This is a genomic window from Rhodococcus sp. IEGM 1406 (genome assembly GCF_030056745.1).
GTDB lineage: Bacteria > Actinomycetota > Actinomycetes > Mycobacteriales > Mycobacteriaceae > Rhodococcus_F > Rhodococcus_F erythropolis.
In genome coordinates this window covers 230199-318996 of record NZ_JASHKO010000006.1, presented here as the reverse complement: position 1 = coordinate 318996, position 88798 = coordinate 230199, and the positions used below count along the sequence as shown (strand labels likewise).

Genomic DNA, 88798 nt, shown 5'->3' with positions numbered 1-88798 from the left:
TCGGCAACCATTCAGACGGAAGAATGAACAATCACCGACGAAAAATACTCACACCCCGAACATCAGAACCGAAACCCGAAGGCCCGGAACATCATCCGAAATGCGAAGTACCAAAAAAATATTTGGCACTGACATTCATCGACACACTGTTGAGTTCTCAAAGAACACGCACACACCATCACCACGACCCTATGGCCGCCGCTCCGGGGCAACTTTTCCAGCCTATCCCAACCAGGTCACCGGCGCAAACCGGAACCCCGTGAAGAAAAACTGGATTGTGTTCGCCAGGCACTTCGTACAACCTCGTGTCACTCACCCTCGCAGGTGGGAGTCGGTGTCCGTGTCGCTCTGACCTGGACAAAGTTACGCGAAGATCAACACAACACCAAATCGCCAGGTCAGAGCACTGCGGTCGGTTAACTTCACGGAACCCAGTACCTCTCGGCCAGTTCTTCGACGATCGGATCGCCTTCCTCGGCCTGTTCCAACGCTTCGAGATCGTCGTTGATCGACACCAGCCGGGGATCGTCACCCTCAGCGTCCTGAATCGGGTGCCGACCGTCCTCGGCGAGTTGCCTCAGTAGCTTTTCCTTGACGCGCGCTTTCAACGAATCAGCCATACCGCCAGCATGTGCCGCTCCGGCCCAGTTGTCGAGGCCTACTCGTCGTCCTTCTTGCCGAAGACACGTCGTGCCGTCGGAATCAGGATGATCAGCGCGCCGAGCAGAACGATGAGCGAAAAAACCTGCAGTGCCATGTCGACCTCTTACCGTCACGCCGGCGCGAGCCAGCTCCCCCACGGGGTGTTTCGAACAACCGTAAATGCAACGAGAACTCCGAGCACCACGATCGTCACAGTCGGCCGAAGCACGATCATGCGATCCCGCGTGCCTTTCCAACGGCGCACTGTCCAACCGATCCACGCGATCACCAACACCGCGACAAACGGCACGATCAAGACATTGCTGGACACTGCGGCGCCAACATCCAGATTAGTCAGGTCATTGACCGCACGAAGGCCACCACACGCCGGGCACCACAATCCCGTCAACGCGTACATCGGACAAACGCCGTAACTACCCGCACTGTGGGGATCACGGAAGTGGAGTACCGCGGCGGCCGTCACCGCCACTGCAGCAACACCGACGGGTGCGGCCAGCGCGCGTCGTCGACTTGCGACCACTTCCAACTCCATGACACCCACTGTAAGAGACCTCGGCAGCGACTAGCGCGCGCGAACGACTACCGACCGGACCACCATGTCGTGCCAGCACTGGTGCTTCGAGTCCCAGAGCGGCCAGAGATAGTTGAGGAAGCAGGCGCCACCCAGGATAGCCATCATGATCCAACGAAGCAGCGCCATCACCGGGCCGAGAGGCACACCGTCGGACTCCCGAATCACCGAAATTCCCAGCCACTTCTTGCCGAGCGTCTGTCCGGTGTTCCCTTGCCTGAAGACGAGATTCCACACCTCGATCAAGAAGATCGCCAGTATGCCGACGACCATGACGATCACCCCGACCGGATTACCGCCTTCAGCGCTCACGCTGCCGTCGTCGTATGTGGTCACTTCGGATCCGGAGAACGCGATCACTGCTCCGATGCCCGCGAGGATGACGCCGGGGAGCGGAACGACAAAGCCGTCGAGGATTGACGCAAACACCCGAGAGATCCAGCTTGCGAACGGATAGGCGGGCGTCGGCGGCTGATAACCCTGTGGCGGCATCGGCGGCATCTGCCCGTACGGCGGATTCTGCGATGGTTGGCCTGGTCCCCAGTTCTGATCCGACATCGAGGTCTCCCCTGTTCAGGCACGTGTTCGCCGAACTCAGGATAAACCGCACATACGCAAGAATTGGGAACTAACGACCAGAGCCCCACATCCGGATTTCCGGGTGTGGGGCTCTTGGCTGAGCTGCCTGAGAGAATCGAACTCTCGACCTTTTCATTACGAGTGAAATGCTCTACCGACTGAGCTAAGGCAGCGTGCCTTTCGGCGGTGGCGAGTCTATCTGGTCAACCCCCGGATCGCGAAAACGGGGGTCGGAAAGCGGCTCCGATGGAGGCAACCATCGCATCGAGCGCCCACTGCAACTTGACGTTGAAGTCGACGGCCTCGCGGCATTCGAGCACCGCTTCGATGCACTTGAGCAACCCCTCCGGGGACGTTCGTGCAGCCAACTCGGCGGCCTGCCGAGCCATGTCGGGATGGGTCGCCGTCGACGTCGACCCCAGCGAATAGGAAAGCGCGTCCCGGTACATGCCGGCCAGGTCGATCAGCGTCCGGTCGAGAAGATCGCGGCGGGCCCGGGTGTCGCGCGATTTCTGGCGTGCTTCGAGGTCCTTGATCAGACCAGCCGATCCGCGCAGAGTCCCGGCTGTTCCCTTGCCGGTTCCACCGCCACCCAAGGAGACCTTGAGCTCCTCGAGTTCCTGTTCCTTGAGTTCGGCGTAGAACGCCTTGGTGTCAGCCTCGATCGACTTCACCAAGTTCTCTGCGGCCTTGTACGCCGTCGAAGCACCGATCGCGTCTGCGGCCAGCCGAAGCGAACGCTGACGCTCGTCCCGCGCGCTCTCGTCGGTGGCGAGGCGCCGCGCCCGACCGACATGTCCGCCGCTGATCGATGCGGCGATTCTCGCTCGCTCCGGATCCAGCCCGTCGCGGTCGATCAGTACCTGAGCGATCGATTCGACGGACGGCGTCACCAACGGCATGTGCCTACACCGCGAACGGAGGGTGACAGACATGTCTTCCGGATCGGTCGTCGGCGCGCAGAGCAGGATGACCGTGCGGTCCGGTGGCTCCTCGACAACCTTCAACAGGGCGTTGGCTGCGCCTTCGGTCAAACGATCGGCATCCTCGACCACGATGACCTGCCACCGCCCCGTCGTCGGCCGACGCGAAGCGATGTTGACTATCTCGCGCATGCCTTTGACGCTGATGCTCAGGCCGTCGGGGATGATCCGTCGTACGTCACCGTGGGTTCCACCCATCGTCGTCGTACACGCATGACACTCACCGCACCCTGGTGCACCGTCGGAGGTGCATTGCAGGGCTGCGGCGAAGCAGAGAGCAGCAACCGAACGACCAGAGCCGGGTGGCCCGGTGAAGAGCCACGCGTGGGTCATCTCCGAGCCGCTGGAATCGCCACGAGCAGACAGCGCAGCATCACGCAGGCTCTGCTCGACGTCGTGCTGACCCACCAGCCGACCGAACACACCTCGTTCGGCCACTTCAGTACTCATGCAAAAACCCTAACCGTCGGCACCGACGAAGCCTTACGAGTCCTTCTTCGCGGGAGCCTTCTTGGCGGCAGCCTTCTTGGCCGGGGCCTTTTTTGCGGCTGTTTTCTTGGCAGCGGCCTTCTTTGCCGGAGCCTTCTTGGCAGCAGCCTTCTTCTTGACCGGGCCGCGCGCACGACGATCAGCCAGCAACTCCGACGCACGAGCATCAGAAATGGATTCGACGTCGTCGTCCTTGCGGAGGCTGGCGTTGGTCTCGCCGTCGGTGACGTACGGACCGAAACGGCCGTCCTTGATCACCATCGGCTTCTCGCTGACCGGATCGACGCCCAACTCACGCAACGGAGGCGTTGCCGACGCCTGACGCCCACGACGCTTCGGCTCGGCGTAGATCTTCAGGGCCTCGTCGAGCGTGACGGTGAACATCTGCTCTTCGTTGGCGAGCGAGCGTGAATCCGTGCCCTTCTTCAGGTACGGACCGTAACGGCCGTTCTGCGCGGTGATCTCTTCCTTGGATTCGGGATCGACACCCACGACGCGCGGAAGCGACAGCAGACGAAGCGCATCTTCCAAGGTGATCGTCGCCAAATCCATGGACTTGAGCAGCGATCCCGTCCGCGGCTTGGGGCCCGCGACCTTCTTGGCAGCCTTCTTCGCGGGCGCCTTCTTGGCTGCGGCCTTCTTCACCGCAGTCTTGGTACTGCCCGAACTGATTTCTTCCGGCTCGGGAGCGGAGACGGGAACGATGTCCGGTTCCGGCTCGGCCGGCGGTTCGGGCAGGATCTCGGTCACGTAGGGACCGAAGCGGCCTTCCTTCGCGACGATCTCGTGGCCCGTCAGTGGGTCGACGCCCAGCTTGCGGCCCTCTTGAGGCGTCGAGAACAGCTTCTCGGCGTACTCGGGAGTGAGCTCGTCCGGCGGCAGGTCGTCGGGAAGATTTGCCCGCTGCGAGATCAGATCGCCTTCGGGATCGTCCGGGTTCTGAACCATGCGCTCGAGATACGGGCCGAACCGGCCGACGCGCACGTGAACCTCGCGGCCCTCGGCGTCGTCGAAGAGACGGATGGAGTTGACCTCGCGAGCGTCGATCTCCTCGAGGTTGACACCGACCATCTTCTTCAGCCCGCCCTCGCGGGCGACCGATCCCTCTGCGCCTGTCTCGCCGCCGAAGTAGAAGCTGCTCAGCCAGTTGCCACGCTGCTCACGACCGCCGGCGATCGCGTCGAGATCGTCTTCCATTCCTGCCGTGAAGTCGAAGTCGACCAGCCGGCCGAAGTGCACCTCGAGCAGTCCGATGACGGCAAACGCCACCCAGGACGGAACCAGCGCGCTGCCACGTTTGTAGACGTATCCGCGATCGAGGATGGTCTTGATGATCGACGAGTAGGTCGAAGGACGGCCGATGCCGAGTTCTTCGAGCGTCTTGATCAGGCTGGCTTCTGTGTAGCGAGCGGGCGGGTTGGTGCTGTGCCCGTCCGGATCGAGCTTGGTGGCCGTGACTTCCTGGCCCTTGACCAGTACCGGAAGCCTGGATTCGGCGTCGTCGGACTGACCGCCGGCTTCTTCGTCGACACTTTCGACGTAAGCCTTGAGGAAGCCGGCGAACACGATGGTGCGACCCGAAGCGGAGAACGTGCAGTCCTCGCCGGTGCCTGCCGTGCCGGAGATGCGGAGCGTCAGCGTCGTACCGCGGGCGTCGGCCATCTGCGAAGCGACGGTCCGCTGCCAGATCAGTTCGTACAGCTTGAACTCGTCGGAATCGAGCTTGGAGTGCAGCTGACCCGGGGTCTGGAACACGTCGCCGGCGGGGCGGATCGCCTCGTGCGCTTCCTGCGCGTTCTTGACCTTGCGGGTGTACTGACGCGGCGTCGGATGCACGTATTCCGGACCGTACAACTCGGTGGCCTGCGCACGAGCGGCTGCGATCGCCGACTCCGAGAGCGTCGTCGAGTCGGTACGCATGTAGGTGATGTAGCCGTTTTCGTACAGACGCTGCGCGATACGCATGGCGCGCTCGGACGTGAAACGAAGTTTGCGTCCGGCTTCCTGCTGGAGAGTCGACGTCATGAACGGCGGGTAAGGCTTGCGCGTGTATGGCTTGTCCTCGGCGGAGGAAACCGTGAGGTCGACGCCCTGCAACGCTTCCGCGAGACGACGCGCGTACGCCTCGTCGAGCACGGTGACTGCGCTGCCCTTGAGCTTTCCGTCAGCTCCGAAATCACGGCCGGAGGCGACACGCGAACCGTCGACGGAGACCAGGCGAGCACCGAAACTACGCGGGCTGGCCTCTGCACCGGCGTCAAGCGTCGCGGAAATGTCCCAGTACGACGCCGACTTGAACGCCATGCGCTCGCGTTCACGCTGGACGATGACGCGAGTGGCCACCGACTGGACGCGGCCGGCCGAGAGCTTCGGCATGACCTTCTTCCAGAGAACCGGGCTGACCTCGTAACCGTAGAGACGGTCGAGGATGCGGCGGGTTTCCTGAGCATCGACGAGGTCGGTGTCGAGTTCGCGGGTGTCTTCGGCGGCAGCACGGATTGCCGGCTCGGTGATCTCGTGGAAGACCATTCGACGAACCGGAATCTTGGGCTTGAGAGTCTCGAGGAGATGCCAGGCGATTGCCTCGCCCTCGCGGTCGGGGTCAGTTGCGAGGAAGAGCTCGTCGGCGTCCTTCAACAGAGACTTGAGTTCGGCGACCTTGCCCTTCTTTTCCGGGCTCACGACATAGAGCGGCTCGAAGTCGTGATCGACGTTGACGCCGAGACGGGCCCATGACTCGCCCTTGTACTTGGCCGGAACGTCTGCTGCGCCTCGTGGCAGGTCGCGAATGTGACCGACCGATGCCTCTACGACGTAGTCCTTACCGAGGTAGGGAGCGATTTTGCGCGCCTTGGTCGGTGACTCGACGATCACGAGGCGACGAGGGTTACCGGACGCTCCCTGACCGCTGCCGTTGTCCGCTTTAGCCACCTGCTGCCCGAGCCTTCCTTTGGACGTTCACTGCCGTCGGCAGATCTTCAGAACTAGACGTGTGGAGCAAGTTATACCCCGTGTCTCTCTTTACAGAGTGACATACCCGCAAGACATTCGTGCAGATCAGTACAGTATGGGCTCCGTCGGACACGCGGCATGAGCACCGTCGGACACGCGGCATGAGCACCGTCGGACGCGAGGCAAGAGCACTGTCAGACGTGCGGCCAGGCGACCGAAGTGTCGACGTGTTTCGGCGCCTCACCGAGGTATTCGACGAGCTTTGTCAGTCTCTTCTTTCCCGACACACGGAGCCCCGGGCCCGGTGTCCGGTTACCCAGTTGAGTCGGCGCGATACCAACCCGCATCAAGGCCTGAGCCAGCGGTGCGTGCGTCTCCTTGGCATGGGGGTCGAGGCCGAAAACGAATCGCTCGCCGCCTTCTTCGAGCCTGCCGGCCGCGACGGCCCACACCCGGAGTTGGCGGGAGTTCGGTACCCAACCGACCGGCACCGCCTTCACAGCTCCCTTGGTCCACTGCACGGACAGCGGAAGGAGTGCGGGCGTCGACTGCGTGCGGACCAATGGGCTGCCTTCTTCACTACGCGTCACCTCGGCCCCGAGTCCGCACTGCGCGATCAACTCGGCAACGGCCTGCGCTCTCCAGTCCCGATCCACGACGATCGAGATCCGGGCACGGTCCTCCGAGGTCACGACCTGACCCGGTCCGGCCAGCATTCCGGCGAGGTCCGTCACGGCAGGTGGAATCGACTCGGCAGAGAAAAAGGACAGTTGGCTCACAGAGTGAAACGTAAGCCACGAAGGTACTGACGGCATAGACGACCGGCCGTGGTCGAACAGCTGCGTGCATTACCTCGGACAGAGAAAGACTGGCTCAGCCCGAAAAGATTTGTCCCCCACCGCACGGATGCGATGGGGGACAAATACTGTCCGAACTAATCGCTCAGCGAGTGAGCGGAAAAATCAGACCGCGCGAACGCCGGTAGCCTGGGGACCCTTGGTGCCCTGGCCGACCTCGAACTCCACACGCTGGTTCTCCTCGAGGGTACGGAAGCCGTTGCCCTGAATTTCGGAGTAGTGAACGAAGACGTCTGCGGAACCGTCTTCGGGAGCGATGAAGCCGAAGCCCTTTTCAGCGTTGAACCACTTCACAGTGCCCTGTGCCATGCTTTTCCTTCTCTTTCTAACACCGGATTCGGTGAACAGCCCTTACAGTCCACCGGGCCGGTTCCGACCGCTGTACGTCTTTATTTCCCCCTCAGGAAAGGCAGAGCACCGCGCCCGCAACAACGATCCTGCGAGCGTGCACTTTCTCAAGCCTACGAACACAGAAGCTGCGACCGATTGTCAGTCAACCATGTTCTCCGCGTGCACAACAGTCGAAAAGGGAACTAAAAACGTTAAAAGTTCGCTACGAGAAAAACGGCCCACGATCGTGGCTTCCCGCTTGCGCGCCGACCACCCGGTTCCACCAAGACCGCCGGCCGTTGCGTATCATCAAAACTGCAGGTAGCGACAGTTTCCGATTGCCGCCACACCCCAACGCCGAGCCCGGAGAGTCACGTGAACGCACCTTCCCCGATCCCCGCCCCGGGAGGGAAGCCTGGCGACACCTACGGGCAGATGCTGCTCGATCGCGTCGTCGCCGGGGTCAGTGGAAGCGAAAAACCACTGATGTTCACCGCGCAGTTGCCTGCTCGCGTAGCCGAGTTCACCGAATGGCCGGAGTGGGTGCACCCCAGCGTCGTACGCGCGCTCGCCGAGCACAGCGTGCGGTCCCCGTGGATCCACCAGAGTGAGGCCGCCGACCTTGCTCACGAGGGAAAACACGTGGTCGTGGCCACCGGTACGGCGTCGGGTAAGTCACTGGCATACCAACTCCCGGTGCTGACGGCCATGGCGACCGATCCGCTCGCAACTGCCCTGTACCTCTCCCCCACCAAAGCGCTGGGCTCGGATCAACTGCGAGCAGTGCTGTCCCTCACCGACTTCGACGTCGAACTTCGCAGCACGAACGCCAGTGCGTACGACGGCGACACCTCGCAGGAACTCCGCACCTGGGCACGCGAGAACTCACGCTGGCTCTTCACCAACCCCGACATGATCCACATTTCGCTGCTCCGCACCCATCAGCGATGGGCGCACTTCTTCCGCAACCTGAAATACGTGATCATCGACGAATGCCACTCCTACAGGGGAGTCTTCGGATCCAACGTCGCGCTCGTGATCCGGCGACTTCGCAGGATTGCAGCGCGCTACGGCGCCGAACCTACCTTCATCCTGGCCAGCGCGACCACGGCAGATCCCGGCGCAGCGGCCTCGCGGCTCATCGGCGCACACTGCACCGAGGTCACGGAAGACGGATCGCCGCACGGCCCACGCACCGTCGCACTGTGGGAGCCGCCGCTACTCGAGGCATTGACCGGCGAAAACGGTAGCCCGGTACGACGTCCCGCGGGCGCGGAAGCAGCCCGGATCATGGCCGACCTCATGATCGAAGGCGCCCGCACTCTCACCTTCGTCCGCTCCCGCCGCGGCGCCGAACTGACCGCGATGGCCACCAAACGTCTACTCGCCGAGGTGGACCCGGACCTCGCCGAGCGAGTCGCGTCGTATCGCGCCGGATATCTGGCCGAGGACCGACGCGAACTGGAAGCTGCACTCGCCGACGGCACGCTGCTGGGCGCAGCCACCACCAACGCGCTGGAGCTCGGCGTCGACATCGCAGGCCTCGACGCCGTTGTCGTGGCAGGCTTCCCGGGGACCGTTGCCTCGTTCTGGCAGCAGGCCGGTCGCTCCGGGCGACGCGGCGAGGGTTCACTCGTCGTGTTGATCGCCCGCGACGATCCACTCGACACCTACCTCGTTCACCATCCGTCGGCGGTACTCGACAAACCCGTCGAGGCGACGGTGACAGATCCCGGAAATCCGTACGTCCTGGGACCACAACTTCTCTGCGCTGCAATGGAACTCCCACTTTCCGATGTCGAGGTCGACGCTTTCGGGGCTCTCGAGGTTCTGACCAGGCTGTCGGAGGAAGGCAAGATCCGGCGCCGAAAGCACGGATGGTTCGTCACCGCCGATTCGAACCCCCACGGCTCTTTGGACATTCGCGGCGGTATCGGAACTCAGGTGGCCATTGTCGACGGTGAATCCGGCCGGATGCTGGGTACTGTTGACGCGGGCCGCGCTCCCGCCACAGTTCATCCCGGTGCCGTGCACATCCATCAAGGCGAGACCTACGTCGTCGACGAACTGGACCTCGACGTCGGACTCGCATTGGTACACACCGAGAATCCGGACTGGACCACCTCGGCCCGCGAGACCACCGAAATCACGATCACCGAACAACTCGAGCACAAGAACTACGGCGACATCGCCGTCGCTCTCGTCCAGGTCGAGGTGACACATCAAGTCGTCGGGTACCTACGACGGTTGACTTCGGGTGAAGTCCTCGACTCGATCGAACTCGACATGCCCGCTCACACTTTGCCCACCAGGGCAGTGATGTACACGGTCACGCCGGAACTTCTCGAATCCATCGGGGTGCCGCCCGAACGGTTCCCCGGATCACTGCATGCCGCCGAACATGCCGCGATCGGCCTGCTGCCACTGGTGGCGATCTGCGACCGCGGAGACATCGGCGGAGTATCGACGGCCATGCACGCCGACACCGGACTCCCGACGGTCTTCGTCTACGACGGTCACGCCGGCGGCGCCGGGTTCGCCGACCGGGGGCACAGCGAACTGTCACGATGGCTCACCGCGACGCGCGACGCCATACTCTCCTGCGAGTGCGCTCACGGATGCCCGTCCTGCGTCTATTCACCCAAGTGCGGCAACGGAAACGACCCACTCGACAAAGACGGCGCGGTCAAGGTTCTGACCGCCGTCATCGATACGATCAGCTGAGACACGATCAGCCGATCGGACCCGCACGAGCGTAGGCCTGCGCATCGCCGATCCCGAAGCCCGACAACAACACCGGTGCACGTATCCCGACAACTACATCCCACCCCTGCACCTCACATTCCGCGAGCACCGTACGCATACGCTCCGCGATCGCCGCGGACTTCGCACACGCAGACGCCTCACCTCCGTCCAAGGCGCCCGCACCGCCGAGAGCCGAAAGATCAGCGGCCGACTGAGCAGTGTGCCGGGCCACCACCGCGGACCCGACATGCAGCATCCCACCAGTCACCATCACGATCGCTGCCAGAACGCAGCACGCCAGAACAGTGGCAACACCTTCGTCGTCACGTAGGTTCACCCCTCTTCCACCCCTGACTCCACAGCTGCCACAGCCTCGGAAGAAATGTCGACCAGCGGCAGCAACGTACTCTCGGCGCTGACAACGGCAACGGCAAAGCCGTCAACGATCTCCACCGAGATCGACGCATCTTGGGGTGCGATCCGGCGGGCCGTGGCGACCGCAGACTCACGATCACCACGTGCCACCAACCGCGCGGCCTCACGAGCTGCGTCGACACACCGAACCTGCATCGACACCGCGAGGACGCCACCGATACACAGCACGACCACCGTGACGATCGAAGCCAGAGCAATCGCAGCCTCCACCGTCACGGCGCCGTCGTCGGCTTGCCGAATACCTCTCGTGGACAACATCACACAGCTGTCTTGAGCGCCTTGTCGATGATGCCTGTCAGCGCCGAGACAATGGAGTCGCCGGTGACAACCGTGTACAGGACGGCACCGAATGCGGCAGCCGCAATCGTGCCGATCGCATACTCGGCGGTAGACATACCGTCGTCCTCCGTTACCAACAACGCAAATCTGGCCGACACCGTCCTGAGCGTCTTCGAAATCATCTCTCCCCCTTCATCGAAACCTGTGGCAGCACTTCTGCCGCAGGAGCTTTCACACGGATCCGGCTCACAACAGGCCGTTACCGAGCACAGTCGTGGCAAGCCCGATCACCACCGGGACGATGCCCAGGGCGATGAACGCCGGCAGGAAACACAGTCCGAGTGGACCGCTGATCAGCACTCCCGCACGTTCGGCCGCGGCAGCAGCCAGATCCTCGGCGTCACCTCGACTGCGCTCGGCGAGTTCTGCCATGGACGAGGACAGCGACGAACCCGAACGGGCGGAACGCCGAGCCATTCTGGCCAGCGCCTCGGTATCGGGATCGAGCGCGGCTTCGCTCCACGCAGCGTCAGGGTCGGCACCGAGCGTGAGAAGGTCGGCGACGCGACTGAGCGTGTCGGCCATCGGTTTCGGTGCCGTCGACGCCATCGCTGTGATCGCGGCGGAGACGGGAAGCCCCGCTCGCAGGCAGGCCCCGAGAAGGTCGAGACTTGCGGCAACCGCGAGTGGATCCGGCTTGTCCGGGGCTGAAACCGAATTTTCTGTTGTTGTGTCCGCGAACAGAATTTCTGCCGCCCTGGCCGAAGCGCCGCGGCGAGCGGGAATGATCGCGAGCGCCAACGCGATCATCGCCAAGGACGCCCAACTCACGACGTGACCTTCGCAGTTATCCGGTCGGTCCAGAGCAAACCAGCTGAGACACAGGCAGTTCCGATCACGAGCAGCACGCCGCCGAGCCCACCGCCGAACAGCACGCGCAGAGGCGACGCCCCCATCAACTGGCCGAGGCCGATCCCCAGCAGCGGTAGAAAAGCCAGCACCGCAGCCGTCGCCCGAGCGCCCGCCAACCCGGCCTCGGTGCGCTGACGAAAGCGTCTACGCCCCAACATGTCCGTCCGGACCGCGCCGAGTAGTTCAGCCAGCGCCAGACCGTGTTGGTCTGCGACCCGCCAGACGGATCCGATGCGGGAGAACTCACGCTCGATGCACGAATCCGGTACCGCGAAGGCCGCCGCGGCAGAACCACCGAGACGCGCCCTGGCCCCAGCGGACCGGAACACCACACTTACTTCGCCGGTACATTCCTCGCCTGCAACAGAACTGGCACTTGCAGGATGCGCGCCGACGCTCAGCTCGGCGATCAGCACCTCCAGACCGGAGAGCAGCATCTTCTGTGAGAGGTCCCGGTTTTCGGCCGCCTTCGCGCGGCGCCCACGAAAGATCAAGGTTCCGGCGAGGACAACCGCCGCGCATCCTGACGACAAGCCTCCGAGAACCCATGCAGCCGACACCGCGAAAAATGCGGCGACCAACTGCCACGGAATCTGCCGGGAGGGCTTGCGGATGCTCGGGGCGTACGTAGCGAGCCGAGCACGTGAATCCCGCACCGGCGCAATCGAGACCGCCAACGCGAGGACCAGGAAGGAAACTGTCACGTCCCGACCTCTCGATTGCGAAGCCGGAACATCCGCTCGAGCCGCTCACGACCCGAACCGCCGTCCGGCCATGCCTGCATGATTTGTACGTATCCGTCCGCACCGCGGTCGATGACGCCGATCTGTTCGAGACGCCTCGATCCGTCGGCCAACCGGTGCACGTGCAGGATCACTTGAACTGCCGCGGCAAGTTGACTGTGCAACGCGTGGCGATCCATACCGCCGAGCGCAGCCAACGCCTCGAGTCTGGCCGGCACCTCTTCAGACGAATTGGCGTGAACGGTGCCGGCGCCGCCGTCGTGGCCGGTGTTCATCGCCGTGAGCAGATCCGTCACCTCTGCACCGCGGACCTCACCGACGACGATGCGATCGGGACGCATCCGCAGTGCCTGCCGAACCAGATCGCGCACCGTCACCTCTCCGACGCCCTCGACGTTGGGAGCCCTGGCGACGAGGCGGACGACGTGCGGATGCGGCGGTGCTAGTTCGGCCGCGTCCTCGACGCAGACGATTCGCTCGCGCGGGTCGACGGCGCCGAGCATGGCGGACAACAACGTGGTCTTTCCCGCGCCGGTCCCGCCGATCACCAGGAAGGCCAAGCGGCACGAGATGATGCGATCGAGGAGTTCGCGCGCGTCCGGTTCCACGGCGCCGTGAGCACACAGCGCGTCGAGACCCTGTGTTGCGGGCCGCAGCACTCGCAGTGACACGCAGGTTCCGCCCTGGGCCACCGGTGCGAGTACGGCATGAAGTCGTACCCCGAAGTGCCCGTCGCCGACGCCCCGCAGACGGCCGTCGACCCACGGTTGGGCGTCGTCGAGGCGTCGACCTGCCGACAGTGCCAACCGCTGCGCCAGTCGACGCACGGCTGCCTCGTCGGTGAACCGGACCCCGGACCTTTCGAGGCCGACCCCGCGGTCCACCCAGACCTGATCCGGCGCGGTCACCAGTACATCGGCGACACCGGGTTCGTGCAGCAGTGGTTCGAGCGGCCCTGCGCCTGTCAGTTCCGTCTGGAGCACCCTGACGACCTCCAACAGATCCGTGTCCGCCAGAACGCCAGAGGACTCGGCTCGCACGGCGTCGGCAACGGTGGCCGCCGTCGGCTCGGCGACCGACGACGCCGTCAGCCGCTCGCGAACTCGGTCGAGCAGTTCTGTCGTGACCAACGCGCTCATGCCGCAGCCCTGCGCGGGCGTGCGCCGGATTCGACGGCGTCGAGTACCGCCGTTGCCACCGCACTCAGCGGACAACCTCGGGTCAATTCGAGGCCACCGCGCTCGAGCATCGGCGCCAGCGAGCGGTGGCCGCGCATCACGGCCGTCAGCGGCAGGCCGAGCATGTCTGCCACATCGGCGCCGCGTAGGCCTCCCGGCGCCGGCCCACGCACGACGAGCCCGACATTGGAGTTGTGTCGCACCACCCAGGCTCCGACTTTCTCGGCAGCGACGCACGCAGCCACGGTGGCCGGAACCACCACGAGAACCAAATCCGACATCTCCAACGCGGCCTGACCTACCTCGCTGGGATGACGTGGCACGTCGCAGACCACGAGTCCGCCGGAACTGCGACCTGCGTCCAGCACGGCGCGAACGGCGGTCACTGTCGGACCGTCGATCTCGCGGCGACTGCTCGCCAGAACCCTCAGGAACTTTCCCTTTGCCGGCAGGGCATCGCGCAGCGCATCCGGGGCCAGCCGCCCGCCCTCGACGGTCAGTGCACCCCAACGCAATCCGGGGGTCGTCTCGATGCCCAACAGCACATCAGCGCCGGAGCCGAGTGCGTCGACGTCCACCAGTAACGTCGGGACGTGACGTGCCGCCGACGTCAACGCGACAGCCGCCGCAGTTGCCGAGGCTCCGCCGCCACCACAACCACCCACCACGCTCACGACGGTGCCGTCACCACTCACGTCTACGTGGTCGGCCAGAACTGCGACCAGTGCGTTCTCCTCTTCCGGCAAGGACAGAACGCTGTCGGCTCCGATCGCGGTGGCGCTCTTCCAGTCGTCGACGGTCGGTGTGCCGTCGCACACGAGGAACACTCGCGTTCGTTTAGGGGAACGAGTCAGAGCATCCCGCGCAGCCGACGCGTCCAACACGACCGCCGAGGCCCGGTTCCACTGTTGCCGAGAAACGGGATGCTCGGCCTCGTCCAGACGGCGGTCCACCGCGGCAGCGACGCGTCGCACGCTCGCGAGGACCTTCGCGTCGTCGACGAGAACCAGAATGGGAGCCCCGGTTTCCCGAGAGTTGATCGTCGTGTTCATGACTGCAGAGCCTGAACGAGCACCGGCACCGAAAACAGTGGGTCGAGAGAGCCTGTGGACAACTGGGAAGTTGTGGAGAAACAGGCCTGAGACAGAGGACGACCCCCGCCAATGGGGGGAGGAGGCGGGGGCCGTCTGAGTTCAGCCCCGGGGGGTCGGGCTGAACTAGTTCGAACGAATCGAACAGCAACGATCTTACACCCGCCATTGGCGAGAAATGCAAGCCTGAGCTGCACTGAACTGCTGTTTTTCGCCGAAAGAGGACGCTTGCCGAGGAGCACACGAACCGCCTGTCGGACTATCCTCATTCCTGTGACCGACAAGCCTGCGAACGGACTGAATACCGGGCGGACAGCCGCTTTCTTCGATTTGGACAAAACGATCATCGCGAAGTCGAGCACCCTGGCGTTCAGCAAGCCATTCTTCGCCCAGGGTCTGATCAATCGGCGCTCGGTTCTCAAGAGCAGCTATGCGCAATTCCTGTTTCTTCTGTCCGGCGCCGATCACGATCAGATGGAGCGCATGCGCGAGCACCTGACTGCGATGTGCGCGGGCTGGGACGTGGAACAGGTGAAGGCCATCGTCGCGGAGACTCTGCACGACATCGTCGACCCACTCGTCTTTGCCGAGGCGGCCGATCTGATCGCAGATCACAAGCTGCGTGGACACGACGTCATCGTGGTGTCGGCGTCGGGCGAGGAAATCGTCGCTCCGATCGCCCGCGCCCTCGGCGCCACCCATTCCGTGGCGACGTCGATGAGGGAAGAAGACGGCCACTACACCGGCGAGGTCGACTTCTACTGCTACGGTCCGGGCAAGGTCGAGGCGATGGAAAAACTCGCCGCGGAATACGGCTACGACCTCGCCGCCAGTTACGCCTACTCCGACTCGGTGACCGATTTGCCCATGCTCGAGGCGGTCGGACATCCCACCGCAGTCAACCCCGATCGTGCATTACGCAAGGAAGCGGCCGTAAACGGTTGGCCCATACTGACTTTCTCGAACCCGGTCTCGCTTCGCGCGCGATTGTCAGCCCAGTCCACGACGACGGTCGCCACAACTGCAGCGGTGGGAATCGCAGCTCTGGTGGCCGGCGCCATGACCTTCGGGCTACTGCGTCGGAAACGCTGAAATCCAATGCCCACAAACAAAAATTGGTACTTGCTGTGAGCCCGGACACAGGGTACAAAGGAGTTACGGAAGAACGGAAGGCCAGGAACGGCTCGGAAGAGAAGGACCGTTTCCCCAACCGAAATTCCTAGCACGGGCACTAGGGCACCCACGCGGAGCACAAGCCACTATAAGGGCAGAAGCGTTGTGGGCCTGCGAGATTCGTTCAATTTGAGCGAGGACCCCGCACCGGTTGCGGGGACGACCTCAGAAAGTGCGATCCCTCGCCGAGGCCACCCACACAACCCACCGAGCACGCTTGGTAACGAGTAGTCCGTGCTGACGGGCGGCGAAGTCGATTTATCGGCAGCGCCGCCCGTTCGTTATGTGCCGGCCCCGCCCTGTTGCAGACTATCCAGTCGCCGCGTCGGCGATCGAAGTCGCTTCTCGCGCACCGGCTTCGAGAGCTCCACAGCACAAGATCACCCAACTGCCGACACCCGCCGGATTTCCCGAAGCGAATCCAGCCGCGCCGTCCGTGTACGCCTGCGGCCGCCGAAGCCAACTTACCTCGGGGACTCCCAGATTGTGCGGATCCAACCCGGACGAGACCGCAACCAGACGCGAAGCCGCACGTGCAACAATGCCGTCAGCGGTGCCGAACGGGCTCAGCGCCAAGAGTTCTCCGTGCACGACGGCCGCCAGAACCGGCGCCGGTGCACTGGTTCCGCCGGTAACGAGTTGCGCGAGAGCGTCCAACCGCTCCCCCACTCCGCGATCCGACCGTGGCCGCCCCAGTTGATCCGCGTCCTCGACGAGGTCTGCCGCGGCCAGCAGGTGCAGCCGGGCCAAAGCCTGCAGCGGGGCGCGCTTCCACGTCGACTCCATGAGGGGAAGACTGTCGCCGTCCAGAGCCTGAGCCACGCGCAGAGCACCCGCGAGAATCGGATCACCGGCCATGCCCTCGGCCGGCAATTCGGTGGTGCCACCGGCCAGCGATGCGGAAGCTCGCGCAGCGCGAACCGCGGCTTCGGCGGCAGTGGTGGGCCAACCGCGACGGTTGGTCTTGTGCCGATGAACCTCACCCAGAGCGTCGCGCGCATGATCGGCGGCGGCGCGTACGCCTGGAAGATCGACGAGGGGCTGCAAGGGGTCCGTCACGATCAACGACGGTACCCTTGCAGCCCCTCTGCGGACTTGCCTACCTACCTGTTGCGTCAGCTTCCCAGCGTGATGGACCCGCCGGGAATCGCGTCGAGCAACTTGCGGGTGTAGTCCTGTTGCGGATTGCCGAACACGTCGTCGATCGGTGCCGATTCGACGATCGAGCCACGCGACATCACCAACACGTTGTCCGCGATCTGGCGAACCACGGCCAGGTCGTGCGTGATGAAGAGGTACGTCAACCCGAACTCTGCTTGCAGGTCGTTGAGCAGGGTCAAGATCTGATCCTGCACGAGCACGTCGAGAGCGGAGACCGCCTCGTCGCAGATCACGACCTCCGGTTGCAGTGCCAACGCTCGCGCAATTGCGACGCGCTGACGCTGTCCGCCGGAGAGCTCGTTCGGGAACCGTCGCATGACCGACTGAGGCAGACCGACCTTGTCGAGAAGTTCGCGGACGCGAGCCTCCCGTTCTGCTTTGGTCCCGACCTTGTGGGTACGCAGCGGCTCTTCGATCGTGCGGTAGATCGAGTACATCGGGTCGAGCGTGCCGTAAGGGTTCTGGAAGATCGGCTGCACTCGGCGACGGAACGCAAAGGTTTCCTTGGCGCCGAGTTTCGCCACGTCCTGACCGTCGAAGACCACGTTGCCTGCGGTGGGCTCGAGCAAGCCGAGGACCATCTGCGCGACCGTCGACTTACCGGAACCCGATTCACCGACGATCGCCGTCGTGGTTCCGCGGCGGACCTTGAAGGACACGTCGTTCACGGCTGTGAAGTCGGTGGTCTTGCGGAAACCCTTGCGCAGCTTGAACACCTTGGTCAGATGATCGACGACAAGAACGTCGTCGGTCGCCTTGCCGAAGGACTCTGCCGCACTTTCCTCGGCCTTGACCGCTTCGGCGACCTCTTCCGCCTGTTCGCGAATCTCGGCGCGCGCCACCGACGAGCTGAGCCGCTTCGACGCCAACGACGGCGCAGCAGCGACCAGCTTCTGCGTGTACGGATGCTGCGGGCGCTTCAGAATCTCCAGTGCCGGACCGGATTCGACGATACGACCCTTGCTCATCACGATCAGATGCTCGGCGCGCTCGGCGGCCAAGCCCAGATCGTGAGTGATGAGCAGAACGGCGGTGCCGAGTTCCGTTGTCAGACCGTCGAGGTGGTCGAGGATCTGACGCTGGACCGTGACGTCGAGCGCTGACGTCGGCTCGTCCGCGATCAGGAGCTTCGGACGAGCGGACAACCCGATCGCGATGAGTGCGCGCTGACGCATACCGCCCGAGAACTCGTGCGGGTACTGCCCCAACCGGCTCTCGGCTTCGGCGAGTCCTGCCTCCTCGAGCAGTTCGGCGGCCCGAACCTTGGCTGCCTTGCCCTTGGCGATCCCGTTGGCGGCCAGTGCTTCCTCGATCTGGAAGCCCACTTTCCACACGGGATTCAGATTCGACATCGGGTCCTGCGGAACCAAACCGATCTGGCTTCCCCGGATGTGGACGAAGTCCTTCTCCGAGACCTTCGAGATGTCCTTGCCGTCGAAGATGATCTCGCCTGCCGTCACCTTGCCGGTGCCGGGAAGCAGATTGATGATCGAGTGGGCGGTGGTGGACTTACCCGAACCCGATTCGCCGACGATCGCGACCGTCTGACCCGGGTAGACGGTCAGGCTGACGCCTCGAACTGCCGGAACCGGACCGGAATTGGACTGGAAAGACACCTCGAGATCACGAATCTCGAGCAACGGAGTTTCCTCCGAGGTGAGAGTTTCCTTGGTGGTCATCGTGCTCACCGCTTCCGCGACTTGGGATCGAGGGCGTCGCGCAGAGCGTCACCCATCATGATGAATCCGAGAACGGTGATCGCCAAAGCCGTTGCCGGGTAGAACAGAATGGTCGAACCCTGACGCAGCGTCACCTGAGCGTTGCTGATATCGCCGCCCCACGAAACCTCGGTGGACGGAAGACCGATACCGAGGAAGGACAGCGTCGCCTCGGCAACGATGTACGTACCGAGCGATATGGTGGCGACCACGATGATGGGCGCCAACGAGTTCGGGATGACGTGGCGGATCAGTGTCTTGAGCTTCGAGACACCCAATGCTTCCGAAGCCATGACGTAATCGTTGTTCTTCGCCGAGATCACCGCGCCGCGAGCGATTCTTGCCATCTGCGGCCAGCCGAAGAGCGCCAGCACGCCGACGACGGTCCAGATGGTGCGATCGGTGAACAGCTGCATCAGGACGATGGCAGCCAGGATCAGCGGGATGCCGAAGAAGATGTCGGCGACACGGGAGAGGATCGAATCGGTCCATCCGCCGTAGAAACCGGACAGCGCACCGAAGATCACGCCGATCACCAGCACCGACGCCGTGACACCGACGCCCACGAGTACGGATGCGCGAGCACCGTAGATGGTGCGCGAGTACACGTCACAGCCCTGGCGGTCGAAACCGAACCAGTGCCCTGAGGTCGGCCCCTGCATGCTGTAGGTCAGGTCGCAGAACCGCGGATCGGTGCTCGTGAACAAGCTCGGAAACGCTGCGATGACGATGACCGCGAGGATGATGATCGTCGAGATGATGAACAGGGGGCGCTTGCGTAGGTCGCGCCACGCATCGGTCCACATGCTGGTCGGCGCCTGATCGAGTTTGACGGCGTCCGTCTCCCCCGGTGCCGCAACTTCGGGCGGTGCCACGAAATGACTTTGCCGGACTGCGCGTCCGGTCTTCACGGTCTCAGACATAGCGGATCCTCGGATCGAGCGCGGCGTACAAGAGGTCGACGAGCAGATTCGCGATCAGGTAGATCACGATCAGGATGGTGACGAACGAAACCACCGTCGGCGCTTCACCTCTGGTCACGGCCTGGTAGATCGTGCCACCGACGCCGTTGATGTTGAAGATGCCCTCGGTGACGATGGCGCCGCCCATCAACGTTGCGAGGTCGGCACCCAGGAACGTGACCACGGGGATCAGCGAGTTGCGCAACACGTGCACGCGAACCACTCGTCCACGGGAAAGTCCCTTGGCGGTAGCGGTGCGGACGTAATCGGCAGTCAGATTCTCCGCCACGGACGTTCGGGTCAGTCGCAGTACGTACGCGAACGAGACCGAACCGAGAACCAGGGCAGGGAGCAGGAGATTGGTGAAGCTGGTGTTGCCACCGACCGTCGGCGGGACGATGCCCCATTTGACGCCGATGAAGAACTGAGCCAGGAAGCCGATCACGAAGATCGGGATGGCGATGAGAACGAGGCTGAACAGCAGGACGGTGCTGTCGAAGAATCCGCCCTTACGCAGGCCCGCGATGAGGCCGAAGCCGACACCGAAGACCGTCTCGACGATCAGTGCCATGAAGGCAAGTTTCATCGTGATCGGAAATGCTTGTGCCAGAACTTCACTGACAGGTCGTCCGGAGAACGACGTGCCGAAGTCCAGCGTGAAGATGCCCTTCAGGTACAGCAGGTACTGCTGATAGAAGGGGAGATCGAGGTGGTAGCGCTCCCGAAGCTGTGCTGCCACAGCCGGACTGAGCGCCTTGTCGCCCGCCAACGCGGCAATCGGATCACCGGGAAGCAGGAAGACCATGGCGTAGATCAGAAGAGTGGCCCCGAGAAAAACCGGGATCATTTGAAGCACTCGGCGACCGATGTACCAGAGCATCGGATCACCTCCTTGTCGATGATCGTGTACGTCAGCGGACAGTCCGGTGTGAACACGAGTTCGGGACGGCAGGCAGGGCGCCTGCCGCCCCGAACTCACGTTTCAGATGCGGATCGTTCTACGCGTCAGTTCTTTTCGATGTCTTCGTAGACCGGAACACCGTTCCAGCTGATGGTCACGTTGGAAACGTTCTCCGACCATCCACTGGCAGCGTTGCGGTACCACGTCGGAACTGCGGGCAGGTCCTTGAGCAGGACTTCCTGGGCCTGATCGAGCAGTTCCTGAGCCTTCGCCTGATCGGTCTGGCCGGCCGATTCGCGCAGGAGGCGGTCGAACTCGGGGTTGGAGTAGTCACCGTCGTTGGAGCTGCCGCCGGTCTGGTAGTTCTGCGCCAGGAAGCCGTACTGCTGCGGGTAGTCGCCCTGCCAACCGGAGCGGAAAGAGCTCTGGATGGTGCGGTCGGTGGCTTCGGTGCGGATCTGAGCGAAGGTGGCGTACTGCTTGCCCTTCGCGTCGATACCGAGGGTGTTGCGGATGCTGTTCGCCGTGGCATCGACCCATTCCTGGTGTCCGCCGTCGGAGTTGTAGGCGATCTCGAAGCTGCCGGACCACGGTGCGATGGCGTCGGCCTTGGCCCAAGCAGCCTTGGCGGCCTCGGGATCGAACTTCACGTTGCTGTTACCGGTCAGCGAGTCGTTCCAGCCCTTGATTGCGGGGCTGGTGAAGTCGAGTGCAGGCGTCCTGGTCTTGTTGAAGATCTGCTGGGTGATCTGATCGCGGTTGATCGCCATCGAGATCGCCTGACGGCGGAGCATGCCCTCTTCGCCGCTGAAGTGCGGCAGGCGACCCGGGATCGTGAACGTCTCGATGGTTGCCGACGGCTGGTTGACGGTGCGTCCGGGCAGGTCCGACTCGAAGGTCGTGACGGCGCTCGGCGGAACCTGGTCGAGAACGTCGACGTTGTTGGCCAGGAGATCGGTGTACGCCGTGTCGAGGCTGTTGTACATGATGAAGTCGACGCCGGCGTTCTTCGGCTTACGGTTGCCGTTGTAGTCCGGGTTCACGACGGTGTCGATGCGGACGTTGTGCTGCCACGCGCCGGTTCCGTCGAGCTTGTACGGGCCGTTGCCGATCGGGTTCTCACCGAAGGCGGTCATGTCCTTGAACGCGACCTCGGGCAGCGGGTAGTACGCCGTGAAGCCGAGGCGATCGGGGAACGCCGACTCGGGCTGCTTGAGTTCGATGGTGAAGGTGGAGTCGTCCACAACCTTCAGACCCGACATGGTCTGTGCCGTCGGAACCTCGGCGGCAACTTCGTCGTAGCCCTTGATCGGATCGAAGAACGATGCCTGAAGCTGAGCGTTGGTGGAGAGGGCTCCGTAGTTCCACGCGTCGACGAACGACTTCGCGGTGACGGGGGTGCCGTCCGTGAAGGTCCAGCCGTCCTTGAGCTTGACGGTGAAGTTCTGACCGTCGGTGCTCTCGATGGACTCGGCAACCTCGTTCTCCGTACCGCCGTCTGCGGTGTACGAAACGAGACCGGAGAACAGTGAGTCGAGGACGCGGCCGCCCATGTTCTCACTCGTGTTCGTGGGGATCAACGGGTTCTGAGGCTCGCCCGCCCAGGCGTTGACGACGCCACTGGACGATCCGCCCGACGAATCGCCGGACGAACATGCCGTGATCAGCACTGCCGTCATTCCGAGCGCGACCGCGCCGGTCGCTATGCGTGAGATACGCAAAGGAATTCCTTCCACATCTAAGTGACCCCGAGCATGCTCGCGGCCTGCCGACAGCCGTAACTGCCGGCGTCGTGTCGCCTACAACTGAAAGTGAACGTGACTTCGAGTTGCGGTCGAATAATGGTTTGACAATAGACACATCGAACCCGAAGCGCGCACCGCACCCATTGTTGGAAAATTGGGGGTAATTGAATTCGGGCACATTCATTCGTCGGCGGAAGTGACCACCCGTCGCATCGATTCGACCGATCGTCGCAGGACAACGGGTTGCAACGTGATGCAACGGTGCGTTTGAGCGAGCTTGTGACTACCCTCACACGGAGTCAGAAAAGTGTCGATCAATGTGGAAAGAAGGCCGTCAGCCATGACAAGCGCAGCCGAAACAGACGTCCCCCAGGCATATCCGCCGAGCGCAGAGTTCGCTGCGGCCGCCAACGCGGGACCGGAGTTGCAGGCTGCCGCAGATACCGACCGCCTCGCTTTCTGGGCGAATCAGGCTGAGCGCCTTCACTGGCACGAGAAATGGACCGACGTCCTCGACTGGACCGACGCCCCCGTCGCCAAATGGTTCGTCGGCGGAAAACTCAACGTCGCCTACAACTGCGTCGACCGCCACGTCCTCGCCGGCAACGGCGACCGCGTCGCCATTCACTTCGAGGGCGAACCAGGCGATTCCCGGGATCTGACCTACAACGACCTCCTCGCCGAAGTCAGCCGCGCCGCAAACACTTTCACCGACCTCGGCCTCGTCGCCGGTGACCGCGTAGCGATCTACATGCCGATGATCCCCGAAGCGATCGTCACCATGCTCGCCTGCGCCCGCCTCGGCCTGACCCACTCGGTCGTCTTCGCCGGATTCTCCGCCACTGCCCTACGCTCGCGCATCGACGACGCCCAAGCCAAGCTCGTCGTCACCGTCGACGGCCAGTGGCGACGCGGCGCCGCAGCACCCATCAAAACAGCGGTCGACGAATCCGTCGCCGGCGCCGACTCCGTCCAGAACGTGTTGGTGGTCAACCGGACCGGCATCGACGTCGAGTGGACCGACGGCCGCGACCTGTGGTGGCACGAGACCGTCGCGCAGGCCTCACCTGAGCACGAAGCGCAGGCCTTCGACGCCGAACATCCCCTGTTCATCCTCTACACCTCCGGCACCACCGGTAAGCCCAAGGGCATCATCCACACCTCCGGCGGCTACCTCACCCAGGCGTCGTACACCCACCACAACGTCTTCGATCACAAAGCGGGACAAGACGTCTACTGGTGCACCGCCGACATCGGCTGGGTCACCGGACACTCCTACATCGTCTACGGCCCCCTCTCCAACGGCGTCACCCAGGTCGTCTACGAAGGCACCCCCAACTCCCCGAACGAGCACCGCCACTTCGACATCATCGAGAAGTACGGCGTCTCCATCTACTACACCGCACCCACCCTCGTGCGCACGTTCATGAAGTGGGGCCGGGAAATTCCCGACGCCCACGACTTGTCCTCGATCCGTTTGCTCGGATCTGTGGGCGAGCCCATCAACCCCGAAGCGTGGCGCTGGTTCCGCGACGTCATCGGCGGCAACAAGGCCCCCATCGTCGACACCTGGTGGCAGACCGAGACCGGCGCGATCATGATCTCTCCGCTGCCCGGTATCACCGCCACCAAGCCCGGATCCGCGATGGCACCGCTGCCCGGTATCTCCGCGAAGATCGTCGACGACGACGCCAAGCCCCTCGGCCCCGGCGGCAACGGTTACCTCGTCCTCGACGAGCCGTGGCCGGCGATGCTCCGCGGCATCTGGGGCGACATGGACCGCTACCGCGACACCTACTGGTCCCGTTACGCCGAAGAAGGCTGGTACTTCGCCGGTGACGGCGCCAAGTACGACGACGACGGCGCCCTCTGGGTCCTCGGCCGCGTCGACGACGTCATGAACGTCTCCGGTCACCGCATCTCCACCTCCGAAGTGGAATCGGCACTGGTCAACCATCACGGAGTCGCCGAAGCCGCCGTCGTCGGTGCCGCGGACGAGACCACCGGACAGGGCATCGTCGCGTTCGTCATCCTGCGCGAAGGCGTCGAGAACACCGGTGAGGTTCTGATCGCCGAGCTCAAGGCGCAGGTCTCCACCGACATCAGCCCCATCGCCAAGCCGCGTCAGATCACGATCGTGCCGGAACTGCCGAAAACCCGATCCGGCAAGATCATGCGCCGCCTCCTGCGCGACGTCGCCGAAGGCCGCGACCTCGGAGACACCTCAACCCTGGTCGATCCCAAGGTATTCGACGCAATCCGCGGTAAGTAGGGCCTTCGGCCCCTGTGCGCCTTTCTGGTAGTCCCCACTACCGGAAAGGCGCACAGGGGCGGAGCCCCTCTCGCAACTTCACTTCCTCTTTCGACGTCAGCCAAGACTCCTCGGCCACGCGAATGTCTGCGGCAACCCGCTTGTGCAGAGACTTTCCACGCGAGGAGAGAAACACGCGCACCTTCCGGCGATCGTCCTCACCGACTTCGCGATAGATCAGCGCAAGCGAGACCAACTTGTCCGCAACTCGCGTCAGCGTCGGAGCCGGTGTTCCCGTTCGATCGCGCAGCTCAGCCATCGTCAGCCCCTCGGTCGACGCCAAGGCTTCGAGCGTCATCCAGTGATCGAGAGTGAGATTCTCAGCCGCCAGCGTCTTCTCCGCCGCTGCCGCGGCCATTCGAGCCGCTCGGACCAGCGCGGTCGTCAGCGAAGCATCAAGAATTCCGGAGTCACTTTTTCCCACTGATCGCTCCCCCGCTGTTGCGTACTTCACACTTCTCGGGCAATACTTTCAAATGAAATGATAGTAACCCAGGCCAGGCCGCTGACTTCCGATTCCGGCGGCGACGCATGAGCGCTACCGGCGCGCTCGAACGCGCGCGCAGCGCCGTATGGCGCCTGGGCATGGTGGTTCCCCTCCAAGGACCGGCCGGACTGTTCGGTCCGTCGTGTGAAGCGATCAGCGAATTGGCCGCCCGCGACCTCAACAACTCCGGCGGCGTGCTGGGACGCGAAGTCCAGATCGAAGTGATCGACGGCGGCGCTTCGCCGGGCGTCGTCGCAGCCCGCGTGCAACAGCTACTCGACGCAGGTGACATCGACGCCGTCAGCGGTTGGCACATCTCCTCGGTCCGCCACGCACTCGCACCGGTGGTCGCAGGCCGCATTCCGTACTCGTACACCTCGCTCTACGAGGGCGGCGAGGTCCGACCAGGAATCTACTGTTCGGGCGAAACCCCACGACAGCAGATCGCACCGGCACTGAAGTGGCTGCGCGACAACGTCGGAGCGCGCAAGTGGTTCGTCGTCGGCGACGACTACATCTGGCCTCACAGCTCACTCGGGGCCGTGAGGCAATTCGCCACCGAACTCGATCTCACCCTGGTCGGCGGTTCGTTTGTCGATCTGGGGCGCGGCAACATGAAGCAGTTGGTCGAGACCGTCTCGAACTCCGGTTGCGACGGCGTGATCATGCTCCTCGTCGGACAGGACGCCGTCGACTTCAACCGAGCCTTCGCCCGCCGAGGCCTCGACGAGTCGATGATCCGGTTCAGCCCGTTGATGGAAGAAAACATGCTGCTCGCAAGCGGCCCCCGCGCAACCCGGAACCTGTTTGCGTCGGCAGCGTACTTCCGCTCGATGGTCGACGGTAACTCCATGGACCTGCTCGGGCGCTACATCGCACTGCACGGCGCGCACGCTCCGGCACTGAACAACGCTGCCGAGTCGTGTTACGAAGGGATACATACCCTTTCGGCCCTGGTTCGACGCGCCGACAGCACCCACCCGCACGCCCTGGACGCCGTCGTCGAAGGCGCCGCGTACGACGGCCCTCGCGGAACCGTCGAGTTTCGCGATCGCGTTGCACGACAGAAGATTCAGCTGGCCGTCGCCGACGGACTCGACTTCTCGATCATCGCCACCCTCTGAAACCTTCCCCTGAGATCCACCTCTTGACTTCTGTGGCGCGCATCACTTAGTTTCATTTGGAATCATTTCATTTGAAAGTAACCCGTCCCGAAAGTAACCGGAGGTGCCCGATGGGCAGTGTTGGTTTGCTTTACGTGGGAGCCGTCCTCTTCGTCAACGGACTGATGCTGCTCGGCACAGTTCCCGTTCGATCCGCCTCGGTCCTCAACCTCTTCGTCGGCGCACTTCAATGCGTCGTCCCCACCGTTTTGTTGATTCAGGCACAGGGAGATTCGAGCGCCGTCCTGGCGGCCTCAGGCCTCTACCTGTTCGGATTCACCTACCTCTACGTGGGAATCAGCAATCTCGCCGGCTTCGAACCGGAAGGAATCGGGTGGTTCTCACTGTTCGTCGCGTGCGCCGCGCTCGTGTACTCCTTCCTCTCGCTCACGGTGAGCAACGACCCCGTCTTCGGGGTCATCTGGCTCGCATGGGCAGCACTGTGGACGCTGTTCTTCCTGGTGCTCGGCCTCGGCCGCGAGAACCTCAGCCGCTTCACCGGCTGGGCAGCAGTCCTGCTGAGCCAGCCCACCTGCACTGTTCCTGCCTTTCTGATCCTGACCGACAACTTCCACACCACACCCGCGGTAGCCGCCGGCTGGGCCGGAGCGCTTCTAGTTCTCCTCGGTCTGGCCAAGATCCTCGCCGCACCCAAAGCCGCAGTACCCCAGACTCATCCAGTCTTCAACTGATCCACACAACCAAGGAGTGAAAGACAATGCGACACGGTGACATCTCCTCGAGCAACGACACGGTCGGCGTAGCAGTAGTCAACTACAAGATGCCCCGCCTGCACGATCGCGCCGGAGTTCTCGAGAACGCGCGCAAGATCGCCGACATGATGATCGGCATGAAGACCGGACTCCCCGGAATGGATCTGGTGGTATTCCCCGAATACTCCACGCAGGGAATCATGTACAACGAAGAGGAGATGTATGCGACAGCGGCAACCATCCCCGGTGACGAGACCGCAATCTTTTCCGCCGCTTGCCGCGAGGCCGATACCTGGGGAATCTTCTCCATCACCGGTGAACAGCACGAAGACCACCCGAACAAGCCGCCGTACAACACGTTGATTCTCATCGACAACAAGGGCGAAATCGTTCAGAAGTACCGAAAGATCCTGCCCTGGTGCCCCATCGAAGGTTGGTACCCCGGCGACACCACGTACGTATCCGAGGGCCCCAAGGGCCTGAAGATCTCACTCATCATCTGCGACGACGGCAACTACCCGGAGATCTGGCGTGACTGCGCGATGAAGGGTGCAGAGCTCATCGTCCGCTGCCAGGGCTACATGTACCCCGCCAAGGACCAGCAGGTGATGATGTCCAAGGCAATGGCCTGGGCCAACAATTGTTATGTGGCAGTTGCCAATGCGGCCGGATTCGACGGCGTCTACTCCTACTTCGGACACTCCGCGATCATCGGATTCGACGGTCGGACGTTGGGTGAAACCGGTGAGGAGGAATACGGAATCCAGTACGCACAGCTGTCCGTTTCCGCCATTCGCGATGCACGCGAGAACGATCAGTCCCAGAACCACATCTTCAAGCTCCTTCACCGCGGATACTCCGGCGTGCACGCTGCAGGAGACGGGGACAAGGGTGTCGCGGACTGCCCGTTCGAGTTCTACAAGCTGTGGGTCACCGATGCCCAGAAGGCTCAGGAACGCGTCGAGGCCATCACCCGAGACACAGTGGGCGTGGCGGACTGCCGCGTCGGAAACCTGCCGGTCGAGAAGACAATCGAAGTTTAAGGATCTCGCTGTGCCGTATATCACCGACATGCTCCATGACCGGAACAGTGCAGCACCGCCACCAGCAGAGGAACGATCCGAACCCGTACCGGTCGGGGCCTTCGACGCTCGCAAGCTCTCGAAAGCCCTGAGTTCCAAGATCGTCGGACAACAGGCCGCCGTCGACGCAGTGGTTCGGGCGATTTCGATCGCGCATGTCGGTGCCACGGATCCGACGCGTCCGCTCGCCAACATCCTTCTGGTCGGCCCCACCGGCGTCGGCAAGACGGAGTTGGTGCGGCGCGTGGCCGCGGAACTACGGTCCGGGCCCGACGATCTGTGCCGCATCGACATGAATGCTCTTGCTCAAGAGCATTATGCGGCGTCGTTCTCCGGGGCACCGCCTGGGTACGCCGGCAGCAAGGAGTCCTTCACACTGTTCGACAAGAACACCGTCGAGGGCGATCCGTACACCCCCGGAATCGTCCTGTTCGACGAAGTGGAGAAGGCCGACCCCACCGTTCTACGTGCGCTCCTGCAGGTCCTCGACAACGGCGAACTCCGGTTGGCGAACGGTCAGCAGAAGATCTCGTTCCGCAACAGCTACGTGTTCCTGACCTCGAATCTCGGTTCGGCTGCGGTGGCGGAACGTCGACGGTCCCGGGTGCGGCAGCTCACCGATCGCGTCCGGATCGATCGACCACACCATGGTCACCACTTGGTGCAGCGTGCTCTCGAGAAGTTCTTCGATCCCGAGTTCTTCAACCGCATCGACGAAACCGTGATCCTCGACGAGTTCGACGAACAGACCGCAGAACAAGTGACCCGGCTCGAGATCGAACTGATCACGACTCGGTTGGCCAGGAGAGGCGTCGACGTCGTCGTGGACGACAGCGCCGTCGCTCTGTTGCAACGGCGCGGATTCGATCCGGTGTACGGAGCACGTGGCCTGCGCCGGACCATCCGAAACGTCTTGGCCGACCCGGTGGCCGCCGCCGTTCTCGACCTACGACCAGTCGGGACGCAGCCACTCGCCTTGCAGGCGCGGGCAGTTGGTGATCAGATACAGGTAAAGAAAGTCCCATGAGTGCTCGCTCACGTTGCGGATCGAATCCGCAACGTGGGCGACACATTTCAAACATGTCCGCGTAACGCCACCTCCCTAGGTTGGGTGCCTGCACCACAAAGTGCACATGCACAGGCACCCAGGGGAAGTGACGTCATGACAGCAGTGAACGAGCAGGTGTCCGCCGGCGCACCGGACAGGGCAGATCTCGGTGAGAACGCCGCACTGAAGGAGACTCTGGAGGACTACACCCTCCGATTTGCGCCACGCAGCTACCGCAAATGGGGAACCGGCGTCGTCGCGACCTCCGCGCTCGGCGGAATCGCGTATCTCGCAGACTTCTCGATCGGCGCCAACATCGGCATCTCGTACGGCACCGGTAACGCATTGCTGGGCATCGCCGTGTTTGCCGTCGTCATCATGGCCACCGGCTTCCCACTCGCCTACTACGCCGCACGATACAACATCGACCTCGATTTGATCACGCGCGGAAGCGGTTTCGGCTACTACGGCTCCGTGGTCACCAACGTCATCTTCGCGACGTTCACCTTCATCTTCTTCGCGCTCGAAGGTTCCATCATGGCCCAGGGTTTGAAACTGGGGCTCGGGATCCCACTCTCGATCGGATACGCAGTCTCGACCCTGATGGTCATTCCACTGGTCATCTACGGAATGAAGGCTCTGGCAAAGCTCCAAGTGTGGACGACGCCTCTGTGGCTCGTCATGATGGTGCTGCCGTTCCTGTATCTGCTGTTCAAGCACCCAGATTCGGTGAGCGCGTTCTTCGCCTTCGGCGGTGAGGACGGCGCAAACGGCAAGGGCGTCAACTTCGGATCGGTGATGCTGGCCGCGGGTGTCTGCCTGTCGCTGATCGCACAGATCGCCGAGCAGATCGACTACCTACGCTTCATGCCGCCCAAGACGCCGGAGAACACCCGTCGTTGGTGGGCTGCAGTAATTCTCGCGGGGCCCGGCTGGGTCATCTTCGGCGCGTTCAAGCAGATCGTCGGACTGTTCCTCGCCGTGTACATCATCGCGAACGTCGTCGACGGATCTTCGATCGCCAACCAGCCCGTGCACCAGTTCCTCGAGATCTACCAGGACATGATGCCGCACTGGCTGGCCATGACCCTTGCCGTGATCCTCGTGGTCATCAGCCAGATCAAGATCAACGTCACCAACGCGTACTCCGGCTCACTGGCCTGGACCAACTCGTACACTCGCGTCACCAAGACCTACCCGGGACGCATGATCTTCGTTCTGGTCAACCTGGCGATCGCACTGATCTTGATGGAAGCCAACATGTTCGACTTCCTCAACACGATCCTGGGCTTCTACGCCAACTGCGGTATCGCCTGGGTCGTGGTCGTCGCCTCCGACATCGCGATCAACAAGTACTGGTTGAAGCTCTCCCCGAAGGTCCCCGAGTTCCGACGCGGGATGCTCTACGACGTCAATCCCGTCGGCTTCGTGTCGATGCTGCTGGCCGCGGGCATTTCGATCCTGGTGTTCTTCGGTGCTTTCGGTTCGGCGATCAAGCCGTTCTCCCCGATCGTCGCGATCGTCATCGCACTGGTGATGCCGCCGGTCCTCGCCGTCGCCACCAAGGGCAAGTACTACCTACGACGCACCGACGACGGCATCGATCTGCCGATGTTCGACGAGTACGGGAACCCCTCGGGTGAAACGCTTCTGTGCTGCGTCAGCGGCATCGAGTTCGAGCGACCCGACATGCTCGCGTCGAACGTTCCCGGCCCGAACGGCGAGAAGCAGTACATCAGTTCCTTGGCCTTGAGCACCGACAAGACCGGTGAGCACGTCCTGCCTGCTCAGCCCTGACCACTGCTGTGCGCCTTTATTAACCGCCGGGGGTTAATAAAGGCGCACAGCAGGGTTATGCCCCTACATCGTCTAGCGACTCACCCTTTGTCTCGCGCATGACCAGCAGCGCAACAAAAGTCAGCGTCGCCGCTAAGAGGAGGTAGATGCCGACCCAGCCGACGCCGTAGTTCTTCGCGAGGTAGACGGCGATGAACGGCGCCACCGCAGCGCCCAGAATGCTGGCGGTGTTGTACGCGATCCCCGATCCCGTGTAGCGGACGTTGGTCGGGAAGAGTTCCGGGAGAACGGCACTCATCGGCCCGAAGGTCAGGCCCATGAGCAGCATGCCCACGATGAGGAACGCCAACATTCGACCGTCGTTCATTCCGTCCGGTTCGAGGAACACGCCGAAGGTCAAGCCGAACACCATGATCAGGCCGGTGATGATCAGCAGTGTGATACGACGCCCGTAGCGGTCCGCAAGCCAACCCGAGACCGGCACGGCGGCAGCGAAGAACACGACTGCGATGAGCTGCAGGACAAGGAAATCGGTGTACTTGAAGCCTGCGCCGGTTCCGCCGTCGGCCGCCGTCTTGCCGGTTCCGTGGCTGAGCACCCAGGTGGTCATGATGTAGAAGAGCGTGTACGTCGCGAGCATCACGAACGTACCGATGATCAGCTGACGCCAGCTGGTCTTGAATACCTCGGCGACCGGGGTCTTGACCTTCTCGCCGCGCTCGACTGCGCGCGCGAACACCGGGGTCTCTTCGAGCTTGAGCCTGACATACAGGCCGATCATCACCATGATTGCGCTGAGCAGGAACGGAATTCGCCATCCCCAGCTCAGGAAGGCGCCTTCGAGGTCCGGGCTGGAATTGTCGTGGTTCATGAACAACGTGATGATCAGGAACAGTCCGTTGGCCATGAAGAAGCCGATGGGTGCACCGAGCTGCGGCCACATCGCCGCCCAGGCCCGCTTGCCTTCCTTGGCCGTCTCGGTCGCGAGCAGAGCCGCGCCAGACCATTCGCCGCCGAGTCCGAGGCCCTGGCAGAAACGCATGAGCGCCAACAGCGCCGGGGCCAGTAGACCGATCTGGTGATAAGTGGGCAGCAGTCCGATGAGGAAGGTCGCGATGCCCATCGTCAGCAGCGAGCCGACCAGAGTTGCCTTGCGTCCGACGCGGTCACCGAAGTGTCCGAAGAGAATCGAGCCGAGGGGACGGGCGACAAACGCGAGTCCGAACGTCGCCAACGACGCGAGAAGCGCGGTGGTGTCGTTGCCCTTCGGGAAGAACAGGTGCGGGAACACCGATACTGCCGCTGTTGCATAGATGTAGAAGTCGTAGAACTCGATGGACGTACCCACCATGCTGGCAACCACGATTCGGCTGCGCGGCACTCCGGCGACGGTATCTGCGTCGCTGCCCTCCGGCTTGGGTGGGTTCTCACTGACTGACGTGCTCAAAACATGCTCCTGCGCCGTTATACGAAAATTGTCCAATTGGTGGGATGGTGTCCCAATCAGTAGGAATTGAACACCCGCGGGGTTTTCCGGCGCAAATTCGGTTCGCTAATTCGGCTCAGCGAGCAATCCGCGATAAAATCCCGTAAAGGTGAGCCGGGAAGTCTGGTCGGCACGTGCATTCGATGCTTTACAACGTCGATCACGTTCATGTCTGTTGCATCCGAACTCGGGTGCACGAACAAAGGTCGTCCCCACGCGTGATCTCCACTTTGCGTTCCGAACTGTCCCGCTATCTCCGCACCGAAACGGTGGGCGGATCGATACTGCTCATCGCCGCTGCCGTCGCTCTGATCTGGGTGAACTCACCTTTCGGTCAGAGCTACATCGCACTGCGCGACTTCCAGATCGGCCCGTCTGCACTCCATCTGGACCTCAGCCTTGGCACCTGGGCGCAAGACGGACTGCTTGCCGTCTTCTTCTTCGTCGCCGGCCTCGAACTCAAACGCGAACTGGTGGTCGGCGAGCTCGCGGACCGCAAAGCCGCGATGCTCCCGATCATCGCGGCGTGCGGCGGCGTCCTGGTCCCCGCGATCATCGCGGCGTCCATCGGCTTCGGCACTCCAGGTATGGACAAGGGCTGGGCCATTCCCGTCGCGACGGACATCGCTTTTGCCCTCGGCGTGCTCGCTCTCACCGGATCGAAGATCCCCGCAAGCGCCCGAGTCTTCCTGCTCAGCCTGGCCGTCGTCGACGATCTGCTCGCCATCATCCTCATCGCCGTACTGTTCACCGGCTCCCTCGCGATGTTGTGGCTGCTGACCGCGGCCGCAGCCCTCGCTGTCTACGCCTACGCCCAGCACAAGCGCATCACGACGCCGTTCCTCTACGTCCCGCTGGCTCTACTGACCTGGTACGCGATGCACGAAGCGGGGATACACGCCACACTCGCGGGCGTCGCGCTCGGCCTACTCACCCGTGTCAGGCGCGATCCGGACGAGGAGTACGCGCCGGGCAGCCGCCTCGAGCACCGCATTCAGCCGTACTCCGCAGGCTTCTGCGTCCCCGTCTTCGCACTGTTCGCCTCCGGTGTTCCAATCAACGCCGCGGTACTCGGCGACATTTTCACCGACCCCGTCGGGCAATCGGTTGTCGTCGGCCTTCTGGTCGGAAAGACCGTCGGAATCTTCGGAATTTCCCTGCTCGCGATCAAATTGGGCATAGCCACCAAGCCCAAGACACTGGAATTGAGAGACATGTTTGCCCTCTCAGTTCTCGGTGGCATCGGGTTCACCGTTAGCCTGCTTGTAGCAGACCTCGCATTGGACGGGGTCGGCGATGGCAGCGAGGCCGAGATAGCGAAGGCCGCAGTTCTCGTGACATCGTTGGTGGCATCGCTGATCGGATCAGCGCTGCTGTGGCGACGTGGACGAGTTCATGCGGCTCGAGACGACGCTTCCACCGCCATTGCCACGGACGCGAGAGAACTACCTGGAGAGGTCGACAAGTGAGCTTGACCAACGGAGAGAGCCAGCGCTTCACCGGAGATGGAGTACCGAACACGGTCTCGTCCATCCCTCTCACCGATGTGGACGCCCGCACGCCGGGTGAGGCCACCATCGGGGCCCTCGTCAAGGACGCGACCGCACAGGTCTCCACCCTCGTGCGCGCCGAGGTTGAACTTGCCAAGGCCGAGGTCACGGGCGAGGTCAAGAAGGGTCTGCAGGGCAGTGTCTTCTTCATCCTGGCCTTCACGGTTCTGCTGTTCAGCTCGTTCTTCTTCTTTTTCTTCCTGGCCGAGATGCTCGATACCTGGGTGCCGCGCTGGCTGGCGTTCCTCATCGTCTTCCTGATCATGGTGGTGACCACCGCGATTCTGGCGCTGCTCGGTTATCTGCGTGTGCGCAAGCTGAGGGCTCCGGAGAAGACGATCGAATCGCTCAAGCAGGCCAAGAACGTCCTTCCCGGCAGCCATGACGACGCAAAGCCGTCTGTCGATTTCAACGCGCGCCGGTAGCGAGTCTGATCGAAAGTGGCAGCCCCAGATCCATCCACCGTCAGGTTCGACGGCCCCTGGATTCACCGGGACATTCACGCCAACGGCATCCGGTTTCACGTCGTCGAGGTAGGCGACGCGGAGCCGGATGCTCCGTTGGTGGTCCTGTTGCACGGATTCGCCGATTTCTGGTGGTCCTGGCGCCATCAGTTGACGGCACTGTCGGAGCAGGGATTCCGCGTCGTCGCCATGGATCTTCGTGGGTACGGCGATTCCGACAAGCCCCCTCGCGGCTACGACGGTTGGACGCTCGCCGGTGACGTAGCCGGTCTCATTCGTGCGATGGGTTACGGCAAGGCCACGCTGATCGGTCATGCCGACGGCGGGTTGGTGTGCTGGGCGACCGCGCTCCTGCATCCACGCCTGGTGCGGTCGATCGCGTTGATCTCGTCGCCACACCCGATGGCACTCAAGAAAGCAGTCGTGCGCGACCCATATCAGCGCCGCGCGCTTTTGCCCTCTTTCCTGGCCTATCAGGTACCGCTACGCCCGGAACGTCGGTTGACGGCCGACAACGGCGCCGAGGTGGAGCGTCTGGTTCGCTCGCGGTCCGGCCCCACCTGGCCGCAGCAACCCGAGTTCGCGGACGTGATGACCAAGATGCGGGCCGCGATCCGGATCCCGGGCGTCGCGCATTCCACGCTGGAGTACCAGCGCTGGGCCTTCCGCAGCCAGCTTCGGCCCGAGGGTCGTCGTTTCATGCGTTTGATGGATCAGGTTCTTCGCATTCCGATCGTCCAGATTCACGGCGAACTCGACCCGTACGTGCTCACCCGTACCGTGCGGCGCGACAAGCATTGGGCTCCCGGCGAGAAACTGCGCACCATTGCGGGAGTTGGTCACTACGCGCATCAGGAAGCCCCCGAGCGCGTCAACCGCGAACTCGAGGACTTCCTCCTTACAGAGCAGTGACCGCTACAGAATGCAGGCGCCTGTCGGCACCGGCGTCGACGCCGAGGCAGCCGCGTTCAACTGGCGCGATACTTCCTGGGCGGTGAGGACGAATCCGGTGTCGCTGTCGTCGACGGCGGCACCGAACACGACGCCGAGGACGCGCCCCTGATCGTCGACCATCGGCCCACCAGAGTTGCCCTGCCTGATGGATCCGCGGACGGTGTAGACCTCACGTTGAGTGGTTCCGGCCTTGTAGATGTCCGGTCCGTTCAGGTTCAGGACCTCACGAACGCGGGCTGCGCTGGCCGTGTACGGACCGCCGCCTGGGTAACCGAGCACCAACGCGTTGTCGCCGGTCTGAGCCTGCTCCGGAGCAAACGGCAGCACCGGTGCGTCCAGTCCGGGAACCGCCAGAATCGCGATGTCGACGGCGGAGTCGAAGAGAACCACCTGCGCGGGCAGCGCGCCCTCCATGGTGTCCACCGTGATGCTCTCGGTTCCGGCAACCACGTGTGCGTTGGTCATGACGCGTTCGGGAGCGACGATGAATCCGGATCCCTCGAGCGCGCGCTGGCAACTCGGTGCGACGCCGTTGATGCGTAGAACACTCGGACGCAACTGCGCCGCCAACGGACTGGCCAGAACGCTCGCGTCGGGTGCTTCGACCTCGGTGATGGGCGTACGCCCGAACGGGCCGATGACGTCTGGCAGGCCGGAGGTGTCGAGCAACGCCGAAAACTCCGTCGGGATGCGGCGCAGCCACTGCGGGGCCAGTTCGTCCACGCTGGCGAGAACATCCGAACCACGAACAGCGGCGGCAATATTCGGCTGCGACGAAGAAGTGAGCGGAATCGCGAGCAACCACGCCGCGACCACGACGGCCACCGCCTGTAGACCCGCACCGATGACGCTGTCGACGGATCGCGCCGTCGGACTGTGCATTCCGCTGCGCGCCGCGCGTCCGAGCACCATGCCGGCGACTTCGCCGATGATGACCAACACCACGATCAGCGAGATGCCCGCGAGGATGCGCAGCTTGCCTTCGGTGACGTGCACGAGCAGGTGGGGCGCCAACAGAATTCCGGCGACGGCACCGAGGATCACGCCGACAAACGCCAACGCCGACGCCACCGCACCCTGACGCCATCCGGACGTGGCCGCGATGAGGGCGACCAGAACGATGGCGATGTCCACCCAACGAGAACCTGTCATCGCGGCACCGCCGAATCCTCGACACCTTCACCGAACTCGGACAGCGCTGTGTCCAGGTCTCTCACGTCCTCGTAGTTCCACGGAATCTCCCAGCCCGACACCGTGAACAGCGCCGCGAGGATTCCTGCTGTGAACCCCCAGACCAGCATGCCGTCGGCGCGGAACGCCGGGCCCTGGTATCCGAGGGGATGGCGAACCTGAAACCGGTTGTCGGGGTCGAGCAACGTGCGCAGCGGCACCCTGGCCACCCGTCCGACCTCGCCCTCGTCCTGAATCCCCACCGTCGTCGGCTGCTCCCAGTAGCCGAGCACCGGCGTCACGTCGAAACCCGACGGCGGGATGAAGATCTCCGGCAGCACGGTGAGCGGCTGAACTCCGCTCGGATCAAGCCCGGTTTCCTCCTGCGCTTCACGCAACGCGGTGCCGATGGGGCCGTCGTCGCCCGGATCGGCGGCGCCGCCCGGGAATGCGACCTGTCCGCTGTGCTGACGCATCGTCGACGCCCGTTGGGTCAGCAACACGTCTGCGCCCTCCGGCAAGCCGCCGACGGCGAGAGGGTCTGCCTCACGCGGTCCGCCGAAGAGCACGAGCACCGCGGCCGGACGCGTCACGGTCCCGCGCGGCGCGCGACGCTCGAGGACGGGGTTGATCCGGTGTGGATCGGTGGGCTCGGTGCTGGCAACAGCGCGCAACCACTCGGGAACCGGTGTGCTCATACGACGACTCCCAGATATTGCGCCGCAGCGGCGGCGATTTCGTCCGCACTGCGGAAAGGTTGAGGCAAGACCTTGGCGACTGTTCCATCCGCGCGCACGAGCACCGACACCGGCAGCACCGGCGGTGCGCCCACTGCGATCCGTACCTTGCCGTCACCGTCCTGGACGCCGGGTAAACGCACCGAGTAGTCGATGAGTCGCGTCAAAGCGTTCTCCTGATTCGGATCCGAATGCACCGTCAAAACGTTGATGCTGCCCTCGGCGCGCTCCGCGAATTCCTGAAGGTACGGAAGCTCTTCGGCGCATGGCGCGCACCAGTACGCCCACAAGTTGAGCAGAGTCGGTTTTCCGCCGACCGCTGCGGCAAGGTCGACGGGCCGACCGTCGGACACGCAGTCGAGGGTGATTCCGGCCAGAGCCGAGCCGGCCGGAGCTTCGCCCGTCGGAGTCGGACAGGGAGCCAGTGAGGCCTGGCTACGGAGTTGATCGAGCGATTCCGACGACGGAGTGAACGTCGGCGGCTGATACGCGGACGACGACGGACCCGTGGACGTGGGCGTCGTGTCGTCTCCCCCGCGCGGCCAGATCGCCACGACGAGAGCCGCGACGACCACGAGCGCAGCGAGAGACCATCTTCCAGCACTTGTCATCGGCGATCACAACCCTGCCAGGGCGAGCAGATGGTCGGTCTCGGGGCCTTTCACCAGGGCCGCGGCCTCGGTTTTGTCGGTCGGGCCGAGTCCGTACGACGGGCAGTCCTTGGCCAGAACGCACACCCCGCACGCGGGCTTGCGCGCGTGGCAGACCCGGCGGCCGTGAAAGATCACGCGGTGCGAGAGCAGTGTCCATTCCTTACGTTCGATCAGTGCCCCGACGGCGTGTTCCACCTTGACGGCATCTTCTTCCTCGGTCCACTTCCACCGGCGCACGAGCCGACCGAAGTGGGTGTCGACGGTGATTCCCGGGATGTCGAAGGCATTGCCCAGCACGACGTTCGCGGTCTTGCGTCCGATGCCTGGGAGTTTCACCAGATCTTCGAGCTTGTTCGGGACCTGACCGTCGTGGCGTTCGAGTAGCGCCTGACCGAGGCCGATCAACGACGTCGTCTTGTTCCGGTAGAAGCCGGTGGAGCGGATGTACTCCTCTAGTTCGGTCCGATCGGCTTCCGCGTATGCCTTCGCGTCGGGATAGCGGGCGAAGAGCGCCGGCGTGACCATGTTGACGCGGACGTCAGTGCATTGCGCCGACAGGATTGTCGCCACTGCCAGTTCCAACGGAGTCGTGAAGTCGAGTTCGCAATACACGTGCGGGAAAGCCACAGCGAGCTCGCGATTCATCCGACGCGCCCGGCGTACCAATCCGAGGTGTGATTCTTCCTTCCGCGCACCCCCCGAACGCGGTTTCTTCCGCTGCTCTGAACTGCCTGTCGGGGTGGTCTGCACTCAGACAACTGTACGGATACGACATGAGTGGAGACTCCGTCGTGTCGATTCTGAGACCTTCGACGTGTTTACTTCCCCCTATGCAAGGACTCGCAGTAATTCTCTTTCCGCTACTGCTGATGCTCTTTGCCCTGGCGATGGAACGAGTCGAAGGGCGATTGCGTCGGCTCTCGGTTCAAGAGCACGAAGTAGAAGACTTCCTCGATCAGGCAAGTCACGACGACGTCGCCCGCCTGGCAAGCGATGGGTTTCCCCATGCGTTCGCTCGCTTCCACCGGAAGCGGAAGGGCCGCCAGTCGGAGGCTCCCGAGAGCGCCAGCCTGGGCGAAATCCGGACACAACGGGCAAGTTGACGGCCATACAAAGTAGTCACCGCAGCGGATTCCGGAAGAATTTTCGGCTCTTACGTGGCATCAATCACTCGTCGCGAGCTATCGGGACGTAGACTTCGATGCCGTACCTGTTGCATTGAACACAGATTGCATTGGACACAGTGTCTCACTCATGAGGGCTGAGCCTGTGTACGACGGTTTGTGCGCAGCGCGGGTACAAAGATAGTTAGCGCAAAAATGACACCACAAACGAACAAATCCCAACAAGGAGCGCACGTGGACGACGTCCTGGCAAGAGCCGGCATCTTCCAAGGAGTCGAGCCCTCAGCGGTAGCGGCGCTGACAAAGCAGCTGCAGCCCGTCGACTTCCCCCGTGGACATGTCATCTTCAACGAAGGTGAACCCGGTGACCGCCTGTACATCATCGTGTCCGGCAAGGTGAAGATCGGTCGACGCTCACCCGACGGTCGCGAGAACCTACTGACGATCATGGGCCCGTCCGACATGTTCGGCGAACTGTCCATCTTCGACCCCGGCCCCCGCACCTCGACGGCTACGACCGTCACCGAGGTTCGCGCCGTGAGCATGGACCGCGACGCTCTCAAGGCATGGATCCAGCAGCGCCCCGAGATCGCCGAGCAGCTGCTGCGCGTTCTCGCCCGCCGACTGCGTCGTACCAACAACACCCTGGCCGACCTGATCTTCACGGACGTTCCCGGCCGTGTGGCCAAGGCGCTCCTGCAGCTCGCGCAGCGCTTCGGCACTCAGGAAGGTGGCGCCCTGCGCGTCACTCACGACCTCACGCAGGAAGAGATCGCCCAGCTCGTCGGCGCTTCCCGCGAGACCGTCAACAAGGCGCTCGCCGATTTCGCACACCGCGGATGGCTGCGCCTCGAAGGCAAGAGCGTTCTGATCTCGGATTCCGAGCGTCTGGCTCGTCGCGCCCGCTAGTTTCTTCCTTCTCGACTCTTTCGGCCGCTCCCACTTCGGTGGGGGCGGCCGAAGTCATTCCCTGGACTCTTGTTGTACCTGTCGGTAAAGTGTGTACCGATAGGTACACATCCGATCGAGAGGCCACGCAATGACCGTCCGAGCACCGATTCCGCCCTTCACCCACGAAACCGCCGTCCAGAAGGTCCGCCTCGCCGAGGACGGATGGAACTCACGCGATCCGCACAAGGTGTCGCTGGCCTACACGCCGGACAGTTGGTGGCGCAATCGGTCGACGTTCGTCACCGGCCGATCCGAAATCGTCGAACTTCTGACCGAGAAGTGGACCCGCGAGCTGGACTACCGGTTGATCAAAGAGTTGTGGGCACACGGCGACGACCGCATCGCCGTGCGATTCGCGTACGAGTGGCACGATCACGACGGGCAGTGGTTCCGCTCCTACGGCAACGAGAACTGGGAATTCGACGCGGACGGCCTCATGCACCACCGTCATGCCAGCATCAACGACGTCCCCATCGCGGAGTCCGAGCGAAAGTTCTTCTGGGATTCGACCGGACCACGCCCGCACGATCATCCGGGCCTGAGTGAGTTGGGTCTGTGATGAAAGGATGAATCCATGGCCAGACAGGTAGCTGAACGCTCGGACACGATCCCCGCCCTCGCGAACGTGTTTCGAACCTACGGGTTCGACGGAGCAAGCCTGGCCGTCATCACCGAACACACCGGTTTGGGCAAAGGCAGTCTCTACAACTTCTTTCCGCGAGGGAAGGAAGAGATGGCCGAGGCCGTACTCGACGAGGTCGACGGATGGTTTCGCACCGAAGTCTTCGAACCGCTTCGAGCAGAGTCGGTTCCACCGCGGCAGCGCATCGAGAGCATGTTCGCTACCGTGGCCGACTACTTTCGGTCAGGGCAACGCATTTGCCTGTTCGGCGCATTTGCACTCGGTGAAGAGCAAAACCGCTTCGGGGCCAAGGTGCGAACCTACTTCGACGAATGGACCGCGGCGCTCGAGGCGGCACTCGTGGGAGCCGAAGATTCCACCGGACTCGCCGAAGAAGCCGTGGCCGGAATCCAAGGCGCAATAGTGATGTCCCGAGCCCTGGACGACGGTGCCGTATACAGCCGAGTGACGACGCGACTCGAAGATCGACTGGTACAGGCACTCACGCCGTAACGCATACCGCACGACCACAAAGGCATTTGTGCCGCGGCATGCACCTGGCATGCTCGAAAAGGTATGCACAAGAGGAAAGGAACCCATGCCCTCGTCCGAGACGGTGATCGCATCCACAGCTTCGGGGAAGATCCGCGGCCTAAAGCGTGACGGTTCCTACTACTTCGGTGCGATCCCCTACGCCCGCGCACCGCGCTTCGAGAAGCCGCGGCCGGCGGGACCGTTCTCCGACGTCTTCGACGCCACAGCGCTTGGAACGGTCTTCCCCCAACCACCTTCACGGCTCGAGCGCATCATGGGGCCACCGCTCCCCGAACCGGAGCAGAGCGAGGACAGCTTCACCGTCACCGTCACAACCCCGTCGCTGACCGGTCATCGCCCGGTGATGGTCTGGCTTCACGGTGGCGGCTACTCCAGTGGCGGCGGCTCCCTCCCCTGGTACGACGGCCACGCTTTGTCAGCCGAGGGCGACGTCGTGGTGGTGTCGGTCAACTACCGCGTCGGCGTGCTCGGATATCTCCTCCTCGACGGCGTGAGCGAAGGCAATCTCGGGGTCCACGATCAGATCGCAGCGCTCGAGTGGGTGCGCGAGAACATCGAGGCATTCGGCGGCGACCCAGACTCGGTCACCGTGTTCGGGCAGTCGGCCGGCGCTCATTCGATTGTGAATCTGTTGAGCAGTAACAACTCTCGAACTCTTTTCCATCGAGCAATTCTGCAGAGCACCCCACGGCCGGACCTCAATTTCACGCAGGCTGCCGCGATCGAGAACGGTGAAGCATTTGCCCGACTGCTCGACGGAGATCCTCGGACCGCGCCGCTCTCCCGCATTCTCGACGCATTCCGCAGCACCGCAATCGAGTTCAGCCGGCGGTCCCCCAATGTCGTGCAACCGCCCTTCGCACCGATTTCCGAACTGGATCCGGTGATCCGAACTTTCGAAACAGCGCCGGACGTCATCGTGGGATACACCCGCGACGAGGGATCCGCTTTCGTGCGCGACGTAGCGGGAGTACCCGATCCCGAACGCGTCGCCGAAAAGGCACTGACACAGAACATGTTTGCCGAACCGGCGATGGAGCTGGCCGACGCCTTCACAGCGGCCGGCGCGTCGGTGTACACGTATCGCTTCGACTGGGCACCGACGGACGACGTCTTCGGAGCCACTCACTGCATCGAGCTACCCTTCATGTTGGGAACCGAGCAGTCCTGGAAGAGCTCACCGATGCTGGGCAGCAGCGACTGGCAGAGCATCGACGCACTGGGCCGTCGGATACGCCGGCACTGGACGTCGTTTGCGCACACGGGAAGTCCGGACAGCAGCGAAACCTGGGAGAAGTACACCTCGGCCCAACCGATCGGAATCACCTTCTTCTGAGCAACTTCGGGCGCCTACCCACTCGCGGTAATCCCGTCTAGGATTGCTCCATGGACATGCCCAAGCTCCTCGACGGGCGACTAAAACTCCGCCATCTCCTGCTCGTCGACGCATTGAGCCGTCAGGGCAGCGTGGTCGGCGCCGCTGCCGCACTTCACATCACACAACCCGTCGCGACCCGCAGTCTGCACGACATCGAGTCCATTCTCGGTGTCTCGCTCTTCGACCGCGGCCCACGCGGAATCACCCCGACCATTTTCGGCGAGGCCTTCACAACCCATGCGCGGGCCGTGATCGCGCAGCTGACCGAAGCCGGGCGGCACGTCGTCGAACTTGCCGACGCCAATCGCGGAACCGTCATCGTGGGAACACATCTCGCCGGATCCAACGTGCTGCTTCCCGGCGCTATCGCGCGCCTGAAGGTTCACCACCCGCTGCTCACCGTCATCGTGCGCGAAGGCACGCCCGAACAGTTGCTCACCGATCTGGAAGCGGGCCGAATCGATCTGATCGTCGGCCGGCTCACCTCACCTACCGATGACACCGCGACAAGACGGAACCTCTACGCGGAGTCCGTCGACCTCGTCACCCGCGTGGATCACCCGCTCGCTCACCGCGAGGACGTCCAACTCGAAGAACTACGCGGCTTCCCCTGGATCCTTCCCGGGGTCGAGACAGTGCTCCGCCGCGAGCTCGAGGAGTTCTTCGCCCGCAACAGCCTGCCGTTGCCCGAAAACCGCGTCGAGGCAACCTCTTTCCTCACCGTGCGCCAGCTGCTGGTCGAGACCGACATGATCGCGGTCCTACCGAGCCTCATCCCCCGCGACGACGCGCGCTTGACCACCCTGTCCATCACACTCGATCCGATCGGGCACAGCGTCGGCATCACTTCCTCGGCGACTCGCACGTCGAGCCCGTCCGCACAGGCCCTGATCGCGACGCTGGAGTCCTTTGCAACTGAGCTCATGCGACCGTGAAACGCCGATCGGCCCGTTCCCCGCGAGGGGGAACGGGCCGATGTCGGATCAATCCAGTACTCAGGCGTTTTCGGAGACGCGAATCTCCTCGTGCTCCAAGCCCCGCGACGAATCGGGGACAATCTTGAACAGTGCGATGGCGCCGACCAGGCTGATTGTGCATATCGAGGCGAGGTACCAGGTGACGCCTACCGAAGACCCGGTGGCGTCCAGCAGTGCGGTGGCGATCATCGGCGCCAGTCCACCGCCGAGAATCGCACCACTCTGAAGGATCAGAGACGAACCGGAGTAGCGGACCTTGGCCGGGAAGGTATCGGCGATGATGCTGCCCTGAACGCAGTGGGTGACCGGCACGATCAGACCCATACCCAGGAACGCGATGACAGCGATCACTTTGTTCTCGGTGTTCAGTAGCGGGAAGAACACGATGCACCACAACAGGATTGCGGCTGATCCGCCGATGAACATGTGTCGACGACCGTACTTGTCAGCGATCTTGGTCCAGAACGGGATGGAAAGGAACCACAGGACTGCTGCCGCGGTCACGCTGAGCACCAGGAATTGCTTGTCGTAGCCCAGATGTTGAGTTCCGTACGACAGGGTGAACACCATGAAGGCGTACGCCACGGCGGAGTTCGCCAAGCACGCGGCAAGCGTGAGAGACAACCGGGGGAAGCCGACCTTGAGCGACTCGCGCAGCGGGAAGCGGACTATTTCGCCCTTCTCCATGATCCCGGCGAATGACGGCGACTCGGTGACGCGCAGGCGAATCACCAGACCGATCGCCACCAGAACGAAGCTGAGCAGGAACGGGATTCGCCAACCCCACGAAGCGAATGCCGAGTCCGACATCACGGCGTTGGTCGTCAGGAAGATGCCGTTGGCGAGAACCAGTCCGGCGGGTGTGCCCATCTGCGGGAAACCTGCATAACGATTCTTCTGCCCTGCCGGCGCGTGCTCCATCGACATGAGTGTCGCGCCGGCGCCTTCACCGCCCAGACCGATGCCCTGAACAACGCGCATGGCCACCAGGAGGACAGGCGCCCAGAATCCGATGGAGTCGTAGTTCGGGATGAGGCCGATGAGTGTGGACCCGACGCCCATCATCACCAGGGAGACCACGAGTGTGGCCTTGCGCCCGATCCGGTCACCGAAGTGCCCGAACACGAGCCCACCTACCGGCCGCGCGATGAATCCGACGGCGAAGGTGCTGAAGGCAGCCAGCGTGCCGGCCGTGGGGCTAAGGCTCGGAAAGAATTGTTTGTTGAAGATCAGCGCGGCGGCTGTGCCGTAGAGGAAGAAGTCGTACCATTCGAGAGTTGTGCCGGCCAGAGTTGCCATGGCAACTCGGCTACGGGCAGCTTTCTCCGGCAACGGCTTTCCGTCACTCGTTGTGCTGTTGGATATCTTGTCTGACATCGCGGAACCTATCGATTGGATGGGGCAGGCGGACGATGAAATCTGTAGTCACCGACCCCGTCTTCGGGATTGTCGGCATCACGAGCGTCGTCGATCGTTGTGTTTGGAATTGTGCTCGCTCGAGACATGACTCACAAATGCCGAATTCACCGTCCGCCATACCGGAAAGGGTATAGCCGGGGTCTCAGACGAGACCCAGGAAGCGTTCGGCATTCCCCCGCGAAATCAGTTGGCGCGCAGTATCGTCCAAGAACTCACTCTTGCGAACCACCTCACCGACCGGACGCTCCCCCAAGGGGTACGGGTAATCACTACCCACCATCACACGGTCCACCCCCACCGTGTCCACCAGCAGTCGCAGTGCGCGCTCGTCGAAGACGACGGAATCCACGTAGAACCTACCCAGGTAATGCGAAGGCGGGAACTCCGACGTACCGATGATGTCGTTGCGGCCGTGCCAGGCGTTTTCCATCCGGCCCAACCAGAACGCGAAAGATCCACCACCGTGCGCAAATCCGATCTTGAGACGATCGTCGATCTTGTCGAACACCCCACCGAGAATCAGCGCGAGTATCGACAGATGCGTTTCGGCCGGCATCGCGGTGAGCCACTGCGCCATCCAGCGATCGAGGCGCGGAGAGTTGGCCATGTCCCACGGGTGCACGAATACCGGCACGTCAAGCGACGCGCAGTGCTGGAGAAACGTCACCACGCCCTCACTGTCGAGGTCCAGATCGCCCACATGATTGCCGATCTCGACACCGCGGTGCCCGTTCGCGATGCACCGCTCGAGCTCACGGCACGCTGCGTCGGTGTCTTGCAGAGGCACCTGGCAGAACGGAATCAACCGATCCTTCGCCGGCTCCACGATCTCGAGCGCGAGGTCGTTGAAGATCCGTGCGATGCGACTTGCCTGCTCGCCGCTTCGGCCGTAATTGAAGAATGCCGGCGTCGGCGAGACGACCTGCGTGTGCACGCCGTCGGCATCCATGTCCCGAAGCCGCACCTCGGCGTCCCAGGCATCGGACTGGATGCGGCGGAACTCCTTGGTGCCCATCATGATCATGGCTTCGGTCTCCGACTCGACCTTCAGCCACGGCGCTTGCGGCCCCGCGTCTTCGGTCAGATCCGGCCACCCGTTGGGCACGTAGTGGGTGTGGATGTCGATCAGGTTGCTCATCACTCAGCCCTTGCCGGGATGGAGCGTGCCGCACTTGTCACACGTGCGGGCTTCTTCGCTCTCGTAGAACTTGACGAACACCGGCGGAAGGTCGGCCACGATGTCGCGCACCTGAAGTTCGACCTCGTGAATCTTGTGATCGCATTCGAGGCAGTACCACTGGAACTTCTCGAGCGTGCCTTCCTTGCGGACGCGTTCGATGACCAGGCCGATGGAGCCCGCCGTGGGACGCTGCGGCGAATGCGGAATGTCTCCCGGCAGCAACCAGGTTTCGCCCTCACGAATGTCGACACGCTGAGGACCGTCCTCGGTCATGACGTTGACGTGGATGTCGCCTTCGAGCTGGTAGAACCACTCCTCGTACGGATCGAGGTGGTAGTCGGTCCGCTGGTTCGGTCCGCCGACGACCTGCACGATGAAGTCGTCTCCGAGCGCCATCGTCTGATTGTTGACAGGCGGCTGCAGCAGGTGGCGGTTGTCGTCGATCCACTTCTTGAAGTCGATGACGGGAGGAATCGTGGTCATGATGCATTCTCCGTATCTTCGGACGCTGAGCGCTTGGAGGCGGGCACGTACGCCACGCCGGAAATTTCGATGAGCAGATGCGGGTGGGGCAGTTGGTGAACAGCCACAGTCGTTCTCGTCGGACCGTTTTCGTCGAACAGTTCGGCGTACACCTCGTTGTATCCACCGAAGTCGTTCATCGACACCAGGTAGGAGGTGACCTGAACCAGATCACTGAGTTCTCCACCCACTTCGGCGAGGATTGCCGCGATGTTTTCGATGACGGCACGCGTCTGCGCCCGAATGTCGAGCGCCGTCGTCCCCATCTCGTCGACCTCGACGCCGACAAACGTGTTGTCGGGTCGACGCGAACTGGTCCCGGAGACATAGACGAAATCGCCGACCACCTTGACGTGGGGGAACTTTCCGCGCGGCTTTGCCAGCTTCTCGATGACCTGCGCCCCACTCATCGCTTCACACCTTTCACCGTGACGGTTCCGAGGCCGTCGATGGTGCACTGGGCGACGCCCTCGTCGAGTCGCACAGCTGCGGTGGCGGCACCGGCCAGAATTACCTGACCGGCGCGCAACGGAATTCGGCGTCGGCGGGCGATGTCGAGCAGTGCATGCAAAGCGCGCGCCGGATCGCCGAGAATGGCCGACGTGGAACCGACTACCGTCTCGCCGCCGACCTCCATACGTACGGAACGGTCTTCGACGTTCTGTAGCGGCAGCCACCGCCCGATCACATACCCGGCAGCGCTGGTGTTGTCAGCGACGACGTCGGTGTAGGTGAAGCGGAAGTCGCGATAGCGCGAGTCGATGATCTCCATTGCGGGAGCCAGTGCATCGACGCAGGTTTCGATGTCGACGTTCGGATCGTCGAGATCGACATCCTTCGACAGACGGTATGCCACTTCGGGTTCGATCTTGGGATGAATGAACTTCCTCAGGTCGACTTCGCCGCCGTTGCTCACGCACATCGCGTCGGTCAACTGACCGACGATCACTTCGGAGACACCCATCTGCGCCATCTTCGCCTGGCTTGTGAAGCCGAGCTTGATACCCACAATCGATTCGCCACGGTTGGTTCGTCGTTCGAGGAGTTCGTTCTGGATCCGGTAGGCCTCGTCGATGTCGATGGTGTATTCGTCGGCGAGGCTCGGGGTGTCGGTGCGAGTCTGCGCAGCGTCGTCGAGGCGACGCGCGAGCGCGGATACGGTGTCTTCGGGGGCTGTCATCACGCCTCGCTCATTTCTGGAAAACTTTTGCGGTTTCGATGTTCACAGTTGCACACATACATTCGTCGGTTCGGTGTAGAAGTGCAGCGAGGACTCGCCACCCTCACGTCCGATGCCGGACAGGCCCATGCCGCCGAAGGGAGATCGCAGTTCGCGGGTGAACCACGTGTTGACCCAGGAGATTCCGACGTTCATCCTCTGCGCGACGCGGTGTCCACGGCGCAGGTCGTTGGTCCACACAGAGGCAGCGAGGCCGTACTCGGTGTCGTTTGCCAAGGCGATCGCCTCGGCTTCGGTCTCGAACGGAATGAGTGCTGCAACGGGTCCGAAGATCTCCTCGCGCACGACGCGATCCTTGTTGGTCAAGCCAGTCCACAGGGTGGGTTCGATCCACGATCCGCCCGACAGTTCCTGTCCGAGGTCCGGAATACCGCCGCCGGTCAGCACTTTCGCGCCTTCCTGCTCGGCGATCTCGAAGTAGTCGAGAACCTTCTTCCGGTGCGCCTGCGAAATGAGCGGTCCGGTCGTCGTTGCATCGAGCGTCGGGTCGCCCAGACGCAATCCTGCTGCCCGCTCGACGAGTCCACCGGCGATGTCGTCGAAAATGCTGCGGTGCACGTACACCCGTTCGGTGCACAGGCAGACCTGGCCGGTGTTGGTGAACACCGACTTGGTCAGACCCGTCAACGCTTCGTCGATGTCGACGTCGTCGAAGACGATCGCGGCGTTCTTGCCACCGAGTTCGAACGAGACCGGACGGACTCGCGGCGCAACGGTTTTCATGACATGCGAACCGGTTGCCGAAGATCCGGTGAAGGTGACACCGTCGATGCCGGGGTGCGTGGTGAGGAACTCGCCGGCGGAGTTCGCACCGAACCCGTGGACGACGTTGTAGACACCGGCAGGCAGGCCGACTTCTTCGAGTACCTCGGCAAGCAACGACGCCGTCGCTGGGGTTTCCTCGGAGGGCTTGACCACCACGGAGTTTCCGCACGCGAGCGCGGGCGCTACCTTCCAGGTCAGGAGAAGCAGCGGCAGGTTCCAGGGAACGATGACAGCGACGACGCCGAGCGGCTTGCGGATCGCGTAGTTCAACGCCTGCTTGCCACCCGCGAGATCCGTGACAAACGATTCCTGTCCGGCCGCGGCGACGATGTCGGCGAAAGTGCGGAAGTTCGTCAGGGCGCGCGCGACGTCGAGTTCGCGTGCCTGTGTGATCGGCTTGCCGGTGTCCGCCATTTCTGCGGCGACGAACTCTTCGAATCGCTCCTCGATCCGGTCGGCGGCGCGTCGCAGCAGGGCCGTCCGCTCGCGGACCGGCGTATCGGCCCAACCGTTGTCCAGAGCGCGTCTGGCAGAGGTCACGGCCCGATCGACCAGGGCCTTGTCAGCCTCGTGGACCCGGGCGAGAACACGGCCCGTTGCTGGGTCGACCTGATCGAAGCTCGACGACTCGTCGGGTTCGACATAGGAGCCGTCCACGTAATTGCGGATCCATCCGTCGCATTGTGAGGTCATGGACTAACTATTGGCCCGTGACCCATATCAAACAAATGCAAAAACTGCCGCCAGCTATACCTCGATCGGCATAGATGGCGGCAGTTCGGCTACACAACTCAACTCTTTATGTCGGCGCCGAGCGCCTCAGCGGCGCAGAATGTCGGCGCCGAGCGCCTCAGCGGCGCAGATACGCCAACTGCACGTTGACGGATTTCTCCGCCACCGGCCACAGCTTCGGGTCGACGTCGGAGTAGACGTGCTCGACAACCTCGCGCACCGATGCCGACTCCCCCAACGTCGTCAGAGCGTCCCGCACCTGGGCTAGACGCTCCTCGCGGTGAGCAAGGTACTGCTGCGAAATCGCCTGCAGATCGGGCAGGTCCGGACCGTGCCCGGGAAGAACCGTCAGTCCTTCGCCGAGTGCGGCCAACGACCGCAGTGATGTGAGGTAATCCCCCAGATCGCCGTCGGTGTCGTCCAGAACTGCGGTGCCGCGGCCGAGAATGGTGTCGCCTGTCAGCACGCTCGCATCGTTCTCGATGACTATCGACACCGAGTCAGCGGTGTGTCCCGGAGTCGCGAGGATCCGCAGCTTCAGACCCGCCACCTCGATCACTTCACCGTCGACAAGCGCCGAAGCACCCCCGCGCAGAAAAGTGGGGTCGACGGAACGCACCGGAGCCGAGGTCAATTCATGGAAACGGTCCACCCCGCCGGTGTGGTCGTAGTGCCGGTGCGTGATCAAGGTCAGCGCAACCGGACCGATACCAGCGACACGTTGCAGGTGTTCCTCGTCGTTGTCGCCCGGATCGACGACTACACACTCGACGCTGCCGGGAGCATGCAGAATCCAGGTGTTCGTACCGTCCAGCGTCATCATGCCCGGATTGTTTTCGAGCAAGACCGAAGCGATGTCGGTGACGCGGCGAAGCTGCGCGTAGGCGGGATGGACCGTCGACATCAGCGAACTTCGACGATCAGTTCCACCTCGACCGGAGAGCCGAGGGGAAGCTCTGCCACGCCGACTGCCGAACGAGCGTGGATACCGGCGTCGCCGAGCACCTCACCGAGGAATTCGGAAGCGCCGTTGATCACGCCGGGCTGACCGGTGAATCCTTCGGCGGATGCCACGAAGCCGACAACCTTGACAACACGAACGACGTTGTCGATGCCGACCAGGGCGTCGATGGCAGCAAGAGCGTTGAGCGCGCAGGTACGCGCCGCGGCCTTGGCGTCCTCATCCGACACGCCCGCACCGAGCTTGCCGGTCAGCGCCAGTTTTCCGTCGACGAACGGGAGCTGACCCGACGTGTACACGTGGTTGCCGCTGCGAACCGCGGGAACGTACGCAGCAACCGGTGCCGCGACGGCGGGAAGTGCAATGCCCAGTTCGGCGAGACGCTCCGACCAGGTCTGTGTTGCCTCTGCCATGTGATTCAGCCCTTCGGACGCTTCATGTACGCGACGTGCTGCTCGCCCGACGCGCTCGGCAGGACTGCCACGAGTTCCCAGCCGTCGACACCCCAGTTGTCGAGAATTGCCTTCGGATTGTGGACCAGCAACGGAGTCACGGTGTATTCCCAGGAAGTTATTTCGCTCATGCGGTGAGCCTATCCCGCGTACATCTTCGGCCCCAGACTTATAGGCTCGCGGTGTGGTTGCATCCCAAGATGAGCTGAGCAGGACCTGGCCCGAGTCTGCGACGAAGGCCCGCCTGCACTTTGTGTCGGGTAAAGGCGGAACCGGTAAGTCCACGGTTGCCGCCGCGTTGGCGCTCGCGTTGGCCGAGGGCGGCAAGCGCGTTCTCCTCGTGGAGGTCGAGGGCCGCCAGGGAATCGCGCAGCTCTTCGACGTACCGCCGCTTCCACCGCAGGAGACCAAGGTCGCGGCCGCCGAAGGTGGCGGTGAAGTGATGGCTCTGGCCGTCGACATCGAGACCGCGTTCCTCGAATACCTCGAAATGTTCTACAACCTCGGCTTCGCCGGCCGGGCGATGCGCAAGTTCGGCGCCATCGAATTCGCCACCACCATCGCTCCCGGCCTTCGCGACGTTCTGCTCACCGGCAAGATCAAGGAGTGCGTCATCCGCACCGATCGAACCGGCAAGCGCGTGTACGACGCCGTTGTCGTCGACGCTCCCCCGACCGGACGAATCGGCAGCTTCCTCGACGTCACCAAGGCGATGGCCGATCTCGCCAAGGGCGGCCCGGTGCACTCCCAGAGTGAAGGCGTCGTTCGGCTGCTGCACTCGCCGGAGACCGTCGTACATCTGGTTGCACTTCTCGAAGCGCTGCCCGTTCAGGAAACTGCCGACGCCGCCGCAGAACTGGCGCGCGACGACCTCAACCTCGGTGCCATCATCGTCAACCGCGCCAGCCCGAGGTTCTTGCCCGAAGACCAACTCTCCGGTGCCGCTGCCGGCGATATCGACGCGGCTTCGATCCGGTCGACACTCTCGGACGTCGGCATCGATCTGTCCGACGACGACTTCGCAGGCCTGCTCACCGAGACGATCGAGCACGCGTCGGTGCTCGAAGCTCAAGAATCCAGCGCCGAGAAGCTCCGCGAGATCGACGGGGCTCGGGTACAACTTCCCGCACTCGCCGACGGCGTCGATCTCGGTGGGCTGTACGAGCTTGCCGAATACCTCACGGAACAGGGCGTGTGATGACCGAGACCACCGAGAACGTGACGGTCGGCAGTTCCAGGACCGGCCGACGCGCAGCTCCTGCCCTCGATATTTCGGCGATCATCAAGGACCCGACGGCTCGGATCGTGGTGTGTTGCGGCGCAGGCGGCGTCGGCAAGACCACGACGGCCGCGTCCCTGGCGTTGCGTGCAGCCGAAGAGGGCCGACGCGTAGTCGTCCTCACCATCGATCCGGCCCGCCGCCTCGCACAGGCCTTGGGTGTGGCCGAACTCGACAACACTCCGCAGCCGGTGAAGCTGGGTCCCGAGGCCACGGGCGAACTGCACGCAATGATGCTGAACATGCGTCGGACTTTCGACGAGATGGTCATCGAGCATTCGAGCCCTGAGAAGGCCGAGCAGATCCTGGCGAATCCCTTCTATCAAACCGTTGCCACATCGTTCTCCGGAACGCAGGAGTACATGGCGATGGAGAAGTTGGGGCAGCTGGCGTCGAACGACGCGTGGGATCTGGTGATCGTCGATACCCCGCCGTCGCGCAATGCGCTCGACTTCCTCGACGCCCCGCAGAGGCTCGGCACGTTCCTCGACGGACGGATGATCCGGCTGCTCTCTGCACCCGGCCGTGGCCTGACCAGGCTCGTGGCCGGCGCGATGGGATTGGCACTGAAGGGTGTCTCTACCATCGTGGGAAGCCAAATGCTTTCGGATGCATCGGCATTCGTGCAGTCGCTCGACTCGATGTTCGGCGGTTTCCGTGAACGCGCAACGAAGACCTACGAGTTGCTACGTCAGCCGGGGACTCATTTCCTGGTGATCGCAGCGGCCGAACCCGACGCTCTTCGCGAGGCGGCGTTCTTCGTCGATCGCCTTGCGGGCGACTCGATGCCGTTGGCCGGTCTGGTTCTCAACCGCACGCACCCGACATTGACGGCTCTGCCTGCCGATCATGCGGTGACCGCCGCCGACAAACTGGAAGCGAAGGAAAGTGCGACCGAGGCCGAAGCCCTCACCGCAGCCGTTCTCCGCATCCATGCCCATCGGGCAGTGATCGCGAAGCGGGAGATCGCCTTGCTGAGTCGATTCACCGCAGCTCACCCGAGGGTGCCGCTGATCGGTGTTCCGTCGCTACCGTTCGAGGTCTCGGACCTCGAGGCGCTGCGCGCGGTGGGAGATCAGCTCACTCGTAAGGGCTGATCCCCCCGATCGGCCTGGATCAGACTGCTGAGTGATGCTGGCGCTGGTCTTCGAAGAACTCGGACCAGGAGTCGACGTCGGGGTGCTGCTTGAGCAGTGCACGGCGCTGACGCTCGGTCATTCCGCCCCACACACCGAACTCGACACGATTGTCGAGAGCATCTGCTCCGCACTGCATGAGGACCGGGCAGTGACGGCAGATGGTGGCCGCCTTGCGCTGCGCGGCGCCACGAACAAAAAGTTGGTCGGGGTCGACCTCGCGGCATCGTGCCTTAGTTACCCAGGCAATTCGTGCCTCGGCCTGCTCGATGTCCAAACGGCTACTCGGGGTGGCTGTGTACATTCTGGGTCCCCTCTACAAAGTCTGACCGTCGCCATAGGGCGAGCAGCGCACCATCTCAGCCGTCCCCGCGGTAGCACGGTGAAAGCTGAGACACATTCGTGATCGAGTGTTACGTCGATCACACTGATCACAATTTAGGTAAAGAACGGCCCTAACGCAAGACGCTCGGGAGCATTTTTTGGTACGGCAGTACAAAGCGCGTGTTCAGAAGGTTTTGAACACCCCCAAAACACTGAAACCGGTTCCAATGGGTGGGCACACGTACTCTGTAGATCGTGTCGATTGCAAAAACAGTGGCGAAGCTCGCCGGAAGCTCCGCATTGGCGGGTGTCCTGGTCGCAGGGGTGATGTTCCCAGTGGCGGGCGGATTCGGATTCGCGTCCAACCGCGCCGCCGATACCGTCGACAACGTCTCGGCCGAACTGGTCGAAGGCACGGTCCCCGCGGTGTCCACCATGGTCGATGCGGCAGGCAATCCCATTGCCTGGCTCTACGACCAACGACGCTTCGAAGTCCCGAGCGAGAAGATCTCCAACAACATGAAGTTGGCGATCGTCTCCATCGAGGACCGCCGGTTCCCCGACCACAAGGGCGTCGACTGGCAGGGAACGCTGCGTGCCTTCCTCACCAACACGACGACCGGTGAAGTGCAGCAGGGCGCGTCGACACTCGATCAGCAGTATGTGAAGAACTACCAACTGTTGGTCGTGGCCAAGACGGATGCCGAGCGCCGCGCTGCCATCGAGACCACCCCGGCCCGAAAGATCCGCGAGATCCGGATGGCCCTGACGCTGGACAAGGAACTCACGAAAGACGAGATCCTCACCCGGTACCTCAACCTCGTACCGTTCGGCAACGGATCCTTCGGCATCCAGGACGCGGCTCAGACCTACTTCGGCGTCGATGCCGCAGATCTGACCGTTCCCCAGTCGGCGATGCTTGCCGGCATGGTTCAGTCCAGCTCCGCACTGAACCCGTACACGAACGTCGAGGGCGTGACCGAGCGTCGTAACACCGTGCTCGACACCATGATCACGAACATTCCGGATCGTGCCGACGAGTTCCGCGCCGCCAAGGAAGAGCCCCTCGGCGTCCTGGAAACCCCCAACAACTTGCCGCGCGGCTGCATCGCTGCAGGCGATCGCGGATTCTTCTGTGACTACGCACTGAAGTACCTCTCGGACGCCGGAATCACGCGCGACCAGATCAACGAGGGTGGTTACCTCATCAAGACCACTCTCGATCCGCAGGTCCAGGCGTCCACCAAGGCCGGACTGAACGCGAACGCGAGCGCCAACCTCGACGGCATCGCGAACGTGATGAACGTGATCAGGCCGGGCCAGGATTCACACAAGGTCATCGCGATGGCCAGCAGTCGCACGTACGGTCTCAATGCCGACGCCGACGAAACCGTCCAGGCACAGCCGTACTCCCTTGCGGGTGACGGTGCGGGTTCCGTCTTCAAGATCTTCACGACGGCTGCGGCGATGGAGAAGGGCCTCGGTATCAACGCGACGCTCGACGTGCCCAAGCGATTCGAAGCCAAGGGCATGGGTAGCGGTGGTGCGGCCGGTTGCCCGGTGTCGACTTACTGCGTGGAGAACGCCGGCAACTACCCGCCGACGCTGTCCGTGACCGACGCGCTGGCACAGTCCCCCAACACCGCTTTCGTCAAGCTCATCGAGGCAACCGGCGTCACGCCGACCGTCGACATGGCCGTCCGTCTCGGCATGCGCTCGTACGCTGATCCCAACACCTCGGGCTTCGACGAGCGCAGCATGGCCGACTTCCAGAAGGAACAGAACCTCGGTTCGTTCACCCTGGGCCCCACCTGGATCAACCCGCTCGAACTCTCCAACGTCGCGGCCACTCTCGCCTCGCACGGCAAGTGGTGCCCGCCGAGTCCCATCGATTCGGTCTTCGACCGCTACGGCAAACCGGTGGCCGTCACCGAGCAGGGCTGTGAGCAGGTTGTCGAGCCCGGCTTGGCAGACACACTCGCCAACGCCATGAGCCGTGACGACGTCGGCGCCGGTACGTCTGCCGGAGCTGCAAGCAGCGCCGGATGGAGCCTGCCGATGTCGGGCAAGACGGGTACCACCGAGACCCACAAGTCCTCGGCGTTCCTCGGCTTCACCAACAACCTCGCTGCCGCTGTCTACATCTTCGGCGACTCCCCGACGCCGGGAGAGATCTGCTCGAGCCCGCTGCGCCCCTGCTACAGCGGCAACCTGTACGGCGGTACCGAACCGGCGAGATCCTGGTTCGCGGCAATGAACCCGGTCGCCAACAACTTCGGGCCCACCTCGCTGCCTCCGATCGACGAGAAGTACGCACGGGGATCGCAGAACGGCCAGGTTCCCGAGGTTGTCGGCCTGAGCCAGTCGGCGGCGACGTCGAGGTTGCAGGCGTCCGGCTTCACGGTCAATTCCGTGACCACGGCGTCCGGAGCACGCGCGGGAACGGTCACCGGAGTTTCGCCGTCCGGGTCCGCGATCCCGGGTTCGACCGTCACGATCTACATCAGTGACGGTTCCGTGAGGGCTCCGGCAGCACCCGCATCCCCGGCAGCTCCAGCAGCTCCGGCACCGGGCGCGACTCCCCCGGATGCGACTCCGCCCGGAGGTGAACCCGCACCGCCTGCGGGGACCCCGCCGAACTGACGGCCCTGAAAACTGACGGCTCTGAAAACAAGAACGGCCGCGATCTCCGAGTGACTCGGAGATCGCGGCCGTTTTCGATTCTGGTGGCGCGCTTCTACAGGCGGGACTTCACTGCTGCAGAGATACGGGCGCCATCGGCCTTGCCCTTGGCCAGCGCGCTGGCGGCCTTGATGACCTGGCCCATCTGGCGCATCCCCGGACGCTCACCGAGCTCCTCGGACACCTGAGCGAGGGCGGTGTCGACGACGTCGACAAGCTCGGCGTCGGTCAACGGCGTCGGCAGGTACTCGTCGATGATCTGAGCTTCGGCGCGCTCTTTCGCGGCAAGCTCACCGCGGCCGTTCTCGGTGTAGATCTCGGCCGATTCGCCGCGCTTCTTCGATTCCTTTGCAAGGACTTTGATAATTTCTTCGTCGGTGAGGACTCGTGCTTCCTTACCGGCCACCTCTTCGGTCTGGATGGCTGCCATGAGCATCCGAAGGGTGGCTGTACGTAGCGGATCCTTCGCCTTCATGGATGCAACCATGTCGGTTCGGAGGGTGGCTTTGAGCGATGGTGTCGTGTCGGACATGGTGGAAACGTTACGCGCTCGGCGTTTCGAGCGTGCCGATAGTTACCTCCGCCCGGACACAATTCTCTGTGGAATAGCTGCAAATGGCGGCGAGAGCGACGCAGAAGAACGCCACACCCGTATCCTTGAGAGGTGTCTTCCCAGTTCCGCACCAATCTGACCCGCACCGCACTTGGTGCCGCGGGCGCCGCTGCACTAGGGATCGGGTACGCATCCGGCATCGAACGCAATGCATTTGCACTGCGTGAGGTGACGATGCCAGTCCTGGCGCCCGGTTCGTCGTCGCTGCGGGTCCTCCATCTCAGCGACCTGCACATGATGCCGAACCAACGGTTGAAACAGAATTGGTTGCGTGAGCTCGAAGGCCTCGACCCCGACCTCGTGGTCAACACCGGCGACAACTTGTCGCATCAGCGCAGCGTCCCGGCAGTGGTCCAGGCGCTCGGTGATCTGTTGGCTCGGCCGGGTCTGTTCGTCTTCGGCAGCAACGACTACTTCGCTCCGAAACCGAAGAACCCACTGAGCTACATCTTCAACAAGGACAAGCGCATCACCGGGGATCCCCTCCCCTGGGGCGATCTGCGGGCCGCGTTCACCGAACGTGGATGGCTGGACATGACCCACGTGCGCCGCGAACTCGAAGTGGCCGGTATTCGCATCGCAGCGGCCGGAGTCGACGATCCGCACCTGAAGCGTGATCGCTACGACACCGTCGCCGGAACACCCAATCCCGTCGCCCAGCTCAAGCTTGGTCTGACGCACTCGCCCGAACCTCGAGTTCTCGATCGGTTCGCCGACGACGGTTACGACCTTGTGCTCGCCGGCCACACGCACGGTGGTCAGCTGTGCCTTCCGTTCTACGGCGCGTTGGTCACCAACTGCCAGATCGATCGATCCCGGGTCAAGGGGCCGTCGAAGTGGGGCGCGCACACCCAGCTGCACGTCTCCGCGGGCATCGGCACTTCGCCGTGGGCGCCGGCGCGCTTCTGCTGCCGCCCCGAGGCAACTCTGTTGACTCTGGTTCCGGCCACCAGGCGCGAACCGGAGCACGTCTCCGCACACAGTTCCGCAGAGTCTCCAGCGTCGGTTCTACGCAACTGACCTGCGGATTTAATGTCAGTCGACTCGGTAATGTAAGCTAACCGAGGTTCGACACGGGGTGTGGCGCAGCTTGGTAGCGCGCTTCGTTCGGGACGAAGAGGTCGTGGGTTCAAATCCCGCCACCCCGACAGTGAAGAACAGCAATCGAGGCCCTTCCGCTCACGCGGGAGGGCCTCGATTGCGTTGACGATAAGGTGAAGCCGTGGCATCCCAACCAGACTTTGCGCACAACGACATGGCGAGCCGTAGCCGACGCGAGAAAGCCGTCGGCCTGGCCAAGTTCGCCTGGGATCGCGATATCAGTAGCACAGAGTTGCTAGAGATGCCCGACGATCGACTGCGCAAACTCGCACGTGCGGCCGGCGCCAATCCGCCGAGCACGCGGGAGACCTGGACCATCGCGGCCGGACTGCTCGACGAGAAAGCTGTGTGGGCAGCCGCTAACCCTGACCGTCCCGAAGCTCGGCGTGAGCATCCGGACGAGAAGATCATGTGGGTGAAGAAGCCGATCGAGCCGTGGCTGTGACAGCCGAATTCAGCACCGTTGTGACAGCCGAATTCAGCGGAGCTGTGAAGCGGTGATCGGGCAGGTTGATGAGGTGGTCGTCGACTGCTCGTCTCCTATCGCACTGGCGAAATTCTGGGCCGGAATCCTCGGCGGACAACCAGTGGAGCGAAACACCGCGTGGGCGTTTGTCGACCCTCCAGGATGGACCCGCCTCGCGTTCCAGCGCGTACCGGAATCCAAGCTGACGAAGAATCGTCTACACATCGACGTCAGCGTGGATGACGTCGTCGCTGCAACCGAGGCCGCCGAGCGCCTCGGCGCAACTCGGGTCGGTACTGTCCAGCAGGACCCGGCCGGTACCTTTCAGGTGCTGCTGGATCCAGAGGGAAACGAGTGGTGCGTCGTCCGAAGTATCGGAAGGTGATTCACACTCCCGCTACGGTTTCGCGAGCCCAACGGTAGTCGGCCTTCCCACTGGGTGAGCGGAGGATGCTGGGTACCAGCACGATCGACCGGGGGATCTTGTACCCAGCCACGTGGGTGCGGCAGTGCTCCGACAATGATTCCGTCGCAACATCTTCGAACCCCGGCCGAACCTGCACGACAGCGGCGACCTTCTCACCGAATCGTGCGTCGGTCGCACCCGCTACCAAAGCGTCGAAAACTGCCGGGTGAGTTTTGAGCGCCTGCTCCACTTCTTCGGGGTAGACCTTCTCGCCGCCGGAGTTGATGCACATCGAACCGCGCCCGAGCAGCACGATGGTTCCGTCGGCTTCCATCGTGCCCATGTCCCCGAGTACCGCCAGACGCACCCCGTCGACGACAGGAAAAGTTGCAGCAGTCTTGGCGGGGTCGTCGAAGTAGGCCACGGGGACATGGCCGGCCCTGGCGATGAAACCGGTTGTGCCCGAGCCTGGTTCGATGCGACGAAATTCGTCGTCGACAAGAATCATGTTGGGGTTGGATCGAATTCGCTTTGAACCGTCCTCACCGAATTCGACGACGCCGTCGTTGCCGGATTCCGAAGCACCGAAGGCATCCTTGATCACCAGTCCCGGTAATCGGGTTGTCAGTTCTGCCTTCAGGTTCGGGGAGAACAATGCGCCACCCGACCCGATCAGTTTGAGAGTCGAAAGGTCGTAGCGCCCTTCGCTTGCAGCGATGGCGTCGGCGATCGGCCGAGCAATCGCATCGCCGACGACCGTGATTCCGGTGATCTTCTCGGCCTCGACCAGTCGCAGCACTTCCGTCGGATCGAAGCTGCGGGTCAACACTCGGGGCGCTCCCATGAGGAAAGCCGTGAGCAGTGAATAGATCGCGGCTCCATGCATGAGCGGCGGGATGAGTAGCAGCACAGTCGGATTGATGTTCGCCACCGCCGCATCCACAACCTCTTCGAGACTCCGACGCGGCGGCCCGCTGAGGTTCGCTCCGGACAGCGCGGCGAAGAAGAAGTCCTCGTGCCGCCACACCACGCCCTTGGGCATTCCGGTTGTACCGCCGGTGTAGATGATGAAATGGTCGTCGTTGCTTCGCGGGCCGAAGTCGCGAGTATCAGTCTGCGCGGCAAGGGCGTTCTCATAGTCGTCGCCGACGATCAGCACGTGGGAGATCTCCGGACACTGCGGAACCACGGCCAATGCCGTCGGCGCGAATTCCTCTTCGACGAGTAATGCCACCATTTGAGAGTTGGTGTAGATGTACAGGAGTTCTGCATCGGTATAGCGGAAGTTGACGTTGATCGGCACTGCTCTGATCTTCAAGCAAGCCAGGAGCGCTTCGACGTACTCGACGCAGTTACGCATGTGAATACCGACGTGCTGCCCAGGCTCGACGCCGACGGACTGCAGATGATGTGCGAGTCGGTTCGATCGCAGTTCGAGTTCGGCGTAGTTCAACCGCGCGTCTTCCAGAATCAAGGGAACCCGATCGGGGATCGCATCGGCAACGGCCTCGAACAGATCGGCAATGTTCAGGGTCATCGAAATCCTCACTACACGCGTCTTCGCTTACCAGTACAGGTCTTTCGCGAAGCTAACACGTTGGTCGCACCCTGTAGTCCGAATTGCGTAGCGGTCCCGCTGAGCGAGACCTGACGCGCTGCTCACCTGGCATCAACGGTGCGGATACCTCTCTGACCAAGCCCGATAGCCGGAAGGTAGGGTAGCCTAATGCATTCACGCACCACTCTCCGGAGCCGCACGTCGGTCCGGGTCGCCATGCTTGCCCTGGCGACTGTTTTTGCCGCTACGGCCTGCGGTTCTTCCGACGCCGGCGGCAACGCAAACGGCAACACTGATGTCGCAACCGGCGGCAAGCTGTTCAGCACCGCCGACACGGAAACCGCGAAGCTCGGCAGCGATGCTGCGCCCGGCGAGTTCCCACGCACCATCACCCATGCTCTGGGCGAGACCACCCTCGAGGCCAAGCCGACCCGCGTCGTCGTCCTCGACAGTGGCGAACTCGACGAGGTCCTATCGCTCGGGATCACCCCGGTCGGCATCGCCAGCCCGGAAAGTGCCGCCGGTCAGCCGTCGTACCTGGCTGACAAATTGGTCGGCGTCCCCGATGTCGGCACGACCAACAACCTCAACCTCGAGGCGATCACCGCACTGCAGCCAGATCTGATCCTCGGCAGCAAGTTGCGCCAGGACAAGCTTTACCCGCAGCTCGCGGCAATCGCGCCGACGGTCTTCAGCATCCGCCCCGGCTTCCCGTGGAAGGAGAACTTCCTCCTTGCCGGTGACGCACTCGGCGAGGAGACCAAGGCCGAGCAGGTTCTCAACGACTACCAGACGCACGCGGATCAGGTCCGTGAGTCGATCGACGGTTCGCCGACGATCTCGCTGGTTCGCTTCATGTCCGGGAAGCTGCGCCTGTACGGCAACCTGTCGTTCATCGGCGTCATCTTGAAGGACGTCGGCCTGCCACGCCCGGCGATCCAGAACATCAACGAGTTGGCCGTCGAGGTCAGCCCGGAAACGATCACCGAGGCAGAGGGTGACCGAATCTTCTACTCCAGCTACGGAAATCCCGCAGACACCGGTCAGACCACCGTTGTCGCCGGTCCGCTGTGGGCAAGCATGGACGCAGTCAAGGAAGGCCGCGCCACCGAGGTGAGTGACGAGACCTGGTTCCTGGGCCTCGGCCCGACAGGCGCAGGCCTGGTTCTCGACGACCTGCAGGCCAAGCTCGGCAAGTAGCCGTCACCGACACAAAAAAGCCGCCCGACTCTCCGGAGTCGGGCGGCTTTTTTGTTCAGCGGTTGTCCTGCTCGAGGTGTTCGTTCATCGTCGAGTGCAGGTCGACGAGAAATTCCTCGAATCGACTGAGCAGTTCGGGCGGGTATTTCTCCATCATGGCGTCGAGTCGCACGGCAAGTGGGCCGAAGAACTCGTCCGCGAGGTCCTGCACATGCGCACTGCTGTGCAGCGTGACCACGCGACGGTCTGCATTCTCACGGGTCCGGACGATATGTCCCGCCTTCTCCAGGCGGTTGAGCAACGCGGTGGTTGCGCCCGACGTCAGCGAGATCCGCTCTCCGAGGCGGGCGGGCGAGAGCGGCGCCCCCTTCTCCTCGGCAGCGGTGATTTCCATCAAGGCAGTCGCGTCGGTGGAATGCAGGCCGAGCCACGACGCGAATCGATGACTGAATTCGGTGAACGTCCCACCGTACGCGCGGAATTCGTCCATCAGCCGCTCCCGCTCCACGGAGATGTCGCGCGGTGCTTCCACCCCGTGATCCCACCTTTCCTGTGCCAGACGGCGGCCGGTCGAGCCCAGCGCGCACGTTGACAACTTACCGCCTCAAATATACCTTCACTGTGAAGTTACTTCACAATGGAGGTTTATTCGTGAACATCTCACCCACCACTCGCAAGTGGTTGGGCCTGATCGCCATCGCACTCGGCGTGGCACTGATCGTCGTCGACACCACTATCGTCAACGTCATAGTTCCCTCGATCATCGAAGATCTCGGGATCAACTCCGTTCAGGCTCAATGGATCCAAGAGTCCTACGCAATCGTGTTCGCGGCGCTCCTGCTATTGGTCGGCAGAGTTGCGGACCTGGTCGGCGCCCGTCGCATCTTCATCGCCGGTGTCGTCGTGTTCGGCGCAACGAGCCTACTGGCCGGACTGGCACCGAACGGCGGCCTGCTCATCCTGGCGCGATTCCTGCAGGGCGCCGGCGCGGCCATGATCCTGCCCACCTCACTGTCGCTTCTGAACGCGATGTTCACCGGCAAAGCCCGCGGCCAGGCCTTCGCAGTCTGGGGTTCCACCATCGGTGCTGCTTCCGCCCTCGGCCCACTACTCGGCGGCTGGCTTGCCGAACATGCCTCATGGCGTTGGGCATTCGGCATCAATATTCCGCTTGCTGCGCTCATTCTGATCGGCGCGGTGCTGTTCATCGCGCCCTCACCCCGCACCGCTGGGCGCATCGACACCACCGGAGCGGCACTGTCCATCGCCGGCCTGGGCCTGCTCGCCTTCGGCCTCGTCGAGGGACGTACGTATGGGTGGCTGACGACGAAGGAACCCTTCGATCTGTTCGGCCTGTCGTGGTCCAGCGGACCGTCGCCGGTTCTGGTGGCGTTGGTTCTCGCCGTTCTGTCGCTCGGTGCGTTCGCCTACCGTCAAACCATGCTCACCCGCAGCGACGATCCGTCGCGGGCGCTGATGGACGTACGGCTGTTCTCCATCTCGTCGTTCCGCAACGGCAACATCGCGACGCTGATCATCGGGCTCGGTGAGTTCGGAATCGTTGCGGTGCTTCCCCTCTGGCTTCAGTTCACGCTCGGGTACAGCGCACTCCAGGCAGGGCTCGCGCTGGTTCCCATTGCCATCGGCAGCTTTGTCGCCAGTGGTGCGAGCTTCGGAATGGCGTCGAAGGTCTCGCCGTTGGGCTTGGTCCGTATCGGTTTGGCCCTCGAAGCGCTCGGTCTCGCCGGTCTCGGATTCATCGCTGCGACAGACAGCCCCTGGTGGACTATCGCCTCAGTGCTCTTCTTCTACGGCATCGGTGTCGGTTTTGCGACTGCGCAGGTGACCAACGTCGTGCTCGAGGAGATTCCCGAGCAGAGCGCCGGTCAAGGCTCCGGCATTCAGAGTGCGTTCCGCCAACTCGGATCCGCACTGGGCATCGCTGTCCTCACCACGGTCTTCTTCAGCACTCTCAATTCCACGCTGAACAACGACCTCACCGAGTCCGGTGTCGACCAAGCTCAGGCTGATCAGTTGACGCGTGCTGTCACCGACAGCGCGGGCGCCGCCATCGACTCGCTGGCCGGGTCACCGAGCACCGCTTTCGTCGCCGACGCTGCACAGTCTGCAATGACTCACGGGATCACACTCGGCGGATACCTTGCGGCCGGATTTGTCGTGGTCGGCCTGATCGCCACCGCGCTCATCCCGAACAAGCCTGCCCCGTCGACCGAGGAGGAAACAAAGGCAGCAGCCGACGCCTGACGGCCGGATCGGTGCAGTACGGTGCCGGTATGCGATTGCCCTGGTCACGGTCAGCACCGTCACGGTCAGCACGGTCACGTCAGCCTGCAACGGTGCTCAGCGCGGCCGACATCGTGGCCGTCCGTGAGCAAGCACGCGAATTGGTAGTCCCCGGGTTCGCGACGTTCGATGAAATCTGCGAAGCCGCCCGAGACTGTGTCGAGGGCGGTTTCGAGAACGATGAACTCGGCAGACAGATCGACGCAGTAGTGCGTGAGGTCTGGGACCGAAGGCTCGGGGAGCAGACCCAGTGGGCGGGTCCCGGCGACTTCGAGCGCGTATCCGCCGCCTTCGCAGAACTCGAGCGCAACGGCATCGTGGCCCGCATGAACTTCACCTGCTGCATGCAGTGCGGCACTACCGAAATCGACGACGAACGCACGCCGTCCGAACCGGACGAGAACGGGTATCCCTTTGCTCAGTGGGCGTACACGTTCTTCCACATGCAAGATGCGGAGCGTCTCGGCGACGAGCCGTCCGATCTCTACTTGTCCTACAGTGCGTTTCGTCCGGCCCACGATCTCGATCCCGCGCTGGTCTCCGCCGCGTTCGGCGGCGACGAAACCGCCAAGGCACAGATGATCGCGCACACCGATCAGACCGTCGGGCGCCAGGTAGCCGACGCACTCCGAGCCCAGGGACTGAGCGTCGACTGGAACGGTGACAACAATCAGCGCATCCGCATCTCCGACGTGCGCTGGCGCAAACCACTACCGCAGTAGGAGATTCAGCTGGGTGGCAAGACGCGGTCGATGAACGTATTGCTGAAGACGCGGTGCGGGTCGTGTTCGTCCAGAGTGGCGAGAGCGAAGTCCCAGTTCCCGTCGCCACCGGCACGGAAGGTGGCAGGCACTGTGCTGGTGAGGAATTCGTCGTCCTGGTACGCAGCTTGATCGGTGAATGCCCATCCCTTGGACCACTCCGGACGGAAAGTCGCGTAATCGCCGGAGTAGTTCGCGACCATCCACCGTTCCATCTCGCGAAGGAACGCGGGCAATCCCGCGGTGCCGGGAATCGAGACCACGTTCATCCAGATCGCCGTATCCCAGTCCTGACGATCCGCCCGGGGCCGCACCGCTGACAGATCCGGCACGCCGGCGCTGTCGACAAGGACTTCGCCACTGTCATCGACACCACAGAGACGCACTTCGAACGGCATGTTGACGGGATACTGCCCCAGCGACGCGTAGTGCGTCATTCGCTCGTTCAACCAACTCGTCATCTCGTGGACGACTCGGCCGATGTTGGACCGCTTGGTGATCACCGCGCCGCCGCCCGCTACTACGCGCAACGTCGTGTGCCGCAGGTAGAACAGAACATCTTTTGACCAGCCCCACAGATCGTCGGTGTCGGTCAGCGCCAATCCTGCTGCTACAGCTCCGAACTGAGAGGCGCCGAACAGCGGTGTCGCAGCTTGAAGGCCCTGCGCCACCATCCCCAACGGGGTGGTGACTTCTTCGGGAATCGCGTCGGAGAAGAAGTAGTTGTACGGCCCGCTCACCTCTCGGGACTCCGGTGGTTTGACCGGGGTCGGCGTCCAGACCTTGAGCCACGGTGTTTGCGTGAACGGGAACCAGATCGCCTCCACCCGTCCGGATTTCTCGACAAAACTCTCGTAGGTACGCCCTGGCGAACCGGGAGCAGCAAAGAGTTCTTGCCACGGAATGTCGGTGAAACTCTGGCACCGCAGCCGATAATTCTCCCCGGCTTGCAGCGTCACGGAGGTGACGAAGGTTCGGCCCAGGTGAGTCAGGAAAGCCGTGATCTCGTCATCTGATCGGTGAAAAGTCTTCAGCCCGTAGCGATTGCTGCCTTCGTCCCACGCCACCACCGTGATCTCGGTGATCAGGTTGCTCAGCGACCCGTACGACTGGCCAGGGGTAATCGTCTCCCCCACCGCCGGATACGTTGCCCCGTGAGCGCCGATCGCCAGTGCCCCGGCGATGGACAGCTCACCGATCGCCGGAGAATTGGCCCACCCGAGCCCCTCGCGCTCGAGCGCTGTCAGAATCGCTTCGATACTGGCGCCGGCGCCCGCCGTGACTGTTGCGGGCGTGCCGTGCTGCACCACAACCGAATTCAAGTTCGCCATCGTATCGACCAGCAGAACTCGATCCGAAGGCGCGCCGGGCACCACCGTCAACGGACTCCACCCGTGCATCGTTCCCTTCGCACGCACTGTGTACCCGTTGTCGAACGCCCAGTTGGCGAGGGCGACGACGTCGTCGCTGTGACGCGCCGTCGCCGTCCACACACTCTCGAGCATGATTTCTCGCGACCAGTTCGCGTATGCCTGCTGTGACAACGGAATGTCCGACGGAAATCCGGGCGGTGGCGCGATGGTCGATGCCGAGCCCCAGGGAACAGCTCCCGCCGGTGCCCAGGAAATACCCGCGAGAGCAGCTGCGCCGACACTCGCTGCGAGAAATCCGCGCCGGCTCACACCGTCTTCTCTCGAGCTGTGCTCCGCCTTGCGCTCTGCTTGATGCACCACTGCTCACTCCGTCAGCCGACTCGGTTCATGTCAGGGACGAACGTAGAACAAATATGATTACGATGCCAGTGGTTCCGTAATAAAAGATTTAGATGCTCACTGCACCATCGGAGCGAAGACGGCGTAGATCGCTTCCGGGGCGCCGTCGAAAGCACTGATGATCAACCAGGCAGTCAGGACCGTCAGCGCCGGCCCGATCAGAATCTTCTCGAGGTTCCCACCTGCGCGGATGGACAGAAATGACGGCAGCCGTTGTTCCCACCACCGCTTGCCGCCGAGCGGAATCAGGGGCGCGAGAAACGGCACCCCTTCCTTGGTGATCGCATCGCCGAGACAGTGTGTGGCGCAGCCCAGTGCCACTGCAACACCTAGCCCGGTGGATCCGGCCTCACTCGGATACCACTGCCAGGTGAGGGCCGAGAGCACCAACGCAACGGCGGAGACGGCGAGCCACCCCTTCTCCTTGGCCAATTCACCCGCCAATCCTCGGATCGCCAGCCCGAGGCAGAAGAACAGCGTGATGATGATGGCGGGCTTCCCGAACTGAACAACCAGCGCCGAGACCCCGGCCCCAAGACCGGCGGCAAACAGCGCGGTGTGCGTGAGCGTCCGATGTCCACCACGACGCTTGCCGTCCTTCTTGCCTTTGGTGATGCGGTAGAAGGTCACCGAAATTGCGTCGATACCTTTGGCCAGCGCTTTGCTGAGCGGACCGAATGATCGGGAAACCGTCGACTGACCGGTATCGAGGTCGGGAAGCAAGGCGGCTCCCGCGCACACACCGGCAAAAGTCAAGGTTTCAGCGGTGGATGTGGGCCCTCCCCAATCGAGAGGCAACAACTCTGCAACCACCAACCCCACAGCAGCACCGGACATCGCGTGGGTGGGGCCCATGACCATGAAACACAACACCTTTCGAAACGCGCCCCGCATCAGGCCGTACCGGACCCTCTGCAAGACACCACACACATGACGCCGTCGGCGACGGCCCCGGCATGCTCGCCGAGACCGCCCCGAACGTAGCAAGTGCTACCGACAGGGTTGACCAACCTCCGGACCCGGTTGAGTACGGCCGTACCGTTCCAGGTCAAAGCGGTTCATGCGGAGCTTTTTTCGCTCGTCAGCCCGCAGCAACCGCGCATGACAGGGCAACGCCTTCCTCCAGCGGAGCGACGCCTGCCATGTTGAGCACCTCTGCCGGAACACCCTCGATCGCCGGAGCCCATTCGACGGTCGGCAACGCCGGCACCCCTTCACGCGCAATGAATGTCGCGGCGTCGCCAGGGACTTCGATCGTGATTGCGGCTGTGCCCGCCTCCTCGGCGCGCACAACCTTGCCCTCGTCGATGAGCTTCTGCAGCTCCTCGTCGGAAATCGGCGTCGCGGCACCACACGCTACTTCCGGTGCCACACCTGCCTCTGACGGAGCGGTCGCGATCGATCGCACCGCCACCGGCGACCCGTCGGAAATCGGGTTGGAAGCCCAGGCGATTCCCGGCGCCACGGCCATACCGAGGACCGCCACCGACGCCACCACCACACCGGTCCGGCTGGCCCGCTTGCCGTTCACTTTCAATCGCGTCATCGTTGTTCTCCTTGATCGAACGTTCTCGAATTCTCGGCGCGGTCGCATCCGAGAAACCCGAGGTTATGAAGCCAACACTGCAGATCTGTTGTCGGTTTCTTAGGAGTTGATGAGAATGCGGCGGCCCTCGCTCCGAGCGAGGCCCCAGGTCGCAATCCGATGGCACCATGGCTGGAGTGAGTACACGCGAGCGCATCCTGATCGTTGACGACGACGCGAAGGTTCTGAATTCGCTCGAACGTGGACTCCGATTGTCGGGCTTCGACACGGCAACTGCCGTCGACGGACGATCGGCCTTGTCATCGGTGAACAAGCAATGCCCGGCCGCACTCGTTCTCGACGTCAACATGCCCGGCCTCGACGGCGTCGGAGTGGTAACCGCCCTGCGCGCGATCGGCAACGAGGTTCCGATCTGCGTACTCAGCGCCCGAAGTTCCGTGGGTGACCGCATCGCGGGGCTGGAGGCGGGCGCCGACGACTACCTCACCAAGCCCTTCGAATTGGCCGAGCTCGTCGCCAGACTGCGCGCATTGCTACGACGCACGACGCGAGCCACTCCGTCGGTCGACCATCCGATCACGGTGGGACCGCTGACGGTCGATCTCCGTGGCCATCGAGCACACATCGACGGTAGGCGAATCGAACTCACCAAAAGAGAATTCGACCTGTTGTCGGTACTCGCCGAGCATGCCGGTGTCGTACTCAGTCGCGCACAACTCCTGCGACTCGTCTGGGGTTACGACTTCGCTGCCGACACCAATGTCGTCGACGTCTTCGTCACCTACCTACGCAAGAAACTCGAAGTCGACGGGGCGCCCCGCGTGATCCACACGGTGCGCGGAGTGGGCTTCGTCCTGAGGGCCGAACGATGAAGCGGCCGCTGTCACTTCAGACCCGGGTAGCCATCGCGTCGGGCCTGGCCGCCGGAATCGTGATTGCCGCGATCGGAATTGCGTTCGCGGTCTTCCTGCGCGTCAACGGATCCGAACAACTCGAACGCACTCTCGATTCCGTCACCCTGGGCGTCGCAGCGAGTGCGCCGAGCCCCCTGTTCATCGAAACACCAACTGCAACAACAGAACCATTCGTGATCAGCCCTGGATTCAACGCCACGACCGTCAGCGCCTTGGCTACCACCGATGTTCGCAGTCGGGATGTTCTCGTGCCCGGCGACAGCGGCGCCGCATTGGCCGTCAGCATCCCCGAAGATCCACTGACCCAGGCAATCCGTGAACAGCAGTTCCAAGTGGCCGCTGCGGCAGTGGTCGCCATCCTTGCCGCGGCCGGGCTAGGCTGGTTCCTCACAGGCCGAGCCGTCCGGCCCCTACAGCAATTGACCGAGACCACCAGTTCGATCGGCAACAACCTCGACGTCGAAGGACTCTCGCGCCGGGCACCGTCGGTGCGCGGAACGCGCGAAGCCGAAGAACTGTCGGAGGCAATCCACAGCATGCTCAGTCGCATCGAAACCGATAGAAGCCGCACCGAAGAGGCGTTGGAGTCGGCACGCGATTTCGCTCGCGTCTCCGCCCACGAACTACGCACACCTCTCACGTCGATGCGTACCGATCTCGAAGTTCTCGCAACACTGGATCTCACGGAAAGCCAACGCCGCGAACTGTCCAGCGAGTTGTTGGAGGCGCAGCGCCAGATCGAGCGCACCCTGACCGATCTCGAGACGCTCGCCCTGGGTGAAGTGGCCGATCCGGAGGATTGTGCCGACGTCGATCTCGTGGAGGTTGCCGATCGCGCCGTCGCTGACGCCGGCCGTTTGCACCCTCAGGTCGACGTTCGTTTGAAAGCACCGGAAGAACTTTCGGTTCAGGCCTTTCCCGCGGGCATCCGTCTGGTGTTGACCAACGCCGTCACCAACTCCGTTCGGCACGGCAATGCCGACGAAGTCGAGATCACCGTCCGATCAGGGGCTGCCACCGGTTCGGCGACGGTATTCGTCGACGACAACGGCACCGTGATCGCGCCGTCGGAACGCGAAGCGATGTTCGAACGATTTGTTCGTGGTGCCGGCGCCGGCGACGCCGGAAGCGGTTTGGGGTTGGCCCTCGTCGCGCAGCAGGCGCGGCTGCACGGCGGTAGCGCGCGACTCGACGCGAGCCCCCTCGGCGGAACTCGATTGATTTTCTCGATCAACCCAATTCGACGTGCAGAGCCTCGAGCAGTGGCTTGGCTGCCTCGTCGAAGAATCGGTCTTGGGTATCTCCACCGATCTGTACCAGCGCCACATCGGTGAACCCGGCATCGGTGTACGCCTTGACTGCCTCCACGATGACATCGAGATCAGGACCACACGGAATACTTTCCGCCACATCCTCTTTGCGCACGAACTGAGTCGCACCTGCGAAACTCGCCGGTGTGGGTAGTTCGGAGTTCACAGACCACCCTCCACCGAACCACCGGAACTGCTGATGAGCGCGAGCGATGGCCGTGTCGCGATCAGGATCCCACGAGATCGGAATCTGACCGATGGTCCGGCCTGCTGGCGCCAACCCGTACGCCCGTCCGTGAACATGCTTCCACTGGTGCACCAGATCCGAATCCGGTTGCACGGCAATCAGGTCATCGGCCATCGGACCGAAACGCTCGACGGACTTGTCGCCGGACATGGCCAGCGCCAGGGGAACCGGGTTCTCCGGGAGATCCCAGATCCGCGCGGACTGAACGTCGAAGTACTCCCCCTTCCAGCTCACCAGATCTCCGGCAAGCAGTGCACGAATAATGCTCACTGCTTCCTGCAGCATGTCGTGCCGGGTGTCGACGGACGGCCACCCCTCACCGACCACATGCTCGTTCAGGCTCTCGCCACTTCCCAATCCCAGTGTGAAGCGCCCGTCCGCGAGGATCTGGATCGTCGCGGCTTTCTGCGCGACCACGGCAGGGTGGTACCTCACGGTCGGACAAGTCACATACGTCATCAACCCGACTCGCTCGGTGGCATGGGCAACTGCTCCCAGCACCGACCAGGCGTAAGGCGCATGCCCCTGCTCGGTCAGCCACGGCGAGTAATGATCACTCATCACTTCGAAGTCGAAGCCGACTTCTTCGGCCCGAACTGCATGGCGGACCAGTTCTTTCGGGCCGGCCTGTTCGGTCATCAAGGTATAGCCGAATCGTGCCATCACTGATCAACTCCCGGTATCTTGGCCTGAAACGAGTTCGGAAATCACACTGCCGTCGAGGTGGTCGAGAAGGTCGCGGGCGTCGTCGTACACCTCCGCCGCACCCGCGCCGTCGAGTTCGTCGGTCGACATGCCGCCACTGCGCACTCCCACAGCCACAACGCCTGCCGATGTCGCCGCCTTCATGTCCCAGACGGCGTCTCCGACCATGACCGCATCGCCCGCGTCGACACCTGCCTTCGCGAGCGCGATTTCAATCAGGTCCGGATCAGGCTTGGCCTCGTCGACGGATTCCGAAGAGGTCGCGGCGTAGATCATTTCGTCGATGTCGAGCGTCTGGCGCAACAACTCCAGTTCGTCGTCGGGCGCCGAGGTAGCGAGCACGACGTGCAGTCCGAGCGAGTGAACTCGGCGGATCAACTCTCGCGCTCCCGGCAGTACTCGGAGACGGTCAGCCGACTGCCGGTAGTACTTGGTGTGAAGTTCCTTGGCCCGAGGCCCGCACCCATCGATGTCTTCGCCGAGCAACGTCTCCAGTAGTTGGTCTCCGTCCATGCCGATGCAGCGGTGCACCCGCCACGCGTCAACCGGGCGACCCACCTCGAAGAAGGCTCGTGACCACGCTTCTACATGCAGATAGTTGGAATCGACGAGCGTTCCGTCGATGTCGAAGAGAACTGCACCTGTTGCCATGGGAATTGACTGCCCAACACCTCGGTTCGCGAAACTTGTGCCCCGAGCATTCTCCGCTCGAGAAGCGGATCATGGAGAGTGCGGACAGCAGAAGTGCACGTCGAACAGGGGTGTCGTCATGGAGTCAGTGGTTGTGTTCCTTCTGGCATGCTTCGTCTACTGGTTCGCACTGCTGTAGTTGGGCAGACAAAAACGGACCGCTGCCGGGAAGTGATTTCCCTTGCAGCGGTCCGCATTCGGTAAACCTAGGCGATGCTCATGTCAGCGGGTCACTGACCTGCGCGTACACCTTCTTCGACGCGCTTGCCCAAATCTGCGTCGACGTTCTTCCAGTACTCGAAGACACGCAGTAGAACTTCTTCGCTGACGCCGGCAAGGGCGTGGCCGACGATGTTGCTCCCCAGGCGCTCACGAGCTGCGTCGTCGAGAACTTCACGGACCAGCGTTCCGGCCTGCGTGAAGTCGCCGTCCTCGGCGTGCTCGATGTATCCGGCGCGCACTGCCTTGCCGTCGAACGACCACAGGCCTTCGTCACCGGCAACAGACGGATCGGCGTGAGGTCCGCCGTACGAGTTGGGTGCGTACACCGGCGTCGACGGGGAATTGAAGCTGTAACGCATGGCGCCCTCCTTGGAGTAGGAGTTCACCTCGTTCTTCGGCGCGTTGACCGGCAGGTCGGCGTAGTTGGTGCCGATGCGGTAACGATGTGCGTCGGCGTAGGAGAAGACGCGGCCCAGAAGCATCTTGTCCGGGCTGAATCCGATGCCGGGCACCACGTTAGACGGCTCGAAGGATGCCTGCTCGATCTGCGCGAAGAAGTTCTCCGGGTTACGGTTCAGCGTCCACTTACCGACCTCGATCAGCGGGTAGTCCTTCTGGGACCAGACCTTGGTGAGGTCGAACGGGTTGAAGCGGTAGCCTTCGGCCTCGTCGACCGGCATGATCTGAACCTTGAGGGTCCAGCTCGGGAAATTACCGGCCTCGATGGCGTTGTACAGATCCGCGCGGTGGTAGTCGGGATCGCTACCGGCGAGGCTGTCTGCTTCTGCCTGTGTCAGGAACTCGATGCCCTGATCGGTCTTGAAGTGGTACTTCACCCAGAAGCGTTCACCCGCAGCGTTGACCCACTGGTAGGTGTGCGATCCGAAGCCGTCCATGTTGCGCCAGGTCTTCGGGATACCGCGGTCACCCATCAACCAGGTCACCTGGTGAGCCGTTTCGGGGCGCAGAGTCCAGAAGTCCCACTGCATGTCGTGGTCACGAAGACCGGAGCCTGGCAGTCGCTTCTGCGAACGGATGAAGTCGGGGAACTTGATGGCGTCCTTGATGAAGAACACCGGGGTGTTGTTGCCGACGAGGTCGTAGTTTCCCTCTTCGGTGTAGAACTTCATCGCGAAACCGCGCGGATCGCGCCAGGTGTCCGGGCTGCCCTGCTCACCGGCGACGGTGGAGAAGCGGACGAGCGACTCGGTCTTCTTACCCGGCTGCAGGAACGCGGCCTTGGTGTACTTGCTGACGTCGTGTGTGATGACGAGTTCACCGAAAGCGCCGCCGCCCTTGGCGTGGACGATGCGCTCCGGTACACGCTCGCGGTTGAACTGCGCGAGCTTCTCGATCAGGTAGTGGTCGTGAAGGAGCACCGGCCCCTGAATACCCGCGGTCAGCGATTCGTCATCACTTGCGACCGCGATACCGAAATTGTTGGTGGTGGGCTTGGTCATGGCGAAGCCTCCTAGCGTTGTGGGCTGGGCGTCAGAGGAGCGGGGCTGCATCCGAGCCGAACGCATGGGCTGCATGCGAAGGGGCTGGCTCGGAGGTTCTGGACGCATCAATTCGATTCTGCGAGACCGTGTCCGACGCGGTGTCGGATTCGGCAGAATTCTTCAGGCAATCTTCGCAACGGCCCCAGAACACGACCTCGGCTTCGTCGATTTCGAAGCCGTGATTATCGGAAGGTTCGAGGCAGGGAGCTTGGCCGACAACACAATCGACGTCGACGACCTTGCCGCAGCCGCGACAGACGAGGTGATGGTGGTTGTCACCAGTTCTCGTCTCGAACCGTGCGGGTGAACCCGCCGGCTCGATGCGTCGCAGCAATCCTGCGTTCACGCATGCCTTGAGCACGTCGTAAACGGCCTGTGTGGATACCGATCCGAGCTGCTGCCGCACGATTGCTGCAACAGAATCGGCGTCTGAATGCGGTTGGGCTGTAACCGCATCCAGCACGGCGAGGCGCGGAGCAGTGATCCTCAACCCGACGGCGCGAAGTTGCGCTCGGGGGTCGAAGTCATGCTCTCCGTCTCGCATGTTTCCCAGTATGCCGCTTTTCTGGAATTAGTCAAGAAAAGGATTGCCTAAGTTGAATCGAGACCGGCGTCACATACCCGGGGCGGGAACAAATCCGGGGAGACCACCGTTGAACACCCTGTCGGCGTCCGAACAAGCCCCGGGCCCCACCCCTTTTGTCGCTGCGAGCGACCACCCGCCGAGAGGCGCCTGTGGGACGTCGACACCCAACTTTTTACACAACACGAGCAAGGCCGCCCAATCACTGACGGGCGGCCTTGCTCGTTCCTTCGCAGGTCAACCCCCCGCTATCGGTGCTTGGCTGCTCCCGTAGTCATTTTTCCGCCCAGAATCACGGCGCCGTGATGAGTGCCCGATGCCAACCAGTTCGGCAGTGTCGGCCCCTCTGCCTCGACGCTCACGCGCGCATATCGGAACGACCCCGTCAGCCTGGCCGACGCGATCGCCAGACCTCCACCGGATTCCGGCTGCGCAAATCCCAACGCCCCGGCAATCGGCAGACGCGGCCCGAGCATCCGCGTGTCCGAACGCACCCGCCATCCGTCGCCGGTTGCAGTGAATTTTTGCTGCACATCTCCGTCGAACTCGGCCAGAACCTTGGGCAATTGCCAGTGGACTCGCCCGCCGTGCACCGACGGTTCCGAATCCACCGCGATGAAAGGGACCGCCATCCGCGGCATAGGCCCGATCCGTTTCCCTGGCGCATGCAAGACCGGACTGGCGAGGATCTCGCGATACGGGCCGACCGGCGAATCGAGGTAGTCCACCATCATGGCCACCGTCACCGGAATCGTTCGACCGTCTGGCCCGAGTTCCCGCGCCGCCGGCGTACTGCGGTGCCACCACAGCGTTGCGCGAACGGAAGCAGGCCACGGCGGCGGATCGCTCACCGGCCAGTCGACGCGGTCACTTGTCGATTCAGGCACGCTCCACATCGGACACCTTCTCAGCTCGAACGGTCAGGGGAAGCCGCAAAGCACCTGGTGCATGCGTCGGCACCACCGGGTTGGACGGCAACGTCGGATCGATACGTACGTATGGTTCGCCGGTCTTCGGGCGGGCGTCTGCGGCACCTTTGTTCGGCCACATCGCGCACGCTCGTTCCGCCTGCGCAGTGATGGTCAGGGAAGGATTCACGCCGAGATTCGCGCTCACCACCGAACCGTCCATGACGTGCAGGCCGGCATGTCCGTAAGCACGGAGATACGGATCCACGACGCCACTCGCCGCGCTGTCACCGATTGCGCAGCCACCCAGAAAGTGCGCCGTCATCGGGATATTCACGATCTCGGCGATGGAACCGCCCGGGTCACCGTCGATCTTCTCGGCGACCTTGCGAATAGCTGTATGGCCCTGCGGAATCCACTGGGGAGGCGGATCACCCGGTCCCGGCCTACTGGTGAGGGAACGCCCGAATCGTTTGGTGTTCTTGGAAAGCTCGAGGGAGTTGTCGTCGGTCTGCATCACCAGCGCGATGACGGTTCGCTCGGACCAGTTCCGTACCGACAAGGACCGGAAGAACGCACCTGGGTGCCGTGCCGCGACCGCCAGAGTCTTCAGCACCCGGGGAGTTCGCCCACCGCCGTCACTCAGGACGGTCTGCAGAAGTCCTATTGCATTGCTGCCCTTGCCGTATCGCACCGGCTCGATGTGCGTGTGATCATCCGGGTGAAAGGACGATGTGATCGCTACGCCCTGCGTGAAGTTCCGTCGACGCGACTTCGACGTTGCGGCCAGTACGGCTTCGGAATTGGTACGTACAACGGTGCCCAGAGTGTCCGACAGGTCAGGCAGGGCACCGGATTCCTTCATACCGAGCAGCAGTCTCGCCGTTCCGTACGTTCCGGCGGCTACCACCACCTGATCGGCGGTGAACCGAACTTCTCGCCGGCGGACGCCGTCCGTTCGCCTCGCGAGCAGGTGATAACCACCGCTTGCGCTCGGCCGAAGTTCGGTGACGGTCGTGAGCGGATGAACCCTGGCGCCCGCTTGCTCGGCGAGATGGAGGTAGTTCTTGACCAGCGTGTTCTTCGCCCCGACTCGGCACCCGGTCATGCATCCCCCGCATTCGGTGCAACCGGTGCGTTCGGGCCCTTTTCCGCCGAAGAACGGGTCCGGCACGGAAACTCCTGCCTCCCCGAAGAAAACACCGACGGGGGTGGACGTGAAGGTCTCCCCCACGCCCATCTCTTCGGCTACGTCTTTCATCACCGCATCGGCCGGAGTGAAGGACGGATTGGCGCGAACACCCAACATCCGTTTGGCCTGGTCGTAGTACGGCGCCAGTTCGTCGTGCCAGTCCGTGATGTGCGCCCACTGACGGTCTTCGAAGAACCGCTTGGGTGGCTGATACAACGTGTTGGCGTAGTTCAACGATCCGCCCCCGACGCCGGCTCCCGCCATCACGAGTACGTCCGGAAGAAGGTGGATACGCTGAACCCCATAACATCCGATCCACGGCGCCCACAGGTACTTTCGCATCCGCCAACTGGTTTCGGGCAACTCGTCGTCGGCAAACCGTCGACCGGCTTCGAGCACCCCGACACGGTAGCCCTTCTCCGTCAGGCGAAGAGCGGCGACACTGCCACCGAATCCCGATCCGATTACCACCACGTCGTAGTGCGTCGTGGTCATGCCTGGACGCTTTCGATCTTGCGAGCGGAGTAGTTCTCACGATCGAAATGTTCCAGTAGCGAACGGAATTTGAATGTGAACGTCGGCCACTGCACCGAGTTGCGCCCCTCCGGATCGATGTACCAACTCGAGCATCCGCCCTTGTTCCACACCGTGTGCTGCAACTCGTGCTGAATTCCCTTGTTGTAGTGCACCTGTACCGACTCGTTGACATCAAGAGCGTCCAGTCGCTCACGTTTCATGGTGTTCAACGCGTCGTTGACGTACTCGGCCTGGGACTCGAGCATGTACACGATCGAACTGTGTCCGAGGTTGGTGTTCGGACCGTACATGAGGAACAGATTCGGGAACCCGCTGACCGCAGTGCCCTTGTAGGCATTGGGGCTACCGTTCCAATGCGCGGCCAGCGTTTCGCCACGTTTTCCGGTGATCAGATGCGCCACAGGCGGTTCCGTCGGCGTGAACCCCGTGGCGAAGATGATGGTGTCGACCTTGTGCTCGACTCCGTGCCCGTCGACCACCCCGCCCTCGGTGACCGAGACGAGCCCGCTGTCGACCAGGCTCACGTCCGCGCGGTCGAGGGTGCGCAACCAGTCGTTGGACAGAAGCATGCGCTTGCAACCGATCGTGAAATCGGGAGTCAGTTTCCGGCGCAACTCCGGATCTTTCACCTGTCTGCGCAGATGGAGGCGCGCGGCCGCCTCGAAGGCCGGCAGGACCCACGTCGCATGTGACATCGCGGCACCGAGCAACTCGCGAAAACCGTAAACCGCTCCGCGAACAACTTTCTGCGTAGCGGGAATCCGCGAGTAGACGGCCTTCTGCGCCGCAGGCAGGGTGCGATCCATTCGCGGAATCACCCAGGCCGGAGTTCTCTGGAACACGGTGACATGGGCAGCAGGGTCGGCAATTTCGGGAACGAACTGAACCGCCGACGCTCCCGTTCCGATCACGGCTACGCGCTCACCACGCAGTTCGTGTTCGTGGTTCCACGTCGCCGAATGGAAAGTGGTACCGGAGAATTGGTCGAGACCGGGAAAATCCGGGATCTTGGGTGTCGACAACGCCCCGGTCGCAGCGACCAGCGCTTTGGCTGTCAACGACCCCAGGGATGTCCGGACACGCCACAGCGCCGCATCCTCGTCCCACACAGCGGCTTCGAGTTCGCAGTTCAGGATTACGCGATCCCCGATGCCGGTGACTGCCGCCACCTTCTTCAGATAGTCGTAGATCTCGGGCTGACGAGCGAAGGTATGACTCCAATCGGCGCTCGGCGCAAAAGAATACGAGTACAGCGCCGTCGGCACGTCACAGGCGCACCCTGGGTAGGTGTTGTCGCGCCAAGTGCCGCCGATGTCAGCTCCGCGCTCGATCAACACGACGTCCGCCGCGCGATTGTCGCGAAGCATTCTGGCTGCCAAGCCCATACCGGCGAATCCGGCACCGACGATCAGCGTTTCGACATGTTCGGGAAGCTTCACTTCTTCTCCACTCGGGATTGCCAGGCCGGCAACAGTCGCGCTCTGAGCGCGTCGTCGGCTTCGGGTGTACGGAAAAGGGCTGAGACTGCAAGACCGCGGACGAGTTCGATGGTGAGTTCGACCGACTCGGAATCGAATCGATCGCCGAACAACTCGGCGCTACCGAACTCGAGTGCCTCACTGACCTTGCGTTCGAGGGGCACCGTCGCCGCATGCAGAACAGGATCGGTTCGCGCCGCGACCCACAATTCGAGCGCAGCGTAGAACAGCGGCCCGGAGAACGCGTCCGCCAGGACCTCGAGACCTCGGCCGCGATCCACTTCAGCGGTGAGGATTTCTTCCAGTCGCTTGTCGACCAGATACTCGACGGCGGCAACGACCAGCGATTCCTTGGTCGGAAAATGATGCAGTTGCGTACCTCGCGAGACGCCTGCGCGACGGGCGATCTCCTGGGTGCTGGTCCGGGCGTAGCCCAGTTCGACAAGCGATTCGACGGCGGCGTCGAGCAGGCGCCCACGCATCGCGGCAGTTCGTTCGGCCTGCGTACGGCTTACTTTCACATCGGAAGTGGTCTCGGTCACAAGACAACTGTAGAGCCGAAACGTAAAACAGTCCAGGCTGACTTCAAATCTTGATACGTAACATACCGATCAGTCAGCTCTGCCTGATAACGTCCTCGCATCGAGCGGAGGGAAACAATCGCTATGCCAGAGCAAACTGCATTTCCACACCGCCGTGTCGGACTGGTGGAAGACCACGAGTCGGTGGCTATCGGCTTGTCCGTGATGCTGAAGGACGAGCCGGATATCGAGTTGGTGTGCATCGCGACCACTGTGTCCGAGATGCTCGCTCAGAACGTCAGCTTGGATCTGGCAATTCTCGACCTCCGACTGGCCGACGGTTCATCGCCCAAGAGCAACGTCGAGGAACTGCGGGCCGCGGGGCTCGAGACATTGATCTTCACCGGGGCGGAAAACCCGTTCCTCGTTCGCTCGGCTGCCCGTGCCGGTGTGCTGGGCGTCGTGCGCAAGTCCGAACCGACTGCCGTCGTGATTGATGCAATACGCGCCGCCGCGTCGGGAAGGCAGGTGGTGACGACAGAGTGGGCTGCCGCAATCGACGGGGATCCAGGTCTCGACGAGGTGGGTCTGAGCCCTCGACAACTCGAGGTCCTCGAACTACGCATCCGGAGAGAAGGCAGATCGCGTTGCGCGACTCACCGGTTTGGCGCCGCAGACGGTCAACGATTACCTCCAACGCATCAGGCAGAAATATGCGGCTGCCGGACGGCCGGCCCCCACAAAGACAGATCTGTACAAACGCGCGGTCGAGGACGGGGTGTTACCGATTCCGGAACGCAGGAATCTCGGTAGAAATCTGACCTTGACTAACAATGACCTTCAGTAATGAAAAAGTTCGGTAACGATTGATTTCGCTGAGGCTGCCCCTGGAAATATGGGCAGAGGAATTGATGTCTGGGAAAAATGGCCAACTTCGACTTACATTCACCTGTTAAGAAGACGGCGCTGTCGGGGAGTCTGTCATTCCGTTAGACGAAAGAAAGACGAAACTCATGACCGTCACTGTGGAAAACTGCATGACACAAGAGCCTGTCGGACCGCACCTTTCGGAGCGCGAAGTCGAGGTTCTCAGGGAATGGCTACTGAGTGATTCGAAGTCACGCGTCGCTCAAAACCTCTACATAAGCGTGGGAACGGTGGGAACCCACCTGTCCCGGATTCGCGAGAAGTATGCCGACGTTGGAAGGAACGCACCGACGAAATGCGAACTACTCGTGCGAGCGATACAAGATCAGATAGTGACGATCGACGAACTCTGATCGACAAAGTTGCTTTCGACAAAACAGCCACTGCTTCTGACGAAATTCTCAGGCTCTTCGGCCGTTTCATCGGCGCAGGCTATGTCTGCTATCTGATATTGCTCGCCCCTGCCATTGCCGAAGCCACTGCGATGTCCGCGTCTTGGTGGACCCCGCTGGCAGTGGTCGCAACTTTCGGTAGTGGACTGGTATTGGGAGCATCGACGTTTCACGCAGACACCCGGTGGGTGAAACGAGCCGCGAGTGCAAATGCGCTCCTCTACGTCGTGGTCATCCTCCTGTGGTGGCCGGCCTGGAATGGTGAGCACGTCACGGATTTCACCTTGTGGATTTCCAATTTCCCCGGCGTCGCCAGCCTTGCGGCAGCTGCGGCTTGGCGACCGGCCGCTGCCGTCGTGCACCTTTTCGTGGCGGCAACACTCGCACAGTTGACCAATCACATAATCCGGACGAGTCCCACGACGCACCTGCTTGTTCCCGACCTCGCCTTCGCCTGGACATTTTGCGCGGTATTCGTCGCAGCGGCCGTCATGGCCTTGCGCACCGGTCGCGTGCTGGATGCAACTATCGCCACCACTCATGCCGCTGCGGCAGGCGCCGCAGCGGCCGAGGCCAAGTCCGTCGAACGCGAGAGATTCGACGCACTCATCCACGACACCGTGATGTCCACCCTGCTCGCTGCTTCGAGAAACGATGCCGATCCCTCGGTCATCGCTCAGGCACGAAGGACTGTCGAGAGGCTTGACGAACTCCGCTCCGGAACCGATCACGAGACGAGTTTCGACTTCGACGGAATCCTCGCTCAGTTGCGTTCAGCCGCTTCGGAAGTGGACGAAAACATCACGTTCGAGACCGCCCTGTCAGTCGGGTCCGATCCGAGCGGATACGCGCCCGACTCGATTCGTGCGATGGCCGGTGCGATGGCCGAGGCGCTGCGCAACAGCGTCAAGCACGCCGGAAGCAGTGCACGGCGTTCGGTCACGGTCACGGCAACCACCACCCACCTCGAAGTAGTCGTCGCGGACGACGGCGTCGGCTTCGATCCGAGCTCCGTCGAGACGCATCGCCTCGGAATCACTGTCAGCATCCGCGGCAGAATGCGCCAACTCGACGGCGGATCGGCAACCATTCGATCGTCACCCGGCCGCGGCACTTCGGTGACTCTGACCCTGAGCTTGCCCGCAGCGGTGATGGCATGACCAGACCGGACGGACGAGATGTCCGCGATCTCCTCGGTATGCACAGCCGTGCTGCTCGATTCATGGCTGCATGCTTCGCGCTCACCTGCGTGATCTCGGTCGCGTACACCTCCTCCGACGTCCGCGCAGTCTGGCCGATGGTCTTGGCAATTATCGTGTGCTCGACTGCGGCTTTCACACTCGTTCTGAGCCGAGGCGACCCGATGCCGCTGGGGCAGAGCGTTCTGGTGTCTCTGACTGGCGCCGTCACGAGTGGCCTTGTGTTGTCAGTGGTTCCAGTGCCCGTCAACGACATGACTCAATTGTGGATGTTCGGGATGTCTACGGCCGTTTTCACCTTCATGTGCGTTCGTGGGCGTACAGCACTCGCGTGGCTCGGGCTTGGGCTCATGGTGTTGGTGACCGCCATCTGGTCCTCCACTACCGGCCAGGGGGCCATGTACGGAGTGTCGTTGACGGTCATCAACGCGGGCCCTGTTCTGATGTCGACCTTCTTCGCGTACACCATCCGTCCTCAAGCCAGGGTTATCTACGAACTTCGGGAGCAGTCCACCCAACGAATTGCCTCCGCATCCGCTAGCGCTGCGATTCTCGAGGAACGCGACGCGCAACTCGACAGGCTCGATCTACTTGCGCGCCCACTCCTCGAACGGGTCGCTTCCGGGATTCCGCTGACAACCGCCGAGCGGCAAGAATGCGAACTCCTCGAGGCGCAACTCCGAGATTCGCTGAGGGCGCCTGGCTTACAACAGACAGATGTCATCGATGCTGTGCATGCCACTCGAAACCGCGGCGTCGAGGTAGTCCTGCTCGACGACCACGGAATGGATGGCGCTGACCCCGCCGTGCGCGACCGAATCCACGCGAGCATCGTCCGGGAACTCACCGCGATCACGCGAGGCAAAGTGACCATTCGGATCCTTCCACCTCGGCGCACCGCTATGGCCACGATGCTGGTCGACACTGAAGACGTTCGACGAATCGAGTTCGATCACAACGGAATGCAGCTGTTACGGCAGGGAGAGCAGAGGGAACTCGGCGCCTCGTCCATGTCCGTCGATCCGACTACAGACAGCGCCGTCTATCCCGAATAGCTTTCGAGGAGAGTGAGATTCACCGCGTCGATCACCAGGAGAAATGAATGATCTTCGAACTGCGTCCAGCACATGTTGCACGCGCCCTTGCCACACTGTGTGCCCTTCCGATTCTGTGGACCTTCGCAGTCGAGGGAATCACCACGACAACGGAATACGACTACAGCACGGGCGAAGTATCCTCATCGAGCGACCTGGGCTCTCAGATCGGAAGCGTAGCGATCTGGATCGTCCTCGCGATCGCATGTGCCGCCGGTGCATGGCATCTGGAGAAACAGCGCATCGGTTGGCCGCCGGCGGCACACGAGCAGCTGGTCAAACTGCAGCTGGCATCACCCAACCGAGAAGAGTAAAGGTCCCTATCGCTTCCGATCGCCGGCGCGGAGAAGATTACTGGGAACCGTATGGCCCACTATCTCTTCTGCAACGGCAGCGGCACGAATGCTCGCATCCAGGTCGATACCTGTCGCAACGCCCATGTCTTCGAGCATGTAGACCAGTTCCTCAGTCGCGATATTGCCACTGGCACCAGGAGCAAACGGGCAACCGCCCAGGCCACCGGTGGACGCATCCAGGTTTCGAACTCCGTGCTGCACAGCCGCCAACGCACTGGCAAGACCAGCGCCACGCGTGTTGTGGAAGTGCACACCCAAGCCGAAGTCACCCACTCTTTCGCCGACAGCGTCGATCAACCGTCCGACGCGTCCCGGTGTGGCAGTGCCGATGGTATCCGCGATCGAGAACTGATCAGCGCCGAACTCTTTGGCCTGCTCCGCAATCCGCAGAACACGGTCCGGATCGGTTGGACCGTCGAACGGACAGTCCCAGGCTGTGGCCACGATGACCTCCACCCGTCCACCAGCCTCGTGGACGATCCGGACGACCTCTCCGATACGTTCGGTCGCTTGCTCCGTCGTCGACCGAGTATTGGCCTCGCTGTGGCTATTCGATGCCGACACCACATATTCGACGGTTTTCATTCCTGCAGCAACGGCCCGTTTCGCTCCACCGATTCCGGCGACCAATGCCGAGAACTCGATGCCTGGCCACTGGTGCAACTCTGCGGCCAACAACTCCGCGTCGGCCAGTGCCGGCACCGCACGCGGTGACACGAACGACGTCGCCTCGATGCGCGAAACACCTGTCGCAGCCAGAGCTTCGACAAGACGAAGTTTCTCCGCCAGCGAGACCGGGTCTTCGATCTGCAACCCATCCCGTGGCCCGACTTCACGAATGCTGACCGCGGGAACACCTGCTTCAGGTACCGACACGTCAGATCACGCCCTTCTTCTTCAGTTCTGTCTGCTCGTCGCCCGAGAGTCCGAGGAGCCCACCCCAGACCGAAGCGTTGTCGTACCCCGGCGACGCTGCTCCCGCGTTGCGAACGGATCCGGGTGTCTCACTGAATGTAGGCACGACGCCCAGGCCGAGGACGTTTTCCCCGATCCGCTCGTCGTAGTGGTCGACGAGCATCCCCCGTTCGATCAGCTGCGGATCCTTGACCACATCTTCAACCGTATTGATCGGCCCGGCAACAACTCCCACTTCGGTGAGGCGTTCCACGAGACTGGTGGGATCTTGGAGCGCAACCCAGGCGCTGATCAATTCGTCGAGCTCATCCTGATGTTTGCCACGCGCAACATGATTGGAGAATCGGTCGTCTTGCGCTAGTTCCGGTCGACCCATGATGGTGCACAGACGCACGAAGAGCGTGTCCTGATTGGCCGCGATCACCACCCAGTTTCCTTCAGAGGTCTGGTAGATGTTGGACGGTGCGATACCCTCCAACCTCGTTCCCGAGGGCTGCCGGATGATCCCGCCCCGATCGTAGTCCGGGATCGTGGATTCCTGCACCGCCAGACAGGATTCTGTGAGGGCAACGTCGACCACCTGACCACGGCCGGTCCGCTCTCGCGAGAGCAACGCCGCCAGCACTCCCTGAACGGCGAACATCCCACCGAGAGAATCTCCGAGTGAAAGGGCAATACGCGGGGGTGCCTGCCCTGGATAACCGTTCAGATGCCGAAATCCGCTGACTGCTTCGGCAACCGAGGCGTAGCCGGCGCTCTTGGCTTGCGGTCCGCTCTGCCCGTAGCCGGATACCCTGGCCAACACCAACTTCGGATTGCGCGCGCTCAGCACGTCGAATCCCAGACCCCACTTCTCGAGGGTGCCCGGCCGGAAGTTCTCGACCACCACGTCGGCATGTTCGATCAGATTCAGAAACAGGTCGCGGCCCGCGTCGACGCGAAGGTCCAACGTCACACACCGCTTGTTGCGGGCGTGAACCGTCCAGAAGAATCGATGACCGTCCTGCTCTGCCTGACCCCAGGTACGAAGCGGGTCTGGACGGTCCGGTGATTCGATCTTGATCACGTCGGCTCCCATGTCGCCGAGCAATTTCCCGGCGAAGGGCCCGGCGATCAAGGTTCCGAGTTCAATCACCCGATATCCGTCCAGGGGCCCGGTGGGCGCACCTTCCGACACAGCTGCCTCCTCTGGGAACTTTTCTCCCTTTGAAGGCTACGTCACCACCCGGTATCGCAACATCATGTCGTGGTCTTCGTGATCGAGCATGTGGCAGTGCCAGACGTACCCCTGCAAGTCCCCCATGCCAGCTTCTCCGTGCGCCGAGTGATCTGCCATGGAACCTCTCGCGAAAGTTGCATCCGGATCGAAGCCCAACTCGTCGGCCGTCGGAAAGCGCACGATCACGCGGGTGATCGAGTTGGCATCCACGATGACCGTGTCCTTCTCCCCCGTTTCCCACACTTCGGGAGGCCGCAGCGAAGAGGTCACGAATTCCTCCGCCGACGGCGTCCACCGGACCCCCAAGTCAGGCACCGGATACCGCTGCATCAGTGCTGCAGTGTCGAGGCTCTGGCGTCCCACAACGCGGAACGCCACCAGGTGCAGATGAATCGGATGTGGTTCCGTGGTGATGTTGATCAGATTCCATTGCTCGACGGCCCCCTGACGTGGCAGTTCGATATCCGAATCGGTGAACCTCAAATTGTTGAGCGACATAGTGATCGACGGGTAATCCGAGGGACGCGACAGCTGCATGATCGTGAGATTTCGCACCACATCCGGGGACGCCGGTTCGGCGGCAACGGAATTCAGCTGCTGCGGGATCGAGCCGGTGAATCCCTTTGCGCTGCCCACGTCGAACCGACAGAACACCGGCATCACCTGCGTGCCGCGTTGAGCCACCGCAAGGGGTACCGGTTCGTCGTTGCGAAATTCCACCGTCGTGCCCGGCTCGAGCATACTGAAGTCGACCAGCAGATCAGCGCGTTCACCCGGACTCAACCGGACGTGATCCGTCGGCGCCGGAGCGGCCAGTAAACCGCCTTCGGACCCGATCACCCAGAACCGCATACGATTTGCGAAATGCAGATTCCACACCGAATAGGTTGCGGCGTTGAGCAGTCGCAATCGATACAGGCCGCGGGCAACCTCCACTTTCGGCCACACGACGCCATTCACCACGCCAACGTCACCGGGGGTCGCCGGATCCCATGAACCTTGCGGAGTGAGCCACGTGGAACGGACACTCTGCTGACCGTCGGAAGTGAATACCTTGTCCTGCAGAATCATCGGGAGTTCGAACTCACCGGTCGGCAGGCCGAGAGAATTCCCGGCGGCGCCCGTGTCAACGTCGTCACGGAGAAAATACATCCCGACCAATCCGGCGTAGACGTTGAGGCGCGTCATTCCCATGGCGTGATCGTGGTACCAGAGATTGCCGGCGGCACGACCATTCGTGTATTCGTGGACCAAACCTTCGCCCGGACGCTGGATCAACTCCGGATGTCCGTCGAACTGTGGTGCAGTAACTCCTCCGTGCAGGTGAAGCGAGGTGGGGACCTGTGTGCGGTCGAGGTCGCTGACGCCGTGCAGACCCGGATCGACATCCGCGGCAAGCGGATACGCAGAAATGTCATTGGCATATCGGACTGTGACGAGCTGATCGACGTGAGCTTCGATGGTGGGGCCCAGATAATCCATTCCGCCGTAACCCAGCGACGGCGACGACGGTAGGTCCGGGTGGAAACGGTGCATCGACGAAGCCGCGCGAAGCTCCAGGTTTCCACCCGAAATGCCCGGCAGGACAGGAAGGGTCTCCCGAAACGGTTCCAGCCGGGGTGACGGAAGTTGGAATGGGCGTAGCGGATCGATGTCAGGGGGTCGAGCTGTCGCTGATCCAGCGGACAATGCACTCAGGCCGGCCAGCAAGCCAAGCCCTTGAACAAACGATCGTCGACGGATCTTGTGTGACTCGTCCACTCACGGCCCCCTCACGCTGACGGCATCCGGAGCGGGTTACCCGTGTGCTCGCACGGTCAAACACCGACCACCTTCTCCAACCAAGGTTTGAGAATGGGTAGAACATGAGCCGGTTGCATTGCCTGCGTGTGATCCAGACCGTCGAGTACCTCGATATCCCACCCTGCTGACCGAGCGGCGTCGAGATCGAGATCGGCCGGCGCGACCCGTACCCCACCCCATCGGTCACCGTATTCGATGACGTCTCGCGAACCGACGAAACACATTCGCGGACAAAGGATGCGCCCTTGAATCGTTCGATCGTCGAATTCACCAAGTGCGCGGTACAGCGTCACGAACTGCCGGGTCTGCGCTCCGGTCAACGCAATGTCGATGGAGTTCCAATCGAACTCGTCTGATGATGCCGTGGGCTGCGATGTGCGCTGGGGCGGTTCACTCGTCATGCGGTGTGTAGCTTCGGTAACCTGGAGCATCGCCTTGTACAGCCCATCCACCGGCGGGAAACCACCCATGACCAGTGCGGTCAGACGATCGGTGCGCAGCGCCAACTGCAATCCGCACAGAGCCAGCCAGGAGTATCCGTAGTAGGCGAACTGGTCGATCCCAGCCGAATTCGCCACAGCCAGAATGTCGGACGTGATGTTGTCGGGAGTGAGCGTGTCCGGAGCGGGCGACGCCATCCGGTGCCCTTCGTAGTCGAAGGCAACCACAGTGAAGTTCGACGCCAACCCTTCCATGAACGTTCGACCGAGCGAGGGGTCAACGCCCCAGGCGCGCAGTTCGTCAGCCTTGATGCCGGTAGCCGAAATCGGATTCACGGGCATCAGCACGGCGGGGCCATGTCCGAGAACCTCGACATCGATAGTTGTCCCGTCGTGAAGTCTTGCCTCAACCATGCCCACTCCCAAATCTTTACACTGTAAAGTAATTAAGAATAGCGCGACTCCACGAAAGCGACAAGATGAACAAACAGGCAGGCCGACGCAATATCGCACGCACGATTTCACTTCTGTGGCGTCAACCCGAGACGCCTTCCGGCCGCCGAGGACCGAAGCCCGCGCTGTCCACGGACTCAGTCGTTGACGCCGCGATCGAAGTCGCCGACGCCAACCCCACGACACCGTTGTCGATGCGCATGATCGGCGACCACCTCGGCCGCACTGCGATGTCTCTGTACACCTACATACCGGGAAAGGACGAACTACTGGACCTGATGTACGACCGGGTGCATGCCGAGCTACCGCCGATCGCAGACACGGGCGACTGGCGCATGGCACTGTCCGACTGGGCCGCCGCACTCTTCGCCCTACATACACGCCATCCGTGGACATTGGATGTCTCGTTGGCGCGCCCCGTCCTGGGTCCGCACGAGCAGGCAGGACTCGAATCACTCCTGTCCATTCTCTACTCCACGGGTCTCGATGCTCCGATCATCCGCAGATCGGTGAGCATGATTTTCCATTTCATCCGGGGGTCCGCGCGGACCCTAGCTGAGATCCGGAGCGCCTCGACCATCGGAGATTCCGAATCTCATTGGTGGGCAGAGTCTTCTGCTGCACTGGCCGATGCTGCACCGGATTTCGCGGACGACTTCCCCCACACGATGCAGTTGGGTCGGGAGGCCCCACCGGTACCGGGCGGCGACTTCTATCTCGAACGAGAAACCGAAGAGTCATTTACTCAGGGCCTACAGATCCTCCTTGACGGGATCGAATCGAGGATTCGAAAACACTCTTGACTCGAACGCATGTTCGAGTATTCTTGTGTGTAGGGGATCGGGGGATTCAATGAGTGTCTTGTTGTCGGATGTGGTGTCTGGTTCTGCGGTGGGGTTGCGCGGACGTCTGTGGCAGTTGTCTGCTTCTGAGTTGCGTGCTGCTGCTATTGAGGCGAGTGCGGAGATTCTTCGTCTCGAGGCTGTTCGTGTGGCAGTGGTCGACGAACTCTCGATGCGTCCCGATGATCAGGTGATTGCCGGCCGCGGTGTCGGTGCCTGGTTGGCGGCCAACACGATGCTG

General features: G+C 62.7%; 87 protein-coding genes, 2 tRNA genes and 1 pseudogene (1 of these 90 running past the window's edge). 36 read left to right on the top strand and 54 right to left on the bottom strand.

Annotation, left to right across the window (positions count from 1 at the left end; genetic code table 11):
* Window positions 1-422: 422 nt before the first annotated feature.
* From QM596_RS26675 to cspE, 8 genes are all read right to left on the bottom strand, one after another.
* On the bottom strand, window positions 423-620 hold the full coding sequence (locus tag QM596_RS26675; protein ID WP_283310304.1) for a hypothetical protein: 198 nt from the start codon (window positions 618-620) through the stop codon (window positions 423-425).
* Window positions 621-772: 152 nt separating this feature from the next.
* Window positions 773-1195, bottom strand: a complete 423-nt coding sequence (locus QM596_RS26670) for a DUF2752 domain-containing protein (protein WP_021342697.1) — start codon at window positions 1193-1195, stop codon at window positions 773-775.
* A 30-nt stretch (window positions 1196-1225) separates the two neighbouring features.
* Window positions 1226-1792: an RDD family protein gene (locus QM596_RS26665; RefSeq protein ID WP_020905988.1), complete on the bottom strand. Its 567-nt coding sequence runs from the start codon at window positions 1790-1792 to the stop codon at window positions 1226-1228.
* Window positions 1793-1913: 121 nt separating this feature from the next.
* Window positions 1914-1986: transfer RNA gene (locus tag QM596_RS26660), tRNA-Thr, on the bottom strand.
* 30 nt (window positions 1987-2016) lie between these two features.
* Window positions 2017-3246 carry a DNA polymerase III subunit delta' gene (locus QM596_RS26655; RefSeq protein WP_019746652.1) on the bottom strand — a complete coding sequence of 410 codons (1230 nt, stop codon included), beginning with the start codon at window positions 3244-3246 and terminating at the stop codon, window positions 2017-2019.
* 33 nt (window positions 3247-3279) lie between these two features.
* Entirely contained in the window at window positions 3280-6216 is a 2937-nt protein-coding gene (gene topA, locus QM596_RS26650) for a type I DNA topoisomerase (protein WP_019746651.1), read from the bottom strand.
* A 215-nt stretch (window positions 6217-6431) separates the two neighbouring features.
* A complete protein-coding gene (locus QM596_RS26645; RefSeq protein ID WP_003946106.1) occupies window positions 6432-7016 on the bottom strand; it encodes a hypothetical protein in 585 nt (194 codons plus the stop codon).
* A gap of 183 nt (window positions 7017-7199) precedes the next feature.
* The gene (gene cspE, locus QM596_RS26640; RefSeq protein WP_003946117.1) at window positions 7200-7403 is read right to left on the bottom strand and encodes a transcription antiterminator/RNA stability regulator CspE; all 204 of its coding nucleotides are present in this window, start codon (window positions 7401-7403) and stop codon (window positions 7200-7202) included.
* 456 nt (window positions 7404-7859) lie between these two features.
* Here cspE and QM596_RS26635 point away from each other — a divergent pair, with 456 nt between their 5' ends.
* On the top strand, window positions 7860-10148 hold the full coding sequence (locus QM596_RS26635) for a DEAD/DEAH box helicase (protein WP_029537450.1): 2289 nt from the start codon (window positions 7860-7862) through the stop codon (window positions 10146-10148).
* 7 nt (window positions 10149-10155) lie between these two features.
* Here QM596_RS26635 and QM596_RS26630 read toward each other — a convergent pair whose 3' ends face one another.
* From QM596_RS26630 to ssd, 7 genes are all read right to left on the bottom strand, one after another.
* Window positions 10156-10506, bottom strand: a complete 351-nt coding sequence (locus tag QM596_RS26630) for an Rv3654c family TadE-like protein (RefSeq protein ID WP_283310301.1) — start codon at window positions 10504-10506, stop codon at window positions 10156-10158.
* Entirely contained in the window at window positions 10503-10862 is a 360-nt protein-coding gene (locus tag QM596_RS26625; protein ID WP_020968274.1) for a TadE family type IV pilus minor pilin, read from the bottom strand. The genes QM596_RS26630 and QM596_RS26625 overlap by 4 nt, the downstream gene beginning before the upstream one ends.
* Complete coding sequence (locus QM596_RS26620; protein ID WP_042446719.1) at window positions 10862-11065, bottom strand: DUF4244 domain-containing protein; 204 nt, start codon at window positions 11063-11065, stop codon at window positions 10862-10864. The genes QM596_RS26625 and QM596_RS26620 overlap by 1 nt, the downstream gene beginning before the upstream one ends.
* Window positions 11066-11129: 64 nt before the next feature.
* Window positions 11130-11714, bottom strand: a complete 585-nt coding sequence (locus QM596_RS26615) for a type II secretion system F family protein (RefSeq protein ID WP_283310300.1) — start codon at window positions 11712-11714, stop codon at window positions 11130-11132.
* Window positions 11711-12499 (bottom strand): type II secretion system F family protein, encoded by a 789-nt coding sequence (locus tag QM596_RS26610; protein WP_283310299.1) that lies wholly within the window; start codon window positions 12497-12499, stop codon window positions 11711-11713. Before QM596_RS26610 ends, QM596_RS26615 begins: the two co-directional genes overlap by 4 nt.
* Window positions 12496-13677: a TadA family conjugal transfer-associated ATPase gene (locus tag QM596_RS26605; RefSeq protein WP_019746643.1), complete on the bottom strand. Its 1182-nt coding sequence runs from the start codon at window positions 13675-13677 to the stop codon at window positions 12496-12498. The genes QM596_RS26610 and QM596_RS26605 overlap by 4 nt, the downstream gene beginning before the upstream one ends.
* Entirely contained in the window at window positions 13674-14768 is a 1095-nt protein-coding gene (gene ssd / locus QM596_RS26600; RefSeq protein ID WP_021342689.1) for a septum site-determining protein Ssd, read from the bottom strand. Before ssd ends, QM596_RS26605 begins: the two co-directional genes overlap by 4 nt.
* 312 nt (window positions 14769-15080) lie before the next feature.
* Between ssd and QM596_RS26595 the strand changes: the two genes are divergently transcribed.
* Complete coding sequence (locus tag QM596_RS26595) at window positions 15081-15899, top strand: HAD-IB family hydrolase (RefSeq protein ID WP_019746641.1); 819 nt, start codon at window positions 15081-15083, stop codon at window positions 15897-15899.
* Between the two features lie 390 nt (window positions 15900-16289).
* On the opposite strand, the gene QM596_RS26590 is transcribed toward QM596_RS26595, so the two are convergent.
* The 5 genes from QM596_RS26590 to QM596_RS26570 all read right to left on the bottom strand — a co-directional run bounded on the left by QM596_RS26590 (window position 16290) and on the right by QM596_RS26570 (window position 22443).
* Window positions 16290-17039, bottom strand: coding sequence for a Fic family protein (locus QM596_RS26590; protein WP_020905979.1), 750 nt, complete (start codon window positions 17037-17039; stop codon window positions 16290-16292).
* Between the two features lie 56 nt (window positions 17040-17095).
* Window positions 17096-18820 carry a dipeptide ABC transporter ATP-binding protein gene (locus QM596_RS26585; protein WP_095973517.1) on the bottom strand — a complete coding sequence of 575 codons (1725 nt, stop codon included), beginning with the start codon at window positions 18818-18820 and terminating at the stop codon, window positions 17096-17098.
* 5 nt (window positions 18821-18825) lie between these two features.
* Window positions 18826-19782 (bottom strand): ABC transporter permease, encoded by a 957-nt coding sequence (locus QM596_RS26580; RefSeq protein ID WP_019746638.1) that lies wholly within the window; start codon window positions 19780-19782, stop codon window positions 18826-18828.
* The gene (locus QM596_RS26575) at window positions 19775-20701 is read right to left on the bottom strand and encodes an ABC transporter permease (protein WP_019746637.1); all 927 of its coding nucleotides are present in this window, start codon (window positions 20699-20701) and stop codon (window positions 19775-19777) included. Before QM596_RS26575 ends, QM596_RS26580 begins: the two co-directional genes overlap by 8 nt.
* A gap of 125 nt (window positions 20702-20826) precedes the next feature.
* Complete coding sequence (locus tag QM596_RS26570) at window positions 20827-22443, bottom strand: peptide ABC transporter substrate-binding protein (RefSeq protein ID WP_020968269.1); 1617 nt, start codon at window positions 22441-22443, stop codon at window positions 20827-20829.
* A 364-nt stretch (window positions 22444-22807) separates the two neighbouring features.
* Between QM596_RS26570 and acs the strand changes: the two genes are divergently transcribed.
* Complete coding sequence (gene acs, locus QM596_RS26565) at window positions 22808-24739, top strand: acetate--CoA ligase (protein WP_029254340.1); 1932 nt, start codon at window positions 22808-22810, stop codon at window positions 24737-24739.
* 37 nt (window positions 24740-24776) lie between these two features.
* On the opposite strand, the gene QM596_RS26560 is transcribed toward acs, so the two are convergent.
* Window positions 24777-25202, bottom strand: a complete 426-nt coding sequence (locus QM596_RS26560) for a MarR family transcriptional regulator (RefSeq protein WP_041815521.1) — start codon at window positions 25200-25202, stop codon at window positions 24777-24779.
* Window positions 25203-25309: 107 nt separating this feature from the next.
* Here QM596_RS26560 and QM596_RS26555 point away from each other — a divergent pair, with 107 nt between their 5' ends.
* The 5 genes from QM596_RS26555 (at window position 25310) to QM596_RS26535 (ending at window position 31068) form a co-directional block, all read left to right on the top strand.
* Window positions 25310-26389 (top strand): substrate-binding domain-containing protein, encoded by a 1080-nt coding sequence (locus QM596_RS26555; protein WP_020905975.1) that lies wholly within the window; start codon window positions 25310-25312, stop codon window positions 26387-26389.
* A 110-nt stretch (window positions 26390-26499) separates the two neighbouring features.
* Complete coding sequence (locus QM596_RS26550) at window positions 26500-27120, top strand: AmiS/UreI family transporter (RefSeq protein ID WP_283310296.1); 621 nt, start codon at window positions 26500-26502, stop codon at window positions 27118-27120.
* A gap of 26 nt (window positions 27121-27146) precedes the next feature.
* Complete coding sequence (locus tag QM596_RS26545; RefSeq protein WP_019746630.1) at window positions 27147-28184, top strand: aliphatic amidase; 1038 nt, start codon at window positions 27147-27149, stop codon at window positions 28182-28184.
* A gap of 10 nt (window positions 28185-28194) precedes the next feature.
* A complete protein-coding gene (locus QM596_RS26540; RefSeq protein ID WP_283310295.1) occupies window positions 28195-29250 on the top strand; it encodes an AAA family ATPase in 1056 nt (351 codons plus the stop codon).
* Window positions 29251-29385: 135 nt separating this feature from the next.
* Window positions 29386-31068, top strand: coding sequence for a purine-cytosine permease family protein (locus QM596_RS26535; protein ID WP_153211067.1), 1683 nt, complete (start codon window positions 29386-29388; stop codon window positions 31066-31068).
* Window positions 31069-31123: 55 nt separating this feature from the next.
* Here the strand turns inward: QM596_RS26535 and QM596_RS26530 are convergent, their stop codons facing one another.
* Entirely contained in the window at window positions 31124-32515 is a 1392-nt protein-coding gene (locus QM596_RS26530; RefSeq protein ID WP_283310294.1) for an MFS transporter, read from the bottom strand.
* A 173-nt stretch (window positions 32516-32688) separates the two neighbouring features.
* Between QM596_RS26530 and nhaA the strand changes: the two genes are divergently transcribed.
* From nhaA to QM596_RS26515, 3 genes are read left to right on the top strand one after another with little or no spacing between them, the layout of a single operon-like run.
* Window positions 32689-34023, top strand: a complete 1335-nt coding sequence (gene nhaA / locus QM596_RS26525) for a Na+/H+ antiporter NhaA (RefSeq protein WP_502943443.1) — start codon at window positions 32689-32691, stop codon at window positions 34021-34023.
* Window positions 34020-34529, top strand: a complete 510-nt coding sequence (locus tag QM596_RS26520; protein WP_019746625.1) for a phage holin family protein — start codon at window positions 34020-34022, stop codon at window positions 34527-34529. Before nhaA ends, QM596_RS26520 begins: the two co-directional genes overlap by 4 nt.
* A gap of 15 nt (window positions 34530-34544) precedes the next feature.
* Entirely contained in the window at window positions 34545-35480 is a 936-nt protein-coding gene (locus QM596_RS26515) for an alpha/beta fold hydrolase (protein WP_070385864.1), read from the top strand.
* Between the two features lie 3 nt (window positions 35481-35483).
* On the opposite strand, the gene QM596_RS26510 is transcribed toward QM596_RS26515, so the two are convergent.
* From QM596_RS26510 to nth, 4 genes are read right to left on the bottom strand one after another with little or no spacing between them, the layout of a single operon-like run.
* Window positions 35484-36674, bottom strand: coding sequence for a MarP family serine protease (locus QM596_RS26510; protein ID WP_019746623.1), 1191 nt, complete (start codon window positions 36672-36674; stop codon window positions 35484-35486).
* A complete protein-coding gene (locus QM596_RS26505) occupies window positions 36671-37390 on the bottom strand; it encodes an NUDIX hydrolase (protein WP_019746622.1) in 720 nt (239 codons plus the stop codon). The genes QM596_RS26510 and QM596_RS26505 overlap by 4 nt, the downstream gene beginning before the upstream one ends.
* A complete protein-coding gene (locus QM596_RS26500; RefSeq protein WP_020905971.1) occupies window positions 37387-38040 on the bottom strand; it encodes a TlpA family protein disulfide reductase in 654 nt (217 codons plus the stop codon). Before QM596_RS26500 ends, QM596_RS26505 begins: the two co-directional genes overlap by 4 nt.
* Before the next feature lie 6 nt (window positions 38041-38046).
* Window positions 38047-38832, bottom strand: coding sequence for an endonuclease III (gene nth, locus QM596_RS26495; protein WP_003943471.1), 786 nt, complete (start codon window positions 38830-38832; stop codon window positions 38047-38049).
* Window positions 38833-38912: 80 nt separating this feature from the next.
* Here nth and QM596_RS26490 point away from each other — a divergent pair, with 80 nt between their 5' ends.
* The 6 genes from QM596_RS26490 (at window position 38913) to QM596_RS26465 (ending at window position 43647) form a co-directional block, all read left to right on the top strand.
* Window positions 38913-39185, top strand: a complete 273-nt coding sequence (locus QM596_RS26490) for a hypothetical protein (RefSeq protein WP_019746620.1) — start codon at window positions 38913-38915, stop codon at window positions 39183-39185.
* Window positions 39186-39440: 255 nt separating this feature from the next.
* Window positions 39441-40115 (top strand): Crp/Fnr family transcriptional regulator, encoded by a 675-nt coding sequence (locus tag QM596_RS26485; protein ID WP_003943506.1) that lies wholly within the window; start codon window positions 39441-39443, stop codon window positions 40113-40115.
* 130 nt (window positions 40116-40245) lie between these two features.
* Complete coding sequence (locus QM596_RS26480; RefSeq protein ID WP_019746619.1) at window positions 40246-40716, top strand: nuclear transport factor 2 family protein; 471 nt, start codon at window positions 40246-40248, stop codon at window positions 40714-40716.
* A gap of 15 nt (window positions 40717-40731) precedes the next feature.
* Window positions 40732-41292 carry a TetR/AcrR family transcriptional regulator gene (locus QM596_RS26475; protein WP_283310291.1) on the top strand — a complete coding sequence of 187 codons (561 nt, stop codon included), beginning with the start codon at window positions 40732-40734 and terminating at the stop codon, window positions 41290-41292.
* 85 nt (window positions 41293-41377) lie between these two features.
* Window positions 41378-42670, top strand: coding sequence for a carboxylesterase family protein (locus QM596_RS26470; protein WP_133728584.1), 1293 nt, complete (start codon window positions 41378-41380; stop codon window positions 42668-42670).
* Window positions 42671-42720: 50 nt separating this feature from the next.
* Window positions 42721-43647, top strand: coding sequence for a LysR substrate-binding domain-containing protein (locus QM596_RS26465; RefSeq protein ID WP_283310290.1), 927 nt, complete (start codon window positions 42721-42723; stop codon window positions 43645-43647).
* A 60-nt stretch (window positions 43648-43707) separates the two neighbouring features.
* Here QM596_RS26465 and QM596_RS26460 read toward each other — a convergent pair whose 3' ends face one another.
* From QM596_RS26460 to sp36, 9 genes are all read right to left on the bottom strand, one after another.
* On the bottom strand, window positions 43708-45066 hold the full coding sequence (locus QM596_RS26460) for an MFS transporter (RefSeq protein WP_047888101.1): 1359 nt from the start codon (window positions 45064-45066) through the stop codon (window positions 43708-43710).
* 184 nt (window positions 45067-45250) lie between these two features.
* Window positions 45251-46246: an amidohydrolase family protein gene (locus QM596_RS26455; RefSeq protein ID WP_020968257.1), complete on the bottom strand. Its 996-nt coding sequence runs from the start codon at window positions 46244-46246 to the stop codon at window positions 45251-45253.
* A gap of 3 nt (window positions 46247-46249) precedes the next feature.
* Window positions 46250-46771 carry a 3-hydroxyanthranilate 3,4-dioxygenase gene (locus QM596_RS26450; RefSeq protein WP_003943511.1) on the bottom strand — a complete coding sequence of 174 codons (522 nt, stop codon included), beginning with the start codon at window positions 46769-46771 and terminating at the stop codon, window positions 46250-46252.
* Complete coding sequence (locus QM596_RS26445) at window positions 46768-47220, bottom strand: RidA family protein (protein ID WP_019746612.1); 453 nt, start codon at window positions 47218-47220, stop codon at window positions 46768-46770. Before QM596_RS26445 ends, QM596_RS26450 begins: the two co-directional genes overlap by 4 nt.
* Window positions 47217-47990, bottom strand: a complete 774-nt coding sequence (locus QM596_RS26440; RefSeq protein WP_283310288.1) for a 2-keto-4-pentenoate hydratase — start codon at window positions 47988-47990, stop codon at window positions 47217-47219. Before QM596_RS26440 ends, QM596_RS26445 begins: the two co-directional genes overlap by 4 nt.
* A 42-nt stretch (window positions 47991-48032) precedes the next feature.
* Window positions 48033-49508 (bottom strand): 2-hydroxymuconic semialdehyde dehydrogenase, encoded by a 1476-nt coding sequence (locus QM596_RS26435; RefSeq protein ID WP_283310287.1) that lies wholly within the window; start codon window positions 49506-49508, stop codon window positions 48033-48035.
* A 157-nt stretch (window positions 49509-49665) separates the two neighbouring features.
* On the bottom strand, window positions 49666-50451 hold the full coding sequence (locus tag QM596_RS26430; RefSeq protein ID WP_020905965.1) for an MBL fold metallo-hydrolase: 786 nt from the start codon (window positions 50449-50451) through the stop codon (window positions 49666-49668).
* Window positions 50451-50921 (bottom strand): RidA family protein, encoded by a 471-nt coding sequence (locus QM596_RS26425; protein ID WP_003943508.1) that lies wholly within the window; start codon window positions 50919-50921, stop codon window positions 50451-50453. Before QM596_RS26425 ends, QM596_RS26430 begins: the two co-directional genes overlap by 1 nt.
* Before the next feature lie 5 nt (window positions 50922-50926).
* Entirely contained in the window at window positions 50927-51091 is a 165-nt protein-coding gene (gene sp36, locus QM596_RS26420) for a Sp36 family protein (RefSeq protein WP_003943454.1), read from the bottom strand.
* A 53-nt stretch (window positions 51092-51144) separates the two neighbouring features.
* On the opposite strand from sp36, the gene bagA reads away from it, so the two are divergent.
* Together bagA and bagB are read left to right on the top strand one after the other, a co-directional pair.
* Window positions 51145-52158, top strand: a complete 1014-nt coding sequence (bagA, locus tag QM596_RS26415) for an ATPase BagA (protein WP_019746607.1) — start codon at window positions 51145-51147, stop codon at window positions 52156-52158.
* On the top strand, window positions 52158-53336 hold the full coding sequence (gene bagB, locus QM596_RS26410; RefSeq protein ID WP_029254327.1) for an ATPase BagB: 1179 nt from the start codon (window positions 52158-52160) through the stop codon (window positions 53334-53336). The genes bagA and bagB overlap by 1 nt, the downstream gene beginning before the upstream one ends.
* A 19-nt stretch (window positions 53337-53355) precedes the next feature.
* On the opposite strand, the gene QM596_RS26405 is transcribed toward bagB, so the two are convergent.
* Window positions 53356-53679 (bottom strand): WhiB family transcriptional regulator, encoded by a 324-nt coding sequence (locus QM596_RS26405; RefSeq protein ID WP_019746605.1) that lies wholly within the window; start codon window positions 53677-53679, stop codon window positions 53356-53358.
* 293 nt (window positions 53680-53972) lie between these two features.
* Here QM596_RS26405 and QM596_RS26400 point away from each other — a divergent pair, with 293 nt between their 5' ends.
* The gene (locus QM596_RS26400; protein WP_003943525.1) at window positions 53973-56342 is read left to right on the top strand and encodes a penicillin-binding protein; all 2370 of its coding nucleotides are present in this window, start codon (window positions 53973-53975) and stop codon (window positions 56340-56342) included.
* 94 nt (window positions 56343-56436) lie between these two features.
* Here QM596_RS26400 and QM596_RS26395 read toward each other — a convergent pair whose 3' ends face one another.
* Complete coding sequence (locus tag QM596_RS26395; RefSeq protein WP_003943491.1) at window positions 56437-56913, bottom strand: GatB/YqeY domain-containing protein; 477 nt, start codon at window positions 56911-56913, stop codon at window positions 56437-56439.
* A 132-nt stretch (window positions 56914-57045) separates the two neighbouring features.
* Here QM596_RS26395 and QM596_RS26390 point away from each other — a divergent pair, with 132 nt between their 5' ends.
* The 4 genes from QM596_RS26390 to QM596_RS26375 all read left to right on the top strand — a co-directional run bounded on the left by QM596_RS26390 (window position 57046) and on the right by QM596_RS26375 (window position 58946).
* Window positions 57046-58014, top strand: a complete 969-nt coding sequence (locus QM596_RS26390) for a metallophosphoesterase (RefSeq protein WP_003943461.1) — start codon at window positions 57046-57048, stop codon at window positions 58012-58014.
* 54 nt (window positions 58015-58068) lie between these two features.
* Window positions 58069-58142, top strand: a tRNA-Pro gene (locus tag QM596_RS26385).
* Window positions 58143-58216: 74 nt separating this feature from the next.
* On the top strand, window positions 58217-58540 hold the full coding sequence (locus QM596_RS26380) for a hypothetical protein (RefSeq protein WP_020968253.1): 324 nt from the start codon (window positions 58217-58219) through the stop codon (window positions 58538-58540).
* Between the two features lie 52 nt (window positions 58541-58592).
* Window positions 58593-58946 carry a VOC family protein gene (locus QM596_RS26375; protein WP_029254326.1) on the top strand — a complete coding sequence of 118 codons (354 nt, stop codon included), beginning with the start codon at window positions 58593-58595 and terminating at the stop codon, window positions 58944-58946.
* A 1-nt stretch (window position 58947) separates the two neighbouring features.
* Here QM596_RS26375 and QM596_RS26370 read toward each other — a convergent pair whose 3' ends face one another.
* On the bottom strand, window positions 58948-60504 hold the full coding sequence (locus tag QM596_RS26370; protein WP_283310285.1) for an acyl-CoA synthetase: 1557 nt from the start codon (window positions 60502-60504) through the stop codon (window positions 58948-58950).
* Between the two features lie 189 nt (window positions 60505-60693).
* On the opposite strand from QM596_RS26370, the gene QM596_RS26365 reads away from it, so the two are divergent.
* A complete protein-coding gene (locus QM596_RS26365; RefSeq protein WP_030535687.1) occupies window positions 60694-61725 on the top strand; it encodes an ABC transporter substrate-binding protein in 1032 nt (343 codons plus the stop codon).
* 55 nt (window positions 61726-61780) lie between these two features.
* Here the strand turns inward: QM596_RS26365 and QM596_RS26360 are convergent, their stop codons facing one another.
* Complete coding sequence (locus tag QM596_RS26360) at window positions 61781-62257, bottom strand: MarR family winged helix-turn-helix transcriptional regulator (RefSeq protein ID WP_020905958.1); 477 nt, start codon at window positions 62255-62257, stop codon at window positions 61781-61783.
* 119 nt (window positions 62258-62376) lie between these two features.
* Here QM596_RS26360 and QM596_RS26355 point away from each other — a divergent pair, with 119 nt between their 5' ends.
* Together QM596_RS26355 and QM596_RS26350 are read left to right on the top strand one after the other, a co-directional pair.
* Window positions 62377-63990, top strand: a complete 1614-nt coding sequence (locus tag QM596_RS26355) for a DHA2 family efflux MFS transporter permease subunit (protein ID WP_283310284.1) — start codon at window positions 62377-62379, stop codon at window positions 63988-63990.
* A gap of 92 nt (window positions 63991-64082) precedes the next feature.
* The gene (locus QM596_RS26350; protein WP_046377835.1) at window positions 64083-64751 is read left to right on the top strand and encodes a DUF6891 domain-containing protein; all 669 of its coding nucleotides are present in this window, start codon (window positions 64083-64085) and stop codon (window positions 64749-64751) included.
* A gap of 5 nt (window positions 64752-64756) precedes the next feature.
* Here QM596_RS26350 and QM596_RS26345 read toward each other — a convergent pair whose 3' ends face one another.
* The 3 genes from QM596_RS26345 to QM596_RS26335 all read right to left on the bottom strand — a co-directional run bounded on the left by QM596_RS26345 (window position 64757) and on the right by QM596_RS26335 (window position 68108).
* The gene (locus tag QM596_RS26345) at window positions 64757-66523 is read right to left on the bottom strand and encodes a cholesterol oxidase substrate-binding domain-containing protein (protein ID WP_113683530.1); all 1767 of its coding nucleotides are present in this window, start codon (window positions 66521-66523) and stop codon (window positions 64757-64759) included.
* Window positions 66524-66619: 96 nt separating this feature from the next.
* Window positions 66620-67423 (bottom strand): metal-dependent hydrolase, encoded by an 804-nt coding sequence (locus QM596_RS26340; protein WP_007732353.1) that lies wholly within the window; start codon window positions 67421-67423, stop codon window positions 66620-66622.
* Between the two features lie 220 nt (window positions 67424-67643).
* Window positions 67644-68108 carry a hypothetical protein gene (locus tag QM596_RS26335; RefSeq protein ID WP_019746594.1) on the bottom strand — a complete coding sequence of 155 codons (465 nt, stop codon included), beginning with the start codon at window positions 68106-68108 and terminating at the stop codon, window positions 67644-67646.
* A gap of 167 nt (window positions 68109-68275) precedes the next feature.
* Between QM596_RS26335 and QM596_RS26330 the strand changes: the two genes are divergently transcribed.
* Window positions 68276-68980, top strand: coding sequence for a response regulator transcription factor (locus QM596_RS26330; protein ID WP_003943475.1), 705 nt, complete (start codon window positions 68276-68278; stop codon window positions 68978-68980).
* Complete coding sequence (locus tag QM596_RS26325) at window positions 68977-70356, top strand: sensor histidine kinase (protein ID WP_283310283.1); 1380 nt, start codon at window positions 68977-68979, stop codon at window positions 70354-70356. Before QM596_RS26330 ends, QM596_RS26325 begins: the two co-directional genes overlap by 4 nt.
* Here QM596_RS26325 and QM596_RS26320 read toward each other — a convergent pair.
* The 8 genes from QM596_RS26320 to QM596_RS26285 all read right to left on the bottom strand — a co-directional run bounded on the left by QM596_RS26320 (window position 70253) and on the right by QM596_RS26285 (window position 78878).
* Complete coding sequence (locus tag QM596_RS26320; RefSeq protein WP_020723628.1) at window positions 70253-71242, bottom strand: LLM class F420-dependent oxidoreductase; 990 nt, start codon at window positions 71240-71242, stop codon at window positions 70253-70255. The two genes, QM596_RS26325 and QM596_RS26320, sit on opposite strands and share 104 nt — an antisense overlap.
* A 6-nt stretch (window positions 71243-71248) precedes the next feature.
* On the bottom strand, window positions 71249-71935 hold the full coding sequence (locus QM596_RS26315; RefSeq protein WP_030535692.1) for an HAD family hydrolase: 687 nt from the start codon (window positions 71933-71935) through the stop codon (window positions 71249-71251).
* A 269-nt stretch (window positions 71936-72204) separates the two neighbouring features.
* The gene (locus QM596_RS26310) at window positions 72205-73656 is read right to left on the bottom strand and encodes a catalase (protein WP_283310282.1); all 1452 of its coding nucleotides are present in this window, start codon (window positions 73654-73656) and stop codon (window positions 72205-72207) included.
* A gap of 31 nt (window positions 73657-73687) precedes the next feature.
* Window positions 73688-74242 carry a Fur family transcriptional regulator gene (locus tag QM596_RS26305; protein WP_283310281.1) on the bottom strand — a complete coding sequence of 185 codons (555 nt, stop codon included), beginning with the start codon at window positions 74240-74242 and terminating at the stop codon, window positions 73688-73690.
* A 287-nt stretch (window positions 74243-74529) separates the two neighbouring features.
* A complete protein-coding gene (locus QM596_RS26300) occupies window positions 74530-75177 on the bottom strand; it encodes an acetoacetate decarboxylase family protein (RefSeq protein ID WP_019746587.1) in 648 nt (215 codons plus the stop codon).
* Window positions 75161-76876: a GMC oxidoreductase gene (locus QM596_RS26295; RefSeq protein WP_283310280.1), complete on the bottom strand. Its 1716-nt coding sequence runs from the start codon at window positions 76874-76876 to the stop codon at window positions 75161-75163. Before QM596_RS26295 ends, QM596_RS26300 begins: the two co-directional genes overlap by 17 nt.
* A complete protein-coding gene (locus QM596_RS26290; protein WP_021334225.1) occupies window positions 76873-78357 on the bottom strand; it encodes a flavin-containing monooxygenase in 1485 nt (494 codons plus the stop codon). Before QM596_RS26290 ends, QM596_RS26295 begins: the two co-directional genes overlap by 4 nt.
* Window positions 78354-78878: a TetR/AcrR family transcriptional regulator gene (locus QM596_RS26285; protein WP_020968240.1), complete on the bottom strand. Its 525-nt coding sequence runs from the start codon at window positions 78876-78878 to the stop codon at window positions 78354-78356. Before QM596_RS26285 ends, QM596_RS26290 begins: the two co-directional genes overlap by 4 nt.
* Before the next feature lie 183 nt (window positions 78879-79061).
* On the opposite strand from QM596_RS26285, the pseudogene QM596_RS26280 reads away from it, so the two are divergent.
* The 5 genes and pseudogenes from QM596_RS26280 (at window position 79062) to QM596_RS26260 (ending at window position 82843) form a co-directional block, all read left to right on the top strand.
* Window positions 79062-79764 (top strand): annotated as a pseudogene (locus tag QM596_RS26280) (response regulator transcription factor).
* A gap of 166 nt (window positions 79765-79930) precedes the next feature.
* The gene (locus tag QM596_RS26275) at window positions 79931-80197 is read left to right on the top strand and encodes a response regulator transcription factor (protein WP_019746582.1); all 267 of its coding nucleotides are present in this window, start codon (window positions 79931-79933) and stop codon (window positions 80195-80197) included.
* Between the two features lie 131 nt (window positions 80198-80328).
* A complete protein-coding gene (locus QM596_RS26270) occupies window positions 80329-81396 on the top strand; it encodes a sensor histidine kinase (RefSeq protein ID WP_024487593.1) in 1068 nt (355 codons plus the stop codon).
* Window positions 81393-82490: a DUF8320 family protein gene (locus QM596_RS26265; RefSeq protein ID WP_020968238.1), complete on the top strand. Its 1098-nt coding sequence runs from the start codon at window positions 81393-81395 to the stop codon at window positions 82488-82490. Before QM596_RS26270 ends, QM596_RS26265 begins: the two co-directional genes overlap by 4 nt.
* 47 nt (window positions 82491-82537) lie before the next feature.
* Window positions 82538-82843, top strand: coding sequence for a hypothetical protein (locus QM596_RS26260; RefSeq protein ID WP_020968237.1), 306 nt, complete (start codon window positions 82538-82540; stop codon window positions 82841-82843).
* Window positions 82844-82849: 6 nt separating this feature from the next.
* On the opposite strand, the gene QM596_RS26255 is transcribed toward QM596_RS26260, so the two are convergent.
* Genes QM596_RS26255 through QM596_RS26240 form a run of 4 tightly spaced genes read right to left on the bottom strand, consistent with a single transcriptional unit; the run spans window position 82850 to window position 87676 of the window.
* Window positions 82850-83761, bottom strand: coding sequence for a hydroxymethylglutaryl-CoA lyase (locus QM596_RS26255; RefSeq protein ID WP_020968236.1), 912 nt, complete (start codon window positions 83759-83761; stop codon window positions 82850-82852).
* Window position 83762: 1 nt separating this feature from the next.
* Window positions 83763-84977 carry a CaiB/BaiF CoA transferase family protein gene (locus QM596_RS26250; protein WP_019746577.1) on the bottom strand — a complete coding sequence of 405 codons (1215 nt, stop codon included), beginning with the start codon at window positions 84975-84977 and terminating at the stop codon, window positions 83763-83765.
* Between the two features lie 36 nt (window positions 84978-85013).
* Window positions 85014-86780: a multicopper oxidase family protein gene (locus QM596_RS26245; RefSeq protein ID WP_283310279.1), complete on the bottom strand. Its 1767-nt coding sequence runs from the start codon at window positions 86778-86780 to the stop codon at window positions 85014-85016.
* Between the two features lie 56 nt (window positions 86781-86836).
* The gene (locus QM596_RS26240; protein WP_283310278.1) at window positions 86837-87676 is read right to left on the bottom strand and encodes an alpha/beta fold hydrolase; all 840 of its coding nucleotides are present in this window, start codon (window positions 87674-87676) and stop codon (window positions 86837-86839) included.
* A gap of 65 nt (window positions 87677-87741) precedes the next feature.
* Between QM596_RS26240 and QM596_RS26235 the strand changes: the two genes are divergently transcribed.
* Both QM596_RS26235 and QM596_RS26230 read left to right on the top strand, forming a co-directional pair.
* Window positions 87742-88518, top strand: coding sequence for a TetR/AcrR family transcriptional regulator (locus QM596_RS26235; RefSeq protein WP_283310277.1), 777 nt, complete (start codon window positions 87742-87744; stop codon window positions 88516-88518).
* Between the two features lie 49 nt (window positions 88519-88567).
* Window positions 88568-88798, top strand: partial view of an HNH endonuclease signature motif containing protein gene (locus tag QM596_RS26230; RefSeq protein ID WP_283310276.1) — the 5' portion only. 1074 nt of this gene lie beyond the right edge of the window; 231 of the gene's 1305 nt are visible here — the first part of the coding sequence; the start codon lies at window positions 88568-88570; its stop codon lies beyond the right edge, outside the window.

Coding starts and splice junctions, on each gene's coding strand:
- cspE (WP_003946117.1), bottom strand. CDS start 7,403: ATGGCACAGGGCACTGTGAAGTGGTTCAACGCTGAAAAGGGCTTCGGC.
- QM596_RS26330 (WP_003943475.1), top strand. CDS start 68,276: ATGGCTGGAGTGAGTACACGCGAGCGCATCCTGATCGTTGACGACGAC.
- QM596_RS26550 (WP_283310296.1), top strand. CDS start 26,500: ATGGGCAGTGTTGGTTTGCTTTACGTGGGAGCCGTCCTCTTCGTCAAC.
- sp36 (WP_003943454.1), bottom strand. CDS start 51,091: ATGAGCGAAATAACTTCCTGGGAATACACCGTGACTCCGTTGCTGGTC.
- QM596_RS26605 (WP_019746643.1), bottom strand. CDS start 13,677: ATGAGCGCGTTGGTCACGACAGAACTGCTCGACCGAGTTCGCGAGCGG.
- QM596_RS26470 (WP_133728584.1), top strand. CDS start 41,378: ATGCCCTCGTCCGAGACGGTGATCGCATCCACAGCTTCGGGGAAGATC.
- QM596_RS26430 (WP_020905965.1), bottom strand. CDS start 50,451: ATGTCGACGGTCCATCCCGCCTACGCGCAGCTTCGCCGCGTCACCGAC.
- QM596_RS26235 (WP_283310277.1), top strand. CDS start 87,742: ATGAACAAACAGGCAGGCCGACGCAATATCGCACGCACGATTTCACTT.
- QM596_RS26325 (WP_283310283.1), top strand. CDS start 68,977: ATGAAGCGGCCGCTGTCACTTCAGACCCGGGTAGCCATCGCGTCGGGC.
- QM596_RS26475 (WP_283310291.1), top strand. CDS start 40,732: ATGGCCAGACAGGTAGCTGAACGCTCGGACACGATCCCCGCCCTCGCG.
- QM596_RS26670 (WP_021342697.1), bottom strand. CDS start 1,195: ATGGAGTTGGAAGTGGTCGCAAGTCGACGACGCGCGCTGGCCGCACCC.
- QM596_RS26505 (WP_019746622.1), bottom strand. CDS start 37,390: ATGAGCACACCGGTTCCCGAGTGGTTGCGCGCTGTTGCCAGCACCGAG.
- QM596_RS26365 (WP_030535687.1), top strand. CDS start 60,694: ATGCATTCACGCACCACTCTCCGGAGCCGCACGTCGGTCCGGGTCGCC.
- QM596_RS26580 (WP_019746638.1), bottom strand. CDS start 19,782: ATGTCTGAGACCGTGAAGACCGGACGCGCAGTCCGGCAAAGTCATTTC.
- acs (WP_029254340.1), top strand. CDS start 22,808: ATGACAAGCGCAGCCGAAACAGACGTCCCCCAGGCATATCCGCCGAGC.
- ssd (WP_021342689.1), bottom strand. CDS start 14,768: ATGAACACGACGATCAACTCTCGGGAAACCGGGGCTCCCATTCTGGTT.
- QM596_RS26655 (WP_019746652.1), bottom strand. CDS start 3,246: ATGAGTACTGAAGTGGCCGAACGAGGTGTGTTCGGTCGGCTGGTGGGT.
- QM596_RS26635 (WP_029537450.1), top strand. CDS start 7,860: ATGCTGCTCGATCGCGTCGTCGCCGGGGTCAGTGGAAGCGAAAAACCA.
- bagB (WP_029254327.1), top strand. CDS start 52,158: ATGACCGAGACCACCGAGAACGTGACGGTCGGCAGTTCCAGGACCGGC.
- QM596_RS26270 (WP_024487593.1), top strand. CDS start 80,329: ATGTCCGCGTCTTGGTGGACCCCGCTGGCAGTGGTCGCAACTTTCGGT.
- QM596_RS26625 (WP_020968274.1), bottom strand. CDS start 10,862: ATGTTGTCCACGAGAGGTATTCGGCAAGCCGACGACGGCGCCGTGACG.
- QM596_RS26260 (WP_020968237.1), top strand. CDS start 82,538: ATGATCTTCGAACTGCGTCCAGCACATGTTGCACGCGCCCTTGCCACA.
- QM596_RS26370 (WP_283310285.1), bottom strand. CDS start 60,504: ATGACCCTGAACATTGCCGATCTGTTCGAGGCCGTTGCCGATGCGATC.
- QM596_RS26305 (WP_283310281.1), bottom strand. CDS start 74,242: ATGCGAGACGGAGAGCATGACTTCGACCCCCGAGCGCAACTTCGCGCC.
- QM596_RS26425 (WP_003943508.1), bottom strand. CDS start 50,921: ATGGCAGAGGCAACACAGACCTGGTCGGAGCGTCTCGCCGAACTGGGC.
- QM596_RS26240 (WP_283310278.1), bottom strand. CDS start 87,676: ATGGTTGAGGCAAGACTTCACGACGGGACAACTATCGATGTCGAGGTT.
- QM596_RS26440 (WP_283310288.1), bottom strand. CDS start 47,990: ATGACAGCCCCCGAAGACACCGTATCCGCGCTCGCGCGTCGCCTCGAC.
- QM596_RS26320 (WP_020723628.1), bottom strand. CDS start 71,242: ATGGCACGATTCGGCTATACCTTGATGACCGAACAGGCCGGCCCGAAA.
- QM596_RS26665 (WP_020905988.1), bottom strand. CDS start 1,792: ATGTCGGATCAGAACTGGGGACCAGGCCAACCATCGCAGAATCCGCCG.
- QM596_RS26295 (WP_283310280.1), bottom strand. CDS start 76,876: ATGACCACGACGCACTACGACGTGGTGGTAATCGGATCGGGATTCGGT.
- QM596_RS26445 (WP_019746612.1), bottom strand. CDS start 47,220: ATGAGTGGGGCGCAGGTCATCGAGAAGCTGGCAAAGCCGCGCGGAAAG.
- QM596_RS26620 (WP_042446719.1), bottom strand. CDS start 11,065: ATGATTTCGAAGACGCTCAGGACGGTGTCGGCCAGATTTGCGTTGTTG.
- QM596_RS26510 (WP_019746623.1), bottom strand. CDS start 36,674: ATGACAGGTTCTCGTTGGGTGGACATCGCCATCGTTCTGGTCGCCCTC.
- QM596_RS26265 (WP_020968238.1), top strand. CDS start 81,393: ATGACCAGACCGGACGGACGAGATGTCCGCGATCTCCTCGGTATGCAC.
- QM596_RS26340 (WP_007732353.1), bottom strand. CDS start 67,423: ATGGTCATGGGCCCCACCCACGCGATGTCCGGTGCTGCTGTGGGGTTG.
- QM596_RS26450 (WP_003943511.1), bottom strand. CDS start 46,771: ATGACCACGATTCCTCCCGTCATCGACTTCAAGAAGTGGATCGACGAC.
- QM596_RS26285 (WP_020968240.1), bottom strand. CDS start 78,878: ATGCGTGGGCGCCTGCTCGACGCCGCCGTCGAATCGCTTGTCGAACTG.
- QM596_RS26310 (WP_283310282.1), bottom strand. CDS start 73,656: ATGACCAAGCCCACCACCAACAATTTCGGTATCGCGGTCGCAAGTGAT.
- QM596_RS26315 (WP_030535692.1), bottom strand. CDS start 71,935: ATGGCAACAGGTGCAGTTCTCTTCGACATCGACGGAACGCTCGTCGAT.
- QM596_RS26465 (WP_283310290.1), top strand. CDS start 42,721: ATGGACATGCCCAAGCTCCTCGACGGGCGACTAAAACTCCGCCATCTC.
- QM596_RS26490 (WP_019746620.1), top strand. CDS start 38,913: ATGCAAGGACTCGCAGTAATTCTCTTTCCGCTACTGCTGATGCTCTTT.
- QM596_RS26405 (WP_019746605.1), bottom strand. CDS start 53,679: ATGTACACAGCCACCCCGAGTAGCCGTTTGGACATCGAGCAGGCCGAG.
- QM596_RS26675 (WP_283310304.1), bottom strand. CDS start 620: ATGGCTGATTCGTTGAAAGCGCGCGTCAAGGAAAAGCTACTGAGGCAA.
- QM596_RS26585 (WP_095973517.1), bottom strand. CDS start 18,820: ATGACCACCAAGGAAACTCTCACCTCGGAGGAAACTCCGTTGCTCGAG.
- QM596_RS26545 (WP_019746630.1), top strand. CDS start 27,147: ATGCGACACGGTGACATCTCCTCGAGCAACGACACGGTCGGCGTAGCA.
- QM596_RS26335 (WP_019746594.1), bottom strand. CDS start 68,108: ATGACGCGATTGAAAGTGAACGGCAAGCGGGCCAGCCGGACCGGTGTG.
- QM596_RS26555 (WP_020905975.1), top strand. CDS start 25,310: ATGAGCGCTACCGGCGCGCTCGAACGCGCGCGCAGCGCCGTATGGCGC.
- QM596_RS26455 (WP_020968257.1), bottom strand. CDS start 46,246: ATGAGCAACCTGATCGACATCCACACCCACTACGTGCCCAACGGGTGG.
- QM596_RS26535 (WP_153211067.1), top strand. CDS start 29,386: ATGACAGCAGTGAACGAGCAGGTGTCCGCCGGCGCACCGGACAGGGCA.
- QM596_RS26275 (WP_019746582.1), top strand. CDS start 79,931: ATGACCGTCACTGTGGAAAACTGCATGACACAAGAGCCTGTCGGACCG.
- QM596_RS26500 (WP_020905971.1), bottom strand. CDS start 38,040: ATGACAAGTGCTGGAAGATGGTCTCTCGCTGCGCTCGTGGTCGTCGCG.
- QM596_RS26300 (WP_019746587.1), bottom strand. CDS start 75,177: ATGTGGAGCGTGCCTGAATCGACAAGTGACCGCGTCGACTGGCCGGTG.
- QM596_RS26575 (WP_019746637.1), bottom strand. CDS start 20,701: ATGCTCTGGTACATCGGTCGCCGAGTGCTTCAAATGATCCCGGTTTTT.
- QM596_RS26480 (WP_019746619.1), top strand. CDS start 40,246: ATGACCGTCCGAGCACCGATTCCGCCCTTCACCCACGAAACCGCCGTC.
- QM596_RS26435 (WP_283310287.1), bottom strand. CDS start 49,508: ATGACCTCACAATGCGACGGATGGATCCGCAATTACGTGGACGGCTCC.
- QM596_RS26460 (WP_047888101.1), bottom strand. CDS start 45,066: ATGTCAGACAAGATATCCAACAGCACAACGAGTGACGGAAAGCCGTTG.
- QM596_RS26395 (WP_003943491.1), bottom strand. CDS start 56,913: ATGTCCGACACGACACCATCGCTCAAAGCCACCCTCCGAACCGACATG.